Annotated in this window: 96 protein-coding genes, 3 pseudogenes, 3 CRISPR repeat arrays and 2 riboswitches (2 of these 104 only partly in view); of the genes and pseudogenes, 34 read left to right on the plus strand and 65 right to left on the minus strand. The window is 59.2% G+C overall.

The features are described from left to right. Positions 1-1,367: direct repeats of the CRISPR family, unit length 30 nt; unit sequence CTTCCTAAACTTCCTTAGAGGGATGGAAAC (it extends 11,433 nt beyond the left edge of the window). 160 nt (positions 1,368-1,527) lie between these two features. From ACK28C_RS05440 to ACK28C_RS05485, 10 genes are all read left to right on the plus strand, one after another. Further along, complete coding sequence (locus tag ACK28C_RS05440) at positions 1,528-3,015, plus strand: hypothetical protein (protein ID WP_409152015.1); 1,488 nt, start codon at positions 1,528-1,530, stop codon at positions 3,013-3,015. 246 nt (positions 3,016-3,261) lie between these two features. Next, positions 3,262-15,059: a CRISPR direct-repeat array (repeat unit 30 nt; unit sequence CTTCCTAAACTTCCTTAGAGGGATGGAAAC). Between the two features lie 112 nt (positions 15,060-15,171). After that, positions 15,172-15,423 carry a transposase family protein gene (locus tag ACK28C_RS05445; RefSeq protein ID WP_409152566.1) on the plus strand — a complete coding sequence of 84 codons (252 nt, stop codon included), beginning with the start codon at positions 15,172-15,174 and terminating at the stop codon, positions 15,421-15,423. Between the two features lie 66 nt (positions 15,424-15,489). Next, on the plus strand, positions 15,490-16,797 hold the full coding sequence (gene istA, locus ACK28C_RS05450; RefSeq protein WP_409151924.1) for an IS21 family transposase: 1,308 nt from the start codon (positions 15,490-15,492) through the stop codon (positions 16,795-16,797). Continuing rightward, the gene (gene istB, locus ACK28C_RS05455; RefSeq protein ID WP_409152487.1) at positions 16,794-17,576 is read left to right on the plus strand and encodes an IS21-like element helper ATPase IstB; all 783 of its coding nucleotides are present in this window, start codon (positions 16,794-16,796) and stop codon (positions 17,574-17,576) included. The genes istA and istB overlap by 4 nt, the downstream gene beginning before the upstream one ends. Beyond that, positions 17,560-18,636 (plus strand): ISL3 family transposase, encoded by a 1,077-nt coding sequence (locus ACK28C_RS05460; RefSeq protein ID WP_409152639.1) that lies wholly within the window; start codon positions 17,560-17,562, stop codon positions 18,634-18,636. The genes istB and ACK28C_RS05460 overlap by 17 nt, the downstream gene beginning before the upstream one ends. A gap of 11 nt (positions 18,637-18,647) precedes the next feature. Then, positions 18,648-19,213: direct repeats of the CRISPR family, unit length 30 nt; unit sequence CTTCCTAAACTTCCTTAGAGGGATGGAAAC. A gap of 326 nt (positions 19,214-19,539) precedes the next feature. Next, positions 19,540-20,139 carry a hypothetical protein gene (locus ACK28C_RS05465; protein ID WP_409152567.1) on the plus strand — a complete coding sequence of 200 codons (600 nt, stop codon included), beginning with the start codon at positions 19,540-19,542 and terminating at the stop codon, positions 20,137-20,139. Positions 20,140-20,352: 213 nt separating this feature from the next. Beyond that, entirely contained in the window at positions 20,353-21,081 is a 729-nt protein-coding gene (locus tag ACK28C_RS05470) for a MarR family winged helix-turn-helix transcriptional regulator (protein ID WP_015556829.1), read from the plus strand. A gap of 215 nt (positions 21,082-21,296) precedes the next feature. Beyond that, a complete protein-coding gene (locus tag ACK28C_RS05475) occupies positions 21,297-22,016 on the plus strand; it encodes an ABC transporter ATP-binding protein (protein WP_409152568.1) in 720 nt (239 codons plus the stop codon). Next, positions 22,013-22,672: an ABC-2 transporter permease gene (locus ACK28C_RS05480; RefSeq protein WP_409152569.1), complete on the plus strand. Its 660-nt coding sequence runs from the start codon at positions 22,013-22,015 to the stop codon at positions 22,670-22,672. Before ACK28C_RS05475 ends, ACK28C_RS05480 begins: the two co-directional genes overlap by 4 nt. Positions 22,673-22,952: 280 nt before the next feature. Further along, entirely contained in the window at positions 22,953-23,837 is an 885-nt protein-coding gene (locus tag ACK28C_RS05485) for an Rpn family recombination-promoting nuclease/putative transposase (protein WP_409152570.1), read from the plus strand. Between the two features lie 40 nt (positions 23,838-23,877). Here ACK28C_RS05485 and ACK28C_RS05490 read toward each other — a convergent pair whose 3' ends face one another. The 5 genes from ACK28C_RS05490 to ACK28C_RS05510 all read right to left on the minus strand — a co-directional run bounded on the left by ACK28C_RS05490 (position 23,878) and on the right by ACK28C_RS05510 (position 29,164). Then, positions 23,878-24,498 (minus strand): ABC transporter ATP-binding protein, encoded by a 621-nt coding sequence (locus ACK28C_RS05490; RefSeq protein WP_409152571.1) that lies wholly within the window; start codon positions 24,496-24,498, stop codon positions 23,878-23,880. Between the two features lie 355 nt (positions 24,499-24,853). Further along, on the minus strand, positions 24,854-25,582 hold the full coding sequence (locus ACK28C_RS05495) for a cyclase family protein (protein WP_015556830.1): 729 nt from the start codon (positions 25,580-25,582) through the stop codon (positions 24,854-24,856). Between the two features lie 673 nt (positions 25,583-26,255). Then, complete coding sequence (locus ACK28C_RS05500) at positions 26,256-27,065, minus strand: ABC transporter ATP-binding protein (protein WP_015556831.1); 810 nt, start codon at positions 27,063-27,065, stop codon at positions 26,256-26,258. Then, positions 27,062-28,126 (minus strand): iron ABC transporter permease, encoded by a 1,065-nt coding sequence (locus ACK28C_RS05505; RefSeq protein ID WP_015556832.1) that lies wholly within the window; start codon positions 28,124-28,126, stop codon positions 27,062-27,064. The genes ACK28C_RS05500 and ACK28C_RS05505 overlap by 4 nt, the downstream gene beginning before the upstream one ends. A 27-nt stretch (positions 28,127-28,153) precedes the next feature. After that, a complete protein-coding gene (locus ACK28C_RS05510; RefSeq protein WP_015556833.1) occupies positions 28,154-29,164 on the minus strand; it encodes an ABC transporter substrate-binding protein in 1,011 nt (336 codons plus the stop codon). A 220-nt stretch (positions 29,165-29,384) separates the two neighbouring features. Beyond that, positions 29,385-29,540: riboswitch (cobalamin riboswitch) on the minus strand. Positions 29,541-29,972: 432 nt separating this feature from the next. On the opposite strand from ACK28C_RS05510, the gene ACK28C_RS05515 reads away from it, so the two are divergent. The 18 genes from ACK28C_RS05515 to hemB all read left to right on the plus strand — a co-directional run bounded on the left by ACK28C_RS05515 (position 29,973) and on the right by hemB (position 47,070). Beyond that, positions 29,973-30,293 carry a hypothetical protein gene (locus ACK28C_RS05515; protein WP_409152572.1) on the plus strand — a complete coding sequence of 107 codons (321 nt, stop codon included), beginning with the start codon at positions 29,973-29,975 and terminating at the stop codon, positions 30,291-30,293. Between the two features lie 51 nt (positions 30,294-30,344). Then, a complete protein-coding gene (locus ACK28C_RS05520) occupies positions 30,345-31,241 on the plus strand; it encodes an Rpn family recombination-promoting nuclease/putative transposase (RefSeq protein WP_409152573.1) in 897 nt (298 codons plus the stop codon). Positions 31,242-31,324: 83 nt separating this feature from the next. Continuing rightward, a riboswitch (cobalamin riboswitch) is annotated at positions 31,325-31,504 on the plus strand. Positions 31,505-31,673: 169 nt separating this feature from the next. Beyond that, positions 31,674-32,564: a sirohydrochlorin cobaltochelatase gene (locus ACK28C_RS05525; protein WP_015556836.1), complete on the plus strand. Its 891-nt coding sequence runs from the start codon at positions 31,674-31,676 to the stop codon at positions 32,562-32,564. Positions 32,565-32,582: 18 nt separating this feature from the next. After that, the gene (locus ACK28C_RS05530) at positions 32,583-33,587 is read left to right on the plus strand and encodes a FecCD family ABC transporter permease (RefSeq protein ID WP_409152574.1); all 1,005 of its coding nucleotides are present in this window, start codon (positions 32,583-32,585) and stop codon (positions 33,585-33,587) included. Continuing rightward, positions 33,584-34,360 carry an ABC transporter ATP-binding protein gene (locus ACK28C_RS05535; protein WP_015556837.1) on the plus strand — a complete coding sequence of 259 codons (777 nt, stop codon included), beginning with the start codon at positions 33,584-33,586 and terminating at the stop codon, positions 34,358-34,360. The genes ACK28C_RS05530 and ACK28C_RS05535 overlap by 4 nt, the downstream gene beginning before the upstream one ends. A 29-nt stretch (positions 34,361-34,389) precedes the next feature. Further along, the gene (locus ACK28C_RS05540) at positions 34,390-35,232 is read left to right on the plus strand and encodes an ABC transporter substrate-binding protein (RefSeq protein ID WP_409152575.1); all 843 of its coding nucleotides are present in this window, start codon (positions 34,390-34,392) and stop codon (positions 35,230-35,232) included. Next, complete coding sequence (locus tag ACK28C_RS05545; protein WP_409152576.1) at positions 35,229-35,936, plus strand: precorrin-2 C(20)-methyltransferase; 708 nt, start codon at positions 35,229-35,231, stop codon at positions 35,934-35,936. The genes ACK28C_RS05540 and ACK28C_RS05545 overlap by 4 nt, the downstream gene beginning before the upstream one ends. Further along, positions 35,933-36,841 (plus strand): hypothetical protein, encoded by a 909-nt coding sequence (locus tag ACK28C_RS05550; RefSeq protein WP_409152577.1) that lies wholly within the window; start codon positions 35,933-35,935, stop codon positions 36,839-36,841. The genes ACK28C_RS05545 and ACK28C_RS05550 overlap by 4 nt, the downstream gene beginning before the upstream one ends. An 81-nt stretch (positions 36,842-36,922) precedes the next feature. Further along, positions 36,923-37,537: a precorrin-8X methylmutase gene (locus tag ACK28C_RS05555; protein ID WP_409152578.1), complete on the plus strand. Its 615-nt coding sequence runs from the start codon at positions 36,923-36,925 to the stop codon at positions 37,535-37,537. Then, positions 37,534-38,619: a cobalt-precorrin-5B (C(1))-methyltransferase CbiD gene (cbiD, locus tag ACK28C_RS05560; protein WP_409152579.1), complete on the plus strand. Its 1,086-nt coding sequence runs from the start codon at positions 37,534-37,536 to the stop codon at positions 38,617-38,619. The genes ACK28C_RS05555 and cbiD overlap by 4 nt, the downstream gene beginning before the upstream one ends. A gap of 28 nt (positions 38,620-38,647) precedes the next feature. Beyond that, the gene (gene cbiE / locus ACK28C_RS05565; RefSeq protein ID WP_409152580.1) at positions 38,648-39,868 is read left to right on the plus strand and encodes a precorrin-6y C5,15-methyltransferase (decarboxylating) subunit CbiE; all 1,221 of its coding nucleotides are present in this window, start codon (positions 38,648-38,650) and stop codon (positions 39,866-39,868) included. Positions 39,869-39,925: 57 nt separating this feature from the next. Next, positions 39,926-40,681 (plus strand): precorrin-4 C(11)-methyltransferase, encoded by a 756-nt coding sequence (gene cobM / locus ACK28C_RS05570; protein ID WP_409152581.1) that lies wholly within the window; start codon positions 39,926-39,928, stop codon positions 40,679-40,681. Further along, positions 40,678-41,670, plus strand: coding sequence for a cobalt-precorrin 5A hydrolase (locus ACK28C_RS05575; protein WP_409152582.1), 993 nt, complete (start codon positions 40,678-40,680; stop codon positions 41,668-41,670). Before cobM ends, ACK28C_RS05575 begins: the two co-directional genes overlap by 4 nt. Continuing rightward, complete coding sequence (gene cobJ, locus ACK28C_RS05580; protein WP_409152583.1) at positions 41,667-42,401, plus strand: precorrin-3B C(17)-methyltransferase; 735 nt, start codon at positions 41,667-41,669, stop codon at positions 42,399-42,401. The genes ACK28C_RS05575 and cobJ overlap by 4 nt, the downstream gene beginning before the upstream one ends. Continuing rightward, complete coding sequence (gene cobK, locus ACK28C_RS05585) at positions 42,398-43,651, plus strand: precorrin-6A reductase (RefSeq protein WP_409152584.1); 1,254 nt, start codon at positions 42,398-42,400, stop codon at positions 43,649-43,651. The genes cobJ and cobK overlap by 4 nt, the downstream gene beginning before the upstream one ends. Next, positions 43,651-44,580 carry a hydroxymethylbilane synthase gene (gene hemC / locus ACK28C_RS05590; protein WP_409152585.1) on the plus strand — a complete coding sequence of 310 codons (930 nt, stop codon included), beginning with the start codon at positions 43,651-43,653 and terminating at the stop codon, positions 44,578-44,580. Before cobK ends, hemC begins: the two co-directional genes overlap by 1 nt. Beyond that, positions 44,577-46,070 carry a uroporphyrinogen-III C-methyltransferase gene (gene cobA / locus ACK28C_RS05595; protein ID WP_409152586.1) on the plus strand — a complete coding sequence of 498 codons (1,494 nt, stop codon included), beginning with the start codon at positions 44,577-44,579 and terminating at the stop codon, positions 46,068-46,070. Before hemC ends, cobA begins: the two co-directional genes overlap by 4 nt. A gap of 25 nt (positions 46,071-46,095) precedes the next feature. Next, positions 46,096-47,070 (plus strand): porphobilinogen synthase, encoded by a 975-nt coding sequence (gene hemB / locus ACK28C_RS05600; protein ID WP_208873703.1) that lies wholly within the window; start codon positions 46,096-46,098, stop codon positions 47,068-47,070. Position 47,071: 1 nt separating this feature from the next. Here hemB and ACK28C_RS05605 read toward each other — a convergent pair whose 3' ends face one another. The 17 genes and pseudogenes from ACK28C_RS05605 to ACK28C_RS05685 form a co-directional block, all read right to left on the minus strand. Continuing rightward, a complete protein-coding gene (locus tag ACK28C_RS05605) occupies positions 47,072-48,457 on the minus strand; it encodes a cobyrinate a,c-diamide synthase (RefSeq protein WP_015556967.1) in 1,386 nt (461 codons plus the stop codon). Further along, positions 48,454-49,395, minus strand: a complete 942-nt coding sequence (locus tag ACK28C_RS05610; RefSeq protein WP_208873705.1) for a D-alanine--D-alanine ligase — start codon at positions 49,393-49,395, stop codon at positions 48,454-48,456. Before ACK28C_RS05610 ends, ACK28C_RS05605 begins: the two co-directional genes overlap by 4 nt. A 72-nt stretch (positions 49,396-49,467) precedes the next feature. Next, the gene (locus ACK28C_RS05615) at positions 49,468-50,379 is read right to left on the minus strand and encodes a DMT family transporter (RefSeq protein ID WP_208873707.1); all 912 of its coding nucleotides are present in this window, start codon (positions 50,377-50,379) and stop codon (positions 49,468-49,470) included. A 26-nt stretch (positions 50,380-50,405) separates the two neighbouring features. Continuing rightward, positions 50,406-51,113 (minus strand): pyridoxamine 5'-phosphate oxidase family protein, encoded by a 708-nt coding sequence (locus ACK28C_RS05620; RefSeq protein WP_015556968.1) that lies wholly within the window; start codon positions 51,111-51,113, stop codon positions 50,406-50,408. Next, a complete protein-coding gene (locus tag ACK28C_RS05625; RefSeq protein ID WP_015556969.1) occupies positions 51,110-51,679 on the minus strand; it encodes an Imm15 family immunity protein in 570 nt (189 codons plus the stop codon). The genes ACK28C_RS05620 and ACK28C_RS05625 overlap by 4 nt, the downstream gene beginning before the upstream one ends. A gap of 296 nt (positions 51,680-51,975) precedes the next feature. Then, complete coding sequence (locus ACK28C_RS05630) at positions 51,976-52,569, minus strand: hypothetical protein (RefSeq protein ID WP_208873709.1); 594 nt, start codon at positions 52,567-52,569, stop codon at positions 51,976-51,978. 248 nt (positions 52,570-52,817) lie between these two features. Continuing rightward, positions 52,818-53,237 carry a hypothetical protein gene (locus tag ACK28C_RS05635; RefSeq protein ID WP_208873711.1) on the minus strand — a complete coding sequence of 140 codons (420 nt, stop codon included), beginning with the start codon at positions 53,235-53,237 and terminating at the stop codon, positions 52,818-52,820. Positions 53,238-53,628: 391 nt separating this feature from the next. After that, the gene (locus tag ACK28C_RS05640; RefSeq protein WP_015556971.1) at positions 53,629-53,871 is read right to left on the minus strand and encodes a hypothetical protein; all 243 of its coding nucleotides are present in this window, start codon (positions 53,869-53,871) and stop codon (positions 53,629-53,631) included. A gap of 120 nt (positions 53,872-53,991) precedes the next feature. Further along, positions 53,992-55,302: an ankyrin repeat domain-containing protein gene (locus ACK28C_RS05645; RefSeq protein ID WP_208873713.1), complete on the minus strand. Its 1,311-nt coding sequence runs from the start codon at positions 55,300-55,302 to the stop codon at positions 53,992-53,994. Between the two features lie 77 nt (positions 55,303-55,379). Next, positions 55,380-55,931 (minus strand): hypothetical protein, encoded by a 552-nt coding sequence (locus tag ACK28C_RS05650; protein WP_409152587.1) that lies wholly within the window; start codon positions 55,929-55,931, stop codon positions 55,380-55,382. A 318-nt stretch (positions 55,932-56,249) separates the two neighbouring features. Continuing rightward, a pseudogene (locus ACK28C_RS05655) lies at positions 56,250-57,014 on the minus strand (IS5 family transposase). Between the two features lie 146 nt (positions 57,015-57,160). Then, positions 57,161-57,589 (minus strand): hypothetical protein, encoded by a 429-nt coding sequence (locus ACK28C_RS05660; protein ID WP_208873717.1) that lies wholly within the window; start codon positions 57,587-57,589, stop codon positions 57,161-57,163. Between the two features lie 166 nt (positions 57,590-57,755). Continuing rightward, positions 57,756-59,216, minus strand: coding sequence for a hypothetical protein (locus ACK28C_RS05665; protein WP_409152588.1), 1,461 nt, complete (start codon positions 59,214-59,216; stop codon positions 57,756-57,758). A gap of 367 nt (positions 59,217-59,583) precedes the next feature. After that, positions 59,584-60,855, minus strand: coding sequence for an ankyrin repeat domain-containing protein (locus tag ACK28C_RS05670; protein ID WP_208873719.1), 1,272 nt, complete (start codon positions 60,853-60,855; stop codon positions 59,584-59,586). Between the two features lie 76 nt (positions 60,856-60,931). Next, positions 60,932-61,408 (minus strand): hypothetical protein, encoded by a 477-nt coding sequence (locus ACK28C_RS05675; RefSeq protein ID WP_409152589.1) that lies wholly within the window; start codon positions 61,406-61,408, stop codon positions 60,932-60,934. 107 nt (positions 61,409-61,515) lie between these two features. Beyond that, positions 61,516-62,190: an RHS repeat-associated core domain-containing protein gene (locus ACK28C_RS05680; protein WP_409152590.1), complete on the minus strand. Its 675-nt coding sequence runs from the start codon at positions 62,188-62,190 to the stop codon at positions 61,516-61,518. 154 nt (positions 62,191-62,344) lie between these two features. After that, entirely contained in the window at positions 62,345-62,770 is a 426-nt protein-coding gene (locus ACK28C_RS05685; protein ID WP_208873725.1) for a hypothetical protein, read from the minus strand. 618 nt (positions 62,771-63,388) lie between these two features. On the opposite strand from ACK28C_RS05685, the gene ACK28C_RS05690 reads away from it, so the two are divergent. Further along, entirely contained in the window at positions 63,389-64,762 is a 1,374-nt protein-coding gene (locus ACK28C_RS05690) for a hypothetical protein (protein ID WP_015556974.1), read from the plus strand. Between the two features lie 7 nt (positions 64,763-64,769). Here the strand turns inward: ACK28C_RS05690 and ACK28C_RS05695 are convergent, their stop codons facing one another. From ACK28C_RS05695 to ACK28C_RS05770, 16 genes and pseudogenes are all read right to left on the minus strand, one after another. Then, positions 64,770-65,036, minus strand: a complete 267-nt coding sequence (locus ACK28C_RS05695; RefSeq protein ID WP_208874046.1) for a hypothetical protein — start codon at positions 65,034-65,036, stop codon at positions 64,770-64,772. Positions 65,037-65,081: 45 nt separating this feature from the next. Beyond that, positions 65,082-65,246: a hypothetical protein gene (locus ACK28C_RS05700; protein ID WP_208873727.1), complete on the minus strand. Its 165-nt coding sequence runs from the start codon at positions 65,244-65,246 to the stop codon at positions 65,082-65,084. Between the two features lie 112 nt (positions 65,247-65,358). Next, entirely contained in the window at positions 65,359-66,048 is a 690-nt protein-coding gene (locus tag ACK28C_RS05705) for an ankyrin repeat-containing protein (protein WP_015556976.1), read from the minus strand. Between the two features lie 12 nt (positions 66,049-66,060). Further along, positions 66,061-66,456 (minus strand): hypothetical protein, encoded by a 396-nt coding sequence (locus tag ACK28C_RS05710; protein ID WP_208873731.1) that lies wholly within the window; start codon positions 66,454-66,456, stop codon positions 66,061-66,063. Positions 66,457-66,603: 147 nt separating this feature from the next. Next, positions 66,604-66,888: a polymorphic toxin-type HINT domain-containing protein gene (locus ACK28C_RS05715; protein ID WP_208874047.1), complete on the minus strand. Its 285-nt coding sequence runs from the start codon at positions 66,886-66,888 to the stop codon at positions 66,604-66,606. Between the two features lie 79 nt (positions 66,889-66,967). Then, complete coding sequence (locus ACK28C_RS05720; RefSeq protein ID WP_208873733.1) at positions 66,968-69,526, minus strand: ankyrin repeat domain-containing protein; 2,559 nt, start codon at positions 69,524-69,526, stop codon at positions 66,968-66,970. A gap of 111 nt (positions 69,527-69,637) precedes the next feature. Beyond that, positions 69,638-70,303: pseudogene (locus ACK28C_RS05725) on the minus strand (polymorphic toxin-type HINT domain-containing protein); the annotation flags it as partial. Positions 70,304-70,374: 71 nt separating this feature from the next. Then, a complete protein-coding gene (locus ACK28C_RS05730) occupies positions 70,375-70,620 on the minus strand; it encodes a hypothetical protein (RefSeq protein ID WP_208873735.1) in 246 nt (81 codons plus the stop codon). 10 nt (positions 70,621-70,630) lie between these two features. After that, a complete protein-coding gene (locus ACK28C_RS05735; protein WP_409152591.1) occupies positions 70,631-71,575 on the minus strand; it encodes an RHS repeat domain-containing protein in 945 nt (314 codons plus the stop codon). A gap of 170 nt (positions 71,576-71,745) precedes the next feature. Continuing rightward, positions 71,746-72,123 (minus strand): DUF4279 domain-containing protein, encoded by a 378-nt coding sequence (locus ACK28C_RS05740; protein ID WP_409152592.1) that lies wholly within the window; start codon positions 72,121-72,123, stop codon positions 71,746-71,748. Between the two features lie 127 nt (positions 72,124-72,250). Further along, positions 72,251-73,462, minus strand: a complete 1,212-nt coding sequence (locus ACK28C_RS05745) for a polymorphic toxin-type HINT domain-containing protein (protein WP_409152640.1) — start codon at positions 73,460-73,462, stop codon at positions 72,251-72,253. 293 nt (positions 73,463-73,755) lie between these two features. Then, the gene (locus ACK28C_RS05750; protein ID WP_409152593.1) at positions 73,756-74,298 is read right to left on the minus strand and encodes a hypothetical protein; all 543 of its coding nucleotides are present in this window, start codon (positions 74,296-74,298) and stop codon (positions 73,756-73,758) included. Between the two features lie 49 nt (positions 74,299-74,347). Next, positions 74,348-75,355, minus strand: coding sequence for a polymorphic toxin-type HINT domain-containing protein (locus ACK28C_RS05755; RefSeq protein ID WP_409152641.1), 1,008 nt, complete (start codon positions 75,353-75,355; stop codon positions 74,348-74,350). 27 nt (positions 75,356-75,382) lie between these two features. Continuing rightward, positions 75,383-75,541 (minus strand): annotated as a pseudogene (locus tag ACK28C_RS05760) (RHS repeat-associated core domain-containing protein); the annotation flags it as partial. Between the two features lie 214 nt (positions 75,542-75,755). Next, positions 75,756-76,184: a hypothetical protein gene (locus tag ACK28C_RS05765; protein WP_015556979.1), complete on the minus strand. Its 429-nt coding sequence runs from the start codon at positions 76,182-76,184 to the stop codon at positions 75,756-75,758. Positions 76,185-76,385: 201 nt separating this feature from the next. Continuing rightward, positions 76,386-81,635 carry a polymorphic toxin-type HINT domain-containing protein gene (locus ACK28C_RS05770; protein WP_409152594.1) on the minus strand — a complete coding sequence of 1,750 codons (5,250 nt, stop codon included), beginning with the start codon at positions 81,633-81,635 and terminating at the stop codon, positions 76,386-76,388. A gap of 512 nt (positions 81,636-82,147) precedes the next feature. On the opposite strand from ACK28C_RS05770, the gene ACK28C_RS05775 reads away from it, so the two are divergent. Together ACK28C_RS05775 and ACK28C_RS05780 are read left to right on the plus strand one after the other, a co-directional pair. After that, positions 82,148-82,651: a PH domain-containing protein gene (locus ACK28C_RS05775; protein ID WP_015556981.1), complete on the plus strand. Its 504-nt coding sequence runs from the start codon at positions 82,148-82,150 to the stop codon at positions 82,649-82,651. A gap of 329 nt (positions 82,652-82,980) precedes the next feature. After that, positions 82,981-83,667, plus strand: a complete 687-nt coding sequence (locus ACK28C_RS05780) for a DUF2249 domain-containing protein (protein ID WP_015556982.1) — start codon at positions 82,981-82,983, stop codon at positions 83,665-83,667. 58 nt (positions 83,668-83,725) lie between these two features. Here ACK28C_RS05780 and ACK28C_RS05785 read toward each other — a convergent pair whose 3' ends face one another. Continuing rightward, entirely contained in the window at positions 83,726-84,364 is a 639-nt protein-coding gene (locus ACK28C_RS05785) for a Crp/Fnr family transcriptional regulator (protein WP_015556983.1), read from the minus strand. Positions 84,365-84,491: 127 nt separating this feature from the next. After that, entirely contained in the window at positions 84,492-84,935 is a 444-nt protein-coding gene (gene speD, locus ACK28C_RS05790) for an adenosylmethionine decarboxylase (protein ID WP_208873743.1), read from the minus strand. A 314-nt stretch (positions 84,936-85,249) separates the two neighbouring features. On the opposite strand from speD, the gene ACK28C_RS05795 reads away from it, so the two are divergent. Both ACK28C_RS05795 and ACK28C_RS05800 read left to right on the plus strand, forming a co-directional pair. Continuing rightward, entirely contained in the window at positions 85,250-86,314 is a 1,065-nt protein-coding gene (locus ACK28C_RS05795; protein WP_015556984.1) for a histidinol-phosphate transaminase, read from the plus strand. Positions 86,315-86,621: 307 nt separating this feature from the next. Continuing rightward, positions 86,622-88,145 carry an MATE family efflux transporter gene (locus ACK28C_RS05800; protein WP_208873745.1) on the plus strand — a complete coding sequence of 508 codons (1,524 nt, stop codon included), beginning with the start codon at positions 86,622-86,624 and terminating at the stop codon, positions 88,143-88,145. Between the two features lie 6 nt (positions 88,146-88,151). Here ACK28C_RS05800 and ACK28C_RS05805 read toward each other — a convergent pair whose 3' ends face one another. Continuing rightward, positions 88,152-88,511 (minus strand): cupin domain-containing protein, encoded by a 360-nt coding sequence (locus tag ACK28C_RS05805; RefSeq protein WP_208873747.1) that lies wholly within the window; start codon positions 88,509-88,511, stop codon positions 88,152-88,154. Further along, on the minus strand, positions 88,505-89,152 hold the full coding sequence (locus ACK28C_RS05810; protein ID WP_015556985.1) for a tetratricopeptide repeat protein: 648 nt from the start codon (positions 89,150-89,152) through the stop codon (positions 88,505-88,507). The genes ACK28C_RS05805 and ACK28C_RS05810 overlap by 7 nt, the downstream gene beginning before the upstream one ends. Before the next feature lie 199 nt (positions 89,153-89,351). On the opposite strand from ACK28C_RS05810, the gene ACK28C_RS05815 reads away from it, so the two are divergent. Further along, positions 89,352-89,849: a prolyl-tRNA synthetase associated domain-containing protein gene (locus ACK28C_RS05815; protein ID WP_208873749.1), complete on the plus strand. Its 498-nt coding sequence runs from the start codon at positions 89,352-89,354 to the stop codon at positions 89,847-89,849. 41 nt (positions 89,850-89,890) lie between these two features. Here ACK28C_RS05815 and ACK28C_RS05820 read toward each other — a convergent pair whose 3' ends face one another. From ACK28C_RS05820 to ACK28C_RS05930, 23 genes are all read right to left on the minus strand, one after another. Further along, positions 89,891-91,597 carry a [FeFe] hydrogenase, group A gene (locus tag ACK28C_RS05820; RefSeq protein ID WP_015556986.1) on the minus strand — a complete coding sequence of 569 codons (1,707 nt, stop codon included), beginning with the start codon at positions 91,595-91,597 and terminating at the stop codon, positions 89,891-89,893. Next, positions 91,598-93,484, minus strand: coding sequence for an NADH-quinone oxidoreductase subunit NuoF (locus ACK28C_RS05825; protein WP_015556987.1), 1,887 nt, complete (start codon positions 93,482-93,484; stop codon positions 91,598-91,600). Next, on the minus strand, positions 93,481-93,972 hold the full coding sequence (locus ACK28C_RS05830; RefSeq protein WP_015556988.1) for an NAD(P)H-dependent oxidoreductase subunit E: 492 nt from the start codon (positions 93,970-93,972) through the stop codon (positions 93,481-93,483). Before ACK28C_RS05830 ends, ACK28C_RS05825 begins: the two co-directional genes overlap by 4 nt. Before the next feature lie 288 nt (positions 93,973-94,260). Then, a complete protein-coding gene (locus ACK28C_RS05835) occupies positions 94,261-95,322 on the minus strand; it encodes a sulfate/molybdate ABC transporter ATP-binding protein (RefSeq protein ID WP_409152595.1) in 1,062 nt (353 codons plus the stop codon). A 27-nt stretch (positions 95,323-95,349) separates the two neighbouring features. Beyond that, positions 95,350-96,051 (minus strand): molybdate ABC transporter permease subunit, encoded by a 702-nt coding sequence (gene modB, locus ACK28C_RS05840; protein ID WP_015556989.1) that lies wholly within the window; start codon positions 96,049-96,051, stop codon positions 95,350-95,352. Between the two features lie 6 nt (positions 96,052-96,057). Then, entirely contained in the window at positions 96,058-96,909 is an 852-nt protein-coding gene (modA, locus tag ACK28C_RS05845) for a molybdate ABC transporter substrate-binding protein (protein WP_015556990.1), read from the minus strand. Between the two features lie 103 nt (positions 96,910-97,012). Beyond that, positions 97,013-98,032 carry an XdhC/CoxI family protein gene (locus ACK28C_RS05850; RefSeq protein ID WP_208873753.1) on the minus strand — a complete coding sequence of 340 codons (1,020 nt, stop codon included), beginning with the start codon at positions 98,030-98,032 and terminating at the stop codon, positions 97,013-97,015. 18 nt (positions 98,033-98,050) lie between these two features. Beyond that, a complete protein-coding gene (locus tag ACK28C_RS05855; RefSeq protein ID WP_015556992.1) occupies positions 98,051-99,064 on the minus strand; it encodes a molybdopterin-binding protein in 1,014 nt (337 codons plus the stop codon). Between the two features lie 24 nt (positions 99,065-99,088). After that, a complete protein-coding gene (yqeC, locus tag ACK28C_RS05860) occupies positions 99,089-100,366 on the minus strand; it encodes a selenium cofactor biosynthesis protein YqeC (protein ID WP_208873755.1) in 1,278 nt (425 codons plus the stop codon). 4 nt (positions 100,367-100,370) lie between these two features. After that, positions 100,371-101,168 (minus strand): selenium-dependent molybdenum cofactor biosynthesis protein YqeB, encoded by a 798-nt coding sequence (gene yqeB, locus ACK28C_RS05865; RefSeq protein ID WP_015556994.1) that lies wholly within the window; start codon positions 101,166-101,168, stop codon positions 100,371-100,373. Further along, positions 101,168-102,175, minus strand: coding sequence for a molybdenum cofactor synthesis domain-containing protein (locus ACK28C_RS05870; protein WP_243440668.1), 1,008 nt, complete (start codon positions 102,173-102,175; stop codon positions 101,168-101,170). Before ACK28C_RS05870 ends, yqeB begins: the two co-directional genes overlap by 1 nt. After that, entirely contained in the window at positions 102,172-102,678 is a 507-nt protein-coding gene (moaC, locus tag ACK28C_RS05875) for a cyclic pyranopterin monophosphate synthase MoaC (protein ID WP_015556995.1), read from the minus strand. Before moaC ends, ACK28C_RS05870 begins: the two co-directional genes overlap by 4 nt. Positions 102,679-102,687: 9 nt before the next feature. Then, on the minus strand, positions 102,688-103,689 hold the full coding sequence (gene moaA / locus ACK28C_RS05880) for a GTP 3',8-cyclase MoaA (RefSeq protein ID WP_409152596.1): 1,002 nt from the start codon (positions 103,687-103,689) through the stop codon (positions 102,688-102,690). Next, positions 103,619-104,071, minus strand: a complete 453-nt coding sequence (locus tag ACK28C_RS05885; RefSeq protein WP_409152666.1) for a hypothetical protein — start codon at positions 104,069-104,071, stop codon at positions 103,619-103,621. The genes moaA and ACK28C_RS05885 overlap by 71 nt, the downstream gene beginning before the upstream one ends. A gap of 371 nt (positions 104,072-104,442) precedes the next feature. Continuing rightward, on the minus strand, positions 104,443-105,945 hold the full coding sequence (gene hutH / locus ACK28C_RS05890) for a histidine ammonia-lyase (RefSeq protein WP_409152597.1): 1,503 nt from the start codon (positions 105,943-105,945) through the stop codon (positions 104,443-104,445). 23 nt (positions 105,946-105,968) lie between these two features. After that, positions 105,969-107,594, minus strand: coding sequence for a BCCT family transporter (locus tag ACK28C_RS05895; protein ID WP_015556997.1), 1,626 nt, complete (start codon positions 107,592-107,594; stop codon positions 105,969-105,971). Positions 107,595-107,667: 73 nt separating this feature from the next. Next, positions 107,668-109,968: a xanthine dehydrogenase family protein molybdopterin-binding subunit gene (locus ACK28C_RS05900; RefSeq protein WP_015556998.1), complete on the minus strand. Its 2,301-nt coding sequence runs from the start codon at positions 109,966-109,968 to the stop codon at positions 107,668-107,670. Next, a complete protein-coding gene (locus tag ACK28C_RS05905) occupies positions 109,962-110,822 on the minus strand; it encodes a xanthine dehydrogenase family protein subunit M (RefSeq protein ID WP_015556999.1) in 861 nt (286 codons plus the stop codon). Before ACK28C_RS05905 ends, ACK28C_RS05900 begins: the two co-directional genes overlap by 7 nt. Continuing rightward, entirely contained in the window at positions 110,819-111,301 is a 483-nt protein-coding gene (locus tag ACK28C_RS05910; RefSeq protein WP_015557000.1) for a (2Fe-2S)-binding protein, read from the minus strand. Before ACK28C_RS05910 ends, ACK28C_RS05905 begins: the two co-directional genes overlap by 4 nt. Positions 111,302-111,469: 168 nt before the next feature. Next, positions 111,470-112,861 (minus strand): sodium-dependent transporter, encoded by a 1,392-nt coding sequence (locus tag ACK28C_RS05915; RefSeq protein WP_409152598.1) that lies wholly within the window; start codon positions 112,859-112,861, stop codon positions 111,470-111,472. Positions 112,862-113,111: 250 nt separating this feature from the next. Then, positions 113,112-113,552, minus strand: a complete 441-nt coding sequence (locus tag ACK28C_RS05920; protein ID WP_409152599.1) for a GrdX family protein — start codon at positions 113,550-113,552, stop codon at positions 113,112-113,114. 22 nt (positions 113,553-113,574) lie between these two features. Beyond that, positions 113,575-114,879, minus strand: coding sequence for a glycine/betaine/sarcosine/D-proline family reductase selenoprotein B (locus tag ACK28C_RS05925; RefSeq protein WP_409152600.1), 1,305 nt, complete (start codon positions 114,877-114,879; stop codon positions 113,575-113,577). Positions 114,880-114,951: 72 nt separating this feature from the next. Then, positions 114,952-115,343, minus strand: the 3' portion of a protein-coding gene (locus tag ACK28C_RS05930) for a glycine/sarcosine/betaine reductase component B subunit (protein ID WP_409152601.1). The gene runs 895 nt beyond the window's last position; only the last 392 of its 1,287 coding nucleotides appear in the window; its start codon lies off the right edge, out of view — the gene reads right to left on this strand; the stop codon is at positions 114,952-114,954.

The raw sequence follows: 115,343 nt of genomic DNA on the forward strand, positions 1-115,343 counted from the left end.
TGTCCTTCCTAAACTTCCTTAGAGGGATGGAAACCGGATAGCGACGAGCAGCGTGTGCGGCTGGCAGCGGCTTCCTAAACTTCCTTAGAGGGATGGAAACCTGAGTTTTACGCTAGGCAGGAATTTGTGATCTTCTCCTTCCTAAACTTCCTTAGAGGGATGGAAACGTCCTTTCGGTCCCCCTGATTCGGCTCGGCATCGTCCTTCCTAAACTTCCTTAGAGGGATGGAAACACGTCGCTCGACGCCAGCATGAGGAACAGGTCCGCGTCTTCCTAAACTTCCTTAGAGGGATGGAAACTCGTTGGGAGTGATACGAAGTCGAGACACTATGCGCTTCCTAAACTTCCTTAGAGGGATGGAAACTTCTTTCGGAGGAGACGGGGTATAATGACCCCGCCTCCCTTCCTAAACTTCCTTAGAGGGATGGAAACGCCCGCCCTGCATCCCGGCCGCCAGGGTTGTGAGGGCTTCCTAAACTTCCTTAGAGGGATGGAAACCCGGAGGAACACCACGCACCGGTCCCCGCCGAACGCCCTTCCTAAACTTCCTTAGAGGGATGGAAACTCAGGCGTTTCATCGGAACCGCGAGGCGTGGGACCTGCTTCCTAAACTTCCTTAGAGGGATGGAAACTCGTCCGTCCAATCTCCGGCTGGATGCGCCGAGCGCACCTTCCTAAACTTCCTTAGAGGGATGGAAACTCCGCCCAGCAGGCCCCCGCTCTGCGGCGTTCCTCCGGCTTCCTAAACTTCCTTAGAGGGATGGAAACACAATGTAGAACGGAATAGGGTATTGGCCAATCTCCCTTCCTAAACTTCCTTAGAGGGATGGAAACCAAACGCCCCCTTCAGAACGATATCGTGCCAGTCATCCTTCCTAAACTTCCTTAGAGGGATGGAAACATGGGGATAAACCCGATCGACAACCCCCGGATGGCGCTTCCTAAACTTCCTTAGAGGGATGGAAACAGCTCGGAACGGGGTTCGTGGACTGGGACGTAGAGAACTTCCTAAACTTCCTTAGAGGGATGGAAACGCCCGCCCTGCATCCCGGCCGCCAGGGTTGTGAGGGACTTCCTAAACTTCCTTAGAGGGATGGAAACTCGAAATATAGTGCTCACACGGATGAGTGGAGGAGGGGCTTCCTAAACTTCCTTAGAGGGATGGAAACACGGGACGGCATAGGAGAACGAAATACGCACGAAACCTTCCTAAACTTCCTTAGAGGGATGGAAACATGCAGGGAACCCGCCCCTCGTCCTGGGGTCGCGCTCTTCCTAAACTTCCTTAGAGGGATGGAAACGTGTATTCTCACATGGCGGCACCTGGCGTGGTGGCCTTCCTAAACTTCCTTAGAGGGATGGAAACGGTGAGGATGCGTGAGACATTGCGTTTCCGTGGGAACTTCCTAAACTTCCCCCCAACCCGCGGGCAAAAAAACAGCACCTTGCAGGGACTGTTTGCAAAAACAGTGTTAAGCTTAAGTCACCAAACAATAAGCCATCACCTGCGAGGTGCGAAGACCATTATGCCATACAGACGACCAAAAATCGAGGTTAAGACGACAGACAAGATGCAGGACATCACCCCTTTTGCCGGCCTTTTCCCCGTTATCGAACTTTGGAATCGGCTCCATCTTGACGAAGTCATCGATACTTTCATAGGAATCAGGAAGGACAAAGGGTACCGGGACTCCGAGCAGCTTCTGTCGATGGTCCTGCTGAACCTCAGCGGCGGCAGAGCCGTGGAACACCTGAAGTTTTTGAAGGAGCAGGCGGGGCTGAAGAAAGTCTCCCTGCCGTTTCCATCTCCGACGTCGGCCCGGGACTACGCCAGCTGTTTTCATAACGAATCGGAGGACCGGGAGCGGGGTCATGGTCGTTCCTTTATCCCGGCATCGAATGAGGCGCTGAGGGGATTTGAGGAGGTGCACCGCCATCTTCTGAGGTGCGCGTTCGAGGCGTCCGTGCAGGAGGAGTTGACGCTGGACCAGGACGCGACGTTCATCGAGACGGAGACGAGCGGGGCGTTGTACAACTACCAGGGGAAACGGAGTTACGAGGCGTTGAACGTGTACTGTCCGGAGTACGACCTGCCTGTGGCGACGGAATACCGGGACGGGAATGTGAAGCCTGGGCACGGACAGCTGGAGCAGTTGCAGGGGGTATTGGCGCATCTTCCTGCGGGAGTGAGGAAGGTGAGGTACCGTTCGGACAGTGCGGGTTACCAGACGCGTCTTTTGCGCTATCTGGCGGAGGGTCAGGATGCGCGTTTCGGGGTGATCGAGTTTGCGATCTCGTGTCCTGTATACAGGGATTTCAGGGAGGCGGTGGAGGCAGTTTGTGAGAAGGATTGGCGCCCTTTGGGCAACGGCCAGGAATGGGCGGAGGTCGTCTATGCGCCACAGTCTTTGAGTCTCGACAAGAAAGGTCCGACGTACCGTTTTCTTGCCATTCGCGAGGCATTCGAGTTGGAGGGATCGGGAAAGAAGCTTCGACTGTCTCAGGAGCTGCAGGACTCACGGCAGCTGTTCATACCGGAGCTGATCGACGACCTGGAGTCTGAGAACGCCAAGGTGAAGAAGCTGCATCTGACGGAGCTTGGCGGCCACGTATACAAGGTGTTTGGTATCGTGACGAACCTGTTGGATTGGGAGGGAGGAGCGGTAATCCGGTGGTATCGTGAGCGGTGCGGCAAGTCAGAGGAAGTGCACCGTATCCTGAAGGAGGACCTGGGCGGCGGGCACGTCATCTCGCACCGATTTGGGTCGAACGCGTTCTGGTGGAATGTGTCGGTGCTGTCTCTGTCGCTGCACAGTTTGTTAAAGCGTCTGCTTCTGCCTGAAGCGTTGAGGAGTTACCGTCCCAGGACGCTGCGATTTTTGTTTTACACGAGCATAGGGCGTATGGTGCGCCATGCGCGCCGCATGGTGCTGCAGGTGAAAGGGGGAGTTGTGGGGAGTTGGTTTCTGGGAGCGTACCGGAAGCTTGAGAAATTGGCTATCTCGCTGGAATGAGCAGGAGAACGCCGGGCCAATAGCCGAGAGGGGGTGTGGGTGCGAGCCCACGCTGACGGGGTTATTGTGAGAACGGGAAGATATTTCCGTATTTAAAGGCAGCGGAGGGGTGAACAGCCCATTTTTTAAAACTTTTCCTCTGCCTGGCCCTTTACTTTGCCCGCACTTTGCGTTCCCGTGGATTTGGGCTTCCTTAGAGGGATGGAAACACACAAGAAAAGAAGGTAGAATAGTGTCTTCGCTGCGCTTCCTAAACTTCCTTAGAGGGATGGAAACCCGTTATTTACGTTCCAATCAGCCGGCAGTTTCATCCTTCCTAAACTTCCTTAGAGGGATGGAAACGAGCGTAGCGTCGCCAGATACCCGCGCGCCACAAGCTCCTTCCTAAACTTCCTTAGAGGGATGGAAACAGGGCGGCATCCGGGGAATACGGAGTGTGGCGTAACACTTCCTAAACTTCCTTAGAGGGATGGAAACTTCAGCGAGGAGGCGTCCAGCCCCTGGTTGTACCGGGCTTCCTAAACTTCCTTAGAGGGATGGAAACACGATGTTGTAATTCGCAAACAGCTTACGTCCCTGCTTCCTAAACTTCCTTAGAGGGATGGAAACCTGAACCTTCTCAGTGGCCATGTCGAACAGCTCCACTTCCTAAACTTCCTTAGAGGGATGGAAACACACTGAGAAAATCTCTATATCCCTGAGAGGTCAACTTCCTAAACTTCCTTAGAGGGATGGAAACCCCGGAGCGCCGGGCACGAGCCGAACGCCTGATGGACTTCCTAAACTTCCTTAGAGGGATGGAAACCGGCAATGTCCCTGTTTTAAGGGGCGGGGGGAGGCCTTCCTAAACTTCCTTAGAGGGATGGAAACCTCTGTCAGGAAGCGGTCGGCCGCTTCGATCAGCTTCCTTCCTAAACTTCCTTAGAGGGATGGAAACGACCGATGGGCTGCACTTCCTTCCCTGGAAGACCTACTTCCTAAACTTCCTTAGAGGGATGGAAACATTTGAACATGCATAGCGCTAACGACCTCCCGCCGGACTTCCTAAACTTCCTTAGAGGGATGGAAACCGAGCACTCGTGCGGGCTGTAGGGGCTCTTGGTCATCTTCCTAAACTTCCTTAGAGGGATGGAAACCAGTAGTGTTCTGCCACTCCCGCCCCTGTTGGGTTTCTTCCTAAACTTCCTTAGAGGGATGGAAACTAGCGCCCCTTGCGCCCTTTTCAAGGGCCCGGTTCGCTTCCTAAACTTCCTTAGAGGGATGGAAACGCAACCCGCCATGGCGAGCTTCCCAATCCGCAACATGCTTCCTAAACTTCCTTAGAGGGATGGAAACCAGGCAAATCAAGAAGGAGGCGACGGCATGATGCGGGCTTCCTAAACTTCCTTAGAGGGATGGAAACTCCGTGGCGCCGACTCCAAGAAACAGGACTCTGGCGGCTTCCTAAACTTCCTTAGAGGGATGGAAACTCTCGTGCTAACTTAGCAGAAAAGCTGGAAGTGGGCCCTTCCTAAACTTCCTTAGAGGGATGGAAACCCTACCCAAGAAACACCCCGTCAAAGATGGGCGGAAACTTCCTAAACTTCCTTAGAGGGATGGAAACTAGATTGGCTGCCATATCCAATCGAGGCGCTCGGTGGCTTCCTAAACTTCCTTAGAGGGATGGAAACCTAAAAAGTCCCAATATGGGAAGATTAATACATGGGCTTCCTAAACTTCCTTAGAGGGATGGAAACCGTTCGCGTCGAAATACGGCAGTCCGAAGGGGATATCCTTCCTAAACTTCCTTAGAGGGATGGAAACGTCGATCGTCGGCGCAGGCGGCGGCGTCTCCACCTTCCTTCCTAAACTTCCTTAGAGGGATGGAAACTCCGATACCTGGGGTTCTGAAAACTGCGCGGACGATTCTTCCTAAACTTCCTTAGAGGGATGGAAACGTCGCCCCGCTGGTATGGAACCGGCGAACGGGAACGCTCTTCCTAAACTTCCTTAGAGGGATGGAAACGGGTTTGCGGAGTTTTTAAAAATGCTGCTGTGGCAGCCCTTCCTAAACTTCCTTAGAGGGATGGAAACCGTCAAGAAATTGCCCATCTTAAGGCGGCACTTGAGGCTTCCTAAACTTCCTTAGAGGGATGGAAACCGCGCCATGAAGCGTCAGGAAGACGCTATCGTGTATCCTTCCTAAACTTCCTTAGAGGGATGGAAACCGGGCACGGCGGACGACTTCGCAGGAGGGGCCTTCGCTTCCTAAACTTCCTTAGAGGGATGGAAACAGCAAGGCTCCCATCTTCTCATCCATAACGGCGTGCACTTCCTAAACTTCCTTAGAGGGATGGAAACAGGCGAACCTCGATACCCTGCGGATGCTCGACCCGTCCCTTCCTAAACTTCCTTAGAGGGATGGAAACTCCGAACTCGTGACCGCCGATCAGCTCGGAGACGGCCTTCCTAAACTTCCTTAGAGGGATGGAAACCGATGTAGAGCGTCGTCGGCCCAGCTCGTGGCGGGGCTTCCTAAACTTCCTTAGAGGGATGGAAACTCAGAAGATCTACTCTGCCAGGGCGTGTAAACACAGCTTCCTAAACTTCCTTAGAGGGATGGAAACCGGTAGGTGTAGCGGCCCTCGATGCCGCAGGGCTCGCTTCCTAAACTTCCTTAGAGGGATGGAAACCCGAGACACTCAAAAGGAGTACGGAGGAAATCCTGCTTCCTAAACTTCCTTAGAGGGATGGAAACATCCCGTACTGCTTCGCCAAGCGAATGCATGTTTCAACTTCCTAAACTTCCTTAGAGGGATGGAAACCAGCAGTGAAGTACAAACTGACGGGGCGCGGGCAGGCTTCCTAAACTTCCTTAGAGGGATGGAAACCGGCATAGGGGCCGTGATGCAGAGGTCCGGGATGGGGCCCTTCCTAAACTTCCTTAGAGGGATGGAAACTATGTGTGGATTGCTGGGCCACAGGGGAAGCGATAGCTTCCTAAACTTCCTTAGAGGGATGGAAACAGTGCCTTGAGATACGATTCGCTGACATTCCGCCACTTCCTAAACTTCCTTAGAGGGATGGAAACAGCCATTGTACTGGCCACTGCCGGCCATACTTCTCCTTCCTAAACTTCCTTAGAGGGATGGAAACTAAAAACCCAGAGCCGCCTTCATTTCCTCATCCTGCTTCCTAAACTTCCTTAGAGGGATGGAAACGCACTCAATACGCCCACGCCGAACATGACGGCAGCCCTTCCTAAACTTCCTTAGAGGGATGGAAACTATGCATTCCATCGTTCACTGTCGCCATTTATCTCCTTCCTAAACTTCCTTAGAGGGATGGAAACTTCCTCACCCAGAACCTGAAAGAACTCTCAGCGAACACTTCCTAAACTTCCTTAGAGGGATGGAAACAGAAGGAGTGTCATTTCAAGATGAAACTGTACTGTTCCTTCCTAAACTTCCTTAGAGGGATGGAAACCTCAGCTAGTCATCGTGCCCTGCTTCTTCCCTACGCCCTTCCTAAACTTCCTTAGAGGGATGGAAACTACGAAGGTCGCGTAATACTCGATGGGGAACGGGCCTTCCTAAACTTCCTTAGAGGGATGGAAACACCATGCAGACTTCCTCCTCAGCAGTGACAAAGCGGTCTTCCTAAACTTCCTTAGAGGGATGGAAACCGACCTGCGCGTCCTGAACAAGCTGTTCCACACGGACCTTCCTAAACTTCCTTAGAGGGATGGAAACCCATCCCTTCATTCATGGAAATGACGCCTTGGCAACTTCCTAAACTTCCTTAGAGGGATGGAAACATTCGGCTCAGGAGTGGATGAACGAGCGCATCCCGCTTCCTAAACTTCCTTAGAGGGATGGAAACTCATTCCGACCTGCGCCCTTCCCTTGAGTTCTTTCACTTCCTAAACTTCCTTAGAGGGATGGAAACAAAGAACTCTCAGCGAACATGACGCCGAGGACCAGCCTTCCTAAACTTCCTTAGAGGGATGGAAACGGTTTATGCAGGAAGTGGATATCGAATGGCGGAGGGCTTCCTAAACTTCCTTAGAGGGATGGAAACAGCGTGATCTTCCCGGTCGTAGCATCGACCGTATCCACTTCCTAAACTTCCTTAGAGGGATGGAAACCTTTCGCAGTTCCTCGTGTGTCATGCCATTTCCTCACCCTTCCTAAACTTCCTTAGAGGGATGGAAACCGATGATGACGGGCATTCACAGGACTTCTGGCTGTATGCTTCCTAAACTTCCTTAGAGGGATGGAAACTCCAGGTCCCACCTCCGCCGGTCGGCGGTCCGGAATACCTTCCTAAACTTCCTTAGAGGGATGGAAACACGAGGGGCAGCTCAATGTGCAGGGTCTGCATCTTGCTTCCTAAACTTCCTTAGAGGGATGGAAACTAGTCCAGCCCTTCCGGCCCCATGATGGACTCCACCCCTTCCTAAACTTCCTTAGAGGGATGGAAACCACCATCAGGGGAGGTCGCCGCCTTGTTGCCGCTTCTTCCTAAACTTCCTTAGAGGGATGGAAACTCTCCCACAGCGCAGAATACCCCCTGTTCCGGCGACCCTTCCTAAACTTCCTTAGAGGGATGGAAACCTGTAAACCTCAAGCCGCTCGATACGTTGCCCCCGGCTTCCTAAACTTCCTTAGAGGGATGGAAACGATAGGAGTGGCGAATCCGCCAAATCAAAATTCAGACTTCCTAAACTTCCTTAGAGGGATGGAAACGCTGTTCACGGGGGCATGTTTACAACGTTGAAAGCGGCTTCCTAAACTTCCTTAGAGGGATGGAAACTGCCATGCGGCGGCAACTCATCTATCGGGCCTTTGACTTCCTAAACTTCCTTAGAGGGATGGAAACTACTCCCCAAGCCTGTAACCCCAAGCCTCAAGGCTGTGCTTCCTAAACTTCCTTAGAGGGATGGAAACCCTCGTCCTTCCCAAAAGGAACGCGAAGTGTCCTCGCTTCCTAAACTTCCTTAGAGGGATGGAAACGAAATCGTCGTTTTCTTCATCCGTCGTTTGCTCCTTCCTTCCTAAACTTCCTTAGAGGGATGGAAACAATCGGCGGCCGAGGAGTACGTCGTTATCGACGACCCTTCCTAAACTTCCTTAGAGGGATGGAAACAGGTTTTAGGGCTTAAAGGTGCGTCCGAAGGGCTCGCTTCCTAAACTTCCTTAGAGGGATGGAAACACAACCAGGACGCCGGGATGTACAGGACCTTCATCAACTTCCTAAACTTCCTTAGAGGGATGGAAACGGGTTCGACCCGCTTCCGGAGGGCGAGTACACGGTGCTTCCTAAACTTCCTTAGAGGGATGGAAACGTCTCCATCGAGCAAATACAACGCAACACCGGCTGCCCTTCCTAAACTTCCTTAGAGGGATGGAAACTGTTGGGTTGATACCATTGTGGGGTAGAGCGGGCCCTTCCTAAACTTCCTTAGAGGGATGGAAACAAGTGGTGGATGACGACCCCAATAATCCCTTCCCCCTTCCTAAACTTCCTTAGAGGGATGGAAACCGTGCGACAGGACGATGATGCGGCGGTCTTCGTGCCCCTTCCTAAACTTCCTTAGAGGGATGGAAACACCAATCCCAGCACGTCACATACGTCTTTCGCCACCCCTTCCTAAACTTCCTTAGAGGGATGGAAACACGTCCAGCCGGACGTCCGTGAACTTGGAGCGCAGCGCTTCCTAAACTTCCTTAGAGGGATGGAAACCCGCTCCCGGTGGGCGCCACGATGCAGAGGTCCCCCCTTCCTAAACTTCCTTAGAGGGATGGAAACCACCTTCCCTCGCTCCGGGCCTGCCGGGCAGTCGCACCTTCCTAAACTTCCTTAGAGGGATGGAAACCCAGTGGCTCCTTGAGAGCGACGAGGCAAAGCGCTACCTTCCTAAACTTCCTTAGAGGGATGGAAACCACCTTCCCTCGCTCCGGGCCTGCCGGGCAGTCGCACCTTCCTAAACTTCCTTAGAGGGATGGAAACCCAGTGGCTCCTTGAGAGCGACGAGGCAAAGCGCTACCTTCCTAAACTTCCTTAGAGGGATGGAAACCCAGAGGGGCAGGCCAACGCGCGCCTGATCGCCGCCGCTTCCTAAACTTCCTTAGAGGGATGGAAACTCGAAGAAATAAGTGCTGAAACTAGGACGAGGGCTCCTTCCTAAACTTCCTTAGAGGGATGGAAACGCAGGCGAAGGACCGAAGCGGGCGCCTGGACACGTGCTTCCTAAACTTCCTTAGAGGGATGGAAACCAGGACCAGCTCCGGCCTGACCGTCATCGTCTCCGAGCTTCCTAAACTTCCTTAGAGGGATGGAAACCCCGATAGCCTATTGGCGCAAGGAAGACGTCATGGACCTTCCTAAACTTCCTTAGAGGGATGGAAACAAGAAGAACTCAGCCTGTTCCTCCGGTTTGTAGTCCACTTCCTAAACTTCCTTAGAGGGATGGAAACAAGAAGAACTCAGCCTGTTCCTCCGGTTTGTAGTCCACTTCCTAAACTTCCTTAGAGGGATGGAAACCGGAGATAGAAAGGGAGGTGAACACATGAGCCATACGCCTTCCTAAACTTCCTTAGAGGGATGGAAACATGAGTGTTTCATCTACAACAGCCCGCCACTGGTTCGACTTCCTAAACTTCCTTAGAGGGATGGAAACGTAAACCACGGTGGCGTTATAGCATCTTGCAAACCATCTTCCTAAACTTCCTTAGAGGGATGGAAACAGTGAAGCGGGTGCGCACTGAAGGTGCTTAGTGTTCTTCCTAAACTTCCTTAGAGGGATGGAAACGCCGATGCTTCCAAGGTATTCGGAGAGCGCGCAGCCAACTTCCTAAACTTCCTTAGAGGGATGGAAACCGATATCAAGAGCAAGACGGTCTGGCGCGGGGACCACTTCCTAAACTTCCTTAGAGGGATGGAAACAGGTTTCCTCGTCATATCTTCTGGGCGAAACTGACCTTCCTAAACTTCCTTAGAGGGATGGAAACTTTCTTTGGAGGAGACGGGGTATAATGACCCCGCCTCCTTCCTAAACTTCCTTAGAGGGATGGAAACAAAAAATCCGAAGGGGGTTGGGGTTATGAGCGAAGCTTCCTAAACTTCCTTAGAGGGATGGAAACCTGGTCGAGATAGTCCCAGTCCTCGACAGGTTTCCCCTTCCTAAACTTCCTTAGAGGGATGGAAACGAGAGCTCCAGCACGTCGCACACGTCCTTCGCCACCCCTTCCTAAACTTCCTTAGAGGGATGGAAACCAAGTGCTGCTGAAGGTTCTGGATTCGAGATCGGCGACCTTCCTAAACTTCCTTAGAGGGATGGAAACAGCTGCCTCTTGTCAGCGAAGCCTGCATGTACGGCGGGCTTCCTAAACTTCCTTAGAGGGATGGAAACTGGTCTCCCGCGGGGATCAGTCTGGCTTGGCTCTCCCTTCCTAAACTTCCTTAGAGGGATGGAAACGACTGGCTTGACGAGGAATCCTACAGAAACGGGGGCCTTCCTAAACTTCCTTAGAGGGATGGAAACCGGTCCCGGACCTCCTCTCTCCGTCCGTCCAGCTCACCTTCCTAAACTTCCTTAGAGGGATGGAAACTGGTCTCCCGCGGGGATCAGTCTGGCTTGGCTCTCCCTTCCTAAACTTCCTTAGAGGGATGGAAACGACTGGCTTGACGAGGAATCCTACAGAAACGGGGGCCTTCCTAAACTTCCTTAGAGGGATGGAAACACAGAACACGAGGTACTTCCCGCTCCCTTCCGGTGACTTCCTAAACTTCCTTAGAGGGATGGAAACCGGTCCCGGACCTCCTCTCTCCGTCCGTCCAGCTCACCTTCCTAAACTTCCTTAGAGGGATGGAAACTGGAACGGCCTGCATGAGAGGATTGCCTATCACGGCACTTCCTAAACTTCCTTAGAGGGATGGAAACGTCTCATCAGGCACCGCCTCACGGTGCGACGCCCCCGCTTCCTAAACTTCCTTAGAGGGATGGAAACCTACGACGGCGGGACCGCATCTATCCGGCAGATCGGCTTCCTAAACTTCCTTAGAGGGATGGAAACTTCTTTCGGAGGAGACGGGGTATAATGACCCCGCCTCTTCCTAAACTTCCTTAGAGGGATGGAAACAGCTGACACAAGAGCATATTTCGGGCAAGGGGTTCTCCTTCCTAAACTTCCTTAGAGGGATGGAAACTCGGCTGGTCGAGGAAGCTCAGAATATTTTGTGCCGCCTTCCTAAACTTCCTTAGAGGGATGGAAACCCCATACTCCCCCTGTGGCCCCGTAACCACAGGAGGACTTCCTAAACTTCCTTAGAGGGATGGAAACCACCAACACGCCCTCCAGCACGATCTGACGCAGGGCTTCCTAAACTTCCTTAGAGGGATGGAAACGTACAAACCGCTTTTCCATCTCAATTCCCTCCTATGCTTCCTAAACTTCCTTAGAGGGATGGAAACAAACATCTGGTAGGCTCTATCTCTCTTGTCCCTTCACTTCCTAAACTTCCTTAGAGGGATGGAAAACGTGCAGCTCCTGCGGGAGGAGTTCGGGATTTCGGTCCTTCCTAAACTTCCTTAGAGGGATGGAAACGGTAAACAATTCAAAACAGCAACAACATGGGGATGGCTTCCTAAACTTCCTTAGAGGGATGGAAACAGCTTCGTCCACGAGCCATTCCACAAACTGCGCGAGCCTTCCTAAACTTCCTTAGAGGGATGGAAACTCTGATCCCCGCGTCCGTGGCTGGAGTAGCCTCTGGCTTCCTAAACTTCCTTAGAGGGATGGAAACACAAGTAGGGGCCCTTTCGGTGAAGATTCCGAAGGGCCTTCCTAAACTTCCTTAGAGGGATGGAAACCACGACTGGACGGAGCATAACGATTGGGCATCAAACTTCCTAAACTTCCTTAGAGGGATGGAAACTCAATATGACCATACTTGAGCATGCTCAAGCATGGTCTTCCTAAACTTCCTTAGAGGGATGGAAACACCCACAGTCTTCCCGGACGGCGGACGTTTCTCGACTTCCTAAACTTCCTTAGAGGGATGGAAACTCGGGCGCTGTTCCTGCCGTCCCTGTTGGGAAGCGGGGCTTCCTAAACTTCCTTAGAGGGATGGAAACTGGTGCGCATCACGCGCCCAGGGCTGGAGATCATCCTTCCTAAACTTCCTTAGAGGGATGGAAACTCGGCGTGCGCCACGCTCATGTGTAGCAGGGGGACGTCTTCCTAAACTTCCTTAGAGGGATGGAAACCTCGTACGTGAGGTCCGGCCGAACGACCGGCGCCGATCTTCCTAAACTTCCTTAGAGGGATGGAAACAATAAAAAATAACAACCCAATTTCAACATTTAATTGCTTCCTAAACTTCCTTAGAGGGATGGAAACCATTGAAGCGTGAGGCGCTCCCTGTGAAGTGGTCCCACTTCCTAAACTTCCTTAGAGGGATGGAAACACTGAGGCTGCCGTCGTGTTCAGCATGAGCGTATTGGCTTCCTAAACTTCCTTAGAGGGATGGAAACGTGTTTCCGACGACGTATTTCCAGATGGAAATACCCTTCCTAAACTTCCTTAGAGGGATGGAAACCGTGAGCTCCCTGCCGCCTAAGACCCGGTATGAAGCCCTTCCTAAACTTCCTTAGAGGGATGGAAACCGTCCTCACCGGGGCTCCGGGGACCATGAAGACGAGCCTTCCTAAACTTCCTTAGAGGGATGGAAACGCTCTACTGATAGCTAAATCCTTGGTACTGCTGGACTCTTCCTAAACTTCCTTAGAGGGATGGAAACTATCCAGGGACACACGCCATCGTCCTGACAATCAGCCTTCCTAAACTTCCTTAGAGGGATGGAAACGGGCTCAACCCCACCCGGAAGTACGAGCAGGACGAGGCTTCCTAAACTTCCTTAGAGGGATGGAAACCGCATCGTCAACAGACGCGAAAATCTACGAACGAACGGCTTCCTAAACTTCCTTAGAGGGATGGAAACGTATAGCGCGTTTTCGTCGGCGATAAAGGAGGTCACCTTCCTAAACTTCCTTAGAGGGATGGAAACTGTGGGTTCTGGTGTTTCAGGAAATTGGGAATCCACTTCCTAAACTTCCTTAGAGGGATGGAAACCCGGTGAGGGCGAAAGACGGTCCTGCGTGGCCTGGACCTTCCTAAACTTCCTTAGAGGGATGGAAACTCCAAGTCCGGGCGTCCGGTGGGCCGGATGATTCCCTTCCTAAACTTCCTTAGAGGGATGGAAACCAGAAGCAAGGAACGCGTTGCCGGCGGGAGAGGAACTTCCTAAACTTCCTTAGAGGGATGGAAACTGATAATCTCCCCAAACAACACCCATTTTCTTACCACCTTCCTAAACTTCCTTAGAGGGATGGAAACCCGTGAGGTACTACGAGCGCAGGGGCTTTCGCCCCGCTTCCTAAACTTCCTTAGAGGGATGGAAACATGTTCAAGGCAGAGAAGTTGACCGAAGGCAAGCATACTTCCTAAACTTCCTTAGAGGGATGGAAACAATATTTCATTACTGCCACCCTTTGCGACGGGGATACTTCCTAAACTTCCTTAGAGGGATGGAAACACAGTTTCTTGAAAACCATTAACAGGAGTACCATATATCTTCCTAAACTTCCTTAGAGGGATGGAAACTCTGGTTCATCTTGTAATGGTAAATAGGAAATATTAGCTTCCTAAACTTCCTTAGAGGGATGGAAACTGAAAGGTGAGAATTGTGTGGGGAAAATTGTCACACTTCCTAAACTTCCTTAGAGGGATGGAAACAAAAGGAAAATTTAAAAAACAAATTGAAGATTGGGCACTTCCTAAACTTCCTTAGAGGGATGGAAACAATGGACTGGAAATTATCCTTGTCTTTGTTATGGTACTTCCTAAACTTCCTTAGAGGGATGGAAACCTCCTTTCATCAGGCCAGTGCCCATCTCCAAGTAACCCTTCCTAAACTTCCTTAGAGGGATGGAAACCGGGGACGCAGAGCGGGGCGAACCTGCAGCTGAGCGCGCTTCCTAAACTTCCTTAGAGGGATGGAAACGGTCGTAGACCTCATTGTGTCGGATGCCCGTCTCGCCCTTCCTAAACTTCCTTAGAGGGATGGAAACCCACAGGCCGGACGTACCGGTTCAATCCAAAAAATCACTTCCTAAACTTCCTTAGAGGGATGGAAACATGAGTGTTTCATCTACAACAGCCCGCCACTGATTCCTTCCTAAACTTCCTTAGGGGGATGGAAACCAGCTCCCGCAAGTACTCGCCCATGCTTTGCCCCGCTTCCTAAACTTCCTTAGAGGGATGGAAACAGCACGCCTTTTCGGAGAATAAAATCGAGGTGGGAAATGCTTCCTAAACTTCCTTAGAGGGATGGAAACTCGACGGGCTCGTGCACGACGTGAAGCCCGCGACCCTCTTCCTAAACTTCCTTAGAGGGATGGAAACTCGTCCGAGAGACGGAACGAAAGGTGGTGACGGTACGCTTCCTAAACTTCCTTAGAGGGATGGAAACTGTGGCCAGCGGCACGATGTGCGGGCGGCGCATCTTCTTCCTAAACTTCCTTAGAGGGATGGAAACCGGCTGTGATGAGGATTCAGTACAACGATGGTTCCAGCCTTCCTAAACTTCCTTAGAGGGATGGAAACGGCTCACGAGCCAACAGGGCCAGTATTCCATCATGCTTCCTAAACTTCCTTAGAGGGATGGAAACCGTCGCCCCCGAAAAATCCTTCCTCCAGCCGCGATTTCCTTCCTAAACTTCCTTAGAGGGATGGAAACCAGAAGTTGTCCATTCTTCTTTACCGCGCTGATAGTCTTCCTAAACTTCCTTAGAGGGATGGAAACATGCGGTTCTGCGCGCCGTACTGATCGTTCCCCTCCTTCCTAAACTTCCTTAGAGGGATGGAAACCTCAAGGTCCGTACTTTGTTGGCGGAACAGACGAAGCTTCCTAAACTTCCTTAGAGGGATGGAAACTAGAAGTACTCCGGAGCGCACAGGTCGTCCTCGATGCTTCCTAAACTTCCTTAGAGGGATGGAAACGTACGACTGAGTTTTTCCATGGTAGGCGTCATAAACCCTTCCTAAACTGGCTCCTCGCTAGAAGGAGTGGGTGGTTTATAAAAGGCTACCATTATGATATCCTTGGAACATTATGAAGGACATCGAACTGTTTCAAATAGCGCTTGGGATATCGTCGCCGTGGTTTGTCAAATCCCTGGAGTTGGACCCTGCAGCTAAGAGGCTTGATATCCACCTGGACTTTCAAAAGGGCTCTAAATTCACCTGTCCCGAATGCGGGGCAGAGGGTCGGAAAGTTCACGATACTGCGGAAAAGACCTGGAGACATCTCAATTTCTTTCAGTATGAGGCTTACCTTACGGCCAGGTGTCAGGCGACAGTATAAACTGACCCATAGGCGACAGAGGAAACTGACCCACCCTCAGAGGAAAGATGAGGGGAGGGGTTTTGTATGGTTCAGCGTTCTGCCAAACTGTTGAGTGGAACAACCCTACAGTTGGCAGGTGAGGGAGCTATCAAACATCAGGACGAAGTTTCAGCCATGCTGCGGCTTCATTCTCAGGGATGGAGCATCCACAAATTATCGAGGGAGTTCTCCATGAGCCGGGTTACGGTTCGTAAATACCTCCGCAACGGCGGAGTTGTGAAGTACAACCTTACGGACAAGCGTGTTTTTCAGGGAGCCCTTCGGGGTCACGAGGACTGGCTCCACGAGAAATTTTTTCAGCACGGCGGTAATGCCGACGTTATCCGGCAGGAGTTGGAGTCGGAGAAGGGGATAGCCGTTTCGCTGCGTACGGTAGAGCGTGCAGTGCAGGCGCATCGTGAGGTTTTAGGCCGGGAGGCTTTAGCAACCGTTCGCTTTGAGACGCCCCCAGGCCATCAAATGCAGATAGACTTTGGAGAGAAGAGAGTCCTGATAGGGGGGACTGAGGTCAAGGTGTACTTTTTTGTCTCGAAGCTTGGGTACTCCCGTCGTCTCTACGTTAAAGCCTTCGAGCATGAGAACCAACAGGCTTGGTTTCAGGGGATGGAGGATTCCTTTGCGTATTTTGGAGGAGTTCCTGCGGAGGTTTTGACGGACAATCCCCGGGCTTTGGTCACAGAGCACAACCCCAGGACACGAGAGCTTTTGCTGAACGAGAAGTTCAAAGCGTTTGCAGATTATTGGGGCTTCACCCCACGGGCTTGCGCGCCCTTCCGGGCCCGCACGAAGGGAAAGGTGGAGAACGGGGTCCGTTACGTGAAGCGGAACTGCATCGCGGGTCGGGAGTTCTCAAGCTGGTCGGATATGGAACGGCATATTGCGAACTGGCTTCGTACGGAGTCGGACGGGCGGGTGTTGACAGATGCCTCGGACACGCCGTTGTGCCGTTTTGAGTCGACGGAGAGAGCAGCGCTCCGGCCCGCTCATGGCAGAGCCCCGTTTGTCCAGGTCCGGGAGTATGTGAGGAAGGTGCCCTCGGACGCCCATGTGGTTGTGGACACGAACCGTTACAGTGTGCCGTGGTCGGCCATCGGCAAACGTGTCCAGGTGCAGGTTACAGAAGCGGAGGTCGTGATTTACCAGTCTGACGGTACGGAGTTGGCGCGGCATGTCCTGCAGCCCGGCACGCACCAGAAGAGCACGGACAAGGAGCACCTTAGAGGAATTATGTATTGTGGTGGGGAGGGGGAAAGCTCCTCTTTGCGCGTGGTCACGACAGATTCCTTGAGCCGTCCGCTGAGTGAGTACGAAGAAGCAGTGCAGGCGTCATGAGCAAGGTTATTGACGAGGAGCATTTCATGAGTCTGCTGGGTCGTCTGAAGCTGACTGGCATTCGAGAGAATCTGGATACTTTGTTGGACGCAGCGTCCAAGGAGGGGCTGAGCTACCGCGAGGTTTTGTACCGTCTTTGCTGCGAGGAGGCGCGGCATAAGGACATCCGTCGAATCCAGATGGGGCTGAGGATCGCCCACTTCCCGTGTGTGAGGACGCTTGATGGTTTCGATTGGGGATCGAGTTCAGCGGACCGTCGTCAGCTTGAGGAGCTGAGTCACTGTCGGTGGGTGGCGAATGGGGACAGTTTGCTTTTTCTGGGACCGCCCGGAGTGGGTAAAACGCATCTGGCTATAGCTCTGGGCAGAGCGTCGATAGAGCGGGGCTACTCGGTTCTGTTCACCACGGCGGTTGCCTTGCTGGCGAGTCTGAGCAAGAGCAAGAATGAGCTTCGTCTTGAGGAGCGGTTGTCCTTTTTCAGCAAGCCGAAGCTGCTGATAGTAGACGAGCTGGGTTACCTTCCCCTTGAGCGCGAAAGCGCGCACCTGTTTTTTCAGCTTGTGTCCAGGAGATACGAGAGGGGCAGCCTTCTTCTGACGAGTAACCGGAGCGTATCGGAATGGGGGGACGTGTTTGGAGACAACGTCGTGGCCACTGCAACTTTAGACCGCCTGCTGCACCACTCGACGGTGGTGACGCTTCGGGGGGACAGTTATCGGCTGCTTGAAAAGCGCCGTTCGGGCTTAATGCGAAAGGAGCAGGATATCGCAGGACAATGAACAGGGCTCAAGGGGGGTCAGTTTTCGATGTCGCCCATGGGTCAATTTTGCATGTCGCTTGACAGCCAGGGTCCCAAGGGTTCACTGCGACGCCTGTGGCGTCCACCTGGTTCCCGTCCCCTGGGCGCGTAAGGGCAGCGGGTTTACTTTGCTTTTCGAGGCGTTGGTCCTGTCCCTGGCTCCAGCTATGCCCATCAAGACCTTGGCGAAGGAGCTGAATATGCACGACACACGCCTCTGGCGCGTGGTCAGACATTACACGGAACAAGCCCTCGAACGGAGGGTTCTGTCGCAGGTCCGCAATGTCGGATTCGACGAAACCTCCAGCAAGCGAGGGCACGATTATGTATCAGTTTTCGTGGATCCGGATACGTCGAAGGTCATCTTCGCCACGGAGGGCAAGGACTCGAGCACTTTGGGTCGATTCAAGACATTCCTCGAGGAGCACGGCGGCCGAGGCGAAGCCATCGAGCGGATGTGCTGCGACATGTCGCAAGCCTTCATCAAAGGGGCGCGAGAACACTTCCCGGGTGCGAAGCTGACGTTCGACAAATTTCATGTCATGAAGGCGGTGAACGATGCGGTGGACAGCGTCCGTCGCGAGGAGCGCAAGGAGGACCCGAGCCTGGCGCACACCCGTTATCTTTGGCTGAAGAACCCTCACAACCTGACGGAGAGGCAAAAAGAGCGGCTAGGGGAGCTGAGTCTGAGGAAGCACAATCGAAAGACCGCGCGAGCCTATCAGATGAAGCTGAGTTTCCAGGAGATTTTCAAGAGATTTCGCCATCGTGAAGAAGGGGAGCTGTTACTGAAGAAATGGTATTTCTGGGCTACGCACAGTCGTCTGAGTGCGATGATTGGCGCGGCTCGCACGATCAGGCATCATTGGGATGGAGTTCTTCAGTGGTTTGAGTCGCATATCAACAACGGCATTCTCGAGGGGATCAACAGCTCGATCCAGGCCTGTAAGGCGAGGGCCAGGGGCTACAGGAGCAAGGAGAACCTCATCTCAATGATTTACCTCATCGCAGGAAAACTACAGATAGGGCTACCCACTTAAAAAAGCGAGGAGCCCCTAAACTTCCTTAGAGGGATGGAAACTCACGAGGAGGCGGGGCATTACACCGCCTCCTCCAAACTTCCTAAACTTCCTTAGAGGGATGGAAACGAGGAGAGGGATAAGGTAATCGGGCAGAAGGTAAAGACTTCCTAAACTTCCTTAGAGGGATGGAAACAATCGAGCCAATGAAAACATCACCGGAAAATCTTGCTTCCTAAACTTCCTTAGAGGGATGGAAACCCTCCTGTGCCGTTCGGTGTGTCATAGAACCCATCCACTTCCTAAACTTCCTTAGAGGGATGGAAACTAGCGCGGCAGATTATGCCGCTATGGGAACGCTGTGCCTTCCTAAACTTCCTTAGAGGGATGGAAACACGGGACGGTACCCAGCCCACGACCGCATCAGCTCCACTTCCTAAACTTCCTTAGAGGGATGGAAACTGTTTCGCGGCGGGGGGTGGCGCCCGGACCGTCGGGGTCCTTCCTAAACTTCCTTAGAGGGATGGAAACCGATATCAAGAGCAAGACGGTCTGGCGCGGGGACCAGCTTCCTAAACTTCCTTAGAGGGATGGAAACATGCGCTGCCAGTGGACACCGGGCAGCCCCACCCGCATTTCCTAAACTTCCTTAGAAGAGGGATGGAAACAGCAGAATCCGCCGCGCTGGCGTACAAGCCCTGGCGCTTCTGAAACTTCCTTAGCTTAACACTGTTTTTGCAAACAGTCCCTGCAAGGTGCTATTTTTTTGCCCGCGGTTTGGGGGAGGGCGGCCGGCGGCGCCCGTCCGGCAAAAGTTAAGGAAACAAAAGTCGGAGCGGGGGGAGACAAAAGGACGAAAAAAGAGATACAATAAAAAATGCTGCAAAAAATTCGGGAGGGCACGCCGCGCGCCGGAGGTGGACGATGAAGAACGAGCTGGACTACATTCAAATCGAGGACGGGCTTGGGGGGAATCAGGACTGGTTCCCGGAGTGGGACATGTACCACGGCGGGTGTGCGGCGGTGACGGCGTGCGACCTGTGCATCTACCTGGCGCTCCGCGAGGACGCCGAGAGCCTCTACCCCTACGACCTGCGCCACCTCAACCGGGAGGACTTCCTCCGCTTCGCCAGGGACATGAAGCCCTACCTGTCGCCGCGTTCCCACGGGATCGACTTCCTTGAGATCTACATCGAGGGGCTGTCGCAGTACTGGCGCGACGCCGGCGGCAGCGGCCGGCGCCTGGAGGGGCTGTCCGGCACGGTGCCCTTTGAGGAGGCGCGTGGGGTGGTTCGGGAGCAACTGAGTAGCGGCCTTCCCGTCCCCTACCTGATGCTGCGCCACCAGGACGACGCGCTGGAGGATTTTGAGTGGCACTGGTTCAACCTGGCCGGATACGAGGAGGCGGGGGACGACCTGATGGTGGAGGCCGTCACCTACGGCAAGCCGCACTGGCTGAGCCTGCGGCGGATGTGGAACTCGGGGGAGGACCGGCGCGGCGGCGTCATCCGCGTGTCCCGGTGAAGGGGCGCCCCTTGCCCGCGGATTGATGTGCCGGAGAGCGGCGGGCAGGCTCGGAACGGTGAGGCCCTTCTCCGCTCCGAACACGAGGAAGAGGTCCGTCATACGACGTAAATAAACAGGTGCCTGTTGATTTGATCTTGACAGCCTCGCAGGGAGGGGGATATCATGGGCTTATATAACAGGTGCCTGTGGTATTTGTGGGGAGGGATGGGAATGGACGACGTTTGCAGGGATATCTACGAAAAGCTGTCTTTCGTGCAATGGCTTTTGCGGCGGCTGCAGATGCTCCGCCATACGGAATACGGCCCTTTTTCGGATATCCATTACGGTCAGGGGCGTGTCCTCGCCTTTCTGAAGGTCCAGCCGAAGATCGCCACGAAGGACCTGGCGTACCTGTTGGGGCTCCGACAGCAATCGCTCAACGAGCTTCTCAACCGCCTGGAGCAGGGCGGCTACGTTGAGCGGAAGCCCTCGGAGGAGGATCGGCGGGTGATGATCGTCCACCTGACGGACAAGGGGAAGGAGCTGCGGCAGCCCGAAAGCGATTGGGCAAGCGTCTTTGGCTGCTTGTCGGGCGAGGAACTTTCCGCCCTGAGCCGTTACCTGGACCGAATCATCGATTCTCTGGAATCGCAGGTGGAGATCCCGTTTGAGGAGCACCTGTCCGCCTGGATGGAGCAGGCGCGCGAGCGCATGGGGGACGAGCGCTTTGAGGAAGCCGTTCGTCAGAGCGGATTCGGCGTGAGGGGAGGGGTTAAAATGTTTCGATGGAGCCGCAGGAGGGGCGAAGACCCGCGCCTCGGCTGCGACCTGCGTGGGCCGGCCCCGAAGGACCTGCCGGGCGCCGAACGGTTTTCCCCGGACTACGACGGCCCGGTGCCGGAGGGGAGGGGCCGGTGCCCCTGGCAGCGGCAGAAGGAAAGCGGCGACGCGGAGGAGTAGCGAAGGGCCTCAAAATTTCAGGCCCCGCTGGCTAAGTTGTCGGGAACGGTCAACCGTATTGTCTCTAGTGCCAGAAATTCATCAGGCCGCGCGAAGCGCACGGGAAAGTTTCAGGGAAGCGCTGAAGGACCCCTTTGGCTTGATGAGCCTTGATCGCTTTCGGCAACTTTTTAAGGTGATTTGGCGCTTCTTTGAAAGTCAAGGAGGGGGCTTCCGTGCAGACCATCTTATCGGTTCGAGGACTGTCCAAGAGCTACGAGGGCTTTTGCCTGCAGGACGTTGACCTGACGTTGGAGGGTGGGATGATCCTGGGCCTTATCGGGGAGAATGGGGCGGGAAAGACCACCACGATCCGGGCCGTCCTGAACCTCGTCGCCATTGATCGGGGCGAGGTCGAGGTCTTCGGCATGCGTTATCGTCATCAGGAGAAGGCCATCAAGGAGCGGCTTGGCGTCGTGCTGGACGACAGCTTTTTGTCGGGCGAGCTGACCGCGCGCGACGTCGGCCTGATTGTGAAGAGCGTTTATCGAAGCTGGGACGAACCCTGTTTTTTCCGAATGTTGCAGTCCCTGCAGCTGCCCCCGGACAAGAGGATCAAGCGGTACTCCAGCGGGATGAAGGCGAAGCTGAAGGTGGCGGCCGCTTTGCCCCACCGCCCCGACCTGCTGGTCCTGGACGAGCCCGCGGCCGGCCTGGACCCGGTGGCGCGAAGGGATATCCTGGACCTGTTGCAGACGTTCGCGGCGGACCCGTCACACGCCGTTCTGATTTCGAGCCATATCACCTCGGACCTGGAGCGCATCGCCGACCGGATCGCCTTCATCCGTCAGGGGCGGATCGTCCTTTCGGGCGCAACGTGCGACCTGATGCGGGACGGGAGCCTTGAGGCCCTGATGCTCCGCCGTCAGAGCCGGAGGGGAGGGATCACCGCATGAGAGCCATCAAGGGCCTTATCGTCAAAGACCTGCTGCAGATGAAGGACTTCAAGTACCCGTTGCTGTTCTGGACGGTCGTCCTGGCCGGCGCCTCCTTCGCCTGGGACAAGCTGCAGTTTCTTCCGCTCCTGATGGCCTTCGGCTTCGGCATGGTGGTCCTGTTCTCCTTCACCTTCGACGAGATGAGCAACGCCGAACGGTACGTCGCCTGCCTGCCCGTCAGCCGGAGGGAGATCGTCCTGTCGAAATACCTCATGGCGTTTGCCAGCAGCGCAGCGGGGGCGGCATCGGGGGTGCTCCTCGGCCTGGCGCTGCAGTGGGGCAAGCACGGCACGGTCGACCAAATCGACAGGTGGCTGGGCTTGGTCCTGGTGGGGGTGTTCCTGATGGCCATCATGAATGCGGTCCAGATCCCCTGCATCTACAAGGGGGGCGCGACGCAGGGGCGAATCCTGGTCTTTGTCCTGCTCGCTGGAGCTGTCCTGGTCGGGTGGGGGCTCCAGCACCTCGCTTCCGCGCTGGGGGCGGACCTGATGAAGTCCCTGGAGGCGATGTTCAACCGCCATTGGCTCCTGGCGTTCCTTGTCCTGACGGCACTCCTTTACGGGGTCTCCTTTCGCATCTCCTGCCGGATTTACGGGAGGAAGGACCTCTGAAATGCCAATTTGCACTCTGGAAGGGGGGCTGCCCCGGAGGGGCTGGGACTGACGGCCCGTGAGCGGTAACGAACGGCAGCCGGAAGGCTCCCCGAAGGGGGGACTGAGGGGTTGTTTGGGCTGAAGGAATTGTCCTCTCGCTGATCCGCTCCCCGCGCTTTCAATCCGCTGCCGCTTTCAGCCTGGCGATTCGGCAATTTAGCGCCGCGTTTTTGGATTGACGATCCGGCTTTGCTGCTTTGTTATAATGAAGGCAAGATAAACGACTGGAGGGCGCGTCATGCCGGAGAAGGACATCACGGAACGGCACCTTGAATCCTATAACGACGTTTTTGCGGACATCATGAACGTGCTGCTCTTCAACGGGCAAAGACGGGTTCTCCCCGACGACCTGCGCGATACGAGGGCGCGCACCCAGTACAAGGCGGACGGTAAACTCCACGAGCAGGAGCGGGACGTCTCCAAGCTGTGGGCTCCGGAAGGGATCGTCATCTCGCTGATCGGCTTTGAGAATCAAACCCGGATCGACAGAGACATGCCGCTTCGGGTGCTGGGATACGAGGGGGCGGATTACCGCAACCAGCTGTCTGAAAAAGGTGGCCTCTACCCCGTGGTCACGCTGGTCCTTTACTTTGGCGAAGAGCCCTGGACGGGGCCTCGGTCGCTCTACGAGAGGGTCCGGGTTCCCGATGAAATGAAGCCGTTTGTGAGTGATCACAGGGTGAATCTCTTTGAGATATCCTTTCTGACGGACGAGCAGGTGGAGCGTTTCACGAGCGACTTCAGGATAGTGGCGGACTACTTTGTGCAGATGAGGAGGAAGCGGGATTACGTTCCCTCCCGTCGGGTTGTCGAGCACGTGGACGGAGTGCTGAAGCTGTTGTCTGCACTGACGCGGGACCATCGATTTGAGGATGCGCAGAATCAATTCAGGGAGGGGGAGAGCGTTACCATGCTGAGCGTTTTGGATAAGGTGGAGGCCAGGGGCATACGACTTGGCAGGACGGAGGGCATACAGCTTGGAGAGGCGAGAGGTATACAACTCGGCCGAACGGAGACGGCGCGGAATCTGCTTCGGATGGGACTGGACTTGGCCAAAATTGCAGAGGCTACCGGACTGTCCCTGGAGGAAGTCCAGTCCCTGAAGGAAACGGGGCAGGCTTAACCGTTTCGCGTTAAAAGCAAACCCCTCCGCCGCCACGCTTTTAAACGCGGTTTGGTTTGAGCTCTGCCGTCCTCTGCGGCTTGAGGGCGCGGAGGAACAGCACGTGGGGCGCGCCGCCCGGCGCGGTCGTGACCTCTGCCTCCACGCGGTACACGCGGCGGATCAGCTCTGGCGTCAGGACGTCCCGCGGCCTTCCGCCGGCGACGACGCACCCGTCGTGCATGACGTACAGGCGGTCGCAGTGCTGCGCGGCCAGGTTCAGGTCGTGCATCACGACGAGGCAGCTGACGCCCGCGCTGCGGATCAGGGCCAGGATCTCCAGCTGATAGTAGACGTCCAGGTGGTTCGTCGGCTCGTCCAGGAGCAGAAGGCCGGCGTCCTGGGCGATGGCCCGCGCGATGAGCGCGCGCTGCTTCTCACCGCCCGACAGCGATGCAAACGTCCGTTCGGCGCAGGGGGTCATCCCGACGTACTCGAGCGCCCGATCGACGAGTTCCTCGTCCCGAGCGTCCGAGCCGCTGAATGGACCCTTGTGAGGATAGCGCCCCATGGCCACGATCTCGCGGACGGTGAACTCGAACTGCGCCGGCATCTCCTGCGGCACGGCGGCGGCGTGCCGCACGGCTTCCTTCGCCCTCAGCCGACCAACCGACCGCCGCAATCCTCCCGAAAGATCGGCTTGCGTAAGGTCGGTCGTCTGGCCGAGCTACGGAAGTCCCCTGGACTTCCTTCGCCCTCAGCCGACCAACCGACCGCCGCAATCCTCCCGAAAGATCGGCTTGCGTAAGGTCGGTCGTCTGGCCGAGCTACGGAAGTCCCCTGGACTTCCTTCGCCCTCAGCCGACCAACCGACCGCCGCAATCCTCCCGAAAGATCGGCTTGCGTAAGGTCGGTCGTCTGGCCGAGGATAAAAAATATGCCGAACATCGTAAAAAGCTCCCTGAAAACCATCAGCAGGGAGACCAACCGAACGGTTTTTCAGGGGACGCACCCGGCGACGTCGCCGAAAGAATGGCTTAGGGCTCCGGTTCCCTCTCGACTAGGGCTACGGCACGTATCGGAGACCCGCTGCCGGCACGGATCCTCAGGGGAAGCCCCATATAGATGAAACGCTTCCCGACCACCTTGTCCAGGTTGCACAGGTTCTCCGTATTCGTGATTCCGAACTCCCCGCAGACGAGATGACCGGAGAAATCCAGGTCGTCGGGGGTCTGGTCGATTGCCGGAGAATCGACGCCGATGTTCACCACGCCTTTTTCGGCCAGCCACTTTGCGGCCTCATAGGATACGCCGGAGTGCTTGGCCGTGATGCCACCATACCCCCTGTCGGGATACGTCCTCTCGTAGTGCCCCGTGTACATCAGGAAGATGTCCCCTTTTCGGATATCGAGGCCATGCTTCTCCAAGGCCTCCTCGATATCCTTCACCTCGATGTAGTCCGGATACCGGACGTGCCGGAGGTCGACGCAGATGGCATCCCCATAGAAGAGCTCCAGCGCCATTTTCTCGATGGTCGGCCCATCCGGCTTGAACTCCCAGACCGCGTCGGAATGCGTGGGGCCGTGCTCGCTGATCAACATGTTCCTGGCCGAGAACCCAAGGGTCTTGGAGCCCGTATCCTTCATGTTCTGTTCGTGGGTCTGGTTCACCATGAAAAAGGTCTTTTGATGCATGCCGAAAACAGGCATCCCCTCATAGATCTCCTGGCTCAAATCGATGATTTTCCACTTCTGGTTGAAGTTCATGAGTCCCCCTCCTCCTCGACTCCATTCACCGGACAACGACCCCTCAGCGCCACGCGATACGGAATACCACACTAAAAATCCGTTACGGACACCACCCCCTCCGCCATCACCTGCGGCTGTCCTTTCCATGCCCGACATGAGGCTATGCACGATTTTCCCGAAAACGGATAAAAATTTCAGCTATCGACTTTATCCTGCGAGATGGATCCGCTTCGAGTACACCATGGCGTCAGAACGAAACCATAAGTCATAAACGGATCAAAAGCGCACGAATACAGGCGGACAAGAAGGCCACCGGAAGGGAGACGAACCACTTCGGCTCACTCCCTCGAGTTTCGGGCGACCGCGAAGGAAATAAAACGTAGAACTGTGCAACTTAATGCCATTCTATGCCCCGAAAAGGCATAATGTCATCAGATAAAACCACAAAATAATAAAAATATTTTTGTTGTTTTTTGATAAAAAAAGGGTTTTTGTCGTTCGGAACTGAGGCTCCCTGTCCTGACGGTGCTCCTCTATGGGGTCTCTTTCTGGATAGCCTGACCGATTTACCGAAGGAAGGACATCGGATACCAAATCGCGTCTAATGTGGATTGCCTCCCCTTGCAGGGAGGCGAAACGCATCTTCCGACCCTTTAGGCCACCTCCCCTTTTTGGAAGGCGAGCCACGCTTTTAAGCGCGGTTTGGTTTGAGCTCTGCCGTCCTCTGCGGCTTGAGGGCGCGGAGGAACAGCACGTGGGGCGCGCCGCCCGGCGCGGTCGTGACCTCTGCCTCCACGCGGTACACGCGGCGGATCAGCTCCGGGGTCAGGACGTCCCGCGGCCTTCCGCCGGCGACGACGCGCCCGTCGTGCATGACGTACAGGCGGTCGCAGTGCTGCGCGGCCAGGTTCAGGTCGTGCATCACGACGAGGCAACTGACGCCGGCGCTGCGGATCAGGTCCAGGATCTCCAACTGATAGTAGACGTCCAGGTGATTCGTCGGCTCGTCCAGGAGCAGAAGGCCGGCGTCCTGGGCGATGGCCCGCGCGATGAGCGCGCGCTGCTTCTCACCGCCCGACAGCGATGCAAACGTCCGTTCGGCGCAGGGGGTCATCCCGACGTACTCGAGCGCCCGATCGACGAGCGCCTCGTCCCGCGCGTCCACGCCGCTGAAGGGCCCCTTGTGGGGATAGCGCCCCATGGCCACGATCTCGCGGACGGTGAACTCGAACTGCGTCGGCATCTCCTGCGGCACGGCGGCAGCGTGCCGCGCGGCCTCCTTCACCGGCATCCGCCACAGGTCGCGGCCGTCCAGGAGGACGGTGCCGCCCTGGGGCCGGCTGGCGCGGTAGATGCAGCGCAGCAGGCTGGACTTCCCGCTGCCGTTCGGGCCGATGACGCCCACGAACTCGCCCTCCTCCACCGTGAGTGAGACGCCCTGGACGATGGGGCGGCCCTCCGCGCCCCATCGGAGGGCCTCGACCTTCAGCGTTGCGCTCATGACCGCCCCTGCCTCCCGCTCCGCCTGAGGAGCCAGATGAAGAACGGCGCGCCGACGAAGCCCGTCACGACGCCGAGGGGGAGCTCACGGGGCGCCAGAACCGCGCGGGAGAAGGCGTCCGCGAGAATGAGGAAGATGGCGCCGACCAGCGCGCCCAGGGGCAGGATGCGCCGATGGTCCGCGCCGACGGTCATGCGCATGACGTGCGGCACCACGAGCCCAACGAAGCCGATGGAGCCGCTGACGGCCACCAGCGTTCCCGTCAGGAGCGACGTGAGCGCGAACAGGAAGCGTCTGAAGCGCCGGACGTCCACGCCCAGAGCCGCCGCGCTTTCGTCCCCCAGCATCAGCGCGTTGAGGGACCGCCCCTGAAGGACGAGGAGGACGAGGCAGGCCGCGGTGACCGCGAGGGGGATCGGAAGCCGGTCCCAACGCGCGCCGCCCAGACCGCCCAGCATCCAGAACATCGCGCTCTCGGCCCCGCTCCGCTGGTTGAGGTAGACCATGAAGTTCGTGAGGGCCGTGAACATGTAGCTGACGGCCAGCCCCGACAGGATCATGCGCATGGGCGTGAGCCCTTCCCCCTGCGCGGCGATGAGGAGGACGAGGCCGAAGGCCAGGAGGGAGCCGAGGAAGGCCATGAGGAAGACGGTGGACAGGCCGGTGTAGCTGCTGCCCAGGACCTTTCCCAGGAGCAGGAGGGCCGCCACTGCGCCCGCACAGCCGCCGGAGGAGATGCCGAGCAGGTAGGGGTCCGCCAGGGAGTTGCGCACCAGCGACTGGATGGCCGCGCCGGCCATCATCAGCCCGGCCCCGACGATGGCCCCCAGGAGCACGCGGGGAAGCCGGAGCTGCCAGACGATGCTGACCTCGTTCTGCGGCCAGTCCTGAGCCATGGCCTGCCAGTCGGGGAAGACCTGATGCAGGACGATGCCCCAGACCCTTCCGAAGGGGATGGGCACCGGACCGGTGGAGACGCCGAAGGTCATCGTCAGGAGCAGGAGGGCGAGGAGGACGAGCGCGGGAACGCCCGTCCTCCTGAAGGGGGAGAGAGGACTCATGAGAGGTCCGCCAGCAGGGTGGCGCGGCTAGAACCGGTCGGGGTAGAGCGCCCGGGCGATGGCCTCGAGGCCGATGACGGCCCGCGGGCCCGGATACGTCTCCTCAACCCTGATGACGATGACGCGGTCGTCCTGGATCGCCTTCACGCCCTGAAGGACGGGGTCCTCCATCAGGAGCTTCTTTCGCTCCGCGCCGTTGGCGTTTCCGCACTCCAGGATCAGGATGACGTCCGGGTTGCGCCCCACGACGTCCTCCCAGGTGGCCTTGACGTAGCTGTCGTCGATGTCGTCAAAGACGTTGCGGGCCTTCGCCATCTTCATCAGGGCGCTCGGCATGGCCTGGGCGCCCACCGTGCGCGGGGGCTGGTCCGGCGCGTTCCACGTCTGATAGATGAAGACGCCGATCGGCTTCGCCGCGTCCACGTCTGCCAGCTTCGCCTCCACGGCTGCGGCGCGCTCCTTCATGGAAGCGATGCACTGCTCCGCGCGGTCCTGCACGTCGAAGATGATGCCCAGGTTCCTCAGGTCCGTGTAGGTGTCCTCGAGGCTCACCGGCGGCTTCTTCATGACGCGGATCAGGGACTCCGTGATGTTGTAGCACTTGACGCCGTGCTTCTCCAGCTCGTCCGGCGTGATGGCTCCGGCCGACGTGTCGCCCGGAACGCTCGTCCCGTACTGGTAGCCGGACAGGAAGAGGTCCGGCTTCTGCCCCAGCAGCACCTCGAGCGTGATGTAGCCCGGTGCGGCGACGGGGATCTTCTTGAGCCTCTCCCGGTGGTCCGGCGCGACCTGGCCGCCGTACTCCGGGAAGCCCGCGTAGCCGGCGAGCCTGTCGTCCAGGTCGAGGGCGAACATCAGCTCGATGATGTTGCCGTCGCCGTTGGTCACGACCCGCTCCGGCGCCTTCTCGAACGTCACCTGCCGGTCCCCGTTGTCGATCGTGACGGGGTATGCCGTCCGCGCGGCCTCCGCCGGGGACAGGGCCAGCAGGAGCGCGGCCGCCGCGCAGAGCACAAAAGCAAAGAACCTGTTTCTCATCAAGACTTCCTCCTCGATTCGCTGATCATAAACGCAAACGGAAAAACGCAGACGCCGCGGTCCCTCCCTCCACCGTCACCCCCCTTCTTAAAAAATAAGCGCGAAGCGCACAACAAAAAGGCCCCGCCCTCCACGGACGGGGTCCCTCGGCGCGCGAACGCAAAGATCCTGGAAAAAAGCCGCCGCTCCCCTGTCCCGGGAGTTCTTGCTGCGGCGCGTGGGCAGGTCTCCTGGCTTGCGATTCCTCCTCGAGGACGCCTTCCCGCTCCGGCGTCCTGCCGGGACAGTGGCCTGATGTCCTCTCGTCGTCGCTTACAGTAGTGGAAGCTGCGGGGGACTTGCACCCCCTTCCCTCTTGGAGCGCTTGCGCGCTGCCGCACGGCCTTGACCTGTGCCGTCATCTTAGCACGAGGGGAGGAAAAATGAAAGGCGCGCGCAGGGCCAATGTCGCAGGCGTGGCGGCGCTGGCGGCGGCCTTCGCTCTGAGCCTTGCCGGGACCGCGTTGGCGAAGATTGATACGTGGAAGGGCGTTGGAGGCGACACAAAGTGGAGTACCCCTGACAACTGGCTTCCTTAAGATGGTCCGCCATCGGTCGGCGACAAGGCGTTTATCGAGGGTGCTTTGGTGACCGTTGATGTTGATGCGGGGGTAAATATTGTGTCGCGCCGCGGTTCTGCGTGGTTGACGATTGGGGCGGGGACCGCTTGACCCTCAGAGGGCCAGCGCTGGGATTCAAGCCTCAGGCCGCGTGGGGATGATCGTCGATTTGGCCTTGAATGGGCTGATTTTTTCAAGCGCACCCGTTATTGACGTTGACACCGACGGAGATGACGCCATCGGGGAACGATCGTCTGGTGAACGTCCGGGTCTCGAACGACGTGGCTGTGAAACCGGATTCGTGGTTCTGGTGGTTCTGTACGGTATGGAATGTCACGGGCACCATCAAACAGTATGGTTTGGTGTCCAGGTCCAACACCGGGAAGGCCACGTCCTTTTACGGAAAGAAGCCTGATGACGGCAAGAAACCTGGCGAGGGCAAGAAGGGCGGCTCGCTTGCACTGGACCTGGAGGGCCGGTGCAGGCGAACGATGCCGCAGCACCGCCTCCGGCGCTGCGTTTTGGGCTGACGGCCCGACTTTGCTATAATGAAGACAACATAGGCGACAGGAGGTCGGGGGATGCCTGAGAAGGACATCACGGAACGGCACCTTGAGTCCTACAATGACGTTTTTGCGGACATCGTGAACGTGCTGCTCTTCAACGGAGAGAGGCGGATTCTCCCCGACGACCTGCGTGATACGCAGGCGCGCACCCAGTACAAGGCGGACGGCAAACTCCGCGAGCAGGAACGGGACGTCTCCAAGCTGTGGGCTCCGGAAGGGATCGTCATCTCGCTGATCGGCTTTGAGAATCAAACCCGGATCGACAGGGACATGCCGCTTCGGGTGCTGGGATACGAGGGGGCGGATTACCGCAACCAGCTGTCTGAAAAAGGCGGCCTCTACCCCGTGGTGACGTTGGTCCTTTACTTTGGCGAAGAGCCCTGGACGGGGCCTCGGTCGCTCTATGAGAGGGTCCGGGTTCCCGATGAAATGAAGCCGTTTGTGAGTGATCACAGGGTGAATCTCTTCGAGATATCCTTTCTGACGGACGAGCAGGTGGAGCGTTTCACGAGCGACTTCAGGATAGTGGCGGACTACTTTGTGCAGATGAGGAGGAAGCGGGATTACGTTCCTTCCCGTCGGGTTGTCGAGCACGTGGACGGAGTGCTGAAGCTGTTGTCTGCACTGACGCGGGACCATCGATTTGAGGATGCGCAGAATCAATTCAGGGAGGGGGAGAGCGTTACCATGCTGAGCGTTTTGGATAAGGTGGAGGCCAGGGGCATACGTCTTGGCAGGACGGAGGGCATTCAGCTTGGAGAGGCGAGAGGCATAAAGCTTGGAGAGGCAAGGGGCATCGCCGCCACGGCGCGGCGGATGCTGGTGCGAGGCGTCCCGCTGGAGCAGGTCGTTGACTTCACCGGGCTATCCCTCGGCGAGGTGGAGGCACTGCGGCGGGGGATGGACAACTGATTGTTGGCCCCCTGCTTTGCCCGCGCTTCACGTTCCTGCGGGATTGGGCCCCGCGGGGATTTGACAGCGGTGGAGCAATGTGCTTAAATAGCCTTAAATAAGGCGTCGCAGGGCCAGGAAGCGGGTGCAAGACCCGCGCGGCCCCGCCACTGTGACCCGGACGAATCCGCAGGCAAGGCCCACTGAAGGGGAAACCCCTTCGGGAAGGGCGCGGACGAGGAGGAGGGGAAGTCAGGATATTGACCCTGCGCGAGGACCGATGGGCATTTGCGTGGGCAACCCTCCGGTGCTGCTGCAGGACGCAGACTGCGAACCGCATACGGCGAAGGAGGCCCGGCGCGATGCCGAGCCTCCTTTTTTCACGCCTTTTCACCAGGCTGTGCTCTACCCTGCGAGGGCAGGGGTATCCTTATCACGATGGAGGTATGTGTCATGAACAAGTTTGTCTGTGTAATGCTGGTCGCTGCGGCGCTGCTTTCTGCTTCCCCGGCATGGTCCGCCCACGGCGACGCGAAGCCCGACAAGATGGGGATCCTGGTGTCGTCCTTCGGCACGTCCATGCCGGAGGCCCGTCCCGCCATCGACAACCTGGTGGAGGCGGCGAAGAAGGCCTTCCCCGACGCGGAGGTCCGCCTCGCCTTCACGTCGAACATCATCCGCCGCAAGATCGCCCGCGAGCGCAACGAGGTCGTGCCGACGCCGGTTCAGGCGCTTGCCGCGATGAACGACGAGGGCTTCACCCACGTGTACGTCATGCCGACGCACATCATCCCCGGCGAGGAGTACGACGAGATGCAGAACGTCGTGGACGCCTTTGCGTCCCTGAAGGGCAAGTACGGCTTCAAGAAGATCGCCCTTGGAGCCCCCTGCCTGAACGGCGTGGAGGACTGCGACAAGATGGCCAAGCTCCTGATGACCCGCTTTGAGAAGCAGCTGAAGGACAAAGGGACGGCCATCGTCCTCATGGGGCACGGCACGCCGGAGCACATCGCCCACGCCATGTACAGCCAGCTGCAGTTCTCCCTCGACAAGGTCGCCTACGGTCGCTTCTTCCTCGGCACCGTGGAGGCCGAGCCCAAGGTGGAGGACGTCATCCGCGCGCTTAAGCGCCACAAGGACATCCGCAAGCTGGTGATCTCCCCGCTGATGATCGTGGCGGGCGACCACGCCAACAACGACCTGGCTGGCGCGGACGACGAGGAGTCCTGGCTGAACGTGCTGAAGAAGGCGGGCTACAAGGACGTCACACCCTACCTGGTTGGACTGGGTCAGGACGAGAACATCGCGAAGAGCTTCGTCGAGCGCATCCGCGAGATGATGTAGCGCGGGCGCGTTTCCTCGATGACTGAGATCGCGGCCTGCCGCAAGGCGCAGAGCCGCAGGGCCTGGGCCGTCGGCGGGGCGCTTCTCCTCGCTCTTGCCTGTGCGGTCGTGTGGCGCGTCACGCTGGGGGAGTGGGATATCCCGCTTCCCCGCGTGCTGTATCTGCTGTCCCCGCGCCTGCCGGAGGCGGAGGCCTCCCTGCCGGAGGCGCTCGTGATCCGCTCCGTGCGGCTGCCCCGCCTGTTTGCGGCGGTGGGGACGGGCGGATTGCTCAGCGTTTCCGGCGCGCTCCTGCAGGGCATCCTCGCGAACCCCCTGGCGGAGCCCTACACGCTGGGCATCGCCGCCGGGGCGGCCTTCGGCGGGGCGCTGGGGCTCCTGTTGGGCACCGCGGCAGTGATCCCCGCGGCCTTCGCGGGGGCCGTGGGGGCCCTGTGCCTCGTGGGGCTCATCGCCTGGCGGGCGGGCGGAGGGCAGTTGGTGCTGGCGGGCATCGTCGCCAACGCGGTGCTGTCCGCGGGAGTGACGTTCGTCAAGGCGGTGGCGGACGACAAGCTGGGCGCGATCGTCCTGTGGATGATGGGGAGCTTTTCGGGGGCCGGAGCCTCCGGCGGCGCGGCCGTGTGGGGCGCGGCGGCCCTGGTGCTGGCGTCGGGGCTCTTCTGTGCCCCCATGCTGGACGCCATGTCCCTGGGCTCCGGCCGGGGCGCGATGCTGGGCGTCAACGAGAGGCGCCTCCGGTGCCTTCTGCTCCTGGCGGCCTCCCTGGGCGCTGCGGCCTCGGTGAGCTTCTTCGGCATCATCGGCTTCGTGGGCCTCGTGGTGCCGCACCTGCTGCGGCTGGCCGTCGGCCCGGCGCACCGGCCGCTGATCCTGCTCTCCTTCCTGGCCGGAGGCTGCCTGCTGGCGGCGGCGGACGGCGTGGCTCAGGCCCTTGGGGAGCTGCCCGTCGGCGTGCTCACCGCGCTGATTGGCGGGCCCTTCTTCTGCTGGCTCCTGATCCGGCGGGGGCGGCGGTCATGAGCGCCGCCTGCTTTCGCCTCGCGGACCTGACCGCCGGCTACGGGGACCGGAGGGTCCTGCGGGGCCTCACCGCGGACCTGCCTTCGGGGCGGTTCACCGCGCTGATCGGCCCCAACGGCAGCGGCAAGAGCACGCTCCTGCGCACGATGGCCGGCCTCCTGCCCTACGGCGGCGGGTTGACGCTCCTGGGGCGCGAGGTGCGGGGCGTCTCCCGGCGGCAGTTCGGGCGGCTGGTGGGCGTCGTGCCGCAGCACTTTCGCCCGCTCTACCCCTTCTCCGTCTGGGAGGTCATCGGGATGGGGCGACTGCCCCACCGCGGGTTCCCCGCCCGACCCCTGAACGCGGAGGACGAGGCGCTCATCGAGGCTGCGGCGGAGCGCGTGGGGGTGCGCTCCCTCCTGTCGCGCGACGTGACGTCGCTGTCGGGCGGCGAAGCGCAGCGGGTGGTCCTGGCCTGCGCGCTGGTCCAGGACCCCCCCGTGCTGCTGCTGGACGAACCCACCTCGGCCCTGGACCCCCATCAGGCGGCTCGCGTCCTGGGCCTGCTGCGCGAGCTGGCGCGGGAGGGGCGGACGGTGGCCGCCGCGGTACACGACGTCAATGCAGCGCTTCCCTTCATCGACGACTACCTGGCCCTGAAGGAAGGGCGGTTCTGCTCTCAGGGGCCCGTCGAGGCCCTGGACGGGCGCGTCCTGGAGTCCCTCTACGGCGCGCCGTTTCTATCTTACCGATCAGAAAGGGGGGACGTGATGTGGCGCGCTCTCTGCGAGTGATGACACGGTCCCTGCTGTTCTTTTTCCTGATGTTAACCCTTGTTCTTTCCCCCGGCCTCGCTGCGCCTGCGCTGGCCCTTCGCGTCGTTTCGCTCTATCCGGGGCACTCGGACAACGCGGTGGCCCTCGGCGGGGCGGAGTCGCTGGTGGGGTTGTCGGAGAACGACGACGCGGACCTTCTCCCGAACCTCCCGCGCTTCTCCAAGCAGACGGGGGCTGAGGCCATCCTGGCGCTCTCGCCGGACGTCGTCCTGATGCGGGGCCTGACGCAGCGCGCGAACCCCGGCCTCGCGGACGTGCTGCAGCGGGCGGGCGTCCGGGTGGAGTCCATCGACCCACCCTCCTGGGACGGCTTTGCGGACTACCTGCGGACGTTGGCCGGCATCCTCGGCCTGGACCCCGAATCGGGCGTGGAGCGGCTTGAGGCGACCAGGGCGGCGATCCGGCAGGAGGCTGCTGCGAGGCGGGAGGCCGCCGGAGGGAGGGTGCCGCGCGTCTTCCTGGAGGCCACGGCGCGCGAGCTGCACACCTGCGCGCCGGGCTCCTGGGCGGCGCACCTCATCGAGCTGGCCGGGGGCGAGAACGCGGCGCGGGAGGCGGAACCCATTCGCGAGGGCAGCGCACTGGCCCCCTGGGGGCTTGAGCGGGTGCTGAAGCTCCTGGAGGATGGGCTGGACGTCTACCTCGTCCAGCAGGGCGCGATGAACGCCTCGACGCTGGAGGCGGTGCGGGCCCGGCGCTGGGCCGGAGCCCTGGAGCGCACCCGCCTGGCGGCCATGCCGGAAAACCTCCTGAGCCGGCCCTCCCTCCTGGGGCTGGAGCGGGGCGGACGGCTCCTGATGGACGTCCTCTACGGGGAAGCGGCCCGATGAAGCTCATCGTCGTCGGCGTCGGCCCCGGAGGCGTGGACCACGTGACGGTGGGGGCGCTGGGGGCCGTTCAGGAAGCGGACCTGGTGCTGGTGCCCCGCTCAGGGGCCGGAAGGCCCGGCGTGGCGGAAGGGGCGCTGGCGGAGCGGCTGGGGGGCGCCTTTGACCCCGTGCCGATCGTCTTTCCCATGGTCTACGACGCGGCGCGGCGCGACGCGGAGCTGCGGGCCCAGCTGGAGGGGCTTCGGCCCCGTTGGCAGGGCGCCCGAACCGTTGCCCTGCCCGTGATCGGGGACTCCGCGCTCTACGCCACGGGGGCCTACCTGTACGGCGTCTGGCGGGAACTCGTGCCGGACCTGGAGTTGCAGCTGGTCCCCGGCGTCTCGGCTCACTCGCTGGCCGCGTCCTGCGCTCGGCGCTTCCTGGCGCTGGGCGAGGAGGTCCTCTGCGTCGTCCCTGGCACGGCGGAGCCCTCCAGGATCGAGGCGGCGCTCAGGGCTGCGGACGCCGCGGCGCTCTACAAGCCGAGCGCCCTGGGGGAGGAGCTGGCCGGCCTGGTGGCGCGGTCCGGCCCGTGGCGCGAGACGATCCGGGTGGATCGGGCGGGGTTGCCGGAGGAGTGCGTCCTCTGCGGCGCCGAGGCCGTCGCCCCGGCGAAGGAGTACCTGTCGGTGCTGCTGCTCTGGAGGCTCCGGGCGGCGGAATGAACCTGGCGGGGCTCCTCGAGGGCGAGGTGTGGCTGACGGCGGACATCCTGCTGGGGCTCGCCATCGGCGGAGCCGTGCTGCGCTGGGGGCTGGCGGACCGGCTGATGGCGCGCCTCACGCCCTGGCTGCGGCGGCACGGGATCGGGCCGCTGGTGGGCCTGTCCCTCACCGTCAGCCTCGGCTCGTCCAGGGCGGGCGCGGCCATCCTGGCCTCCGCACTGGACGAGGGGCGGCTGGACCGAAGGGCGGCGCTTTGGGGCACGCTCGCCCTGGCATTCCCCGCCTACCTGCGGCGCTGGCCGGCGACGTTCGCGCTCTGCGCCTCCATGGCGGGGGGCGCGGGCGCCGTCTTTGCGGTCGTGCTCCTCCTGCGGAGCGCGGCCCGTTTTGCGCTGGCCCTGGTCCTCCTGCGCCGGGGCGGGGGCTGCGAGGCGGGGCCGGACGAGGAGACGGCGGGGGGGGGGGCGGCGCGGCGCGAGGGCCTGTTGAAGGGCCTTCACGCCAAGCTCCTGCGGACGCTGCCCCTGGCCTGGGCGCTCTTCGCCGCGGCCTACGCGCTGGTCCCCTGGCTGGAGGGCGCGTTCCAGCGCTGGTTCATGGGGGGGACGTTCCTGCCGCTTGCGGGCTGGGCCGTCGCGGCGGCGTCCATCGCCCACGTCTCCGCGGCGCTGTCGCTGGCGGGGGGTGGCCTGGCGGCGGGGGACCTGAGCCCGGCGCAGGCCGTCTTCGCGCTCCTTCTGGGCAACGGGCTGGGGATCCTCACCCGCGCCGTGCGGCAGAACGCGGGGTACTACTTCGGGCTCTTCCCGCCGGACCTGGCGCGGTCGATGCTGTTCTGGAACGTGGGGACGATGCTGCCGCTCGTGCTGTTGAGCCTTCTCCTGGCCGCTCTGCCGCTCGGATGATCGTCCTGTGGTGCGGGGGCCCATCGGGCGGGGCTGGGGGCCTGCGGGTTATGAGGGATTGGGAGAAGGGGGAACGATGGCATGAGGCCTGAGGAGATCGAACGCGCCAGCATGGAGATCATCGCGCGCGAGATGGGGGAATGGCGCGGAGCGGCGGAGGAGCTGCCCGTGGTGAAGCGCGTCGTCCACGCGACGGCGGACTTCGACTTCGTGAGGACGCTCGCGTTCTCGCGAGGCGCGGTGACCCTGGGGCGCGAGGCCCTGCGGCGCGGCGTCGCGGTGGTGACGGACACGGCCATGGCCGCGGCGGGGGTCAGCAAGCCCTCGGCCGCCCGCTGGGGCGTGGAGGTGGTCTGCCGCATGGCGGACCCGGAGGTGGGGGAGGAGGCCCGGCGCCGGGGCGTCACGCGCGCCGTCGTCTGCATGGAGCGTGCCGTCGAGGCGACGCCCGACGCGGTGTTCGCCATCGGCAACGCGCCGACGGCCCTGATGCGCCTGTGCGAGCTCATCCGTGAGGGCCGCGCGCGCCCGTCGCTGGTGGTGGGCGTTCCGGTGGGCTTCGTGAACGTCGTGGAGTCCAAGGAGGTCCTGGCCGCGACGGACGTGCCGCAGATCGTGGCCATGGGGCGCAAGGGTGGCTCCACCGTGGCTGCGGCCATCCTCAACGCCCTGTTCTACGGCATGGAGGACCGGTGAACGCGACAGGGCTTCGGGAAGGAGTGACGACCGGAACCTGCGCCGCGGCGGCCGCAAAGGCGGCGGCCCTCCTGCTGACGGAGGGCCTGCCGGAGCGGGTGACGGTGACGGGCCCCACGGGGCGCGAGTTCACGCTGGACGTCCACGCCGTGCCGGGCGGGTGCGGCGTGGTGAAGGACGCGGGGGACGACATCGACGCGACGGACGGGCTGACGGTGTGCGCGTCGCTCGAGGTGTCGGAGGCGCCGGGCGAGGTCGTCTTTGCCGCCGGTCCGGGGGTGGGCACGGTGACGCTTCCGGGGATGAAGGTCCCGCCGGGCGAGCCGGCCATCAACCCCGGCCCACGGCGGATGATCGTGGACGCGCTGCGCGAGGTGCTGGGCGACCGCGCCGTGCGCGTCACGATCTCGATCCCCGGCGGCGAGGAGGTGGCGCGGCGCACCTTCAACCCGCGCCTCGGCGTCGTGGGCGGGCTCTCCGTCCTGGGGACGACGGGCGTCGTGCGCCCCATGGACGAGGCGGCGCTTTTGGCGTCGATGACCATGGAGCTCAGCGTCATGCGGTCCCTGGGGGTGCAGCGGCTGGTCATCACGTTCGGCGGCACGGGGGAGAAGGCCCTGCGCCGCGCCTTCGGCATCGAGGGGCGCTGCGTGGTCCAGGCGGGGAACTATCCGGGCTTCGTGCTGGACGAGGCGCACCGCATGGGGTTTGAGCGTGGCCTGCTGGGAGGGCATCCCGGCAAGCTCCTGAAGGTGGCGGCGGGGTCGTTCCGCACGCACAACCGCGACGCGGACGGACGGCTCGAGGCGCTCTGCACGCAGGCGGCGATCGCGGGCGCGCCCGCTGAGACCGTGCGGAGGCTCTACGAGTGCCGCACGACGGAGAACGCCATGGGCCTCCTGGAGGAATTCGGGCTGAAAAGCCTCTGGACGGCGCTGGCGGCCGTCGCGGCCCGCCGCGCGACGGACCGCTCCTTCGGGGAGCTCCCCATCGAGGCGGCGTTCGTGGACAACGAGGGCGCGATTTTGGGGGAGACGCCCGGCGCAGAGGCCTTTCGCGGAATGCGGGGGCCTGCGGTGTGACGCCCGTCCAATTGCTGGAGGCGATGTCATGCAGCATGAACTGATCGTGGTGGGGGTGGGGCCTGGCGCTGCGGACCAGATGACGCCCGCCGCGGCGGAGGCCGTTCGGGGCGCGGGCTGTGCCGTCGCCGCGCCGAGGCACCTGCCCCTCGTCGCGGGACACGCGAACGTCCTGACGCTGGGGCGCTTTTCGGAGACGCTGGACCGCGTCGCGGAGGAACTGGAGCGCGGCACGGTGGCGGTGCTGGTTTCGGGGGACCCTGGGCTCTACAGCCTCCTGCCGCTGCTGAAGCGCCGCTTTCCGACCGCGCCGCTGCGCGTCCTGCCCGGCGTGAGCTCCCTCCAGAGCCTGTGTGCCGCGGCGGGGGAGACGTGGACCGACGCGGCCATCCTGTCGGGGCACGGGCGGCCCCTGACGGCCTCCCGCCTCCTGAACGCCGTGGAGCGGGGTCGTCTGACCGCGCTCTTCTGCGGGGACGAGTGCTCGCCCCGCTGGGCCTGCGAGGCGCTGGCGGGCGCCGTGGGCGGCCTGGAGGAGCGCGTGGAGGTCGTCGTGGGGGAGCGCCTGAGCTACCCGGACCAGCGCGTGACGCGGGGCCGTCCGGCGGAGCTGGCGGGGAGAGACTTCGACCCGCTGTCCCTCGTCCTGCTGCGCAACGCCGAGCCATGGACGCCGCCCTTCGGCCGGCCGAAGGACGAGGACTTCGTGCGGGGCCGACCCCCCATGACGAGGGCGGAGGTGCGAAGCGTCGTCCTGGACCGGCTGGAGCTGTCGCCGGATGCCGTCCTGTGGGACGTGGGCGCGGGCACGGGCTCCGTCTCCGTCGCGGCGGCGCTGGCCTGCCCCGACGGGGAGGTTCACGCCCTGGAGTGCGTCCCGGAGGCCCTGGAGCTCCTGGAGCGCAACCGGGAGCGGTTTCGGCTGCACAACATGACGATCCACGCCGGTCGGGCCCTCGCCCTCCTCGACGGGCTGCCCCGCCCGACCCACGCCTTCGTCGGGGGGAGCGGCGGTGAGCTGGAGAGCCTGCTGGACCGGCTCTCGACCTTTGACGGTTGCCGCGTGCTGGTGTCCGCTGTGACGCTTGACACGCTGGCGCGGGCCGCGACGATCCTGAAGGGGCCGCTCTGGCATGGGCTTGAGGCCGTTCAGGTCGCCGTCGCTGCGAGTCGGCCCCTGGGACAGGGCCTCCTGATGGCGGGAAGCAACCCCGTGACGCTCCTCGGCGCCTGGGCTGGGTCGCGCTGAGGCCTGTCCCTCTGCCGGAGGAGGCGCTGTTGATGATACGGATACGGAGGCTGTGAGATGATCTACTTTATCGGGGCGGGACCCGGTGCGCCGGACCTCATCACCCTGCGCGGCGCGGAGCTCTTGAGGAGGGCGGGCCTGATCGTCTACGCAGGCTCGCTCGTCAACCCGGCGCTTCTGGACTACGCACCCCAGGGCTGCGAGGTGTACGACAGCGCGCTCATGACGCTGGACGAGGTGATGGAGAAGCTCCTGGACGGGGAGAGGCGCGGACTGACGACGGTGCGCCTCCACACGGGGGACCCGTCGCTCTACGGCGCCATCCGAGAGCAGATGGACCGGCTTCGGGCGGAGGGCGTCGAGTTCAGCGTCGTGCCGGGGGTGAGCTCCTTCTGCGCGGCGGCGGCGGCCATTCCGGCGGAGTACACGTTGCCCGGCGTCAGCCAGACCCTCATCATCAGTCGCATGGAGGGCCGGACGCCCGTCCCGGCGCGCGAGGGCATCCGCTCTCTGGCCGCTCACGGGGCCTCCATGGTGCTGTTCCTGTCGAGCGCCATGCTGAAGGAGCTTGCCAGTGAACTCATCGCGGGGGGGTATCCGCCGGAGACCCCGGCCGCGCTGGTGTACAAGGCCTCCTGGCCCGACGAGCGCGTGCTGCGCGGCCCCCTGGCGTCGATCCCGGCCATGGCGGAGGAGGCGGGCATCAGCAAGACGGCCCTCGTCCTGGTGGGGGGCTTCCTGGGGGACGACTACGACCTCTCGCGGCTCTACGACGCCTCCTTCTCCCACGGCTGCCGCAGGGCCTCCCAATGAGGGACGGTCCCGTCGTCCTGGCCGCCTTCACCGAGGCGGGGGCGGCCCTGGCCGTGCGGCTGGCCGACCGGCTGGGCGGGCGGGCCTTCGCGCCGGAGCGCTGCCTCGTGCCGGGCGCGGAGCGGATCGACCCCGACGGTGGCGTGAGGGGATGGGCGGGGGAGTGGTTTCAGCGCGCGGGGGCGATGGTCTTCGTCTGTGCGTGCGGTATCGCGGTGCGCGCCATCGCGCCCTGGGTGCGCGCCAAGACGCAGGACCCCGCCGTGGTCGTGACGGACGAGGCGGGGCGCTTCGTGATCCCCATCCTGTCGGGGCACATCGGCGGGGCGAACCAGCTGGCCCGCCGCGTCGCGGACCTCACGGGCGGCGCGGCCGCCGTGACGACGGCTACGGACGTGAACGGCGTGACCGCCGTGGACGAGTGGGCTGTGGAGAATCGGTGCGCCATCCAGAACCCGCGCGCCATCAAGGCGGTGTCCGCGGCCGTCCTGGCCGGGGAGAGGGTGGGCGTGGCGGTGACGGATGAGCTTCAGCCCGCCCCCTGGCCCGTGACGCTGTGGCTTCGGCCCCGGGTGCTGGTGCTGGGCGTCGGGTGCGTCAAGGGTGCGGATGCCCGCGAGGTGCGAGAGGGGGCGCGGGACTTCCTGGACAGCGCGGGCGTGTCGCCCCTGTCGCTTCGAGCCCTGGCCTCCATCGACCTGAAGCGGGACGAGGCGGCCCTGCTGGAGCTGGCGGACGCCTACGGCGTCCCGTTCCTGACGTTCGGCGCGGACCGACTTGCTGCGGTGCCGGGGCGCTTCTCCTCGTCGGAGAGGGTGCGCGAGGTCACGGGCGTGGACAACGTCTGTGAGCGGGCGGCGGTGCTGGCCGCGTCGGAGGCGTCGGAGGGCGGCGGGGCCGTGCTCTTGCGGAGCAAGGCGCGGTATCCCCGCATGACCTTTGCCCTGGCGCGGGCCAGGGGCGCGAAAGAATTGGGGGGCACGGAATGATCCGGGTGGTGGGGCTGGGGCCGGGAGGCCGGGACGAGATGACGCCGCGGGCGCTTGAGGCGCTCGCACGCTGCGACGTGATCCTGGGGTACCGGGCGTACATTGAGCTGATCGAACCGGTGCTGCCGGGCAAGGAGTATCGCGCGTCCTCCATGAGGCAGGAGGCGGACCGCTGCCGCGAGGCGCTGGCGCTCTCCGCGTCGGGGCGCGCCGTCGGGATCGTCTCGAGCGGGGACCCAGGCGTCTACGGCATGGCCGGCCTCCTGTTGGAGCTGGCGGGGGAGGACGTGGATGTCGAGATCGTTCCGGGCATCACGGCGGCCGTCTCGGCCGCGGCGGTCCTGGGCGCGCCCTTGATGAACGACTTCGCCGTCGTCAGCCTGAGCGACCTCCTGACGCCGTGGGAGGCGATCGAGAGGCGGATCGAGGCGGCGTCCGGCGCCGACTTCGTCCTCTGCCTCTACAACCCCGCGAGCCGGGGCCGCCCGGAGCACTTTCGCCGCGCCTGCGACCTGGTCCTGCGGCACAGGTCGCCCGAGACGCCCGCGGGCTGGGTGCGCAACGCGGGCCGCAGCGGGGAGCGATACGGCGTCACGACGCTTGGGGCGATCCGGGACGTGGAGCTTGACATGTTCTGCACGGCCGTCATCGGCTGTTCCGCGACCTTCGTGAAGGGCGGCCGCATGGTGACGCGGCGCGGTTACCGGAGCGCGGAGGAGGCGGAGCGTTGAGCGGCGAACGCCTCCTCCTGTTCGGCGGGACGACGGAGGCGCGGGAGCTCCTGGAGCGCGGACTGCCCGCGATCTATTGCGCGGCCACGGACTACGGCGCCGACCTGGTCCGCGGCCTGCCGAACGTCGAGGCGAGGCCGGGGCGGCTCGACGCGGAGGGCATCGCGGCCCTGATCCGGGACGAGGGGGTTCCCTGCGTCATCGACGCCACGCACCCCTACGCCAGGGAGGTCACGGCCAACGTCCGTGCCGCCTGCGAGCGCACGGGCACGCCCCTGCTGCGCGTGCTGCGGGCGAGCGGGGTGCCGTCCGGGGCGGAGGGTGTCACGCGCGTCCCCTCCTGTGCGGCGGCAGCGGAGCTCCTGAACGCGAGGGAGGGGGCCGTCCTGCTGACGGTGGGGAGCCGGGAGCTTTCGGCCTTCGCGTCCATTCGGGACGGCGGGAGGCGCCTCTTCGCGCGGGTCCTCCCGGCGGAGGAGTCGCTGCGCGCCTGCGCGGCGATCGGCCTCGACCCCGCCCACGTCCTGGCCATGCAGGGCCCGTTCTCGCTTGAGATGAACCTGGCCATGCTGAGGGACGTCGGTGCCGCCGCGCTGGTGACGAAGGACGGCGGCCCCGCGGGCGGCATGGAGGCGAAGCTGACGGCCGCGCGCCGGCTGGGCGTCGAGGTGATCCTGGTGGAGCGGCCGGCGGACGGCGGCGTCTCCGTCGAGGAGGCCCTCCTGTGGGCGCGGCGGATGCTGGGGCTGAGCCGGCCTCCCCTCTTTCCCGTGATGCGGGACATCGAGGGGCGGCTCGTCCTGGTGGTGGGGGGCGGGGCCGTGGCGCGGCGCAGGGCGGAGACGCTCCTGCGGTGCGGCGCGCGGGTGCGGGCCGTCAGCCCCCGCTTCTGCGACGGCTTCCCCGAGGTGGCAGAGCGCCTGCAGCGGCCCTTCGCGCCGGAGGACCTGGACGGCGCCCTCCTGGCGGTGGCGGCCTCGGGCAGCCGCACGACGAACCGCGAGGCGTCCCGCCGTGCCAGGGAGCGCGGCGTCCCCGTCAGCGTCGCGGACAACGCGGCGGAGGGGGACTTCTTCTTCCCGTCCCTCGTCGCGTCGGGCGCGGCGGCGGCCTCCGTCTCCAGCGCCGGGCTCTCCTGCTCCCTCACCCGGCGGCTTTCGGACCGCCTGAGGGCGGTGTGGGAGGGCTGGGTGGCGGAGGAGACGGAGGCGCTGAGGCGGGAGAAGGGCGGGGTGGGAGGATGCGCCTGATGTCGATGAGACGAAGGCTGCGCGTTGGCGGTCGGGCCAGCCATCTGGCCGTGGCCCAGAGCCGCCTGGTGATGGCCGCCATCGCCGCGGCGCACCCGGAGCTGGAACTGGAGCTGGTGACGTTCCGCACGACGGGGGACGTGAACATGAAGCCCTTCGCCGAGGCCTCGGACCCGGCGGGCATCAAGGGGCTCTTCACGCTGGAGCTGGAGCGGGCCCTGCTCGGCGGAGCCATCGACCTGGCGGTGCACAGCCTGAAGGACCTGCCCATGGTTCAGGACCCCCGCCTGCCCATCGTGGCGTACTCGCGGCGGGAGGACCCGCGCGACGCGCTGGTGCTGCCCGTGGACGCGGACGGGCGGGCGCTGGAGGACGGGGGCGGGGCCATTGGGTGCTCCTCGCTGCGCCGCCGCCTGCAGCTGGCGCGCCTCTTTCCGGGTCGGGCGACGGAGCCGGTGCGGGGCAGCGTGCCGACGCGCCTGCGCAAGCTGGACGAGGGGCAGTTCTCCATGCTGGTGCTGGCTGCGGCGGGGCTGAAGCGTCTGGGGCTCGAGGCGCGCGCGTCGCGCGTCCTCGGCGTGGAGGAGATGGTCCCCGCGGCGGGACAGGGTATCCTGGCGTGTCAGGGGCGCGCGGGCGAGGCCTATGACTTCCTCGACGCCGTGCGGGACCGGGACGCGGAGGACTGTGCGCGGGCGGAGCGGAGCTTCGCCGCCGCGCTGGGGGGCGGCTGCACGCAGCCCGTGGGGGCGTTCGCTTCCGTGAACGGGGATGAGCTGACGCTCACGGGGTTCTGCCTGTTGGACGCCCTGGCGGGGGAGCGGCGGGGCCGCATCGCAGGGCCCCGCGCGAGGGCGGAGGCTTTGGGCCGGCACCTGGCCGCGCGCCTCGCGCCGAACGCGGTACTGAGGGAGGGGGCCGGAGCATGAGCGAGGGAAGGGTTGGCCGGGTGTGGCTCGTGGGCGCGGGGCCTGGAGACGCGGGGCTCCTGACGCTGCGGGGCCGCGAGGTCCTGCAGGGCGCGGAGGCGGTGGTCTACGACCGGCTGGTGGGCGACGGCGTCCTGGCCATGATCCCGGCAGGCGCCGAGCGCGTGGACGTCGGCAAGAGCGGCGGCAGTCATCCGGTGCCCCAGCGGGAGATCGAGGCGATCCTGGTGCGCCTCGCGCTGTCGGGCAGACGGGTCGTCCGCCTGAAGGGGGGCGACCCCTTCCTCTTCGGCCGCGGGGGCGAGGAGGCGGAGGCGCTCCTGCGGCACGGCATCCCCTTCGAGGTCGTGCCCGGCGTCACCTCCGCCGTCGCCGCTCCGGCCTGGGCGGGCATTCCGGTGACGCACCGCGGCCTGGCCTCGTCGCTCCACGTCGTCACGGCGCACAGCCGGGAGGGGGGCCTGCCGGACCTGGACTTCGAGGCGCTGGCCCGCCTGAAGGGGACGCTGATCTTCCTCATGGGGGTGGAGGGCGCGCTGGAACTTTGCGCCCGGCTGATGGAGGCGGGGATGGACCCGGAGACCCCCGCGGCAGCCGTGGAGCGCGGGACCTCCGCGCGCCAGCGCCGTGTGTCCGCGACGCTTCGGACGTTGGCGGAGGCGATGCGCGGCGCGGGGATCCGCCCTCCGGCGGTCCTCGTCGTGGGGGCCGTGGCGGCGTTGGCCGAGCGCTTCGACTGGCGGGCCGCCCTGCCGCTTTCCGGGGTGCGCGCCGCCGTGACGCGGCCGCGGGAGCGCGCGGGGCGCCTGTCGCGGATGCTCCGGGATGCGGGGGCGGAGGTCCTGGAGGTCCCCTGCATCGCCACGGAGCCGCTGGAGGACCCCCTTCCGCCCATCGGTGGCGCGGACTGGGCCGTCTTCACCAGTGCGGCGGGGATCGAGGCCCTGACGGCGCGCCTGGCCCGCGAGGGGCGGGACGTTCGGGAGCTGGGAGGCGCGCGCCTCGCGGCCATCGGGCCGGCGACGGCGGAGGCCCTGAGGGCCTGTGGCCTGCGGGTTGACCTGATGCCCGACGTCTACGACGGCGAGCACCTGGCCGTTGCCCTGGCGGGGCGCATGAGGACGGGGGAGAAGGCCCTGCTGCTGCGGGCGGAGGAACACGGGCCGGAGCTGACGGAGGGGCTTCGGGCCGCCGGCGTCCCCTTCCGGGAGGTGCCGCTCTACCGCACCTGCCGCCTTCGCCCGGAGTTGCCGGAGGACCTGGACATGGCGTTCTTCACCAGCGCCTCGACCGTCGGGGCCTTCGCCGCCTGCGCGCCGACGGGCTGGAGGGGCTGGAGCGAGGTGGGGGCGCTCTGCATCGGGCGCCAGACGGCGCGCGCTGCGCGGGAGGCCGGCTTCGCGCGGGTCTTCACGGCGGACTCCGCGACGCTCGAGGCACTTCTCGCCGCGGCCGTGGCCGCGCGGGGTCAAATCACAGCCGCCCGGTGAGGGGCGGCGCAGGGGAGGGATCATCGTGATCGTTCGTCCAAGGCGGCTGCGCCGAACGGCAGCCATTCGCGATATGGTGAGGGAGACGAGGCTTGCGGCCTCGATGTTGGTGTACCCGATCTTCGTCCGGGAGGGCAGGGGCGTCGTGGAGGAGCTCTCGGCCATGCCGGGCCAGATGCGCTGGAGCCCGGACACGCTGCCCCGCATCCTGGAGCGGGCCGCGGGGGCCGGCATCGGCGGCGTGCTGCTCTTTGGCATTCCGGACCACAAGGACGAGACGGGGAGCCAGGCCTGGGCGGAGGACGGCGTCGTCCAGCGGGCGATGCGCACGGCGAAGCGGGAGTTTCCCGACCTGACGGTCATCGGGGACGTGTGCCTCTGCGAGTACACGTCCCACGGCCACTGTGGAGTGCTGAAGGGAACGACGGTCGACAACGACCCGACGGTCGAGCTCCTGGCCCGAACGGCCGTGTCTCAGGCCCAGGCCGGCGCGGACATCGTGGCACCCTCCGACATGATGGATGGGCGCGTGGGCGCCATCCGATCGGCACTGGACGACGCGGGTCTGACGGAGACGGCGATCCTCTCCTACGCGGTGAAGTACGCCTCCGCGTTCTACGGGCCGTTCCGCGAGGCGGCGCAGTCCGCCCCCTCCTTCGGGGACCGGCGGGGCTACCAGATGGACCCCTGCAACGTGCGCGAGGGGATACGGGAGGCGCTGCTGGACGTCGAGGAGGGCGCCGACATGATCCTGGTCAAGCCGGGCCTGCCCTACCTGGACGTGCTGCGCGCGGTGAAGGAACGGGTGAGCGTGCCCGTGGGGAGCTATTCCGTTAGCGGCGAGTACTCCATGATCAAGGCGGCGGCGGCCAACGGCTGGCTGGACGAGCGGCGCGTCGTGTGCGAGTCGGCCGTCTGTCTGGCGCGGGCCGGCGCGGACATCGTCGTCACCTACTTCGCCCTGTCCCTGGCGGACTGGATTCGGGAGGGTTTGGCCTAGGTCACCGTCCGCCCGCCGACGCGCTGCGGAAGGCTCGGCAGCGGGCGAGGAACGAATCCGCCGCGTCCGGCAGGCCCGCCAGGTTGAGGTGGAGGTACGAGGCCAGGACGTTCCCGCGGGCGTACCCACCGCTGTGGGCCGCGCCCGTGCGCTTCCTCTCGACGCGGAAGGCCCAGGGGAAGTCCTCCGCCTCCGGCGTCATGGCGGAGAAGTGGAACTCGTGCCCCCGCAGGAGCGTCCCCGCCGGGCCGAGGACGGTGTCGCGGAGGGCGCGGGCCTCCACGTAGCCCACGGCCTCGAGGCGGTGCTGCATCCGACAGGACGCGGGCAGGACGCCCGCCATCTCGAAGGCGGCGCCCTCCATGTCGGTGATGGAGCGGCACAGGTACATCATCCCGCCGCACTCCGCCAGGATGGGGACGCCGCGTTCCGCGGCGCGGGCCACGCTCCGCCGCATGGAGGCGTTGGCCGCGAGCTCCCCCGCAAACCGCTCCGGAAACCCTCCGCCCAGGATCACGCCGTCCGCTTCCGGCAGCGCCTCGTCCTGCATGGGGCTGAAGGGGATCAGCTCCGCCCCCCGGTCCTCCAGGGCCGACAGGCTGTCCGGGTAGTAGAAGGAGAAGGCCAGGTCTTGCGCCACGGCGATCCGCACGTCCTTTGCGGCGCGGGACCTCGTCCCCTCCGGCGGCAGGGGAAGGGGTGGTGCGGACCGTGCGATGGCGAGGAGCGCGTCGACGTCCACGCCGCGCTCCACCGCTTCGCGGATGCGGTCCAGCTGCGCGGCGTCGTGCGTTTCCGCCTCCGGCACGAGGCCCAGGTGACGCTCCGGCAGGGCGAGGGCCTCGTCTCGCATCACGGCCCCCAGCAGGGGGATGCCGACGCGCTCCAGCGCCTCCGCGATCGTGTCCCGGTGCGAGGCCGACCCCAGGCGGTTCAGGATGACGCCGTGGAGGTCCACCGACCTGTCGTACTCCCGAAACCCCAACGCCACGGCCGCGGCGCTCTGGCCCATGGAGCGCGCGTCAACGACCAGCACGACGGGCAGGCCCAGGAGCTTCGCGATCTCCGCGCTGCTGCTGACGCCGCCGCGGCCGCCGTCGTAGAGGCCCATCACGCCCTCCGCCACGGCCACGTCCGCCCCAAGGGAGGTGCGGGCAAAGAGGCCCTTCATGACCGCGGGAGGCGTCAGCCACGTGTCGAGGCTCAGGACCTCGCAGTGCCCCGCCGCGCGATGGAATCCGGGGTCGATGTAGTCCGGCCCGACCTTGTACCCCACGACGCGCAGGCCCCGGCGGTACAGCGCCGCCAGGAGGCCGCAGACGATCGTCGTCTTGCCGGACCCGCTCGCCGCCGCGGCCACCAGCAGGCGGGGCTGAGCCGTCGTCATGCCTGACCCCAGCGCTTCAGCGCGGAGCGGACGAGGTGCGCGACGAACTCCGGAAACCCCAGTCCGGCGGCCCGCGCCGCCTTGGGCACGAGGCTCGTCGCCGTCATGCCGGGGGCGGTGTTGACCTCCAGGATCCAGGGGGTGCCGTCCTCCGACAGGCGGAAGTCCGCCCGGCTGTAGTCGCGGCAGCCCAGGGCCCGATGGGCCGCCACGGCCGAGCCGACGACGCGCTCCGCGACGGCCGGCGCGAGGGGCGCCGGCACGAGGTACTCCGTGGCCCCCGCCGTGTACTTGTTCCGGTAGTCGTAGAACCCGGCGTGGGGGACGATCTCGATGACGGGAAGGGCTTCGGGCGCCCCGTCCCGCTCCCACACGGCTGCGGTGAGCTCGCGCCCGCCGATGTACTCCTCGATGAGGACCGCGGGGCCGTACTCCTGTCGCGCCAGGGCTACGGCCGCCCTCAGGGCGTCCTCCGTGACGTGTCGCAGGATCGTGATCCCCACGGTGCTGCCGCCGGAACAGGGCTTGACGACGACGGCGTCACCCAGCTCAGCCCGCACGGCCTCGAGGTCCGGCGCGCCCTTCGGCAGCAGGATTCCCTTCGGCACGGTCAGGCCCGCCGCGCGAAGAATGGCGCACGACCGTCCCTTGTCCATGGCCAGATCGCAGACGATGGGGTCGGACCCCGTGTAGGGCAGGCCCATCGCCTCGAGCTGTGCCTCGAGCCGCCCGTCCTCGCCCCAACTGCCGTGCATGGCCACGAAGGCCGCGTCGAACCCCCTGAGGGAGTGGCGCGCCTCCTCGAGGGTTCGCAGGTCCACGGCCTTCGCCCGATACCCCGCCTCGACCAGCGCCGCGGTCACCGCGGCCCCGCTCCTCAGCGATACCTCGCGCTCTGCACCGTCCCCGCCGCAGAGCACCGCAATCCGTTCGTTCACGCTGTCTCCCCCTTCATCCTCGGCTCCCAGGCTGTTTTTTGTCCGGGCCTATTATACCCCGACGCAGGGGCCCTAACGCCGGATGCGGCTCGTCAGGACGGCGGCGATCAGGATGCAGGCGATGCCCGCAGCGGACCTTGAGGTCAAGGTCTCCCCCAGGAGCAGGATGCCGATGGCGACGCCGGTCATGGGCTCAAAGTTGCTGAGGAGCGAGGCCTTCACCTCCCCGCACAGGAAGACGCCCTTTTGAAAGAGGGAGATGGCGAGGACGGTGGCGAAGAGGCCCAACGTCCAGTAGGCCGCCCAGGCCTGCCACGGAGCAAAGAGGCGCAGGTCCTCCGTCAAGAGACCGAAGACCCCGGCCTCCGCTGCGGCGAAGGCCGAGAGCCAGAAGGTGACTGCCATCGCGGGAAGGGAGCCCAGGGAGCTGTGACCCAGGAGAACGATGTAGAGCGCGAAGGTGAGGCCGGAGGCGACGGCGAGCGCCATCCCCATGCCCTCGGATTCCACGCCTTCTGCGGGGCTGTAGAGGAGGAGCACACCGGCGGTGCAGAGCGCGGCACAGAGCAGCTTCGGCCCTGTGAGGGGCGAGCGGAAGAACAGCGCCATCAGCGCGATGACCATGATGGGGTAGGTGAAGTGGAGCGTGGTGGCCAGCCCCGAACCGATGTGGTTGTAGGACAGGTAGAGCAGGATGGGCGTCAAGGCGTAGAAGATCGAGAGCTTCAGGACGTCGAGCATCTGACGGCGCGTGATCCGCAGGGAGAAGCCCGGAATGAGGAACGGCAGGAGGAGGGAGATCAGGGCTCCCGTTCCGAAGCGGCCGAAGACGGTCGTGCAGGCGTTGCCGCCGTGCTGATAGGCGAACTTCGCGATGAGCGGCATCGTGCCGAACAGCACCGCGGACAGGATGGTGCAGAGCGCGCCCAACCCCTCGCCGCCCCTCTGTGGCGCCGCATTCCCTTCCGATGCGATTCGGTTCATGAGGGCTGTGTTCCCTTCCTGCCGGACTACTGCTTCCGGCCCTTGCCTGAGAGGGACGCGACGTCCAGGCGCAGGACGCGCACCGCCTTGAATGCGGCCTCGATGTACTTCAGGCCGCTCTCGATGAATTCCGGCGAGTACTTGCGAAGGAGCGCTTCAAGGCCCCGCCGCTTCTCCGCGTCGTCCTCCACGGTGGAGACCCGTCCGCAGACGATGGCGGACCGGTAGAGCGTGCTGAACTCCTTCGGCAGAAGTTTGGTGCTGCTGACGACGGTGAAGCAGGCGTCCGGGCAGTGCCGGAGGTTCACGATCTTCTGCCCCTCCGCGTTGGCGCCGTGCAGGTAGATGCGCCCATCCTCCAGCGCGAAGTTGAGTGGAACGCCGTAGGGCGTCCCGTCCGGGCAGACGGTCGAGAGAACGCCGTACTCCCCATGCTGCAGGACCTCGAGGGTCTCCTCCTCGCTCAACTGCCGATCCCTGCGCCGCATATCCATCTTCTTGTCCATATCGCGAAGCCTCCTGTCGTGTGCCGTCATGAGCGCCGGCGGCCGTGTCGTCGCTCTGCTGAGAATCATAGACGACGCTGCAGCTTTTGGCAATCGGCCCCCGTTGCGGGTGTAGTAGGCCAGGGGCACTCCCGTGCCGTCCGTCTCCGCCACCACGTGGGATATCCAGTGGTTCGCGTCCACCAGATACCGGACCGTGACGCCCTTCCGCGATTTGTCGTCATTCATAGAGAGACAGGACTGTAACCTTCCCTATTAGGAACCATATAAATGGTGTCCAAATCATTCTTATCATCATAGTGCCTGTAGAACATAAAATCTCCTAGTCCTGCCACCTTGCTTACGTGCTTATAAAATTTTTCGCATCGTTTGTAATCAAACAACATTTCCTGCGATACGAAAGTATATTTATCCGCCTCACGACTGACCAATATCCTGGGATTAAAATGTCCGTAGTCCCCATAATCTTCTTCGAGGTGATCAAAATCCACAACAAATATCGCTATAAAGAAATTAGCGAATTGTTTTTCTGTCAATTTGTTATATGCATAAAGCAGAATAACATTGACAAAAAACAGGGCAATATCCAGCAATAACGCTGAAATCTCCTCTTTCTTTATCACTCTTTTTAAAAATTTTGCCTGAGGAAAATAGTCGAGGATCGGCATCTCCTCATAGCCGCCTTCATGCTCTTCAATAAAATAGTCGAGATTGTATAATCCTGTTTCTCGGATAATTTTGTTGTAGATATTCGCGATCAACGTATTTTTCATCTTCGTTTTTTTCATCTTCATAACTCCGCCTCTTCGGCATCGTCCACCCGTATTCTTTCGACCATTTCAACACTTTTCTTGAAAAGTGCGGATCACCCTCATGGAAATTGCCATCTAATACCAATTCGCGTTTAATATGGATTGCCTCCCCTAAAAGGAGGTGGTTCGCGTCAGCGAACCGGAGGGGTTGTTTCTCAGAACGGATGGCTGGTCGTCGCGTCGATGTCATCGCTGCCAAGTTCGACGTGCAGCAGCTCGTCGTTCTCCAGGACAAATACTTCCTTGACGACCTTCAGCGCCAGCTCGCCGGTCTCGATTTATACATTTCTGTTTAATATTTCCTTAAAATACTGTTCAATCGTTGAGATGCCAGGAAAATATTCATTTAAGTGCTGACATACACTTCTCGTGGCTTCTCTGTAGACCTCTTTCGTAGCCGTGCTCATTTCATTTCTGGGAAATGAACCTAAATATAGAACTGTTGAAATATCACATGGTTTTTGTTTCACTGCCTGGCCCAACATTTCCATGCCTTTGGATTCCCATTTCAGATACAGAGCCCCGGACTTATCTTCGTCACGTTCGTCACGATAAAACAGGTAGGGAAACATCGAGATCATATATCCGCCTATCCATAAAAAGCGGATATCCTGATTGAAATGTTCCAATCCATACGTCGTGCATTCGATAAGCGTATTCTGAAAGGCATCCCACGACAGGCCTTTTGTCCCTTCTTCAACTTCCCATTCACAAAGCAAATACCAACATTCCGAAAATAACCTGAGAAACAGTTCGATGTTTTCTCGATCTTGCTCCCACAGGTTATATAACATGGCCCGGGCTTTTTCCCATTTTAGATCATTTTCAAGTTCCGATAAACCATCAATCACAGCAAAGACTGGACGTTTCATCTCACCTACGCTCCCATGCATCAGAGATTCTTAAAATTCCATCCACGACTTTATATGCAACCTTTGTCTTTTTATTTACGGATTTATGCGGTCCGTCACCTCACCCGACTCGTTCGCGTCCTCTTAACAACGTGGCACAATACCTTTTATTCGATTGTCAAGGTGCCAGGAGCCTCCCCAATTATAAACGTTCTGCCGTTCAGGACCGATGTCGGTACGCCAAGCCCTCCGATTTGTTCAGCGCTTCCTTAAGAGCATAGCATTATCCTTGCGCAGCACACAACCTTCTCCGGCCAGAAATCTTCCAGTCTGCAGCCTTTTCCCTCGTCAGTCTCGAAATCAAACGCACCGCTCTCTATCGCCGCCCTGCGAAGTTTCGCGTAATATCGTGCACCTATCACATTCAAGAACAGCCCATACTTATTAAAATGCATTTTCTTGGCAATGTGTATCCCATGTGCTTTCAGTTCAAGTTCAATTTGTTTGAACCTTACCTGCTCTTCCTCTAGAATAGAATATGCATTATCGTCATAAAGGTAGGACTGCCCCACCACACCGATGCAGTCAAAACCCATAGGTACGACTTGGTAGGGCCCAATATCGAACCCCTTTAAATCGGTGTAAAATTTTTTTAGATCGTCCCCTAAAAAGTAGACCTCCGTATCCATCCCCAAGTCCTGGCAATGTTGGAGATACCTGAGAATAAAGGGCCAATCCGGTACGACCTCAAGAGCACTACATTTCACAACACATTTAGCCCACCTTTCCTGCGCCTCTTGGCAAAGTGACCGAGACAAAGCGTCTTCTTCCGTATCCAAAGGCCAGCTTAATGTGTCTCGAGCCATTCCTTGATATGGCGGATCATAGTCTTGAACAGGGGCTGTCCTTTCAAAAACCACAAACCCATTCCTTCTTATGACAGGACGGTGATCATAAATGATTATCGCCACCTTATTACTTAAATGATTATGTGAATTTTACTTGACGACTGGAATAGGGTCAACAGGTCTGATGTGAATATGGGGATGGGGGAGTCCAGCTTCTCCAGCCTCAGTCCCGTTACAACCCCACATCCCCGGAGAGCGCCTGGATGCTGTCTCCCACGGCCAGGTCCTCCGCAGCATCGTAGGCATAGGTCTTGACGCTGGTCGTCCCGTTCTCCGTCACCGTCTCACCCGTCAGGCGATACAGGCCGTCGTAGGCGTAGGTCGCCTTCCGTCCTCCCCGCCTAGGCGTTCGCCTGCATTCCCAATCGTGTATACGTACTCTCCAACGAGAGACCGTGATCCGCTCCTGCGTCATTGTGTTGTACTCCCAGGCCGTCGTCAGCCCGTTGGAGTACGTCGCCTTCGTCAGGTTCCCGTTCGCGTCGTACTCCCTATTTCATTGCCAAGTTGCCAAAGCTTTTTTACGGCGTTCACCTTACCGGCTCCCGTTCTCCAGACGTTTGAGGGCTTCTGAATCAGTCAATTTTCTGTTCTTTCGCGCATAGTTGACGGCCCTTTTGCCCTGTTTGTTCCGTATGCCGGTATTGGCACCGACGTCTAGTAATGCACCGACAATCGTTGGAACATTATCGCTTGCTGCATACATTAACGCTGTTTTTCCTTCTTTATCCTGCGCGTTGACATCCGCATCGGCTCGGCTCAACGTATAGATGACCTCAGACATTTGGCCATCGCCCGCAGCATACATTAACGCCGTTTTACGACTCTCATCTTTTTCGTTGACGTTTGAACCGAACCTGAGCAGTGCGTCTATGATCCTGGGATCGGGGCTATCTTGCCATGTGGCATACATCAGAGCAGTCATGCCGTCTCCATCCCGTTCGTTGACATCCGCACCGGCTTCAAGCAGTGTGTCGATGGAATCGGGATTGGAACCGTTGCTTACCGCGTGCATCAGCACCGTCATACCTTCCTCGTCCTTCGCGTTTACGTCCGCGCCAGCCTCAAGCAACGCATCAATGAGCTCTGGGTCAAAACCACCTTGCCAAAAATTTCGTTGCCTCACAGCATACATCAAAACCGTTATTCCATCTTTATCCTTCGCCTTAACATTCGCTCCGAAGTGGAGCAGCATCTTAACGATTCCGGTCTTATTGCATTCCGCAGCCAGCATCAGAGCAGTCTTATTGTCCTCGTCCCTGGCATCGATATCCGCCTCCGCTTCGACTAACATCTCGACCACCGCGGGATTATCCTTTTGCGCATAGGCTGTGTGCATCAATGCTGTCCTGCCATTTTCATCCTTCGCGTTGACGTCCGCGCCAGCTTCGAGAAGTACCTTCATGAAGTCGGGATTATACACCACATGCATCAGGGGCGTTTTGCCCCGATTATCTCTAGCGTTAACATCCACGCCAGACTTGAGGGCATTTCGGATCTGTGACACTGAAGTCGCTCTGCAAATCCTTGAAAAATCAGGATTGGCATCTAAAAAACTATGGTCTCCGTTAAATCCTATCTCCCTGTCCAATTTTTCCAGATCAATCTCATTCAGTGCGTGATGCAGGGCGATATCACGATTGAGCTCAAGCTTAGGCTCATCGAGTGTTTCAGCTGGCTCGTTGGCCCAGATACCGATAAATCTCAAATCTATGCCTGCAGTTCCAAGAATCAGCCCCCTCGCTTCTCCTTTAAATGACGAGGCCATATAATGCTCTGTCAAAATTTCAAGCATGTCCTCTTCATTGAGTTTTCTTAAGACATGGTTTACATTCAATTCTTTCAAGGGATTTATCGGATTCATTTTTCCCACCCAGAACTTGTTAACTTTTGTGCTTTTTTAAGTGCATCCTCTATTAACTGTTAAGAATATATCTCTCTAAAGTACTCCTCAATAATAGTATCGCCAGGAAAATACTTACCAAGAAATGGGGCTAACCGTTTCTTGGTTTCCAGATACTCATCATTGCCACTTGCAGTTACAAACTGATATGACCCCACAAAGTTAAGTTTTGCCAACAAATTATTTGGTTCTTGTCTGGCTGCCTTCTCCGACATTTCATTGCTTTTAGATTCCCATTTCAGATACAGAGCCTCCCAATCCTGCTGTTCGAGGCCTTCGGAATGATAAAACAGGTAAGGAAACAACCCAATCATATATCCCCCCATCCACAAAAAGCGAGTGTCCCCGCCGAAATGGTCCAGCCCGTACATCGTGCACTCAACAAGCGTGTCCTGAAAGGTCTCCCAGGACATGCCTTCAGCGTCTACGACTGCATTCCACTCGCACAACACATACCAGCACTCCGAAAACAGTCTGAGAAACAAATCAATGTTCTCTCGATCCGCATTCCACAGTTCGTACAACATGGCCCGGGCCTCTTCCCATTTTTCGGCACGCTCCAGCTCCAACAAGCCCTTCACCTCAATAAAGATTGCCACATCTTATCACCCCGCTTTAACTCATTCCGTACAGTGCGCCCCTTTGTCAAGACACGAAAAAGGAAAATATCCGAATAGCTCCTTTCTCCTTTCTGCCCGTAGGTTCGATCTCAGATTAGGACTCAAGCGGCATCCTCATTATACACCTGCTCCGGCGTCAGACCGCCAAGGGCCTGATGCGGTTGCCGCGCCAGTCGTAACCGTACTCCTCCACCGCCACGTTCGCGCCCTCCTGCACCGTGGCACAATACCTTTTATTCGATTGTCAAGGTGCCAGGCTATTAGGTCGTGTTAACACAAGATCAAGAAGTCGACAACAAAAGCAAAAAGCAGGAAGCCCAGGAAAATGACATCCAACTTATCGTACCGCGTAGCAATGCGACGAAACCTTTTGACCCTGCAGAAAAGACGTTCGACCTCGTTTCGTCTCTTGTAAAGCTCCACATCATACGGCCAGGGTTTCTTCGCGTTGCTCTTGGGCGGAACGACCGGCTCCAACCCACATTCTTCCGCAAGACGACGTGTCGCCACTCCACAATAGGCCTTATCCATCAACAATTTGCATCCCGGCGCTAGCAACTCCTTCAGCCGCTCTATCAACTTGCGGCCTTCCGGACCGTCATGAGCATTGCCGGGCGAGAGATGAAAAATCAACGGACAATCGGGACCCGCGGCAACCAGATGAATCTTGGTGGTCCATCCTCCACGAGACTTGCCGATAGATTGAGGCCCCCCTTTTTTAGAGCTCCCGTCCCATCAGGATGAACTTTGACGCAGGAACTGTCCAAACACACCGCTTCAAGTCTCATGCGGAGAAGACGCTCGTGCTGCAGGCGTTCAAAAACCTTATCCAGAACACCGGACTTGTACCATCGGCTCATGCGCACGTAGATTGTATGCCAGTTTCCAAACCTTCGGGAGCCTCCTCCATTTGCACCCGTTTTCCATGACATACAGAATGGCATTGAGCACTCTAAGGTTGTCGTAAGCGACATTACCTCGGTGGACAGGGAAACAATCTGCTATACGCTCGTATTGCACCTGGCTGATCTCCATCATGCAACTATTTTGACATACCTTCACCCTTTTGACAATGTTTTTGAGTGAACACGCCCTAGATCGAGTATTCGTTTAATGACAGCAAAGAAAACAGCTGACTGTTATGTTACGTCCTAATATCGCCTGGGGCATGAACTTCTCCTCTATTCCAGCATTGGTTCTGGTATATTTTCCTTGGAAGCCAAATCTTTTATCACACTCTTCAATAGGTTTTTCCCCTCATTAGTAGTGCTCTCAAAGTATGTGTCCCAAAATTTATCTGGGTTTGCTTCAAAAATCAATTTATGAGTTATTATCATATGATCCTCTCTATCTTCCACAACATAATATCCGTTCAAGTTCCCTGAAACGATTTCAAAACCGTTAGCTTCGTAAATTGCCGGTGTCCCCCCCTCGTCAATAATTCTATAAGATATTCTCCGGACAGCAGATGGCTTATTTAAGCTAAAATTAAAATATGCTTCAATTACCAAATAAACTTTCTCCTTAACCAATTGCTCAGAGAAAGACTTTGACAATGAGATCACGTTAAACGGATACGACTTAAATGGTCTTGAGTATTTAACCAGCATTTCCTCTGCCTCCCATCCTCAAAACTAATCTTCACAGACCATAAATTTGCTGGTGGTTCTCTATTCGAGGACCACCAGTAATGAGGACCTCCTTGACCGCCTTCAGCGCACTCTCACCGGTGTTGCGTAAATTTTTATTGTCAAGTTGCAGGGCCTATATCAATATTTATTTGCCTTTTTTTGTTTTATTTATCAATTCCAGTTTGGACTGCGCATCAATATCTCCCGCCTCTGCAGCCTTACGATACCACTTTATAGCTTCCTCATGATCCTGCTCTACACCCTCTCCTTCTTCGTACAGCAGGCCCAGGTTAAATTGCGCCGCAGTATATCCTTGCTCCGCAGCTCTAAGGAACCATTCTGCGGCTTTCGCGTAATTCCGCTCTAATCCCTGATTTTCGCTGTACATGACACCCAGATTGAATTGTGCTGCTGCCACCCCTTGCTCTGCTGCCCTGCGATACCACATCGCGGCTTTCGCGTAGTCTTGCTCTATACCCTGCCCACCATAATACATAACGCCCAAATTAAACTGTGCTTCAGCGTCTCCCTGCCCGGCAGCTTTTCGGTACCACATCACAGCCTTCGAATAGTCCTGTTCTACGCCTTGCCCGTCGTAATACATAGTACCCAGATTAAATTGTGCGTCCGCAAGGCCCTGTTCTGCAGCTCTTTGATACCATTCGGCAGCCCTGACGTTATTTCGTTCAATGCCACGTCCTTCCTCATACCTCAAACCAAGATTGAACTGTGCCGCAGGGATACCCTGGCTTGCAGCTTTGCGATACCATTCCGTGGCCTCTATGTCGTTCTGCTCAACGCCTCGGCCCTCTTCATACATAATGCCTAAATTGAACTGCGCTTCTGGGACATTTTGGTCTGCCGACTTACGGTACCATGTTGCGGCCTCTGCGTCGTTCTGTTCAACGCCCTGGCCTTCTTCACACATAATGCCTAGTTTACACTGTGCCGTTGCATTTCCTTGTTCCGCAGCCTTACGGTACCACTCCGCAGCCTCCGTATAATTCTGCTCCACCCCCTCTCCTTTCTCGTACATGGCTCCCACAATAAACTGTACTCCAGAAACGCCTTGTTCTGCAACTTTACGATACCACTTCGCAGCCTTCTTATAGTCTTTTTCGATCCCCCAGCCTTTGGTGTACATAACGCCGAGACGGAACTGTCCCTCAACGTTGCCTTGTATTGCGGCTTTTCGGTACCACATCACAGCCTTTGCGTTATCCTGTTCGACTCCCCGGCCTTCTTCATACATAATGCCTAATTTACATTGCGCTGTTGCCTCTCCCTGTTCCGCAGCTCTGAGATACCATTCGGCAGCCTTTGCATCACCCTGTTCGACTCCCCGGCCTTCTTCATACATAATGCCTAATTTACATTGCGCTGTTGCCTCTCCCTGCTCCGCAGCTCTGAGATACCACTCGGCAGCCTTATGGTCATTCTGCTCCACGCCAATGGCGTCCTCATACATAATACCAAGAATAGACTGTGCATCAGCCTCTCCCCGTTTCGCGCACTCAAGGAAGTATGCAAAAGCTCTTGAATAATTCTCTTCGCTCAGAGCTTGTCCACCTAGATTGTACAACTCTCGGGTTGTTAATTCCTCCATTGTAGGTCCCCCTTAATGCCATAACCTTATAAACTTCAATTAATAGTTATGGTCTTTTAATTAAAAGCTTGACAAACTTAGTGAGTTTGTCAACCGTTTTATAAATTTATCCCGTATGCTGGTTAATAACTTCCACCAGTCGTAGCCTAAGCAGGCGGCCAGCTCTTCGGGGCTGACAAGCCCCGAATGCTGTGCCGTTCGCTTACCTCGACACGCGGCACCGTTGCCGCGCTGTCGAGGCAAGTAAACCGTACCCCGTATAGACGTCCCAAAACAGATTGGGATTGCGTATGCCGCCGTTCGTTGCCCTGGAGTTGCAACTCTATTCCATTGTCAAGTTGCTGGAACTCAAAGTCTGCTACTAAACTTATCGACACACTTCACACAGCCGTCTGAGCGTATCTGAGCCCTTCAGATATTTATTTCCCCACGCGTAGTCAGCAGCCCGCTTCCCTTCGTTGTCTTTGACAGCAATGTCTGCCCCGACACTAAGCAATATATTGATAATCCTAGAGGTACTCCACTCCGCAGCCAACATCAGCGCCGTCCGGCCACCATTATCACGTGCGTTAATATCCAATCCGGAATCGAGCAACAGCTTTATAACCCCAGGGTTATCATTGTTCAACGCTGCCATCATCAACGCTGTTGTCCCAGCATTGAACGGAATGTCGATCACTTCGCTGTTTCGTACATCCAGCAGCTGTACCGTCGTATTGGATTCAAGCTTTGCGTTGATATCTGCCCCAGACGCAATCAGTGCGTTTACAACATTGGGAGCACCGACCTTTGCAGCCCACATTAACGCTGTCATACCGTACTTGTCCCGCGCATCGATCTCAGACCCGGCCTCGGCCAATACATTGATGGTCCAAGGCATGGCACAGAGATTTTTAGACCCCCTTGCGGCATACATCAGGGCTGTCATGCCATTCCTGTCCCGCGCATTGACATCCGCTCCGGCCTCGAGCAATAACTTGATGTCATCGGACCACAAACCATTCGACGCACTTAGCATCAGCACCGTTGCACCGGACTCATGTCTTGCGTCAACGTCCGATCCAGCACCAATCAAAGCTCTGATAACTGCAGTGGTCCTCGCATACATCAGCGCAGTCGTACCGTACTTATCCCTTGCATTGGCCTCCGCACCTCCTCGGAGCAATGCGGTAACAACTTCGGCATCGCAACTCGATGCTGCCACCATCAACGCCGTTGTGCCGTATTTATCTCTTGCGTTCACTTCTGCGCCGGCATCGAGCAACACATTAACAATTTCAAAGGTTGGAATGCTTCTGCAACTCCATTTCACAGCATACATCAATACCGTCATGCCGTTTTTTTCTTTTGCATTGACCTCTGCTCCAGCTTGCAGCAATGTGTTGATGACCTTGATGGTGTTATGCCCTGCAGCGTACATCAACGCTGTAAAGTCGAACATTTCCCGTGCATTCACGTCGCCTCCGGCACCAAGCAGCACGCTGGCCACTTCGGAGTCCCTGTTCCATCTTGCGGCCACCATCAGCGCCGTTCTGTTTTGTTCATCCTTTGTATTGATTTTTGCGCCCGAACGGATAGCGTTTTTGACCTGCCAAGCTGTGCCGGATTTACAGAGCTCGAAAAACTCTTTTGAGTTCACCTGAAAAACTCCTTTCAAGACGGCTGGCTAGTGGCTCCCTTCATCAACTACAAAGGCAGGATATAACAACACTTGACTAACGCAGGCAATTTGAGTCCGATTGAGTTCCGTCCGCGTTGTTTAAAATATGGCTGTGCATTGTCGGATGCATGATTCCGTTTTCTTCCACGAACCTCAGCGTCTCGCAAATGCAGCGGTCGATCGCTAGCTGGACAATAATTTCGTGATAGGATTCTAAGGGGGTGCTATCCCTTCTTTCAATCAACATATTTTCCCCATTATTCCAGTAAGTGTGGTAAAAGCTTATCTCAGCCTGTTTCTCAAAGTCCTTCAAAAAAACGTTAACATTCGTTATGTCGCTATCTTGTAAGCTCTCATCTCGTTCTTCCAAGTAATCTCTGACGTCAGAAAATTTGGGAACGGATTCTATATCGTATTCACCTTTTTCTTCCTCCTCCGGATCAGGGTCAAAGTATTGTTCGGGAGTAGGGTGCAGGGTTATCCATTCAGTATGGCTCCTTAACCGATACGTTATTTTTATGTGAATTCCCACGGCAATATCCCTTTCCTTATCCTGAAAGAGTTATCGTGGCATAATAGATGTTAGGCCACGATAACTCTTTCGAGAGCCAATGTTATCTCCTGTTAAATTTCCTTCCTTCAGAAAATCGCGGCCAGGTCCATCGCGATATTCAGACCCGCAACCAGCATCACCGCAACGTCGTTATTCGCCCTGGCCTCCAGGAATGCCTCGAAGTTTTTCTTGACGCTCTCCCCAGCCAGCGCCTTCGTCAGCGTCTGAATCACAACGTGCGTTTCACAGATGCCGATCATCCCGGCGACCGACACGATCCCGTTGCTCAGCGCAAGCAGAAACTGCTCCGAGTCCTCCGTCATCATCGCCACGACAAGGCTCCTCATCGCGCACAGGAACTGGATGCCATACCCCGCCTTCTGCAGCATCCTGAGCGCCGTCAGGAAATTCAATCCCCCTGCGGTGGAGAGGATGCCATGTCCGGCCAAGCCGCCAAGCATTTCTCCCAGCGAGAACAGCCCTGTCGGGTCGGTGTTGTTGACGGGGTTCGCGTTGGCGTACAGGTACTTGTGCAGGCTCAGCGGGTCGTGGCGCCTCCCCTGGTGCGGGTCCAGGCTCAGGAACGTCCCCGTCTTCGGGTCCATGTACCGCGCCTGCAGCTGGTACAGCTCCGTCGTCCGGTCAAAGCGCTCTCCCGCGTACTGGTAGTCGTTCTCCGTCACGCCCGTGCGCGACGTCGTCTCCCCCCAGGCGTCGTACGTCCAGCGGTCCGTCACCTGTCCCGACTCGTTCGCCAGCATCCGTACCGAGCCGTGGCCGTCGTCTGTGGTTACATACGCTACCGTTTGTCTCCCTGGAGTTGCGAACTCTATCTATTGTCAAGTTACCGTAATTTAAGATTGAGCATAGATATAAGCAATTGGCTGCTGTATTATACCCTGATGCTGAGCAGTTTCATGAGTACTCCCTGCGTTCCAACGTTGGCGTTGGTATTCCTTCTCTGAAAGATAAATCTTTTACTACGTTGCCTAATAGGGTCCTTTCCTCATCAGTGGGATCATCAAAATATACTTCCCAAAATGTATTTTTTCCAGCCTCGAAAATCAATTTATGTGTTATTGTTATATAGTTATCCCTGTCTTGCACCCAATAATATCCATCCAAGTTTCCTGAAACGATTTCAAAGCCATCAGCGTCATAAATTGTCGGGGCCCCTTCATTATTTAAAACTCTATAAGACGTCTTACTACTTTCAAAATCAAGGTATAATTCAATGACCAGATAAATTTTCCCCTTGGTTAATTGTTTTGAAGATGACGTCGGGCCAAATATTGAGCTAAAGGGATAGCATTTAAATGTTCTAGAATACTTTACCAGCACAGTATCCCCTCCTGATAACAGACTGAAGCAAGAATTTAATGGTTACTGCGTCACTCTGAGTCCAGAAAATCGAATAACCTAAATATGTTCTGGCGCTCCTTTCTTCGCCCCTGCCCCGCGCGGCCCCCGATCTCACGCCTACCGCCTACATAGGGGAGGACCGTTGCGCCGAGAAAACAAAAAACGTGAAACAAACCCATTGGAGGGCCGCTTCGCGCCTGTGTTCGGAGGATATTCGTTCAGAGGGTCTGCATTGGGCGCGTCGCCGCCAAATGTTAAACGAGTCCAACCTTATGCCTCAAAACACACTTCTTTTTAAACTGTTTCAGTAAAATATGAACAAGTGTTTTATGACAATAGGTAGTTCTGCTGGAATTCTATAAAAGAAAAGAGGAGCGAGGAAAACAATATGGAAAAATTTGTCTTCTTCCCTTATAATCATCTAATCATCAGGTAATGACGCACGAGATTGCAAGAGCGAAAAAATCGGGCGATTGAAAAGAGGCGTTTTATTTTGAGTCCAGAGATATCAACAGGTTGGTGTGCCCTGTCTTCAACGGCTCCGGTACGCGTAAACTGGAGAGGCTGTGCCGCATTTGAAGATCATGTAGACAACCTATGACCAAAAGAACTTTTTCGCAGGCGTTGCGCCGCGGTTTGGGCAGCGCAATTGTCACATTGAAAAATGTCGAGAATAAAGCAGCGTATAGAGACATACTCCTGCGCTGTTGTTTGCGTGACATTTCATACGACTGGCAATCGGAAGGAACGAGAGGGTATTATCTATACGAGGCCCTCTTGACGTCCAGGGAACCGGAATATTACGAGGAGGCAATCATAGAAAAATTTTTTTCGCGCTGCTCCGACGGTTTGTTTTATCAACTGTCGGCGATTCTATATCGTTTTGCGTATGACGGAAGTGAGGATGCCACGAAGGCCTTACGTTCCAAATACGACTATTTCGCGTCGAAACAGGGGCGGCTCAGAGATATCCCGTACATGCATGAGGGCGAACAATGGGATGATGTTGTTTGTCAGCTCATGTACTTAGATGGTTTTTCTGCGTTCAAACGCTACGCGGAAGACGTCGGCAGGATCCTTCTGCGCGATCCCGGTAACGAGGTCATATATGGCGGATGGTTTGAAATTAGGGCCAGAGACACTTTCGGAGAAAAGAGGATCACCGCATTCTTCGAGAGAAATTACGAACGCTCGGCAGCCGTCAGGGCGCTTGCGGATACATTGAAGGCCAGGATCGAGTCAGAAGAGTCTGCCAATGCTCGGGACAGACAAGAGAATTTGACTGTTGGCGATCTACGGCAAATTGCGGCGCAATCTGTAGCCAGTGGATGTCCGCGGCCTCGTGAAATACTTAGACACAGGCGTGCGTTTTTTTTAAACGCATCCGACTCCAAAGTCTTGGATCTGGCAGATGCGATTTCCCATGAAGAGGAGGAATCGATAAAAGGTCTGTTGTTGGCAATGTTTTGGGACAGATCATTTCCGCTGGATATCTCTTTGCTCATGGACTACGCTCAGTCTGAAAACGAACTGCTGGCAAGTAGCGCAATAGATTGCCTGAAAAGGATCAGGAATCGAAAATTGCATGATCTGGCATTTCAGCTGTTAAAGAGGAAGGGCTTGAGCTCCTTTGCGCTTGCTCTGTTGAAAAAGAACTATAACAAAGCTGACGATACCCTCATTGCCGAACTGATCGGAAAACTGACCGTCATCCCGCATCACGTCCAAATGGATATTGGGGCTATATACACCTGTCACCGTTCTGCGGACGCGCTTCCCATTCTCCTTCGAGTGTATCAAAAAGGCGACTGTGCATTTTGCAGACACTATATTGTAAAAGCCATGCACCATTGCGGGGTTTTGCCGGATACAATCCTTGAGGAGTGCCTGTATGATTCTTATGATGAAACAAGGGATTTTGTAAAACGGTTAATAAAACGCCACTCGAGCCATTCGGGGGCAACAACATGATAAATTTTTAGGTCAGATAACTATTTTGACCAAAGAAAAACTTTGCTGTTTCAAGTGCTTCCTGAAAACTGTATCCCTGTCCAGAGATAAGATCATGTAACTCTCGCTTCTTAGCTGGATCGTTAAGTTGGAGCCGTTTTGCAATATCTCTTGCTTGTTTGTTTTGGACTTTATTATTACCAGGAGTACTTTTTCCACACCCATTATGCACCAGCACGCCGCCGGCGACGAAGTAGGAGTGGAAGCCCTCGACGTCGAGGTTGTAGACGGGGATGGTAGACGGGGATGGAGGAGTCCAGCTTCTTCAGCTTCAGGCCCGTTACAACCCCCGCATCCCCGGAGAGTGCCCGGATCGCGTCCCCAACCGCCAGGTCGCCCGCAGCAACCCAGCCCCTGCGTGCAGCAGCTCGCCGTTCTCCAGGACAAATACTTCCTTGACGACCTTCAGCGCCAGCTCGCCGGTCTCGACGTTGTACGACCACACCCGATCCCCGGACCGGGCCTCGTCGATGCGCTTGAACCCCGCCTCCGTCGCGAGTCTGTCACAGACATTCTATTCCATTGTCAAGTTACCGAAGCTGCTTAAAGCGCTCGCTTTACCTGCTCACGTTCTCCAGGCGTTTGAGCGTATCCGTTCCCTTTATCCTCTCGTTCACCTGCGCATAATCAATGGCCCGCTTGCCCTCATGATCCTTCAGGTCAACATTTGCGCCAGCATCGATCAGCGTTTCGACGATACCAGGAGAGTTCCACCTTGCAGCAAGCATCAACGCCGTCATACCATCTTCGCCCTTTGCGTTCATGTCGGATCCGGCATCTAACAATATGTTAATAGTCTCAGAAGCCATACTCTTTATTGCAGCATACATCAGTACGGTCAGACCGTTATGATCCCTCGCGTCAATATCTGCACCAGCTTTTATCAAAGTAGAGAGAATTGCAGTCTTTCTATTACATAACACAGCATACATCAGCATTGTTCGGCCGTGTTCATTCCTTGCATTAACATTCGCTCCAGTTTTGACCAACAGTGCAATGATCTCATAGCTCGCATTCCATCCTATGGCATACTCCAGCACCGTCATATCGCATGCGTCCTTTGCGTTAACGTCTGCTCCAGCCTGAAGCAGGGCATCGATGACATCGAGATCTCTGCACCACTGTACTGCCATCATTAGTACCGTCGTACCATCCTGGTCTTTTGCATTGACATCGGCCCCCCTATTGATGTCATCGCGAACCTGTTGAACAGACCCGAAGCAACGAATTTCTCCTGAACTCATCATTCCACTCGGCATTCAATACCCTTTATATCGTTTCAGAAAATTCACTACCGTCATTTTATTTATGTTCTCGAGTATTTCATTGTCAGTTTCCCACCATGTATCGCCAAGAAAACAACAACTGTCAACATAATGCCACGGAACAATGGAAGCCAAGATTCCCCACTCATCATCCGAAAGAGCCAGATGGTGTAGATCTATATGGTGCGTTAAGCGTATTGCAAATTCATCATTGAATCTATACATCACATGGAATTCTTCATTTTCCATAAAACTTGACTTGGTCGATAAAAATTTCTGATAAAGCATAGAGCTGGGGATATCACAGGTTTCAATTTCGTCCTCAAACAACTCTCTCAATATTGTTTGTGCAGACATCCCTTCAATAGAGGCTGGGAGCAGCTCTTCCACTGATTCATGAAACAAGCTTATAGCATTCGAGCGAACACTCCCTGGAAATAAAAGTTTATTTCTGACGATAATCCTTGTATACAAATTTCGTTCCCCTCTTAAAGCTGACATGACCTCTAATGCTAAGTTCAGAGATCATGTCAGTTATTAGATTTTGTTTGTCTTCAAACTTAGATCTCGTTCGTAGCTATTAAAATCCTTACCCGATGGATACTTTTTATTATGCACCAGCACGCTGCCGGCGACGAAGTAGGAGTTGAAGTCCTCGACGTCGAGGTTGTAGACGGGGATGGGGGAGTCCAACTTCTCAAGCCTCAGTCCCGTTACAACCCCCGCATCCCCGGAGAGTGCCCGGATCGCGTCCCCAACCGCCAGGTCGCCTGCAGCAACCCAGCCCCTGCGTGCAGCAGCTCGCCGTTCTCCAGGACAAATACTTCCTTGACGACCTTCAGCGCCAGCTCGCCGGCGTTGCGTAAAATTTTATTGTCAAGTTGCAGGGCTTATATCAATTTTATTTGCCTTTTTTTGTTTTATTTATCAATTCCAGCCTGGCCTGTGCGTCAGGGTTCCCCAACCTCGCGGCCTTACGGTACCACTTTATGGCTTCCTCATGATTCTGCTCTACACCCTTTCCCTTCTCATACATCAGGCCGAGATTGCATTGCGCTGTAGCGTCTCCCTGTTCTGCAGCCTTATGATACCATTTTTCCGCTTCTATGTTGTTTTGCTTGACCCCCCAACCTTTACTGTAAAAGAAACCAAGATTGCATTGTGCTGCGGCGTCTCCCTGCTCCGCCGCTCTTCGGTACAGTTCCGCGGCCTTCGCATAGTCCCGAGCCACTCCGCAACCCTGTTCGTACATCAAGCCAAGGTTGAACTCTGCCGAGGCAAGACCTTGTTCGACCGCCTTGCAATACCACTCCACGGCCTTCCCGTAGTCCTGCTTTACCCCCTCGCCTCCGTAATACAATACTCCGAGGTTGTACTGCCCCCAGGCATCTCCCCGCTCCCCTGCTATGCGAAAGCACTCCGCTGCTTTTGCATAATCCTTACCTACTCCATTACCATTCGCATACATAAGACCCAAGTAGCGCGGCGCAGATGCGTCGCCTCCTTCCATTGCCCTGCGAAACCACTCTGCAGCCTGTTTGTAGTTTCGCCTCACTCCATCTCCCTCGTGATACAGCAGCCCAAGCTTGCGCGCAGCCTCCGCATCTCCCTCGTTCGCAGCTTTTCGGTACGATTCAGTGGCGCTTCTGTCCGAACCTTCCTTTCTCAGCATCTTCTTAATGAACTGCATCATTGGAGCCACATCCTTCCCAGAACCCTCGTCAGACTGTCGTATTCCTCCCGCCTCAGCTCCCAGACGGGTTTGAACATACCGGCTCTTTAAATTTTTGTTCTCCTGCGCATAGTCTGCAGCACGTCTGCCATCCGTGTCCCTTATGTCGATATCCGCCCCCGCATCGAGCAGCGTGTCGACAATCCTGGATGTGTTCCACCTCGCGGCCAGCATCAATGCCGTGTGACCCTCTTCATCCCGTGCGTTGACGTCCAGACCGGCATCGAGCAGCGCCTTCACAACATCCGGTTTCCGGCTATTCAACGCAGCCAACATCAATACGGTCGTCCCTGCACTTACGGGGACATCCGTCGTCTTGTTATTGATGATAGCGGCAAAGATATCACCATCTGCCGTGTCCGTTGTCATTGCTGTCGTACTGGCTTCAAGCTTCGCGTTCGCGTTGGCCCCCACCTCAAGCAGGGTTTTCACGATACGAAGGGAGTTCCATCTCGCCGCCATCATCAGCGCCGTCATGCCATCGTTGTTCCTCGCCTCGACATCCATGCCGATATCGACCAATGCTTTGATAATTTTGGGGTTGGGGGCACTATCTGCAGCAACCGTCAGCAGCGTGTCTCCATACGAATCCCTCACGTCGGGATTTGCTCCGGCGTCAAGCAACGTCTTCATGAGGCCGAGCCTGCCCTCTCGTGCCGCAAACACCAGTGCCGTAGAACCGGATCCGTCCCTGGCCTCAATATCCGCACCAGCTTTGAGCAGCACCTCGACGGCTCTGGAGGATCGTGCGTATAGCAGCGGGGTCATGCCAATATTAAAACTCTTCTCTACCTTAGCATTGACGTCAGCTCCCGCTTCAAGCAACGCCTTGATAACACCAGGAGTGCCATTGAATGCAGCAGAGTGCAACGCCATCGCGCCGTCTTTATCCCTCGCATTGACGTCCGCTCCCGCTTCAAGCAGGAGATTGACGACTTCAAGCTCTTTGGAGTTCGCGGCCATCTTCAGCGCTGTATTACCATCCTTATCCCGGGCGTTGACATCCGAACCGGACTGGATCAGGAGGTTGACGATCTCGGCAATTTCCGGCCTTTTGTCTATAAAAAGCCACTGTACTGCCGCCATCAGTACAGTGCTGTCGTTTTCGTCTCTTGCGTGAACGTCTGCGCCCGCTTCAAGTAATACCTTGAGCGCACCAAGGGTGCCGTCTCTTGCAGCATACATCAACGCTGTCTTACCGTATTGATCTCTTGCTTCAATATCCGCACCGGAAAAAAGCAAAATTTTGATAATCTCAGGGGTGCTGTTCATTGCAGCATGCATCAAAGCTGTTTTGTCACGTTTGTCCTTCGCATTGACGTCCGCTCCTGCATGAAGAAGAACTTTGACAATTTCTGGATTTATATTTTTCATCGCGGCCATAATCAAAGCCGTACCACCGTAATTATCCTTCGTCTCAGTATCTGCACTAGCTTGGATTAGCGTGTCGACAACCTTGGGATTTGAATTCCTTGTTGCCGCCAGAATCAGCGAGGTATTGCCATCCTCATCCTTTGCGTTGACATCCGCACCAGCCTGAAGCAGCATGTTAATGATTTCAGGGTCCAAATTTTCTTCTGCGGCTGCCATTAGAGCCGTCCGGTTGTTCTGGTTTTTGGCATCGATACAGATACCTGTCTGAATTGCTTCCCGAACCTGTTGCACAGAACCGTATTTGCAAAGCTCCACAAATTTTTCCGGACTTGTCATGAACAAAATCTCCTCCAAATACCTGCCTGAGCAACTCCATACCCTGACTTCTCAATATAAAAAATAAAGACAGGGTATGAGGTTGAATGACGTTGTTTCTTCAGTCTTGATAAAACTATGCATCTAAAATTAAACTGATCTGGACCACAGGATTCGAAGGAGAATGTTTGCGACTAGAGTTTTCTCTCGAATATCCCTTAAATAACTATTGAGATATTTTTCGGCATTCTTCAGAAAATCCTCCATCAGTCCAGAATGACTCTCATATTTTTTATAAATTTCTGTTAAAGCATTGATGACTTGGTTCTTAAAAGTGGGATCCGTTTTGAGAAGGTTTGTGAAGTGCCCTCCACCAAGCCATCTTGAAAATTTTCCATTTTCAAAACTATCTATAGCGGCATGGATACTACGATGAACCTCTGTTGGAAGTTCTGTTAACGTTTGTTTAGGATCTCCACCCAAGTATTTAGGGATCGAATGATGCTTTGCGTACCCACACCTATTATGCACCAGCACGCCGCCGGCGACGAAGTAGGAGTTGAAGTCCTCGACGTCGAGGTTGTAGACAGAGATCGGTTTGTTCAGCTTCTCAAACTTCAGTCCCGTTACAACCCCCGCATCCCCGGAGAGTGCCTGGATCGCGTCCCCAACCGCCAGGTCTCCTGCCGCTACCCAGCCCCTGCTCACGACGTAGAACGGGTGGCTGGTCGTCGCGTCGACGTCATCGCTGCCAAGCTCGATGTGCAACAGCTCGTCGTTCTCCCGGACGAGGACCTCCTTGACCGCCTTCAGCGCCCTCTCGCCGGTCTATTACGTTATGTCTTTTATCGTGATTCCCGGCAGAGCCGGGAATCACTCAATCAGTTTTAGTCAGAACATTCTTCAATAAGTTTGTCAATTTCTTCACATTGATTAAGATCTGTACACGTAAAGGTCTCTCCATCGCCTTTAAATTTTTCGATATCTATAGAACCATCATCTTGAAACTCGACTTCCCAGCGTTCTCCAGGAATTGCTATTTCTACCATTACACCTACTGGTCGAACTTTGTTGAGCCGATAGTAAATGCTTTTCTCTTCAAGCATGTTAAGAAATCTTATAAACTGCTCCATGATTGCCTCCTTATTTTTTGAAGCGCCCGTCAATCAACAACTTCCAAATGTTCCGCCAGGCTCTCGCTCCAGACTGTGCTTTTTTAAGCACCTCCCTTATCGTCATATCAAGTAGAACTGGATCATCCCAACTTGGACCGCCCGGGGGTCGAAAAGCGTGTCTAATTCTTCCCAGCCTTTCTTTTAAAACCTCCCTTACAGTTTTGTCTAAAAATGCTTTTACTAATGTCAGGTCAATCTCCCTGAGGAGATCGGACATTAAGATATGACCATTAAGGATCGTTTCCAGTGTAATGTAATTGATGACAGACAGAATTACAATTGCTCCCGCACGAGGCACCAGCACCCCCAACGCTGCGTAGAAATTCAATCCCCCCGCGGTGGAGAGGATGCCATGTCCGGCCAGGCCGCCAAGCATTTCTCCCAGCGAGAACAGCCCTGTCGGGTCGGTGTTGTTGACGGGGTTCGCGTTGGCGTACAGGTACTTATGCAGGCTCAGCGGGTCTTGCCGGTTCCCCTGGTGCGGGTCCAGGCTCAGGAACGTCCCCGTCTTCGGGTCCATGTATCGCGCCCGCAGCTGATACAGCTCCGTCGTCCGGTCGAAACGCTCGCCCGCGTACTGGTAGTCGTTCTCCGTCACGCCCGTGCGCGACGTCGTCTCCCCCCACGCGTCGTACGTCCAGCGGTCTGTCACCTGGCCCGACTCGTTCGCCAGCATCCGTACCGAACCGTGCCCGTCGACCAGGTACCAGCGCTTCGCTCCGCCCCGCTCCATGGAGATCAGGTCGTCCCCGCCGCGGGTGTAGTAGGCCAGGGGCACTCCCGTGCCGTCCGTCTCCGCCACCACGTGGGATATCCAGTGGTTCGCGTCCACCAGATACCGGACCGTGACGCCCTCACGCGACTTCCGGATACGGTTGCCGCGCCAGTCGTAGCCGTACTCCTCTACCGCCACGTTCGCGCCCTCCTGCACCGCAAAACAATAACTCTTATTCGATTGTCAAGAATTCGGAGACTCTGTAGTTTTGTTCAATTTCCTTTTCCATCGTCGTTCATAACGTCATCGACGTCATCGCAGGAAAGCTTAAAAAGGCGAGGAGCCAAAAAATCCCCTTCGCTTAAAAATCAAGGTTTGTAGAGAGTAATTCCAAATTCAGCATTCAGCGAAGCCAAAAGGGCTATTGTTTCTTTTGAAAAGCATAACTCCGGCGCGTCGCCGTCCTCCATCACTACAATGCCATCAAAAACTACATCAATTTCATAATCTTTGACTAGTTGCTGAAGCACCTCCACCTTAGAGCCAAGCATGGAGATCATTTCATCAAATTTTTCCTCCAAACACCTGCAAAACGATTTATCGGTTTCTATATACCAGTAGTAAAACGGCTCTGGTATTGCTACAGTTTGCTTACCTTTTTTAGGTGCTATCCCTAATAAGTCAGTAATGACATCCATGGGAAACGCGCAAACGATGCTAAAAATAACCTTGATTGTAGGATACATATAGTTCACCCCGTGCTGTTAAATTAAGGTAGGCAAAAGCTCAATACCTGCCTTATCGCTTCAGTTAACGCCCAATGGCCTAAGGTTATGTGATTCAAATCAAGCTTATGTCATTTCCAGAATTAAGTCATTTATTTGGATAGTATAACCCCGTATGTACTGGTATTGCGTTTTTACCCTTACTTCCCTTGATAACCCTCACCAGTAGAATTTCTCGTGTATGTTCGTCAATTGCCATATTATATTGACTTGATGCTTTTTTAACATAGTCTTTTTTTAGCAATTCAGCACTATCATAATTAACAGTCTGCGCAACCTTATTAGCTCTGTCATCATTACGTATTTCTTTACACCCATTATGCACCAACACGCCGCTTCCGACGAAGTAGGTATCGAAGTCCTCGACGTCGAGGTTGTAGACGGGGATGGGGGACTCCAGCTTTTCAAGCCTCAGTGCCGTCACCGTCCGAACGTCGCCGGAGAGCGCCCGGATGCTGTCCCCAACCACCAGGTCTCCCGCGGCAACCCAGCCCCTGCCCACAACGTAGAACGGATGACTGGTGGTCGCGTCGACGTCCCCGCTGCCCGTTTCGATGCGTAGCAGCTCGTCGTTCTCCCGGACGAGGACCTCCTTGACCGCCTTCAGCGCCAGCTCGCCGGTCTCGACGTTGTACGACCACACCCGATCCCCAGCCTGAACCTCGGCGATGCGCTTGAACCCCGCCTCCGTCGCCACCAGCGTGTCACCGTCAAAGCAGCTCGGCCAGAAAATCATGGCCAGGTCCATCGCGATATTCAGACCCGCAACCAGCATCCCCGCAACGTCGTTATTCGCCCTCGCCTCAAGGTATGCCTCGAAGTTTTTCTTGACGCTGTACCCAGCCAGCGCCTTCGTCAGCGTCTGAATCACAACGTGCGTTTCACAGATGCCGATCATCCCGGCGACCGACACGATCCCGTTGCTCAGCGCAAGCAGAAACTGCTCCGAGTCCTCCGTCATCATCGCCACGACAAGGCTCCTCATCGCGCACAGGAACTGGATGCCATACCCCGCCTTCTGCAGCATCCTAAGCGCCGTCAGGAAATTCAATCCCCCCGCAGTGGAGAGGATGCCGTGGCCGGCCAGGCCGCCCAACATCCCGCCAAACGAGAACATTCCCGTCGGGTCGGTGTTGTTGACGGGGTTCGCGTTGGCGTACAGGTACTTGTGCAGGCTCAGCGGATCTTGCCGGTTCCCCTGGTGCGGGTCCAGGCTCAGGAACGTCCCCGTCTTCGGGTCCATGTACCGCGCCCGCAACTGATACAGCTCCGTCGTCCGGTCAAAGCGCTCGCCCGCGATTTCCGGATGCGGTTACCGCGCCAGTCGTAGCCGTACTCCTCCACCGCCACGTTCGCGCCCTCCTGCCCCGTGGCGCAATACCTTTATTTCGATTATCAAGGTGCCAGACTTTAAGATTGACATTCGTTTAATGGCAGCAAAGAAAAACAGTTGACCGTTCTGCTACGTCATTGAAATGCCTGCTTCATGAGCTTCTCTTCAATTCTTTCAGGTACTTTATCAAGAAATTAAAAGCTTTATTGTGAGACCAATATAAGTTCCCTTACAGCTAAAGCGGGGGGATACTCAATCGGTCACAACAGATCATGAATATTCTTAGCATGCTCCAGGTTTTTCCACCATTCTTTCAGCATACTTTTCTTCTCGTTTGAGATGCGATCATCCATAAGATATTCCTCGATAGGAACCACTTCTTTGACCATTTTCTTACTGTTGTTAAGTAAATGTTCCAAATCTGTAATGGTAAAATTACTGTCTGTATTTATGATGTTAGCCAATTGGCAAAATGCCTCGGTGCAAATTTGCTTGCTGCAGATATATTCAAGCTGATAGATCGCAATTTGACTATGCGCCAGTGAAATCATAAGCGATCGACGTGTGCTGCGGGACGGATACTTGATGATCTTCTGAAATACATCATCAGTAACTGCCTTGCTGTTGACATAGTGTAAAAGGGTGTCCAGAAAACCCACAACGCCACATAATGAATAGCTCTTTTCTATCAGCGTTAACAGCGTCTCTCTGCTGCTTTCCCGCCCTGCCTGCTCAAACCACTCGTCATTGTAATCATCATTAAAGAGTGCATCACATACAACGTTCATTTCCGCATCACTCATTTTCATGATCTCTTTCAACGTTATCGATTTTACTGATCCAAGAGTTACTTTACCGAGCATAATACCACTCCTTTATCCCATCTTTAATCTGCTGTGAGTATTTATCGACAAATCTTTTTGCTTTTACGCTCAGCTTTCCAACTACTACTTCGCCTAGTTCATCAATAGATGCAACTTTCTTTCCGGCTTCCCGAATATGAGCATGTCCCCTAAAATGATTAGGTTCTCCGCCTTTCTGTACATCTGCACGGAGATTCCCCTCTTTTGCAACACATACATTATGCACCAGCACGCCGCCGGCGACGAAGTAGGAGTTGAAGTCCTCGACGTCGAGGTTGTAGACGGGGATCGGGGACTCCAGCTTCTCAAGCCTCAGTCCCGTTACAACCCCTGCATCCCCGGAGAGCGCCTGGATCGCGTCCCCAACCACCAGGTCCCCCGCCGCTACCCAGCCCTTGCCCACGACGTAGAACGGGTGGTTGGTCGTCGCATCGATGGCGCCCCGGCTCGTCTCGATGTGCAGAAGCTCGTCGTTCTCCCGGACGAGGACCTCCTTGACCGCCTTCAGCGCCCTCTCGCCGGTCTCGACGTTGTACGACCACACCCGGTCCCCGGCCTGAACCTCGTCGATGCGCTTGAACCCCGCCTCCGTCGCCACCAACGTGTCGCCGTCAAAGCAGGTTTCATGCAGCACGGCAAGGTTCAACGAAAGCTGCAGAGCGGATAACAACATTTGGGGAACGTCGTCATCCCGAACGGCTTTCAGAAAAGCCTCCAAGCTCTCGTTTGCTCCATACGCTGCAAGAGCTTTCGTAAGTATCTGCATTGCAAGATGCGATTCACAGATCCTGGAAAAGCTTGCAATTGAGACAAGCCCATTCGCTATTGCAAGCAGGACCCCTTCGGTTTTTCCCGTCAGAGCAGCCGTGACCAGTGCCGTTATTGAATACGAGACGTTGGCAACGTGGGCTGCGTTCATCAACATCTGGAATGCCAGTGCGTAGTTCAGCGTAACCGTGCCATTCAAAATGTCCAGAACAAACAGCGAACCCGTCATTTCTCCCAGCGAGAACAGCCCTGTCGGGTCGGTGTTGTTGACGGGGTTCGCGTTGGCGTACAGGTACTTGTGCAGGCTCAGCGGATCTTGCCGGTTCCCCTGGTGCGGGTCCAGGCTCAGGAACGTCCCCGTCTTCGGGTCCATGTACCGCGCCCGCAGCTGATACAGCTCCGTCGTCCGGTCAAAGCGCTCGCCCGCGACTTCCGGATGCGGTTACCGCGCCAGTCGTAGCCGTACTCCTCCACCGCCACGTTCGCGCCCTGCTGCATCGCGGCACAATACCTTTTATTGATTATCAAGGTGCCAGGCTATTAGATCGAGTATTTGTTTAATGACAGCAAAGAAAAACAGCTGACTGTTATGTTACGTCCTAATATCGCCTGGGGCATGAACTTCTCCTCTATTCCAGTATTGGTTCTGGTATATTTTCCTTGGAAGCCAAATCTTTTATCACACTCTTCAATAGGTTTTTCCCCTCATTAGTAGTGCTCTCAAAGTATGTGTCCCAAAATTTATCTGGGTTTGCTTCAAAAATCAATTTATGAGTCATTATTATATAATCATTTCTGTTTTGCGCCAAATAGTATCCATCAAGGTTCCCTGAAACGATTTCAAAACCATCAGCATTATAAATTGCCGGTGTCCCCCCCTCATCAATAATTCTGTAAAAGGCCCCCAGTACTTCAGAGTACTTGTTTATCCTGAAGTCAAAACTCGCTTCAATTACCAAATAAACTTTCTCCTTAACCAATTGCTCAGAGAAAGACTTTGACAATGAGATCACGTTAAACGGATACGACTTAAATGGTCTTGAGTATTTAACCAGCATTTCCTCTGCCTCCCATCCTCAAAACTAATCTTCACAGACCATAAAATTACTGGTGGGTCTCTATTCGAGGACCACCAGTAAATTGGGAAACAAGCTATAAGTAATGGTCTTCTTAATTGCCTCTGTTATCTAGTTTTGCTCTAAACAAATACATCATTCATGGAACCTTTTCTTGTCATCCCTCATCTTTTTAAGGTGGAATTAATTCTTAAACTTGAAGTCATCAAATAATTGCTTCATGGGTTCATAAACAAAATGTATATTAACTATTTTGCCATTATTGCTCTTAAAGACAGCTTGCCATTTTTGCCAACCTTTCCACCTCGGGTCTTCAAGATCGCCCTTCACAAATTTAAGGGACCTTCCGTTGTGTTCGGCAAATGGATACTCTTTTGCTGCCTCATAAGCCATTTCCTCCATCAAGTTCCTCGGCTCAGTACGGCCGGTCGAACCTCTTCCTTCTACGCATACATTATGCACCAGCACGCCGCCGGCGACGAAGTAGGAGTGGAAGTCCTCGACATCGAGGTTGTAGACAGAGATCGGCTTGTCCAGCTTCTCCAGCTCCAGCCCCGTCACAACCCCCGCGTCACCGGAGATAGCATGGATGCAGTCTCCCACCGCCAGGTCGCCCGCCGCTACCCAGCCCTTGCCCACGACGTAGAACGGGTGGTTGGTCGTCGCATCGATGGCGCCCCGGCTCGTCTCGATGTGCAGAAGCTCGTCGTTCTCCCGGACAAATACTTCCTTGACGACCTTCAACGCCCTCTCGCCGGTCTCGGCGTTGTACGACCACACCCGGTCCCCGGCCTGAACCTCGTCGATGCGCTTGAACCCCGCCTCCGTCGCCACCAGCGTGTCGCCGTCAAAGCAGCTTTCATGCAGCACGGCAAGGTCCAACGAAAACTGCAGACCGTATAACAGCATTTTGGGAACGTCGTCGTCCCGAACAGCTTTCAGAAAAGCCTCCAAGCTCTCGTTTGCTCCATACGCTGCAAGAGCTTTCGTAAGTATCTGCATTGCAAGATGCGATTCACAGATACTGGAAAAGCTTGCAATTGATACAAGCCCATTCGCTATTGCAGGCAGGACCCCTTCGGTTTTTCCCGTCAGAGCAGCCGTGACCAGTGCCGTTATTGAATACGAGACGTTGGCAGCGTGGGCTGCGTTCATCAACATCTGGAATGCCAGTGCGTAGTTCAGCGTAACCGTGCCATTCAAAATGTCCAGAACAAACAGCGAACTCGTCGTTTCTCCCAGCGAGAACAGCCCCGTCGGGTCGGTGTTGTTGACGGGGTTCGCGTTGGCGTACAGGTACTTATGCAGGCTCAGCGGGTCTTGCCGGTTCCCCTGGTGCGGGTCCAGGCTCAGGAACGTCCCCGTCTTCGGGTCCATGTACCGCGCCCGCAGCTGGTACAGCTCCGTCGTCCGGTCGAAACGCTCGCCCGCGTACTGGTAGTCGTTCTCCGTCACGCCCGTGCGCGACGTCGTCTCCCCCCACGCGTCGTACGTCCAGCGGTCTGTCACCTGGCCCGACTCGTTCGCCAGCATCCGTACCGAACCGTGCCCGTCGACCAGGTACCAGCGCTTCGCTCCGCCCCGCTCCATGGAGATCAGGTCGTCCCCGCCGCGGGTGTAGTAGGCCAGGGGCACTCCCGTGCCGTCCGTCTCCGCCACCACGTGGGATATCCAGTGGTTCGCGTCCACCAGATACCGGACCGTGACGCCCTCCCGCGACTTCCGGATGCGGTTGCCGCGCCAGTCGTAACCGTACTCCTCCACCGCCACGTTCGCGCCCTCCTGCACCGTGGCGCGCGTCAGGCGGTTGAACTCGTCGTACGCGAAGGTCGTCGTCCGATTCCCCGAAACCTTCTTCGTCCGGTTCCCCGCCGCGTCGTAGGTGTAGGTCACGTCGCCGGACGCGGACGTCTCGCCCGTCAGTTGGTTCAGGCGGTTGTAGGTATAGCTTGTCGTCGCGCCGCCCACGCTCTTCGTGACACGGTTCCCCGCCGCATCGTAGGCATAGCTCTTGACGCTGGTCGTCCCGTTCTCTGTCACCGTCTCACCCGTCAGGCGGTACAGCGCGTCGTACGCGTACGTCACCGTGCGGTTGCCGCTCCGGCCGATCTCCTGAACCCCCAGGCGCTCGCCCGCGCTGCCCACCGTGTAGACGTACTCCCCAACGAGAGAACCGCCCCGGTCCGTGATCCGCTCCCGCGTCAGCGCGTTCACCACGTTGTACTCCCAGGCCGTCGTCAGCCCGTTGGAGTACGTCGCTTTCGTCCGGTTCCCGTTCGCGTCGTACTCGTAGCTCGTGATGGCACCGGCCCGGTCCGTCACCGTTACCAGACGACCCAGCGCATCGTAGGTGCTGACCGTGCTGCCCCAGGGCGTCGTGAGCCTGCGTACCCGGCCCGCCCCGTCGTACTCGTACGACAGGATCGACCCATCCGGCTTCTGCTCCGAGGACAGGCGCCCCACTGCGTCGTAGCGATAGCGCGTCACGCCGTTCTCGTCCGAGACCCCCTCGAGCCGCCCCGACCCGTCGTAGGTGAACGTCACCGTCCGGCTCCCCGCCGTGATCTGGCGCAGACGGTCGCCGCCGTCGTAGCCGTACTGCCTCCGTACCCCGGAGAAGTCCGTCTCCGACTCCAGGTTCCCGCGGCTGTCGTAGGCGTTCCGCTTCTCCTGCCCCGCCGCATTCACCGTCTTCACCAGACGCCCCAGGTCGTCGTACTCGTACGCCATCCGGTTCCCCGCAGGGTCCGTCACCGACGTCAGCTCGCCCACCGTGTTGTAGCGGTAGACCCACTCCTGCCCCAGCGCGTCGACAACCCCGGTCAGGCGGTCCTGGCCGTCGTATCGGTACGTCGTCACGTGCCCGTTCTGATCCGTCTGCCTGACGATGCGACCCCGCGCGTCGTACGCGCTCGTCATCGTGCTCCCGTTCGCCAGCGTCGCCTTCGTCCGATTCCCGTTGGCGTCGTACTCGTACCGGGTCACGTTCCCCAGCGGGTCCTTCACCTGCGACACCTGAGAGCGCTCGTCGTACACAAACTCCGTCCGCTGCCCCAGCGCGTCCGTGATGGCCGTGTTCCGGTCGATCGCGTCGTAGGTGTACGTCGTGACCCCGCCACCCCGGTCCGTCTTCGTCGTCAGACGGTCCTTCGCGTCGTAGACAAAGCGCTCCGTCGTCCCATCCGCGTACGTCTTGCTCACAAGGTTCCCCACGTGGTCGTACGCCATCGCCACGCTCTGACCGTAACGGTCCGTCGCTCGCACGTTTCGGTGCTCCGCGTCGTACTCGAACCGCTCCGTCGTCCCGTCGTAGTAGTTGACCTTCTTCAGGTTCCGGAAGAGGTCGTACTCAAAGGTCGTCCGACGGCCGGACGAATCGGTCACCGCCGTTCGGTTCCCCACGCTGTCGTACTCCGCCCCGGTAAACGTCCCGTCCGCGTAGACCGTCTTCGTCACGTTCCCGTATACGTCGTACTGGTACGTCTCCGTCAGGACCTTGTTCGCCCCGTTCTCCCCGCGGCGCGTCAGCGTCTTCGAGAGCGCGTTGCCGTCCGCGTCGTACGTGAACGTCGCCGTCTCTCCCGCTCCATTCGTCGTGGACAGCACGTTACCCTGCCCGTCGTACGTGAACTGCATGACGGCCCCGATCCCGTCCGTGATGCTCCTCAGGCGCCCGCTGCCGTAGTAGTCGTACTGACGGACGTTCCCCACCGCGTCCGTCGCCCGCGTCATCTGGCCGGCGGCGTCGTAGGAGAAGTCCGCCTGCTTCACCCCGAAGGCGTGGACCGTCATCAGCTCGTTCTTGCTCGTGTAGGCGTTCTCCACCTTCAAGCCTAACGCGTTCGTCATCGAAAGAAGGCGGCCGTCCGCCGAGTAACGGTACTGCGTCGTGTTCCCCAGCGCGTCCGTCGTCGTCGCCAGGCGCCCGTTCTCGTCGTAGGTGTGCGTCGTCACGTGCCCGTTCCCGTCCGTCACGGACACCTCGTTGCCCCGCTCGTCGTAGACGTGAAGCGTCGTGTTGCCCAGACGGTCCGTCACCACCGTACGCCGCGCGTCCAGGTCGTGCGCGTACGAGATGCGCCGACCGCTCGCGTCCACCACCGCAATGAGGCGCCCCGCTTCGTCGTACTCATTCCGTGCAACCTGCACGCCACGAGGGTCCGTGAGGCTCGTCAGGTAATGTGTGCCGTCGTACCCGAACGTCGTCTCCTGACCGCCGATATCCGTCACGGAGGCCAGGTCGCCCTCGGCGTCGTAGCGGTACGTGACGGCGTGTCCCGTCGGACCGCTGATCTTCGTTATCCGCTTCAGCCCGTCCCGCTCGAAGACGATGGACTTGCCGTCCGAGTGCGTCACCCCGTCGTCCGTGATCGTGACAACCTCGCCGTTCGTCCCCGTGACGCTCTCCAGACCCGTGAGGTCGTTGAAGACGTAAACGGTCCCATCCACTGCCGTCAGCTCGTACCGCTGTGGGTTATAGGGCTCCAGGTCGTAGTCGCAGACCCCACCCTTGCTCTGTTGGTACAACAGGTCCGTCGACTGCCCCAGCGGCGCCAGCGTCGACTTGCCGCCGCTCGTGTTCCGGTAGGTCGCGCTGACCCAGCGGATCGGCTGCATGGACTGCGCTGGCAGGAGCTCCAGCGCAAACTTCTCCGTCCTGCCGTTGCCCCAGTGGACGACCACCTCGTGAGGCTTCTCCTCCACCAGCCTGTAGCTCTTCAGCCACCCGCCGCCGGACTGGACCATCTTCCAGTTCTTCCCCGGCGTGCCGTTCTCCGACAGCATCGCCCTGGACAGCTTCATGTCCCACCCATAGCCGAACCGGCCGATGGCGTCCTTTTCCCTGCTGTCGTAGGTCCGGATGACCGAGAGCGGGAGCCCGTGGATGGGGAGGTCCATGTCGACAAAGCTCATCGAGAAGCTGCCCGCCTTCAGCTCCCCCTCCACGGAGACCGTTATCTCCTTTGTGGTGGTAGCGCCTCCGGCCTCCACCGAAAGCCGCAGGACGTAGTGGCCGTTGACCAGCAGAGTGGGGTCGAACACGCCCAGCACGCCGCCGTCCACGGGCTGCGTGCCCTCCGCAAACACGGTGTAGGAGGCCGGGGCATATTCCGGGTCGCTGTCGTTTCTCTTCTGCACCGGCGCACAGGCCAGCCTGTACCTCGTCAGGCCTTCGGCCATGGCGGTGCCGACGACCTCCGTGGGCTTCGTGACGACGGCCATGTCGGCCGGCGCGGTGATGGCAACCGTGTTCGCGGAGGCTGCCGAAGCACGGAGGAAGCCGCTTTCGCTCTGGGGTGCAGAGGCGTCGGCACGCTGCGCCCGCGAGGGAAGTCCCCTGCTTCCACTCGCAAAAGCGGGGATCGGCAGCAACTGAAAGACCAGGGTAAACACCAGCAGCAGGGCCGTGAGCCTTCGGGTGCGGTAGCGCATGAGGGACCTCCTTCACATTAAAAACGTTCTGCCGTTCAGGATCGATGTCGGTACGCCAGGCTCTGGATTTGTTCGGAGGGCATTGCCCATCCGCCCCCGGAGCCGCGAGGGGTACTGTAGAAGGCGAAAAACTTCAATGTATTGAGTAAATTACGAAGCCTGTGATTTTACAATAGGTTGTTCTACTTAAAACTCGTTAAAACTCGCAATGTGCAAAAAAACTCATCAGTCGGTGGCTGCGGAGAACTTCCGGCGAAGAGGCGAAGGCCTGAGCGTTTCAGGCCCTTCATGCCGATCTCCACGTTGGTGTGCATGGTGTCGCAGGAGGTCTCCGCCAGGTTATCCAGCTTTAAGTGCGGGCGGTGCCTCGGCATTTGGGCCGCTCGGGCCGGGACGGCGCAAAATGCAAAAAATATTGAGGGGAGGACGCGGGATTTGATCCGCAGGTTTCAGCCGTTTTTGCTATAATAGAAAATCATGTGTCATCGATGACCTTTTGGGAGGCAGAGAGTATGGCTGGAAACGAGAAGATTTACAGGCCCGCGTGGAAGAGTTTCTACAGGAGCATCTCGCTGATCGTCCTGCTGGCTGTGGTCGTGATCGCCCTGACGATCCTGGCGCCCTTCGAGGCGAAGATCAAGGGGGTCCTGTGGGCGGCGTGGGCCGTGGTCGCCATCGCCATCTTCCTGTACATGGTGGTGCGGCGTGCGAGCATCTCCCTCACCGTGCGGCCCGACGAGGTGGCGCTGGACCAGGGCATCCTGAACCGCAAGTCCATCGAGATCAGCTACAGCAGCATCCGCACCGTCGAGGTGACGCAGACGCTTACGCAGAGGGTCCTGAACCTCGGCGACCTCTTCATCGCCTCCTCCGGCACCGGCGAGTACGAGATGCAGATCAAGGAAATGCCGGACCCCCACGCCATCCGCGACGAGATTCAGGCCAACGAGCGCAGCGTCAAGGGGGCGAACGCAAAGGCCGGCGCGGCACAGCAGGAGGACGCCGAGGACGCCTGAGTCCGCACGGAACGGAAGAAGCGGGGACCGCCGTCAGGCGGTCCTTTTTTTGTCGGCTGGTTTTATACCAATTCGCGTTTAATACGGATTGCCTCCCCTGACAGGGGAGGTGGTTCGCGTCAGCGAACCGGAGGGGTTGTTTCTCAGGCTCAACACCCCCCAGCCCCTTCGGGGCAGCCCCCCTTGCAGGGGGGCCTTTCTTTCCCTTTAGACGCAAATTGGTATCAGAAGTGGTTACGACAACACAAAGAACGTTGGACGTGGGGTACACTGTCCCCGTCGTGAAAAATTTGTCGGCTCCCCGCGGGGCCGGACGGGAGGACCTAAAAATGAGCTTTGCGGACTGGAAGGACAAGAGGACGGGCTTCAGGCGGATCGACGTGAGGGGAGTGGCCGGAAACTTCTTCCCCGGCCTGAAGAAGCAGGCGATGGAGCTTCCGGTGGGGGCGGGGCTGGAGGTCGTCCAGACCTTCGAGCCCATCCCGCTCTACGCGGTGATGGAACAGCTGGGGTTTGAGCACCACACGGAGCGGGCGACGGAGAACGAGTTTCACGCCTGGTTCTATCGCGTCGAGGTGCGCGGGGAGGATGGGACGATCCCCATGCGCCCCGCGGCGCTGACGAACTTTCCGCTGATCGACGAGGAGCTGGGCCGGGTTGCGGTGAACTTTTGGGACCTGACGTGGAACGACGCGAAGCGAACGCTTCCCTACGAGACGCGGCTCCTCCTGTCGCTGGCGAACGCGGTCGGCGCCGGGAGGATGCGTCAGGCGTGCCGGGAGCTGGTCAAGGCCTACGCGCAGGGGGTCGATTCCGCGGCGTTGGGCGACGTGTTTGAGCTGTTGGCGTGGAATCAGGGGATTGGGTTCTTCAGCTCGGAGATCGGGCCGTCCACGCTGTTTCAGGCGTACAAGACGATCCGGCAGCAGGAGAAGCTCGGCAAGAGCCGCGAGGAGATCGGCGCGCTTTTGCTGGAGCGCTTCGGCGAGAAGAATCCGGAGGTCGCGGTGCAGTAGCGGCGGGTCGGCCCCTTTTGGCGCCGGGCACAGGGCCTGCGTCTGGCGCCGTTTTGCCTCAAGGCCGGTTCGGTCCGGCGTCCCCGGACAGGAGGACGAAGTGGTTCCTGTGGAACGCGATCAACCCCGCGTCGCGCATCTTCCCCAGCTCCTTGGAGAGCGCCGTCCGTTCGACGCTCAGGTAATCGGCCAGCTGCTGGCGGTCGAAGGGGAGGTCGAACTCCCCGCTGCGCCGTTGGATGGAGACGGAGTGCAGGTAGGCGAGGACCTTGCCGCGGATGGTCTTGGGCGACGTGTGGAAGCTCCTGCCCGACAGGGCGAGGTTCTTGCGCGAGGAGATCGTGAGGAGGTTGCTCAACAGCCGGAGCTGCCATGGGGCGGCATGTCCCGACGGGGCCTGGAGCCCGTCAAGCCGAAAGAACAGGACGCGGCAGTCCTCATTGGCGCAGACGTCCACCAGGAGCACGGACCCCTTCAGGAACGCATAGGTCTCGGCGAAGAATTGTCCCGGCCCGACGTGGCTGAGGATCGTCCGGTTCCCCCAGACGTCGTCGCTCTTGATCGTGACGCTGCCCTCCAGCACCAGCCCCATGCTGTCCGTCGTCTCTCCGGCGCGCAGCAGGGTTTCTCCCCTGGCGTAGCGGCGCTCGTGCGCGCAGAGGGCCTCCAGGGCCGTTTGGACCTCCGCCGCGTCCATGCCCCGGAACAGCTCCGTCTCGTTGAGCGGCGTCCCGTCCCTGTCCAGAAGCGATCACCCTTTCCATAAGCTCCATGAGCGCAAAAGCGGCAAAAAAGCGGGGAGCCGACGACCGGCTCCCCGACGACTACGCCTTCGGTTGACCGGCGGAGCCCTCCTCCGCGGCCTTCCTGCCGTTGAGGTCCTCCTCCCAGGTGATGAAGGAGTGGTAGTAGATTCGGTCGTCGTCGTCCAGCCCGCGGGTGATCTCCGTGATGTGCGTGTGCCGCGCGTGTACCTGAGCCAGCACGAACTCCACGGCCACCATGGGCTCCGTCCTGGCGCCGCAGGTGTAGATGTCGAGCGCCATGTAGTTGGCCTCCGGCCACGTGTGTACGGAGAGGTGCGATTCGCTGATGACCACGACGCCGCTCACCCCGTTCGGGGGAAAGCGGTTGAACGATACGGACCAGACCTGAGCGTGAGCCCGTCTGGCGGCCTCCACCAGGATGTCCTGAAGACGGACGACGTTCGTGATGGTCTCGTCACATCCGGAAGCCTCCACGATGAAATGAACCCCTTTTGGCGACAACGAGCCGCGCCCCCTCCCAAATCAAGATAATGCGGCGCGGCCCTCCCTGCGCAGGGAGCCGCCGCAATTCCAGCCTTGAGCGAAAGCCGCGGCAAAATTGTACCGATAAAGGCTGTCGTTGTCAAACAACGTCCCCGCAGCGCCTGATGTGTCCGCGAACGGCCTCCCGCTCCGCTTCTTCCGCTTCGGGGTGCAGGAAGGCTGAAAACTGCGTCCTTTTCGGGTAAAATAACGGTGTCGTCTTGGACCTTCAGGGAAGCGGCAGGCGGGGCCGTTCGCCTGCTTCGTTCGATACCAGGAAAGGGGCCTGTTCCATGAGCCGTTTTTTCAGCGCGAAGTATAAGAGCCTCATGCCCTACGTTCCGGGCGAACAGCCGCGGGATCGAAAATACCTTAAGCTCAATGCGAACGAGTCGCCTTTCCCCCCATCCCCCAGGGCCGTGGAGTACGCCTCCGAGGCCTCGAACCTGCTGAACCTCTACCCGGACCCGGACTGTACGGGGCTGACGACCCGCATCGCGGAGCTGTGTGACGTGGCGCCGGAGGAGGTGCTGGTGGCGGGCGGGTCCGCCGCGATCCTGAACCTCGCCTTCATGGCCTTCTGCGACCGCTACCACCCCGCCGCCTTCCCCGAGGTCACCTGCGGGCTCTACAGGGTGCTGGCCGAGCTGAACGGCGTCCCCTTCAAGGAGATTCCGCTGGAGGAGGACTTCACCATCCGCGCGGAGGAGTACATGGCCCTGGGCCGCACCCTCTTCATCGCGAACCCCAACGACCCCACCGGCCTGGCCATGCCCATCCCGGACCTGGAGGGCATCGTGCGGCGCACCCCGGACAACGTCGTCGTCATCGACGAGGCCTACGTGGGCTTCGGCGCCACCAGCTGCCTGCCGCTGATCCATCGGTACGGGAACCTGCTGGTGACCCGAACCTTCTCCAAGTCCTGGTCCCTGGCGGGGGCGCGGCTGGGCTTCTGCGTCGGCAACCCGGACCTGATCGAGGACCTCCGCAGGGTGAAGGACTCCATCAACCTCTGCAGCATCGACCGTGTGACCATGGCCGCGGGGCTGGGAGCCCTGTCGGACGTGGAGTACACGACGAACAACTGCCGCCTCATCCGCGAGAGCCGCCGCTTCGCCGCGGACGGGCTCGCCCTCCTGGGCTTCGACCTCACGGACTCCGTCGCGAACTTCCTGCTGGCCCGGCATCCGCGGGTGGACGGCAGGGCGCTCTACCTGAAGCTGCGCGAGAAGGGCGTCCTGGTGCGCCACTTCGATCACCCCGCCCTCGCGCAGTACAACCGCATCACGGTGGGCTCGCTGGAGGACATGCAGCAGCTCCTCAAGGTGCTGAAGGAGATCCTTGGGGAGGACGAGTGAGGCGCAGGGGAGGGCTGATACCAAATCGCGCTAAAAGAAATGCTTAGTGCTCTTGGCCCCCCCTGATGAAGCAACCCCTCCGGTCCTTCGGACCACCTCCCCTTTCAGAGGAGGCAAGGCAGGCTTTTGGCCCTCCTGTAAGGGGGGCTGGCGAGCCCCAACGGGGCGAGACTGAGGGGTTGGCCCCCCTGCAAGGGGGGCTGCCCTACAGGGGCTGGGGGGTGTTGTCGAGCGTGAAAAACAACCCCTCTGGCCCTTCGGGCCACCTCCCCTTTCAGGGGAGGCAATCTATTAAACGCGAATTGGTATGAGGCGACAGGGCCTGGAGTTCGCTCTGCGGCTTCGGCGGTTCGCCGCGGCGGGTATCATAATAATAATGAAGGAAACGGCTGTCGGAGGGATTTGCGATGAGGGACGGAGCAGGGCGGTGAGCGGCGTCCGGGGAGCGGCGCAGCGCGGGGGCGGCGCGGACATGACGCGGGGGGACGTGTTCCGGCACATCTTCTATTTTTCGCTGCCCTTTTTGGCGGGGAACGTCTTTCAGCAGCTCTACAACATGGCGGACACGTGGGTGGTGGGGAACTACGTGGGCGACGAGGCCTTCTCCGCCGTGGGGACCGTGACGCCCGTCATCAACATGCTTATCGGCACCTTCATGGGTTTCTCCAGCGGCGCGGGCGTCGTCATCTCGCAGTACTACGGCGCGGGAAACCGCCAGCGGGTCCACGACGCCGTCCAGACCGCCGTGGTGATGACCGCCGTCCTCAGCGTCGTCTTCACGATCGTGGGCAAGGCCATGACGCCCCTCATGCTGCGCTTTATGAGGACGCCCGAGGACGTCCTTCCGGAGTCCATGGCCTACCTGGACGTCTACTTCTCCTACATCGCGGGGCTCCTGTTCTACAACATGGGGGCGGGGATCCTGCGCGCGGTGGGGGACTCCAGGCGCCCCTTCTACTACCTCGTCGCGGCGGCCTTCGTCAACGTCGTGCTGGACCTGGTCCTCGTCATCGTCTTCGGCCTGGGCGTGCGGGGCGTGGCCTACGCCACCGTCGTCTCCCAGGGGATATCGGCCCTGCTGGCCTTCTCCCTCCTCCTGCGCACGGACATGAGCGTGAAGCTCACGCTGCGGGACCTCAGGGTCGATCTGAAGCTCCTGTGGAAGATCGTCCGGGTGGGGGTGCCCGCGGCGGTGCAGATCGGCATCGTTTCCTTCTCCAACGTCTTCGTCCAGTCCTACATCAACCAGTTCGGCAAGTACTGCATGGGGGGCTGGACGGCCTACCACAAGATCGACCAGCTGATCTTCCTGCCCATGCAGTCGCTGGGGCTGGCCGCCACCACCTTCGTGGGGCAGAACCTGGGGCGCGGTCTGGCGGACCGGGCCCGCCGGGGGGTGCGCACGGCGCTCCTCTGCGCCGTCGCCGTGACGCTGGCGGCCTCCACCCTGGTCGTGGCCCTGGCGCCTCAGCTGGTGGCCGTCTTCAACCCGGAGCCGCGGGTGGTGGAGTTCGGCGCGATGTTCCTGCACTTCCTGACGCCCTTCTACGTGCTCTGCTGCGTCAGTCAGGTGTACACGGGAGCGCTGCGGGGGGCCGGCAACAGCAAGGTCCCCATGGTGATGATGATCTTCTCCTTCGTCGTGTTCCGCCAGTGCTACCTCTTCGTCGTGTCCCGGTACGTCAGCAACACGCCCCTGAGCATGGGGATGAGTTACCCCGCCGGCTGGATGGTGAGCAGCATCCTGGCCGCGCTCTACTACGGCCACGCGCGCCTGGAGGCCACCCGGCTGGTGGAGCGGGGCGAGGTGCTGAGTGCGGAGGAGGCGTAGGGCCCCTCAGGGCGCGTCCCGCCCCGTCTCGTTGTAGATGAGGGCCATGAACTCCAGGTCCGAGTCGGAGTTGTTCTCGATGCTGTGCCAGTGGCCGGCCTGGATGAGGCAGACGTCTCCGGCGCGCACCCTCGTGACGCTCCGGTCGTTGTCGATGAAGTCGCCCTCTCCTTTCAGGATGTAGAAGGGCTCCGTCTCGCCCACGTGCTGATGCCAGCCGATGCTTGACTTCGGCGGTAGGACGATGCGCGCGTAGAGCCGTCCGTGCCCCATCAGCTCGTCCTTCGACAGGACGTGGTGCACCCAGGCGGGACCCTGTCCTCCTCCAAGCCCGCTAGCCTCCATGGTCCTTTCTCTTCTCACCATGACCCTTCCTCCGTTCCGGCCCCGCACTGCGGCAGGCCTCCGTCTTGGTCTATGCCACGCCCGGACGCGCACATGGCGCTGAAGCACAAGGTGGCCTCCGGATCGCCCTGCTCCGAGGCCAGGCGCCACCACCGCACCGCCTCGCGGTCGTCCTGCGGCGCCCCACGCCCGTGGGCGGACATCCAGCCGAGGCGGCACTGGGCCGCCATGAAGCCCCCCTCCGCAGAGGCCCGGTACCACCGCGCCGCCTGCTCCTCGTCTGGCGCGACGCCGCAGCCGTAGACGTACATGTCCGCGAGGTAGAACTGGGCCCTTGCGCTGCCCCCTTCCGCCGCCGCGCGATACCAGCGCGCGGCCTCCGCCACGTCCCGCCCTACGCCCTGGCCGTTCTCGTACAGGACGCCGAGGCAGAGCTGAGCGTTCGGCTCGCCCTGTTCTGCCGCCGCGCGATACCAGCGCGCGGCCTCCGCCGCGTCCTGCGCCACGCCCCGGCCGTTCGAGAACATCCTGCCGAGGCGGTACTGGGCGCCCGCGTCCCCGCCTCCGGCGGCCGCAAGGAGGGCCTCCAGGTCCGGCGCCTCGTTTCCACCGTCCCCGGACGGCTCCGCAAAGAGATCATCTTCCATAGGGTCCTTTTCCATTTGAACGTTTGAACCTCCCCGCACCGATCGCCGCGCCCTCCGGCCGCGTTGGGTCCTGGGCGCGCTGCTCCACCTGTTCATTATATCCCAACCGTCGCCTGCCTCAGAACCTGCGGTCGGAGGCGCAATGGTAAAATAGCGGAAGGAGACGCGCCCTGCGGAGGGCGCTCCGTCGGGCGATCTTATTTTGGAGAGGGGCATGTTTGCTTTGGGTGCGAGGGACGACGTTTACGCGGCGCTGAGGGAACTGGGCCTGTCCTTTGAGGTGGACGAGCACGAGCCGGTCTTCACCATCGAGGAGATGGAGGCCCTGGGGCTGACCGGGAAGGGGATGGTGGTGAAGAACCTGTTCCTGCGGGACCAGAAGGGGAAGAAGCACTTTCTGGTGCTGCTGCCGTCGGACCGGCACGCGGACCTCAAGTCCATCGGAGAGCAGTTGGACGCGGGGAAGCTCAGCTTTGCCTCCGAGGAGCGGCTGGCGAAGTACCTGGGGCTCTCCAAGGGGTCCGTCACGCCCCTTGGGATGATGAACGACCAGGAGCACGCCGTGGAGGTGGCCGTGGAGCGCAGCTTGACGACGGAGCCGCGGCTGGGCGTCCACCCCAACGAGAACACGGCGACGGTGTGGCTGTCGTGGCAGGACCTGAAGAAGTACCTCGAACACTTCGGCGCGAGGATGCGGACGATCAAGCTGTAGAAAAGACGGGCCCACGGCTGTTGCCGCGGGCCCGTCGCGCGTCAGGCGTGCTCCCCTTCGGGGACTTTGTGGTGTACGTGCAGCATCTCGTGCGAGCGGCCCTTGACGACGTTCTCGTAGAGGTAGGTGATGATGGGGTTCTCGTCGCTGCTCCGGATGCCGGACATCTTGTCCGCGCTGTAGAGTCCCGAGGCGCGCTCCCGCTTCACGGGGGTCAGGCCGTAGGGCTGGCCCGCGCCGCCGACGCAGCCGCCCTTGCAGGACATGACCTCCACCAGGTGGTAGCTTCGGCTGCCGTCGAAGATCTCCGCGATGAGCTGCTGGGCGTCCTTCATGCCGTGCACCACGGCGATGCGAATCTCCTGGCCCGCGAGCGTCAAGGTGGCCTCCTTCACGTTGTCGAAGCCGCGGATGGAGGTCATCTCGATCTTCTCCGAGGACAGGTACTGCTTGTTGCTGTTCAGACAGCGGCGGACCACCGCCTCCGCCACGCCGCCCGATGTGCCGAAGATCACGCCTGCGCCGGAGCCCAGGCCGAGGGGCATGTCCGGGGCCAGATCCACCAGCGCGTCGAAGTCGATGCCGGCCTCCTCGATCATCTCGATGAGCTCCTGAGTGGTCAGGACGTAGTCCGTGTCCGGAACGCCGTTCGTCCGAAACTCCTCCCGCGCGGCCTCCATCTTCTTGGCCGCGCAGGGCATGATCGCCACGCTGCAGGTCTCCCGCCCGTCCGCCTCCGCCTGGGCGTAGTACGCCTTGATCACCGGGGAGAACATCTGCATGGGGGAGCGACAGGTGGAGAGGTGCTTCAGGAGGTCCGGAGCGCAGTTCTCGCAGTATTTCACCCATGCGGGGCAGCAGGAGGTGAACATGGGGAAGGGCCCGCCGTCCTCGAGCCGCTGCATCAGCTCCGCCGCCTCCTCCATGACGGTGAAGTCCGCGCCGAGGGTCGTGTCCGTCACGTGGTCGAAGCCGAGGGTTCGCAGGGCGGCCACGACCTTGCCGATGCTGTTGACGCCGGGTTCGAGGCCGAAGCGCTCCCCAAGCGCCACGCGGACGGCGGGCGCGATCTGGGCGACGACGCGCTTTTTGGGGTCGAAGATGGCCTTCCACACGTCGTCGATGTGCCGCCTGACGCGGATGGCGTTGGTGGGGCACACCGCCGCGCACTGGCCGCAGCTGATGCACCGGGTGTGGATCATGGGCTCGTTGAAGGCCGGACGGACCCGCGCCTCGGAGCCTCGGTTGACGAAGTCCAGTATCCCCATGCCCTGGATCTCGCGACACACGCGCACGCAGTCGCCGCACAGGATGCACTTGTTGGGATTGCGGACGATCGCGTAGGAGGACTCGTCCTGGGGCAGGCGCTCCCGCGTGTCCTCGAAGCGAACGCGCTTCACGCCGTAGCGGTGGGCCAGCATCTGGAGGCGGCAGGAACCGCTCTTGGAACAGACCGTGCAGTCGCACTCGTGGGCCGCCAGCAGGAGCTCGAGGATCATCCTGCGGTAGCGCAGCAGGCGGGCGGTGTTGGTGCGGATCTCAAGCCCGTCCCTCGGCTCCATGGAGCAGGAGGAGTCGATCTTCCCCCGCGCGTCCTCCACCACGCACATCCTGCAGGCGCCGTAGGTGGACAGCTCGCTGTAGTAGCAGAGCGTCGGCATGTCGATGCCGGCCTTGTGGATGACGGCCAGGACGTTCTTCTCGTCGGTGAACTCCACCGGCCGTCCGTTGATGATCATCGTCCCCATTTACCACGCCTCCCGAATCGCCCCGAAGGGACAGTTTTCCATGCAGGCGCCGCATCGGATGCACTTGCCGTCATCGATGAGGTGCGGGGCCTTCACCACGCCGCTGATGGCGCCGACCGGACAGCTCCGGGCGCATTTCGTGCAGCCCCTGCACTGCGCCGCGTCGATCTCGAAGCGCTTCATCTTCTGGCAGACTTTGGCCGGACAGCGCTTCTCCGACACGTGGGCCTCGTACTCGTCCCGGAAGTAGCGCAGGGTGGAGGTCACCGGGTTGGCCGCAGTCTTGCCCAGCCCGCACAGGGCCGTGTTCTTCACGGTGTCCGCCAGCTCCTCCAGCAGGTCCAGGTCCTCCGGCCGGCCCTGGCCCCCCACGATCCGTTCCACGATCTCAAGCATCCGCTTGGTGCCCTCGCGGCAGGGCACGCACTTGCCGCAGCTCTCCCGCTGGGTGAAGTTCATGAAGAAGCGCGCCACCTCCACCATGCAGGTGTCCTCGTCCATGACCACGAGGCCGCCCGACCCGATCATGGCCCCGATCCGCTGCAGGCTGTCGAAGTCGAGGGGCAGGTCGAGGTGCTCGTCGAGGCACAGGCATCCTCCTGAAGGGCCGCCGATCTGCACGGCCTTGAACTTCTTGCCGTTTCGGATGCCGCCGCCGATGTCGAAGATGATCTTCCGGAGGGTGGTCCCCATGGGGACCTCGATCAGGCCGGTGTTCACCACGTTTCCGGTGAGGGCGAAGGCCTTGGTGCCGGGGGAGCCCTCCGTGCCGATGCCCCGGAACCAGTCCGCGCCCTCCTGAACGATCTTCGGGACGTTGGCGTAGGTCTCCACGTTGTTGAGCACCGTGGGCTTCCCGAACAGGCCCTGCTCCACCGTGCGGGGCGGCTTCACGCGGGGCATGCCGCGGTTGCCCTCGATGGAGGAAGTCAGTGCGGAACCCTCGCCGCAGACGAAGGCCCCCGCTCCCTGGTTGATGTGCAGCTTGAAGCTGAAGTCCGTTCCCAGGATGCCGTCGCCCAGGAGCCCCGCCTCCGTGGCCCGTTCGATGGCGGTCCGCAGGCGCTTCACCGCCAGAGGGTACTCGGCCCGCACGTAGATGTACCCCTCGTCGGATCGGGCGGCGTAGGCGGCGATGGTCATGCCCTCGATCATCCGGTAAGGGGCCCCCTCCATGATGGAGCAGTCCATGAAGGCTCCCGGGTCCCCCTCGTCGCCGTTGCAGACGACGTAGTGCTTGGGAGCCTTCTGACGGAGGACGGACTTCCACTTCTTCCCGGTGGGGAATCCGGCCCCGCCGCGGCCCCGGAGGCCGCTGCGGTCGATCTCGTCGCAGACCGCCTCGGGCGTCATGTCGTGGAGCGCCTTGCCCAGCGCCGCGTAGCCTCCCCTCGCGATGTACTCGTTCAGGTCCACCGCGTCGATCTTTCCGCAGAACTCTAGCACGTTGTGGGTCTGCAGCCTGTAGAAGGGGATCTCGTCCTCCGTGCGGCAGGTGCCGCCCTCCGCGCGGTAGAGCAGGCGCTCCACCACCTCGTTGCCCTTCAGAGAGCGCTCGAAGATCTCCTGGCAGTCCTCCAGGCTAACCCTCGTGTAGAGCACGTCGAGCGGCTGAATGTGTAGGAGGGGCCCCATCTCGCAGAAGCCGATGCAGCCGCTCTTCTTCATGCCAAGGTCCCGGTGCCCCGGCTCGAGCCCCAGTTCCACGGAAACGCTCAGCCCCGCTCCCTCGCAGAGCTCTCTCAGACGGTCGTAGATCTTGAGGGACCCTCCGGCCACGCAGCCCGTCCCGCAGCAGACGACGACCTTCTTGTCCTGAAGGGCCAGGCCCCTTTCCGCAGCGGCCTGCCGCTCCTTCAGCTCCCGGACGCTCGCGATGCGCGTCATCCCGCCCTCGCCTCCTTCCCCCGAATGGACTCCAGAAGCTCCCTGGCCTTGTCCACCGTCATCGTGGGGTGGACCTCGTCGTCCACCACCACCACGGGCCCCAGCCCGCAGGCTCCAAGGCAGGAGACGATCTCCACCGTGAAGAGCATGTCGTCCGTCGTGCTCTGCGCCGCAGTCAGGCCCAGCTCCTTCCGGATCGCCCCCAAGATCGTGGCGCCCTTCCGGACGTGGCAGGCCGTCCCGTCGCAACAGCGGATGATGTGCTTCCCCTTCGCGTTCAGGGAGAAGTTCTCGTAGAAGGTTGCGACGCCGTAGACCTTGGAGATGCTGACGTGCAGGTAGTCCGCGATCATCTCCAACGCCGGACGCGGAAGGTAGTTGTAGAGCGCCTGTACCCCCTGCATGATGGGTATCAGGTTCGTCTGGTCAGCCGTGTGGCGCAGCAGAATGTCCCGAATGCGTGAAACGTCAACGTCCGTATATCTCATAGAAGCCCCCCCTTAAGTAAATGAGACAAGACGGAAACAGATGAAAAGAACGCCAGATCCACGCGCCGTTCTCAGCGCGACACAAGACTGGCAATCAGCTATTGTATTATAAAGACAAGTGAAATAATTTGCAAGACGCCTGGAGGGGTGGTATCGTTGTTCTTGCGATAACGTCATTCTACAGGCGAGAAGCTGTCATGGTGCGAAAGGCACTGAAGCGCGTGAGGGGCGGGCGACGGTTGCGGCGATTTTTGAAGGAGGCAGGCGTCAAAGCATGGCTCTGAACGCTCATTCGCGAAGGCCAGTTCCATCGTAAAGCAGCAGCACGTCGCGCGGTGCCACCCCCAACGCATGGGGAAGAAAGCCTGGTCTTCTGTCCTTAGGCAGACGCTGCCACAGGGGTTCGCTGTCAGGAGACTGTCCCTCAAAACGAAACTCCAAAACCCACTCGAAGGGCTCCTCCATTTCGCCTGTAAAGCGCACCCTGCGCCTGTTTTCCATGCAGTCGGCGCTGAAGTAGTGCGCGCGGATTCCCACAGCGGTAAGGCCGTCGCGCACAGGAGCCTCCGTCGTGAAGCGGACTCCCCAGTCCGGAACTTCGACCTCGCGCTCTCCAACCCGGCAGGCCGGCGCCACGTTCTTGCATCCGGATAAGACGGCAGCCGGTACGCTCCCCGGGTCCGCAAAGAAGTCCTTCGTGTCCTTCATTGCCAACAGCCTCCCGTCGTCAATCACGGCAACGCGGGAACACATTCTGGATACTTCGTTCCTGTCGTGAGTTACCATAAGGACGCCGCGGCCGTAACCCTTCAGCACATCCCGCAGCTGTATCTCAAGCCTCAGCCGCAGGTAACTGTCCAGCGCTGAGAACGGTTCGTCCAGCATGAGAAGCTTGGGTCGGTTGACAAGAATGCGCGCCAACGCAACCCGCTGCGCCTGGCCCCCGGACAACTGGCTGGGACGGCGACCTGCCAGACTCGTCAACTGAAGCATATCGAGAGCCTCTGCCGCTTTCTCCTCACGCTTTTTTCTGTCCCGCTCCCAGCGCAGACCGCAAAGCACATTCTGACGCACGGTCATATTGGGGAACAGTGCATAATTTTGAAACAAATAGCCAACCCGCCTCTTTTGCGGCGGAAGGTTGATCCGCAATTCAGAGTTGAACAGAACCGTTTCATCCAGAACAATGAGGCCCTTGTCGGGTTTTTCTATGCCGGCGATGCACTTGAGCGTCATGCTCTTGCCAGAGCCGGACGCGCCCAGAAGCCCAACGATCTCGTCCCCGCTCTCAAAGGATGATTTCAGGTGAAAACCGTCCAGTTCTTTTTCAATATCAACTAGAAGACTCACGTCGCTACTCCTCTTCCTCACGCGCTTTCATATTTGCCTGGTGCGGGAGCGCGAAGCGCCCCCGCACCAGGCTACCCGTCTCTGCCGATCCTCAAGCATATTGACGGCCAAAAGCACGACGGCGCTGATAGCCAGATTGATCAGTACCCATATCAGCGCGCCCCGTTCGTCGTTTGTCCGCCAGAGCTGGTACACCGTGGTTGAGATAGTGGCCGTCCGGCCAGGCGTGTAGCCGATGAGCATGCTTGTGGCTCCGTATTCGCCCAGCGCTCTGGCAAAGGCCAGCACGGAGCCGGCTATTATTCCCTGCCGGCAGGCCGGCATACGGATGCGCCAGAAGATGTAGGTATCGGACAAGCCAAGAGTCTGGCCCGAATAGGCCAGGTTCATGTCGAAGCTCTCAAAGGCGCCCCGAGCCGTCCGGTACATCAACGGAAAGGCCACAACCGTCGCAGCCAGCACACCGCCGTACCACGTCATGACAAATTTAATCCCGTACTGCAGCAGAAACCGCCCCAGCGGGCGCCTTACCCCAAATATCAAAATGAGGAAATAGCCGCAGACGGTGGGCGGCAGGACGAGGGGCAACGTCAGCGCGACGTCCAGGAAACCCTTCACCGTCTTGGGCAGCCGCGCTGTGTAATACGCGGCAAATATTCCGGAGAAGAATACGAGGACGCTGCTTATGGCGGCTATGCACAGCGAGTTCCAGAGCGGGAACCAGTCCATGCCGGCTTACGAATTTTGAATCGTCGTGAACCCTACGCCTGTAAATACGGAGGAGGCTGCATCGCCGGTCAGATACTTCAGGAAGTCCTTTGCCGCGTCCATATGACGGCTGTTCTTCATGATCGCAGCCGGATAAATGACCTGACCGCACATTTCAGGCGTGGCGCTGTCCACAACGGTCAGGCCGGCGCTGAAAGCGTCCGTGGCATAGATGACGCCGCAGTCCACGCTGCCTTCTGCCACCTGTGTCGTGACCTCTTTCACGTTGGTGCCGTAGGTGATTTTGCCATCCGAGGCCAGCTTAGCCTCGTCCAGCTTGAAGTGGGCCAGGATCTTCTGCGTGTACTGTCCAACCGGGACGTCGCTGTTGCCCATGGCAAGCAGGACGTTGCCGTCGGTCAGGAGCTTCGCCAGCTGTTCAAAACTCGTGATGTTTTTGGGATTTCCCTCTGGCACGGCCAGCGTCACTTTGTTCTCCAGCAGGTTGAACCGCGTCCCATCCGCAACGAAGTCAAGGCCGTCGGGGTTGGCCTCCTTCCCTGCGGCGGCGTCCAGTTGGTTCATCTGCTTCGGGGCGGCGGAAATGAAGATATCGCAGGCTGCGCCTTCTTGAATCTGGGTCTTGAGCGTTCCGGACGAGTCAAAATTGTAGACGAGGTTCACGTCAGGGTGCATGGCCTCGTAGAATTCTTTAATCTTTGTCATCGTCTCGGTCATTGAAGCGGCAGCGAAGACGATAAGCTCCGTCTTCGCTCCACTCTCCGCCGCGCTGGCCTTAGTCGCTGCAAGAGTGCTCGTGAGCAGCAGAAATACCGCCGTCAGTGTTTTGAAATTCATTTGTTTCACCCAGTCTTTCATAATTTCATAAAGTCCTTTGAGCCTTGATTCACGCGCTTTTCTCAGCTGAATTTCATTGCCTCGCCTCCTTTCAACCAGTCCTTTGAGGTAGCCGAACCGGGCCTTAAACGGCTTCCACCCACACGTCGAGCGTGCCGCCGCAGACCTCGCCTTCCCGCGCGGCTTCGTCCGCCGTCAGGTCCGCATGGACTAAAACGGGCTCAGGGTCATTCTCTTCAAGCATCGCTGTTGCGCACTGAGTTACCCAGGCCTCCGTGCAGCCGCCGCCAATGGTTCCAACGGTTTTTCCCTCGACGTTACAGAGCATCTTGGCGCCAACGTCCCTTGGGGCGGCACCGTTCTTCATCACAATGGTGCACAGCGCCTTTGGGTCCGGCAAGGGGTTGTGAACCTTCCCCAGAATGTCCCGCAGGATGTTTGGCGGGTACGTCACGTTCTTTTTTTCGTTCTTGACTTGGATGATCTCTGCCATAATGGAAACGGCTATCTCCTCAGGTGTTTCGGCATGGATGGCGAGGCCTATAGGCGCGTGCAGGCCTGTCACGTCGCGGCCTTCCCTGGCGAGCGCCTCCTTCACAATCTGCACCCTTCGGTTTGAACCCATCATGCCGAGGTAGGCGTAAGGCTTTTCAAGGATGGCGCGCAGACACTCGCCGTCACACTGGTGACCACGAGTGACAATCACAAAATACGAGTCCTGTCCGCCCCGTATCTTCTCCAGAGCCTCATGAAATGGCGAGCAGAGCACTGAATCGGCCCCTGCGGCCTCAGCATTTTTCGCAAATTGGGCGCGGTCGTCGATAACGGTTGTGCGGAAGTTCAGCATCTTCCCAATACGTATGACTGGCATGGACACATGTCCCGCCCCGCAGACGATCAACTCCTTTTCGTGTCCTATCAGCTCCCCGTAGACCGACGAGCCGGCCAGGTCAAAGACGCCCGTTTCGCGGCACGCCGTAAGGTCCGCCGCATGGGCTGTCAAAAAGCCGTCGTCATTGGAAAAATATTTCGCCGCCCCCCCTGAGAACAGGGCCTTCTCGCCGTATCCCTCGCCCTCGATCACCGTAAAGGCCACGTTTTCTGCGTTGGAATTGAGTTCGTCCAGAGCTTCAAAAAATCCCATGGTCCCGGCGTTCAGCATTTACTTTCCAAATCCGCAATTCGGGAAGACGCAGACACTGCAGCCCAGGCAAAGACCACCCTCGCCGAGAGAATCTATCTCATCACTCGTCACAGGGTCATTGGCCATGAGGCGTGGCAGAATCAGATCGAAAATCGTGCGTTTTGCGTACATCACACAGCCAGGCAGCCCTACGATGGGGACGTTCCCCTTATAGGCCAGCATGAACATGGCTCCCGGCAGCACTGGCGCTCCGTACGAAATCACGTGATCCGAAGCGGTGCGGATCGCCAAAGGGGTCCTGTCGTCCGGATCCACGCTCATCCCCCCGGTGCAGAGCACCATGTCCGCGCCGGCCTCCAGGAATTCGCGAATAAAGCCGGTCTCTGCGTCCACATCGTCGCCCGAAAGCCGCTGGCCTATGACGATTCCTCCATATTCCTCGACCTTTTGTATAACGACCGGCGTGAATTTGTCCTCTATCCGGTGGTTATAAATCTCGCTTCCTGTCGTAACAATGCCGACTCTCTTCGCAGTGAACGGCAAAACGTTGAGAATTGCGCCTCCCGCTTCCCGCCGCGCTTTCCCCATCTTCGCACGCTCGATGACCAGGGGAATGATCCTCATGCCCGCCAACTTGTCGCCGGCCTTCACAGGGAAGTTTCCGTGACGTGCTGCGATCATCATCTCGCCCTGGGAGTTCACGATATTCAGGCGTTTTTTATCCACCTTGAGGAGCCCGTCGATATCGGCTATGGCTTCTATCTTCCCTTCGCTTATTTCCCCCTGGTGCATATACCTGCCCCGGCAGATGTCGTAGAGAACCTCCGCAGCCTCGTTCTCGTGCATCATGCCCTCGTCCATCTCCCAGATGTAAATATTCTCCTTGCCCACGTCCAGCAGTACGGGAATGTCCTCCTCACGGATGATATGGCCCTTGCGGAACACCGGCCCTTTAAAGAGGCCCGGTATGATCTGAGTGACGTCATGGCAGAGAACCTGACCAACGGCATCCTCTGTTTTCAGCAGCTTCATGAGCTCAATCTCCTAAAAAGTAGGCTAAAGAGGGTTTGGGGGAGGTAGTTCCCCGTTCAAAATTAAATGCCGCAGGTCGTCCGGTCTGTCAACGTCAAGGAGTTTCTCCGGGCTTACGACATAGTAATATGCCATCCATGGGCGTTTCTTTATCAACCTCATCGCCCCCGCATCTCCAGACAATCGCATGAGGTCATTGTAGCACACCCTTGCAAAGATTCCAGGGTTGGCAGGATGGTCCGAAAAAGCGCACCCAAAGGGTCTGCCGGAACAAAGAAACTCCCGCACCAACCTTGCTGTGTCCGCCGCAGGGAAGTTTGGCTGATCCCCTGCCATAAAGAGCACGGCGTCGCACCCCGTCGCTTGCGCCGCTGCTGTCCCCCATCGGATGGAGCCAGCGACGCCCTCGGAACGCTCCGGGTTGGGGACGAGTTTGACGTTATCGCGCTCGTCACTGCTTAAACGTTCCTCGAGGCCGTTCCCCTCCGTCAAAAAAATCATGGATTCGATCCCGTTTTCCTTCAGCAAGCTGTCTCCTGCGCCAATGAGCGACGCCAGCCCGTGGCGAAAGAGTTCCTTTCCCAAGAAGGGATAAAGAAGTTTATTCCCGTTGGATGCGGGAACGCAGAGCGCCTTCGCGCTGCAAGGGCCGCCGAAACGCTGAGAGAAGCCAGATGTCATGAGAATCAGCGCAACGCGCTTGCCGACTTGGGCAGGCATGCCGGAGGGGGCCGACAAAAAATTATTCCGCACGTACGTTATCGGGACGTTACGGAATTTTTCGGACGTCGACAGCGGCGCCAGGTAATAGGTATGCGCAATAAAATCGATCATGGCGGTCGTCACCGGGCTGACGGCGGTGAGACCAGGAAACTCCGCCCTCATTTTGTCAACGTCACTAAGGCTCAGGTGCTGGCACACCTCTCCGATGGGGCGGCCAATGCTGTGGAACCCCATGATGACGACAATTTCACCGGCCTCTTGGGGAATGACTGGTTCATGCGCCCCAGGAATCTTAATGGGGTGATGGCGTGACCCGTCCGCCTCAACGAACACGGCGTCGAACTCACGGCACAACCGCACGAGCTCCGCTCTGCCTGGATATGCCAGCTTTTCGCCCTCCGGTATGCCGCGATAAACGACATCCCCCATGCCCGGTCTGTTCAGCCTGTCAGGCATGTTATAGATGTGGGTCGTGGTCGTGATGCACACGTTCATTCCGGCTCTGGCTGATTCTTCCGCTCGCTTTTCGATGTATGAGCTCTTGCCTCCTGCGCCGACGACGGCGGTCATGACTGCCATAGCATCAACAGGACGTGCCGCGAAGGTGCAGCAGCGCCTCCAGGACGCCGCCGCCGACGGCCAACGACTTATCCGATACGCGGAAGCAGTCGGCCGTCGCCCCCCTGGGGTCGACATCGCCGGCCTTCATGTCTTTTTTTACGCGCGTTCCGGGGGCCAGCATTCCGCGCAGCATTCCATCTATCGCACAGATCATCGGATTCCCCTCCACCTCGGCGGCAACCTCCCCTGCGCGCACAAGATCGCCTATCTGGCGGCGGGGAAGGATGACGCCGTCGCAGGGGGCCCGCAGCACCCGTTCCGCCGCATAGCCCATAACAGTGCCCGGTACGCCGGTGTTGGGAAGCGCAGCCGCGCCAGGCTCGTAAAACGCTCTGCCCAGAGTGTGGCCGCGCTTTGTTTCCACGACAGCATGACAGTCTGCCCCCACAGTAAACCCGGGGCCTACGCCGATGACAATTGGAGCGTCCGTAATGCGGGTGCCGCAGTTTTTCTTGGCGATAATGGCGTCAATCACTGCGTCAGGGGCCAGTTCTTTTATGACGCTTCCGTCGGGGCAGACCATGACCGCTGCGTTGCCCTGGCTGGCTATGGCACGGGCCCGTTCGGCGTCAGGGGCGCAGAAAGCGTGAATATCCTCTACCGATGTCTCCCCCAAGCGGATCGCCTCGCAGAAGCTGACCGTTCGCCGTACGGCTGTAGGGTGATCTGTGTCCAACATGACGACCTCCATATGAGCGCGGATCAGACGCATGGCGACGCCCGTGGCGAGATCGCCAGCTCCGCGGATCACGGTGAGCATTATGTTTTAACGGGGGTAGAAGACCCGTTCCAGGCCCCGCCGCTGCTCGCCTCCAGTGCACTTCGAGCTGCACCGTCCCCCGGCGTCATCACCCTGATCGTATCGCCCGCCCGCGTGCGTCCTCCCTCAAGAACCCTGACGAAAACGCCCTCCCTGGGCATCACGCAGTCCCCGGTGGCTTTGCGGATCGCACAGTCCTGATGGCACTCCTTGCCTATCTGCGTAACCTCGCACAGCGCCGTGCCGATCATGAGTCTCGTGCCAACGGGCAAATCGAAGAGACGTATTCCCTCCGTCAGGATGTTTTCGGCAAACGCTCCGGGTTCCAGCTTAAAATTCACGTGTTCTTGCACGGCAGCGACACTCTCCGCACCGAGAAGGCTGACCTGCCGTAGGCCCTGCCCCGCGTGGGCGTCGCCGGCGATGCCGTGTTCCGGTAGAAGTTCTACCTCGTCCACGGGATATTTCCGTGTCCCCTTGTTCCGGCTTGTGCAAACGGCGACGACCCGCGCAACGGGTTGTCCGCATTCAGCCGTCTTTCCTCCGAGTATCTCGACGCCGTGACGTAGCGAGAGCCGTACTGCCTCGAGACATTCACAGACGGCCTTTTCGCTGCCGGGCAGATTCACTATGAGCGTACTGCCGCGTATTCCAGCGGCAGCTCGCGACAGACAACCCATCGGCGTAATCTTCATGCTGACGGAGCGCATCGCCTCGGGTATACCGGGAGCCTCTCTGTCTATAACGGCCTTTGTCGCCTCCGGCGTGACGTCCCGCGGCGCAAAGCCTGTCCCGCCCGTCGTGAGCACCAACCCAACCCGAAGTTCGTCGGCACAGCGCATGAGCTCCGCTTCGATAACCTCGCGTTCATCAGGGATTATCTTTGTGTACGTCACCTGCCACCCGTCGTCTGAAAGCATACGGACCAGCGCGGGGCCGCTCCTGTCCGTCCGTTCGCCCCCGTAGCCCTTGTCGCTTACGGTGATGACCGCCGCAGTGAACCTCACTCGCCGCACGCTCCCTCTTCTCTCGTAAAATCACCGTGCACACCACCGCTCTTGGAGAGCAGACGCACATCCGTGATAGTCATGTCGCGCTGGACGGCCTTGCACATGTCATAAACGGTCAGAAGCGCCACGGACACGGCCGTCAGAGCCTCCATTTCCACGCCAGTTCGACCCTCGCACGAAATCTCCGCCCGAACCTCCACGGAGAGCCGCGTCTTGTCCAAAGTCAGGGACAGATCAACGCCGTTCAATAGAAGCGGATGGCACATGGGAATAATATCTGGAGCGCGCTTTGCGGCCATTATGCCGGCTGTTTGGGCCACGGTCAGGACGTCGCCCTTCTTAACGCCCCCACTTTTAATGAGCTCAAACGTCCTTTCGTTGACAAGAATGCGCCCTGCTGCAACTGCGCGGCGCTCCGATACATCTTTACCCCCGACGTTTACCATACGGGCGCGGCCCTGCTCGTCAAAATGCGTGAAGTCTTCATTTGCATCAACCATGCCCACATCTCACCCTCCTATACCGTTCATCGTCCGCCCCGCGGCGCTCATCCTGTCCTTCTGCAAATCATGCCGCGCAGGTTTTGCCGCAACCGCCTCCATGATAACGCGCTTCATTTCATCCCTGTCCAATCCGCCCCGCGCTTCTGCGGTCAGAGGCCTCGGTATCGAAAATTCGAGCGGCGAGTGCAGACACGGCTTAACGCGCCCATCAGCCGTTATGCGGATGCGATCGCACGACGCACAGAAGTTGTGGGACATGGGAGTGATAAACCCAACCCGTCCACGCGCGCGTGGGAGCTTGTACAGCCGAACATGAGATGTGAGCTCCCCAGGCTCATCTGGCAGTGGGATCAGGTGGGGCAACCGTGCGGCGGCCTCACCGGCAGTCATGAAAGCCTCGCGCCCGAATTCGCATACCGCTGCAGGCATGGGCATAAGCTCAATGAAGCGCACGTCTATGTCCTCGCTGCGAGTTAAATCCGCCAGGGCTGCAAGTTCATCATCATTAAACCCGCCTATGAGCACCGCGTTTATTTTTGTGTGAGTGAAGCCGGATTTTTTCGCCGCTTCAAGTCCTTTTAATACGTCGGACAGCATTCCGCCGCGTGTAATCCACGCGTATTTTTGGGGATCCAGAGTGTCCAGGCTGATGTTGAGGCGGCTAACCCCGACATCCTTCAGCGCTTCGGCCATGTGCGGCAAAAGCGTCCCGTTGGTTGTAAGGCACAATTCGCGGACACCCGGAATTGCCGCCGCGCGGCGGCACAGTGAAAGAATGTTTTTCTTTACGAGTGGCTCGCCGCCCGTTATGCGAAGCTTAAAGACGCCCAGCCCCACCGCTGCTTCGATGGCCGTTATCGTCTCATCCTCGCTCATCATGTCTGCATGGGCCATTTTCTTCACACCGCCAGCCGGCATACAGTAACGGCAACGGAGATTACAGAGGTCGGTAACGGAAACGCGCAGATAATTTATCCTGCGCCCAAACGTGTCGCACATTTCCGGCATTGTTGACCATCTCCCTGTCTTTATGTAGCCTAAGCGGTTGCGTTTTATCTACGTGGCCCTCAGAGCGATCCGCATCCCCAAAGAGTGCGGCCGTCTCCTCAGCCAGCCGCGGCCGTGAGGCGACGGCCCCCACAGCGACTCGCGTTCCATTTTTTTCATTCCTATCATTACAGCTCACCGCGAAATTGACAAGCGGAAAATCAATGGATGAGCGCATGGCATATTTGTAGAAAGTGCTCTTGCCGGAACGTATGGGGATGATAAAATGAGTCAAAGGAATCGGCAGACGCCGGCGCCACTCCAGACCGTTCGCCTCGGTGTGATGGTCTAAGAAGGAACCTATGTCCATGCGTCGCGTCGCGCCGTTTTCCATGAATTCCACATTGGCGTCGAGAGCGAGAAGTGCCGTCGCCGTATCGGAGTAGTAAATTGCGCGGCAGATCGGTGAATTCGGTATCTGATGAAAGACGCTGGTAAAAGCGGAGGATAAGGGAAGCGCTGATTACCTTGAAAAGTTGTTGAAGGCGATCACGGTTTATCGAACGAAGGGTACCCTTCAGCGCTTCCCTGAAATTTTAACATGGGGCTCGCCCTCTTCGGGGAGCCTTCCGGTTGGCAGTTCTCAACGACTTGGTCCGTGTTTCTTAAAGTCAGGCTAATGAACATCCTCGTCGCTGCGGGAGAGAAGGGTGCAAAACTCTCTTCGGACGCATCCTGAAAGTCAGGCCGCTGCGACGAGGACAGGCCTCGGTTTTAAATTTTCAGAAGCTCGCCGTTCTTCACAAACTCAAAGGCCTTTTGGACGTCTGGCGCCAGCGGTCTGTCGTTCTTGTAAAGGGGCATTGTCTGCCGAAATGCCTCGTAGGCTTTGGCCGTCCCAATGCCTTGTGTGAAGCCGCCATCCAGCTTGCGAAGTTCAATGGCCTGACACGCGTGAATGAGCTCCATACCATAGATATACTGAAGGTCATGCACGATCTGGCGCAGATGTTGTGCGACGAGCGGCGTGTTGTTCGCATGGTCCTCGATGGAGCCGGCAAGCGAGAGATAGTCCATTGAACACGGGTTCGCGAGATGGCGTATCTCGGTGTCGAGTGAGGCGAAGCCCTTCTGAATCGCGCCAAAGCAGTGCGATTCACCGCCGTCGTGACTCAGGAAGCGCGGCAGGTGCGTGAGCACTGGATTCGCGAAGCGGATCATCCTGTAACAGGACATGCGAGACACGTGGCTAAGGACGATGGCAAGCATCTCCATTGCCGTCGCCAGTGTTGTGGTCTCGAAGTTCGAGTTGGAGACGATGCGTTGCTCTTCCAACAGGAGACACGGGTTGTCGTCCGAGCTGTTCATCTGGTTATCGAGGTATTTAGCCGCATATGCCAGCGCATCGCGCAACGAGCCATTGACATACGCTGCTCCACGGAAGCAGAGCGGATCCTGCACAGGCTTTCCGGGATACGTGTCGTAGATGTCGCTACCCTCGAGGTAGGCGCGCATCCGCGCCGCACTTTGTATCTGGCCCTCCAGCCCCCTTGCCTCCAGCACCTCCGGCTCCAATGGCGACGTGTTCCCGTTGAGCCCCTCGAGCGACAGGGAGGTTATTATGTCTCCCATGTCGGCCAGTTCTTCAATTTCTTTGAACACCAGAGCTGCCACACCTGCGGAATAGGCGCTTGAACTGACGAGCGCCAGCGCGTCCTTGGGACCCAGAACGACAGGCTCCAAGCCGGCCTTCTTCTGTGCCTCCGCAGAGGGAAGCCGATACCCTTTATAGTTGACTTCACCCTCTCCGATCATTGCGAGGCCGATATGAGCGAGCTGCGTCAAATCCGCCTCGCCGACAGAACCCATTTCAGGGACGACCGGGCATATTCCAGCGTTTAGAAATTCCGCATAGCGGCGCGCTACGTCAAGCTGAACTCCCGTATGCCCCAGCAGAAGGCAGTTCAGACGAATGGCCATCACTGCCCTGACCTCAGCGTCAGACGCTTCTGGCGCCACAGCAAAAGAATGGGAATAGATGAGTTTGCGGTTGAAGTCCTCAAAGAACTCCTTTGCTATCCTGCGATCCTTGTTCCAGCCAACGCCGGTGGTAAAGCCGTATATGGGAACGTCTTTTTCCGCCAGATCATACACCAGCTTCCTGGCTGCCTCGAGCCTGGCCTCGGCCTCGGGAGCGATTTCGACCTCCACACCGTTCACTGCGATATCCCAGACTTTTTTGACGGTCAAATTTTTCCCGGTAAGGACAATCTTCATGGTAGAACCGCCCCCTTTGTCGACTATTTACCAGACTCCACGTCGTGTTTATTCCCGGCGTCTGCGAAAATCGGGCTCACGTCCATTTCCACTTTATCAACGAAGAATACCTTGACAAAGGCAACCGTCTGAATGGCAAAAATAAAAAGTACCACAAAGCCGGCCACCGCAGCCAGCGCTTTGACGCCATCGACACCCTGCGCTCCGCCACCGAAAGCGGCCATGACAATGGATACGATCCCCACCGATATCCCCCATACAGCTTTCATGTTTGCGGGAGGTTCCGTGCCAATGGGGACATTCCTCACGCACATTGAGCCAATGTTTGTGAGTGTCGCGTCCGCATTGGTGATGAAAGACGCCAAGATGACCAGGATATTAACTGGAAGAACGATAGCGCCAAGGTTGAAAGGCAGGTGCTTCAAAAATTCCCAGAGGGCCATGACTGCCCCTCCACTTTTAATGGCTCCCACAAGATCCGCTGCTCCAGACGCCTGCATATGGATCGCGCTTGCGCCCCATATGGCGAACCAGAAGAAGCCAAACACCGATGGAAGTATCCAGTTGACAATCATATACTCGCGGACGGTTCTGCCATAGGAAAGCATTGCCAGAAATATCCCCGTGACGGGCGCGTACCCCACCCAGAAAGCCCAGTCAAAGAGCGTCCATGAGCGGGTCAGCGCAGGGCCGCCTATGTCTATCGGGTCAAGGCCCCACAGCCAGAAGTTGTTGAGCCACTCGGCCAACCCCGCCGTGCCGATTCTGAGTATGTAAAGCGTCGGCCCTGTCAGCAGCAACAGGATCATCAACCCATAATAGAACCAGGCGTTGAGACTGCCGACGATTTTCAGCCCTTTATCGAGCCCGATGTATGACGAGAACGTAAAGGCCAAAACAATGACAACGCCAATAGCGATGAACAGTGACAGGCTCTCGTCAATGCCGTAACCGCTTTTGAGGCCGGTAACGACAAGCGTAATGCACATTGCGAGCCCAGTGGCCAGCCCGATGGCCAGTGCGAGCATGGAAAGCGTGTCGATAACGGCGGAAGCAGCGGGCGAGGCGATTTTTTTGCCGAAGAGCGGTTTAAGCGTGGCGGTCACCGTGAGTTCGTCGCGCTTGTGGTAGTAAATATAAGCCACCAACAGTCCGCACATCGCGTAGATTGCGTAGGGAAAAACCGTCCAGTTGTAATACGTGCGCGCTATGGCAAAGATTGCCGCCCTGGTGGTGTTCGGTTGAATGCCCAGCGTGTCGAGCTCACCCCATACGTTCCCGAAATATATGACCGGTTCATTGACGCCCCATGTCACGATGCCCGTAGCGATGCCGCCCGTCAAAGCCATGGCGAACCACGTCCAGAAACCGTACCTGGGTTTGGCGTCGCGGCCACCGATCCTCATGCCTCCGATCTTGGAAAAACACGTCACAGCCACAACCAGCACAAGGCTTGCCGCGATAGAAAGCTGATAGAGCCACCCGAAAGTATCAAACGACCAGAAATAAAATACGTTGCTGGCCGCGGTCAGCAGATCCTTGTTGAAAACGCCGACAACGGCGGCTATGGCCACCACAACGTAGGCGGGAATAAATACCTCCCATCGGATATTGCGTTTGACGTCTGGCGCAGAGTGTTTGGAATCCATAAAAATACCTCCCCAATGTTAAGTGATTTTCTTCCAAAATCAAAGATATGTGTTCAGGCAGCGTTGCGGGATATTATTGTTCCTCCGGTTCTGTTTTCAGGGCCGAGATTATTTTTGACGGCGTCAACGGCAGGTGCGTCAACGATGTTCCAAGCGCGCGGTTGACCGCATTGACCACTGCAGCGGCTACAGGAACGGTACATATCTCACCGATGCTCTTTGCCCCATAGGGGCCGCCCGGCTCCTCGTCTTCGATGAGCATTATGTCGACGTCCGGCATGTCGGGCATGTTGATCATATGGTATTTGTCGAAATTACGGGCCTTAGGCATTCCGTCCGCCCCATACTCCAGTTCTTCGCAGAGCGCCATGCCAATACCCATCTGTATGCCGCCGTATATCTGCCCCTCGACGAAATTTCGGTTGATGCTCTGGCCGACGTCGTGTACAGCCAGGTAGCGATTGACATGAACGAACCCCGTGAGCTTGTCCACCGAGACCTTCGCGAAATGCACTCCGAACGATGCGGGATTCTTATCCGGTGCGTATTCGCAACAGGCTTCTATCGAGCGCTTTTTTTCCCTCATTATCCGACGCACGGCTTCGCTGAGCTCGATCTTATCCTCGCCTGCCAGAACGAAACCATCGCAAAACTCGGCTCTGCAGCCATACACTTCTGACGCCTCTCTGCAAAGCAACCGCACCGCGTCCGCGGCCGCGCGCCTGGCGCACTCTCCGCAGACGTAAATGACTCGGCTGGCCTGGCAGCCGACGTCAAAAGAGCTGTAATGCGTATCACCCTCCGTCACAGTGATGCGCGCAATGTCAATTCCTGACGCCTCTGCAGCGATCTGGGCCACTGCCGTCGTCGTGCCGTTGCCAAGTTCATGGAGGGGGGTGCGCAGGATCGCCGAGCCGTCGGGAAGGATACAAAACGACATCTGTACCATATCGTGATATATCGTCTTATAATAACCGTTGCCGTGTGTAGAACAGGCAAAGCCCGCGCCGATGGAGTAACGCCCATCCACACTCAGAAGAGGATGACGGCAGCCCGGCCACCCAAAGCGCGAGGCACCTTCCTTTAGACATTCGATAATCCGTGCGCGCCCAATGTCCGACGCCCCGCTGGGGTCATGGTCGCCGTCATGCACCAAGTTGTCAAGCCTGAACTGGAGCGGATCAAGCCCCAATCTGCGGCACATGAGGTCGGTGTGAATCTCGGTCATGGTATGTATCTGCGGCGAACCGTATCCTCGACAGGCTCCGCCCGGTGTCGTTGACGTGCGCACGGCGCGGCCCTCGAATCGGAGCGCAGGGATGCGGTAAAGACGCGACGCTTTTTTGCCCATAGCCATCATAACTTTTTTAGTCCCGGTCAGGTAAGCGCCGGCGTCAGCCGTAACGTCAAATTTACGCGCCAAGATGCGGCCATTTGAGTCCAGCGCCGTCGTTACACGTCCGAGCACTGCCGCCCGCGTGCGCGTCGCCACCATGGTCTCGGTTCTGTTCGTGTTGATGAATACGGGACGACGCAGCTTCCACGCGGCCCAGGCGCACAGTGGCTCAAAGACACACTCCTGCTTGCCGCCAAACGACCCGCCCATATTCGCCTTGATGACGCGAATCTTCGACAACGGCAGGGGCAGAACCTGCGAGATGGCGTGCTGCACGCCGAAGAGTATCTGACATGGTGTGTGAACCTCGATCACGTGTTCCGGCCTCGGTATCGCAAGGACACAATGTGGCTCGAGCGCCGCGTGGTGTATCTTCTGCGTGTATACCTCGTCGCTCTCGATGTGTGCTGCGGCGGCGAATGCAGCGTCCACGTCGCCGTATTCGATATGCCCCGGGAAGGAGGCCATGCCGTCCTCGTGTAGCAGACCGGCCATCCCCTCCGCCCTGCCGATATCCACAACGGGTGGCAGAGCCTCGTATTCCACCCTGATCTTCAGCAGTGCTCTACGGGCGGTTTTTTCATCAGGAGCAAGGACAAGACCGATGTGATCCCCCACATGGCGCGCGTGGCCCCTCAGAATGGTCTCATCAGGGAAATCGTTCTGCCCCGGAAACCACTCCCCGCTGTTGTATTTGTTTTCTGGGGCGTCGCGAAAGGTCAGCACAATGACGCCATCGGTTTTCTGCGCCTCCGAAGCGTCGATGAATTTCACGATTGCGTTGGGCTGGGAGCTGAGCAACGGAATTCCGATCAGCACATCCTGTGGAAGCTGATCTGCAAGATACCTGTAGGCGCCGCGCACTTTATCGATTGAATCCTCGCGTATTATTCGTCTGCCGATATACTTGTAATTTCTTCTGCTGTTTTCTGCCGTTTTTTTGCTTTTCACGTCGGGGTCCGATGTCTTCGTCAGCATGATCCGATCACCGCCTCTCTTGCTCTTTGAGAAAGCAGAACACAGATATCCTGCGCCAGACCGCGCAGCGCCGACTGTTTGTAGGGCAACGTGGGGCGCCCTGGTATCGCTTCGGCGGCGAACGTGGCGAGTGCTGCTGGGAACGCCTCGTCAAAACCCGCTGCGGAAAGCGCTTCTTCCGCGCCGGGGACCCTTCGAGCTGCCAGCCCCAGCGTACCGACAAAAACCCTTGCGTCCTTAAACAGATTATCCGTACAGCGCGCGAGCACGGCGAGATTGACTCTGGATATGCTTACCTGGCTTCGACTGCCGATTTTCAAAAAGGCAGAAACCCGATTGACATCCAACGGGATACGAAATTCTTTTATAATTTCGCATGAGGCGAGCGTGTTCCTGTTCCGCCCAAGGACGTCCTCGACTGGAACAATCCGTTCCCCTCCTCCCGACGCAAGGACGGCCTCCGCCCCAAGGGCCGCCAGCGCCGGAGGCGTGTCCGCAGCAGGGGACGAGTTGGCAACGTTTCCGCCCACCGTGGCCCGGTTCCTTATCTGCTCCGAACCCATCTTATATGCAGCATCGGCCAGAGCGGAGGCATGGCGACGAACGAGGGGATTCCTGTGGAGAGACGTCATCGTCTCGAGAGCGCCAATGCGAAGAAAGCCGCCTTCGGTATTCTCACCTTCCAACGAGATGCCCTGCATCTCGTCCACTGCGAAAACATCGATCACGACAGCGTCATCCGCCAACTTGGCGTGGCGCTTTATCACCCAGTCAGTTCCGCCCGCGACGAGTTCCGTCCCAGGTTTAAAAACCGAGAAGAGCTCTAAAAGCGTGCGCGGGCGTTCCACTTTCATCGTTTCTCGCCCCTTGCCGCGATTCGCCTTGCCGCAGTTTCAACAGCGTTCAGGATAGGAATGTACCCAGTGCAACGGCAGACATTGCCGGCGAGAGTCCGTTTGATTTCTTCGCGGCTTGGGCATGCGTTCTGCAGCAGAAGCGCTTTGGTTGACAGAATCATACCGGGCGTACAGAAGCCGCACTGGGTTGCATCGCAGTCTATGAAAGCCTGTTGAAGTACGTCCAATTCGCCGTCCTTTTCAAGCCCCTCTATGGTGGTAATCTTGTGACCGTCGGCTTGAATCGCAGGCACAAGACAAGAGCAAACGGCCATTTCGTCCAACAGCACGGTGCATACGCCGCACTCGCCAGCGCCGCATCCCTCCCGCACGCTCACGAGACGAAACTCATCCCGCAGCATATCTATCAAACGTGTGTCGGCATCGACATCGGCTATTCTTTTTTCGTCATTGAGCGTTAAGGTGATGCGCGTCATTTTTTTCCCCCCAGCTGGAGTAAGGAACAAAGCGGTGAGCTGATGGACTTTATTCTATGAATAAGTGCTCCCCATGTCAAGGACCATAAGCATATAAAAGGGACGGGAGGCCGATCGGCCCCCCGTCCTTCGGGTGCGAGGCGCGCTCTTTTTTCGGAGCGCCGTTTTTTACAGCCCGCGGTAGAGGATGACGATGAGGGCCAGCGGGATGCAGTAGGAGACGAAGAGGCTGATCCATCCGGGGATGCGGATGAAGCCCTTTGCCCCCAGGTTGCAGTCGTCGCGGTAGTTCTCGAACTTCCAGTCGAAGGACAGGTAGAGGGCCACCAGGATGGCGCAGACCGGCATCATGATGTCCCCGGAGAGGTGGTCGAAGAAGTTGAAGATGTCGCGGCCCATGATCTTGTAAGCGGCCCAGGCGTTGGCGGGGTCGGGGTTCAGGGAGAGGATGGCCGGGATGCCCAGGAGGAACATGACGAGCAGGACGCCCCAGGTGGAGGCCTTGCGGCTCACCTTGAAGTACTCGGCGAAGCTGGCGGCCGGGGCCTCGAGGTAGCCGATGCCGGAGGTGAAGCCTGCCAGGGCCGCCAGGATGAAGAACATCGCGCCCCAGATCGTCCCGCCGGGCATCTGGCCGAAGATGACGGGCAGCGCCTCGAAGACGAGGCCGAAGCCGCTGGTGGGGTCCATGCCGTAGCAGAAGAGCGCCGGGAAGACCACGACGCCGGCCACGATGGCGAAGCCCGTGTCCATGGAGATGACCCAGAAGCTGTCCATGGGGAGGTCGCTGTCGCTTCCCAGGTAGGAGCCGTAGACGACGGCCGTGGCGATGCCGATGCCGATGGAGAAGAAGGCCTGCCCCAGGGCGGCCAGCACGGCCTCCCAGGAGAGCTTGCTGAAGTCCGGCGTCAGGTACCACTTCAGGCCGTCGAGCGCCGTCCTGCCCCCCTCGACGGCGGGCTTCATCATGGCGGAGTTCACCGCCAGGACGATCAGCATGATGCCCAGGATGGGCAGAAGGAACTTGCAGGTGCGCTCCACGCCGTCCTTGACCCCCTGGGTGACGGTGATGCCCAGGGCGAAGACGACGAAGAGCGTGTAGCCCGCCATCTTGGCGGGGCTCCTCATGAGCTCGTCGAACATGGCCTTCGTCGAGGCCGGCGTGGCGCCGTGGAACGCGCCCTGAACGGACTCCACGGCGTAGGCGAACATCCAGCCGATGATGACCATGTAGTAGGCCATCAGGACGATGCAGGCGGTGCAGCCCACCCAGCCGATCAGGTTCGCCGGCGTCGTCTTGCCCCCGGTGTGCTCCCTGATGCCCACGATGGGCGTGCGCTTGATCTTGCGCCCCAGGCCGACCTCTGCGGTGAAGAGGGGGAAGCCGATCAGGATGCAGATCAGCACGTAGACGAGCAGGAACGCGCCGCCGCCGTAGGTCCCTGTCAGATAGGGGAAACGCCAGATGTTTCCGAGGCCGATGGAGAAGCCTGCCGCGGAGAGGATGAAGCCGATGCGGCTGCCCCAGGTTTCGCGCTTTTGTCCAACCTGTTCAGACATGATAAAACCACCTTCCGTTGGTATCGAAGTTGCATTGAACGCTTTATCGCTTGAAGCGCGGGCCGGCGGTCGAGGCCGGCCCGCAGCGCGCCTCACAGCATGCAACAGGAAGAACGCATGAAGGATGAGGATATCCGCCATGCGTGGAGGTCATAACATTTTGCGAAAAATTTAAGCCCCCGCAGCCGCAGGAATCGCCTTGAGGGGCCTGAACCGCGCGAAAGCTTTTGAGGCGAATGAGGAACGGGGCTCAGGGGAGGGGAGCGGCTTCGGAGCCTCCCTCCTTCAGGTCGAGGCAGAGTCGGGAGTCCCTGAGGGCCCTGCAGAGGAGGTCCTCGTCGATCAGGGCGAAGTCCTCGCTGCGGCCCGGGCCGGCGTCCTCGTCGATGGCCCGCTGGGTCGTGAGCCGCTCACGGGCCTTCGCGAGGGACAGGAGGCCCGCCGCGTCGTAGCGCCTCGCGCTTTGAGCCAGGAGCAGCGAGCGGTAGGGCGCCCGCATGAGGGGGACGTTGGGGGGCAGGGGGGCGGAGACCAGCGTTCGGCCCTCCTGCAGCAGGGCCTCGGTCCTGTCCAGGACGTCGAGGGGGGACCCCTCGACCCGGTGGACGGAGGCGACCCCATGGCTGACCGCGAAGTCCGCGGTCAGCCTGGGGTTGTTCGTCACGATCTCAAAAACAGCACCGCCGTCCATCGGGGTCCGCGTGCCTTCGAGATCAGTCCTCAAAGATCGTCTGATCGTCGATGGGGGTCTGCATGGCCTTGAGAGCGCGCATCACGAGTTCGCGCCTCTTGGCCTTGTCGCCAGCTTCGCCCAGCTGGGGCGACCCCACCGGATGGGGGATGGCCACGCCGGGGACGATACGGTTGGCGCCCACCGTCATCATGATGGGCACGATCGTCGCGATCTGCACCACGGGGATGCCCGCCGCCTTCTCGATCTCACGCGTCATCGATGCACCGCATCGAGTGCAGGTGCCTCAGGTGGAGGTGAGGATGGCCGCGTCCACCCCGGCCTTCTTCAGCTCGGCGCCTATTTCCCTGCCGAACTTCTCCGCAAAGGCCACGGCCGTGCCCGTGCCCGTCGTCGTGTAGAAGTAGGGGTGGACCTTGGCGAAGACCCCCTCCTTCTCCAGCTCCCGCATGACGTCCAGCGGGACCACCACGTCGGGGTCCTCGTTGGCGAAGGTGCGGTCGTAGCCGCCATGGATGGACTCGTAGGCGCCCTTCATGTCGGAGAGCTTCGAGATGTCGTAGGTGCCGAAGCTCTCGGCGGAGGAGACGCGGATGTGATCCGGGTTGCCGGTGGGGACGATGCCGCCCGAACTCACGAGGGCGATCGTGGCCTTCTTGATGTCCTTGACGGGGGCCGCCGGCGGGATCTTGTTGAACTTCGGCATCTCGTACTCCGTGCGGAACTCCTCGCCCTTCAGCTTCTTGAGGAGCATCTCCACCGCGCGCTCGGCGCCGTTCTTCTCGTGGATGAAGTTCTTGCGGACGCCGCGGTGGATGTAGCCCTCCACGCGTGCCGGGCCCAGGGGTTCGCCCGAAAGCAGCTTCAGCGCCAGGGCGGCCATGGACTTCAGGTTCTTCCCCATGCCCCGGGCGCTGTCCGCGCAGGGGACGATGTAGGTCTTCTTGGAGTAGAGCTCCACGCCGGGGTTCTCGATGTACATGCCCGTCAGCGTCGGGATCTTGAGCTCCGCGGCCGCCACCGAGGCGATGTCGCCGCAGGCGAAGCCGTAGCGTCCGGCGTTGAAGGCGGGGCCTGCGATCAGGATGTCCGGCTTCAGGTCCCGGATGAGCTTCAGGCACTCCTCCCGCGCCTTGTCCGTGTTGTTCCCGTAATAGCTGTCGCCGCAGACGACGGTGCCGACGATCTTCGCGCCGTCGCCCAGTTCCTTGGCGAGCCCCACGCCGGGGCCAATGAGCTCCTCCTTGAAGAAGGGCGTCTGGTCGGCCTTCTCCTCGCCGCCGATGCCGGCGTAGAACTGGTTGATATAGTGAACTACACGCTTCATCGTGTCATATCCTCCTTATCTGGTCCAGGCTTTCTTAAAAGAATGGCTCCGTTCCCGGCCTTCCAGCCAGGGTTAGATCCACTCGCAGCCGACCTTGTTGAACCCGATCTCCGCCGTTGAGGCGATGATCGCCTGCATCTCCACGTACATGGAGCCGTCCTTGCGCAGGCTTTCGGCCGCGCCGCCCGACAGGTGGGCGATGGACTCGGGCCAGCCGTAGACGTTCTTCATGGCGGGGACCTCGAGCATCTCGTTCACGTTGCCCGTGGACACGAAGCCCGTCATCTCAGGCGTGGCGTCGGCCAGGCTCTGGCTCGCGCCGTCCGTCCCGGCGGCCTCGTCGGAGACGACCACGGACTTGATCCCCGCGCGCTCGAAATTGCGGGCGTTCATGCAGAGGTCCGTGTCCGGGTTGCCGTAGCCCTCCTCGGAGACGATGACGCCGTCCGCGCCAAGCTCCTGAG

The sequence above is a fragment of the Fretibacterium fastidiosum genome, from assembly GCF_964642095.1.
Classification (GTDB): Bacteria; Synergistota; Synergistia; order Synergistales; family Aminobacteriaceae; genus Fretibacterium; species Fretibacterium fastidiosum.

Excerpts from the sequence above, each read along its gene's own strand:
- ACK28C_RS05440 (WP_409152015.1), top strand. The coding sequence starts at position 1,528 with ATGCCATACAGACGACCAAAAATCGAGGTTAAGACGACAGACAAGATG.
- ACK28C_RS05445 (WP_409152566.1), top strand. The coding sequence starts at position 15,172 with ATGAAGGACATCGAACTGTTTCAAATAGCGCTTGGGATATCGTCGCCG.
- istA (WP_409151924.1), top strand. The coding sequence starts at position 15,490 with ATGGTTCAGCGTTCTGCCAAACTGTTGAGTGGAACAACCCTACAGTTG.
- istB (WP_409152487.1), top strand. The coding sequence starts at position 16,794 with ATGAGCAAGGTTATTGACGAGGAGCATTTCATGAGTCTGCTGGGTCGT.
- ACK28C_RS05465 (WP_409152567.1), top strand. The coding sequence starts at position 19,540 with ATGAAGAACGAGCTGGACTACATTCAAATCGAGGACGGGCTTGGGGGG.
- ACK28C_RS05470 (WP_015556829.1), top strand. The coding sequence starts at position 20,353 with ATGGACGACGTTTGCAGGGATATCTACGAAAAGCTGTCTTTCGTGCAA.
- ACK28C_RS05480 (WP_409152569.1), top strand. The coding sequence starts at position 22,013 with ATGAGAGCCATCAAGGGCCTTATCGTCAAAGACCTGCTGCAGATGAAG.
- ACK28C_RS05485 (WP_409152570.1), top strand. The coding sequence starts at position 22,953 with ATGCCGGAGAAGGACATCACGGAACGGCACCTTGAATCCTATAACGAC.
- ACK28C_RS05495 (WP_015556830.1), bottom strand. The coding sequence starts at position 25,582 with ATGAACTTCAACCAGAAGTGGAAAATCATCGATTTGAGCCAGGAGATC.
- ACK28C_RS05500 (WP_015556831.1), bottom strand. The coding sequence starts at position 27,065 with ATGAGCGCAACGCTGAAGGTCGAGGCCCTCCGATGGGGCGCGGAGGGC.
- ACK28C_RS05505 (WP_015556832.1), bottom strand. The coding sequence starts at position 28,126 with ATGAGTCCTCTCTCCCCCTTCAGGAGGACGGGCGTTCCCGCGCTCGTC.
- ACK28C_RS05510 (WP_015556833.1), bottom strand. The coding sequence starts at position 29,164 with ATGAGAAACAGGTTCTTTGCTTTTGTGCTCTGCGCGGCGGCCGCGCTC.
- ACK28C_RS05520 (WP_409152573.1), top strand. The coding sequence starts at position 30,345 with ATGCCTGAGAAGGACATCACGGAACGGCACCTTGAGTCCTACAATGAC.
- ACK28C_RS05525 (WP_015556836.1), top strand. The coding sequence starts at position 31,674 with ATGAACAAGTTTGTCTGTGTAATGCTGGTCGCTGCGGCGCTGCTTTCT.
- ACK28C_RS05530 (WP_409152574.1), top strand. The coding sequence starts at position 32,583 with ATGACTGAGATCGCGGCCTGCCGCAAGGCGCAGAGCCGCAGGGCCTGG.
- ACK28C_RS05535 (WP_015556837.1), top strand. The coding sequence starts at position 33,584 with ATGAGCGCCGCCTGCTTTCGCCTCGCGGACCTGACCGCCGGCTACGGG.
- ACK28C_RS05540 (WP_409152575.1), top strand. The coding sequence starts at position 34,390 with ATGTTAACCCTTGTTCTTTCCCCCGGCCTCGCTGCGCCTGCGCTGGCC.
- ACK28C_RS05545 (WP_409152576.1), top strand. The coding sequence starts at position 35,229 with ATGAAGCTCATCGTCGTCGGCGTCGGCCCCGGAGGCGTGGACCACGTG.
- ACK28C_RS05550 (WP_409152577.1), top strand. The coding sequence starts at position 35,933 with ATGAACCTGGCGGGGCTCCTCGAGGGCGAGGTGTGGCTGACGGCGGAC.
- ACK28C_RS05555 (WP_409152578.1), top strand. The coding sequence starts at position 36,923 with ATGAGGCCTGAGGAGATCGAACGCGCCAGCATGGAGATCATCGCGCGC.
- cbiE (WP_409152580.1), top strand. The coding sequence starts at position 38,648 with ATGCAGCATGAACTGATCGTGGTGGGGGTGGGGCCTGGCGCTGCGGAC.
- cobM (WP_409152581.1), top strand. The coding sequence starts at position 39,926 with ATGATCTACTTTATCGGGGCGGGACCCGGTGCGCCGGACCTCATCACC.
- ACK28C_RS05575 (WP_409152582.1), top strand. The coding sequence starts at position 40,678 with ATGAGGGACGGTCCCGTCGTCCTGGCCGCCTTCACCGAGGCGGGGGCG.
- cobJ (WP_409152583.1), top strand. The coding sequence starts at position 41,667 with ATGATCCGGGTGGTGGGGCTGGGGCCGGGAGGCCGGGACGAGATGACG.
- hemC (WP_409152585.1), top strand. The coding sequence starts at position 43,651 with ATGTCGATGAGACGAAGGCTGCGCGTTGGCGGTCGGGCCAGCCATCTG.
- cobA (WP_409152586.1), top strand. The coding sequence starts at position 44,577 with ATGAGCGAGGGAAGGGTTGGCCGGGTGTGGCTCGTGGGCGCGGGGCCT.
- ACK28C_RS05605 (WP_015556967.1), bottom strand. The coding sequence starts at position 48,457 with ATGACGACGGCTCAGCCCCGCCTGCTGGTGGCCGCGGCGGCGAGCGGG.
- ACK28C_RS05615 (WP_208873707.1), bottom strand. The coding sequence starts at position 50,379 with ATGAACCGAATCGCATCGGAAGGGAATGCGGCGCCACAGAGGGGCGGC.
- ACK28C_RS05620 (WP_015556968.1), bottom strand. The coding sequence starts at position 51,113 with ATGAATGACGACAAATCGCGGAAGGGCGTCACGGTCCGGTATCTGGTG.
- ACK28C_RS05625 (WP_015556969.1), bottom strand. The coding sequence starts at position 51,679 with ATGAAGATGAAAAAAACGAAGATGAAAAATACGTTGATCGCGAATATC.
- ACK28C_RS05630 (WP_208873709.1), bottom strand. The coding sequence starts at position 52,569 with ATGAAACGTCCAGTCTTTGCTGTGATTGATGGTTTATCGGAACTTGAA.
- ACK28C_RS05635 (WP_208873711.1), bottom strand. The coding sequence starts at position 53,237 with ATGGATACGGAGGTCTACTTTTTAGGGGACGATCTAAAAAAATTTTAC.
- ACK28C_RS05640 (WP_015556971.1), bottom strand. The coding sequence starts at position 53,871 with ATGACGCAGGAGCGGATCACGGTCTCTCGTTGGAGAGTACGTATACAC.
- ACK28C_RS05660 (WP_208873717.1), bottom strand. The coding sequence starts at position 57,589 with ATGCTGGTTAAATACTCAAGACCATTTAAGTCGTATCCGTTTAACGTG.
- ACK28C_RS05665 (WP_409152588.1), bottom strand. The coding sequence starts at position 59,216 with ATGGAGGAATTAACAACCCGAGAGTTGTACAATCTAGGTGGACAAGCT.
- ACK28C_RS05680 (WP_409152590.1), bottom strand. The coding sequence starts at position 62,190 with ATGCTGGCGAACGAGTCGGGACAGGTGACGGACCGCTGGACGTACGAC.
- ACK28C_RS05690 (WP_015556974.1), top strand. The coding sequence starts at position 63,389 with ATGACCAAAAGAACTTTTTCGCAGGCGTTGCGCCGCGGTTTGGGCAGC.
- ACK28C_RS05705 (WP_015556976.1), bottom strand. The coding sequence starts at position 66,048 with ATGATGAGTTCAGGAGAAATTCGTTGCTTCGGGTCTGTTCAACAGGTT.
- ACK28C_RS05730 (WP_208873735.1), bottom strand. The coding sequence starts at position 70,620 with ATGGAGCAGTTTATAAGATTTCTTAACATGCTTGAAGAGAAAAGCATT.
- ACK28C_RS05740 (WP_409152592.1), bottom strand. The coding sequence starts at position 72,123 with ATGTATCCTACAATCAAGGTTATTTTTAGCATCGTTTGCGCGTTTCCC.
- ACK28C_RS05750 (WP_409152593.1), bottom strand. The coding sequence starts at position 74,298 with ATGAGTGATGCGGAAATGAACGTTGTATGTGATGCACTCTTTAATGAT.
- ACK28C_RS05755 (WP_409152641.1), bottom strand. The coding sequence starts at position 75,355 with ATGACGGGTTCGCTGTTTGTTCTGGACATTTTGAATGGCACGGTTACG.
- ACK28C_RS05765 (WP_015556979.1), bottom strand. The coding sequence starts at position 76,184 with ATGCTGGTTAAATACTCAAGACCATTTAAGTCGTATCCGTTTAACGTG.
- ACK28C_RS05770 (WP_409152594.1), bottom strand. The coding sequence starts at position 81,635 with ATGCGCTACCGCACCCGAAGGCTCACGGCCCTGCTGCTGGTGTTTACC.
- ACK28C_RS05775 (WP_015556981.1), top strand. The coding sequence starts at position 82,148 with ATGGCTGGAAACGAGAAGATTTACAGGCCCGCGTGGAAGAGTTTCTAC.
- ACK28C_RS05780 (WP_015556982.1), top strand. The coding sequence starts at position 82,981 with ATGAGCTTTGCGGACTGGAAGGACAAGAGGACGGGCTTCAGGCGGATC.
- ACK28C_RS05785 (WP_015556983.1), bottom strand. The coding sequence starts at position 84,364 with ATGGACGCGGCGGAGGTCCAAACGGCCCTGGAGGCCCTCTGCGCGCAC.
- ACK28C_RS05795 (WP_015556984.1), top strand. The coding sequence starts at position 85,250 with ATGAGCCGTTTTTTCAGCGCGAAGTATAAGAGCCTCATGCCCTACGTT.
- ACK28C_RS05800 (WP_208873745.1), top strand. The coding sequence starts at position 86,622 with ATGAGGCGACAGGGCCTGGAGTTCGCTCTGCGGCTTCGGCGGTTCGCC.
- ACK28C_RS05805 (WP_208873747.1), bottom strand. The coding sequence starts at position 88,511 with ATGGTGAGAAGAGAAAGGACCATGGAGGCTAGCGGGCTTGGAGGAGGA.
- ACK28C_RS05810 (WP_015556985.1), bottom strand. The coding sequence starts at position 89,152 with ATGGAAAAGGACCCTATGGAAGATGATCTCTTTGCGGAGCCGTCCGGG.
- ACK28C_RS05815 (WP_208873749.1), top strand. The coding sequence starts at position 89,352 with ATGTTTGCTTTGGGTGCGAGGGACGACGTTTACGCGGCGCTGAGGGAA.
- ACK28C_RS05820 (WP_015556986.1), bottom strand. The coding sequence starts at position 91,597 with ATGGGGACGATGATCATCAACGGACGGCCGGTGGAGTTCACCGACGAG.
- ACK28C_RS05825 (WP_015556987.1), bottom strand. The coding sequence starts at position 93,484 with ATGACGCGCATCGCGAGCGTCCGGGAGCTGAAGGAGCGGCAGGCCGCT.
- ACK28C_RS05830 (WP_015556988.1), bottom strand. The coding sequence starts at position 93,972 with ATGAGATATACGGACGTTGACGTTTCACGCATTCGGGACATTCTGCTG.
- modB (WP_015556989.1), bottom strand. The coding sequence starts at position 96,051 with ATGGACTGGTTCCCGCTCTGGAACTCGCTGTGCATAGCCGCCATAAGC.
- modA (WP_015556990.1), bottom strand. The coding sequence starts at position 96,909 with ATGAAAGACTGGGTGAAACAAATGAATTTCAAAACACTGACGGCGGTA.
- ACK28C_RS05850 (WP_208873753.1), bottom strand. The coding sequence starts at position 98,032 with ATGGGATTTTTTGAAGCTCTGGACGAACTCAATTCCAACGCAGAAAAC.
- ACK28C_RS05855 (WP_015556992.1), bottom strand. The coding sequence starts at position 99,064 with ATGAAGCTGCTGAAAACAGAGGATGCCGTTGGTCAGGTTCTCTGCCAT.
- yqeC (WP_208873755.1), bottom strand. The coding sequence starts at position 100,366 with ATGGCAGTCATGACCGCCGTCGTCGGCGCAGGAGGCAAGAGCTCATAC.
- yqeB (WP_015556994.1), bottom strand. The coding sequence starts at position 101,168 with ATGCTCACCGTGATCCGCGGAGCTGGCGATCTCGCCACGGGCGTCGCC.
- moaC (WP_015556995.1), bottom strand. The coding sequence starts at position 102,678 with ATGGTTGATGCAAATGAAGACTTCACGCATTTTGACGAGCAGGGCCGC.
- moaA (WP_409152596.1), bottom strand. The coding sequence starts at position 103,689 with ATGCCGGAAATGTGCGACACGTTTGGGCGCAGGATAAATTATCTGCGC.
- hutH (WP_409152597.1), bottom strand. The coding sequence starts at position 105,945 with ATGAAGATTGTCCTTACCGGGAAAAATTTGACCGTCAAAAAAGTCTGG.
- ACK28C_RS05895 (WP_015556997.1), bottom strand. The coding sequence starts at position 107,594 with ATGGATTCCAAACACTCTGCGCCAGACGTCAAACGCAATATCCGATGG.
- ACK28C_RS05900 (WP_015556998.1), bottom strand. The coding sequence starts at position 109,968 with ATGCTGACGAAGACATCGGACCCCGACGTGAAAAGCAAAAAAACGGCA.
- ACK28C_RS05905 (WP_015556999.1), bottom strand. The coding sequence starts at position 110,822 with ATGAAAGTGGAACGCCCGCGCACGCTTTTAGAGCTCTTCTCGGTTTTT.
- ACK28C_RS05910 (WP_015557000.1), bottom strand. The coding sequence starts at position 111,301 with ATGACGCGCATCACCTTAACGCTCAATGACGAAAAAAGAATAGCCGAT.
- ACK28C_RS05915 (WP_409152598.1), bottom strand. The coding sequence starts at position 112,861 with ATGTCTGAACAGGTTGGACAAAAGCGCGAAACCTGGGGCAGCCGCATC.
- ACK28C_RS05920 (WP_409152599.1), bottom strand. The coding sequence starts at position 113,552 with ATGGACGGCGGTGCTGTTTTTGAGATCGTGACGAACAACCCCAGGCTG.